Origin of the sequence: Pantoea sp. S61, from assembly GCF_016625145.1 — a bacterium.
Lineage (GTDB): Bacteria > Pseudomonadota > Gammaproteobacteria > Enterobacterales > Enterobacteriaceae > Pantoea > Pantoea rwandensis_B.
In genome coordinates this window covers 1-115343 of the sequence record NZ_JACVUO010000013.1, presented here as the reverse complement: position 1 = coordinate 115343, position 115343 = coordinate 1, and the positions used below count along the sequence as shown (strand labels likewise).

The 115343-nt window shown below is 52.8% G+C and carries 107 protein-coding genes, 7 pseudogenes and 1 riboswitch (1 of these 115 running past the window's edge); of the genes and pseudogenes, 74 read left to right on the top strand and 40 right to left on the bottom strand.

Features of this window, described 5'->3' with window-relative positions; all coding sequences use genetic code 11:
* From IAE30_RS21385 to IAE30_RS21370, 4 genes are all read left to right on the top strand, one after another.
* A protein-coding gene (locus tag IAE30_RS21385; RefSeq protein WP_200680967.1) for an amidase crosses the window boundary here: on the top strand, positions 1–279 show its end. Its footprint begins 1092 nt before the window's first position; only the last 279 of its 1371 coding nucleotides appear in the window; its start codon lies beyond the left edge, outside the window; the stop codon is at positions 277–279.
* Between the two features lie 5 nt (positions 280–284).
* Positions 285–1151, top strand: a complete 867-nt coding sequence (locus tag IAE30_RS21380; RefSeq protein WP_200681002.1) for a DMT family transporter — start codon at positions 285–287, stop codon at positions 1149–1151.
* A gap of 601 nt (positions 1152–1752) precedes the next feature.
* Positions 1753–2988, top strand: coding sequence for an oligosaccharide flippase family protein (locus tag IAE30_RS21375; protein ID WP_200680966.1), 1236 nt, complete (start codon positions 1753–1755; stop codon positions 2986–2988).
* Positions 2989–2993: 5 nt separating this feature from the next.
* Positions 2994–3863, top strand: coding sequence for an ATP-grasp fold amidoligase family protein (locus IAE30_RS21370; RefSeq protein WP_200680965.1), 870 nt, complete (start codon positions 2994–2996; stop codon positions 3861–3863).
* A gap of 83 nt (positions 3864–3946) precedes the next feature.
* Here the strand turns inward: IAE30_RS21370 and IAE30_RS21365 are convergent.
* Positions 3947–4069: pseudogene (locus IAE30_RS21365) on the bottom strand (Fic family protein); the annotation flags it as partial.
* A 349-nt stretch (positions 4070–4418) separates the two neighbouring features.
* Here IAE30_RS21365 and IAE30_RS21360 point away from each other — a divergent pair.
* Both IAE30_RS21360 and IAE30_RS21355 read left to right on the top strand, forming a co-directional pair.
* Positions 4419–5036, top strand: coding sequence for a response regulator transcription factor (locus tag IAE30_RS21360; protein WP_200680964.1), 618 nt, complete (start codon positions 4419–4421; stop codon positions 5034–5036).
* 8 nt (positions 5037–5044) lie between these two features.
* Positions 5045–8647 carry a transporter substrate-binding domain-containing protein gene (locus tag IAE30_RS21355; RefSeq protein WP_234472830.1) on the top strand — a complete coding sequence of 1201 codons (3603 nt, stop codon included), beginning with the start codon at positions 5045–5047 and terminating at the stop codon, positions 8645–8647.
* Between the two features lie 19 nt (positions 8648–8666).
* On the opposite strand, the gene IAE30_RS21350 is transcribed toward IAE30_RS21355, so the two are convergent.
* On the bottom strand, positions 8667–9281 hold the full coding sequence (locus IAE30_RS21350) for a response regulator transcription factor (protein ID WP_200680963.1): 615 nt from the start codon (positions 9279–9281) through the stop codon (positions 8667–8669).
* Between the two features lie 106 nt (positions 9282–9387).
* Entirely contained in the window at positions 9388–12276 is a 2889-nt protein-coding gene (locus tag IAE30_RS21345; RefSeq protein ID WP_200680962.1) for a transporter substrate-binding domain-containing protein, read from the bottom strand.
* A gap of 301 nt (positions 12277–12577) precedes the next feature.
* Between IAE30_RS21345 and IAE30_RS21340 the strand changes: the two genes are divergently transcribed.
* The 11 genes and pseudogenes from IAE30_RS21340 to IAE30_RS21295 all read left to right on the top strand — a co-directional run bounded on the left by IAE30_RS21340 (position 12578) and on the right by IAE30_RS21295 (position 22985).
* Complete coding sequence (locus tag IAE30_RS21340) at positions 12578–13276, top strand: response regulator transcription factor (protein ID WP_200680961.1); 699 nt, start codon at positions 12578–12580, stop codon at positions 13274–13276.
* Between the two features lie 34 nt (positions 13277–13310).
* A complete protein-coding gene (locus IAE30_RS21335) occupies positions 13311–13802 on the top strand; it encodes a DUF1090 family protein (protein ID WP_200680960.1) in 492 nt (163 codons plus the stop codon).
* A 251-nt stretch (positions 13803–14053) separates the two neighbouring features.
* Positions 14054–14770 (top strand): DUF1120 domain-containing protein, encoded by a 717-nt coding sequence (locus tag IAE30_RS21330; protein ID WP_200680959.1) that lies wholly within the window; start codon positions 14054–14056, stop codon positions 14768–14770.
* Between the two features lie 183 nt (positions 14771–14953).
* Positions 14954–15357 (top strand): annotated as a pseudogene (locus IAE30_RS30115) (fimbria/pilus periplasmic chaperone); the annotation flags it as partial.
* Between the two features lie 12 nt (positions 15358–15369).
* On the top strand, positions 15370–15702 hold the full coding sequence (locus IAE30_RS30110) for a hypothetical protein (RefSeq protein WP_370585630.1): 333 nt from the start codon (positions 15370–15372) through the stop codon (positions 15700–15702).
* Positions 15703–15740: 38 nt separating this feature from the next.
* Positions 15741–18122: a fimbria/pilus outer membrane usher protein gene (locus IAE30_RS21320; protein WP_200680958.1), complete on the top strand. Its 2382-nt coding sequence runs from the start codon at positions 15741–15743 to the stop codon at positions 18120–18122.
* Between the two features lie 13 nt (positions 18123–18135).
* Positions 18136–18702, top strand: coding sequence for a hypothetical protein (locus tag IAE30_RS21315; RefSeq protein ID WP_200680957.1), 567 nt, complete (start codon positions 18136–18138; stop codon positions 18700–18702).
* 128 nt (positions 18703–18830) lie between these two features.
* On the top strand, positions 18831–21227 hold the full coding sequence (locus IAE30_RS21310) for an autotransporter outer membrane beta-barrel domain-containing protein (RefSeq protein ID WP_200680956.1): 2397 nt from the start codon (positions 18831–18833) through the stop codon (positions 21225–21227).
* A gap of 142 nt (positions 21228–21369) precedes the next feature.
* Entirely contained in the window at positions 21370–21993 is a 624-nt protein-coding gene (locus tag IAE30_RS21305) for a response regulator transcription factor (RefSeq protein ID WP_200680955.1), read from the top strand.
* Positions 21994–22219: 226 nt separating this feature from the next.
* On the top strand, positions 22220–22441 hold the full coding sequence (locus tag IAE30_RS21300; RefSeq protein ID WP_200680954.1) for a hypothetical protein: 222 nt from the start codon (positions 22220–22222) through the stop codon (positions 22439–22441).
* 94 nt (positions 22442–22535) lie between these two features.
* Positions 22536–22985 (top strand): GNAT family N-acetyltransferase, encoded by a 450-nt coding sequence (locus IAE30_RS21295; RefSeq protein WP_200680953.1) that lies wholly within the window; start codon positions 22536–22538, stop codon positions 22983–22985.
* A 7-nt stretch (positions 22986–22992) separates the two neighbouring features.
* Here the strand turns inward: IAE30_RS21295 and IAE30_RS21290 are convergent, their stop codons facing one another.
* Entirely contained in the window at positions 22993–23601 is a 609-nt protein-coding gene (locus tag IAE30_RS21290; protein ID WP_200680952.1) for a TetR/AcrR family transcriptional regulator, read from the bottom strand.
* A 189-nt stretch (positions 23602–23790) separates the two neighbouring features.
* Here IAE30_RS21290 and IAE30_RS21285 point away from each other — a divergent pair, with 189 nt between their 5' ends.
* Positions 23791–24996, top strand: coding sequence for an MFS transporter (locus IAE30_RS21285; protein WP_200680951.1), 1206 nt, complete (start codon positions 23791–23793; stop codon positions 24994–24996).
* A 237-nt stretch (positions 24997–25233) separates the two neighbouring features.
* Here IAE30_RS21285 and IAE30_RS21280 read toward each other — a convergent pair whose 3' ends face one another.
* Positions 25234–26157 carry a LysR family transcriptional regulator gene (locus IAE30_RS21280; protein WP_200680950.1) on the bottom strand — a complete coding sequence of 308 codons (924 nt, stop codon included), beginning with the start codon at positions 26155–26157 and terminating at the stop codon, positions 25234–25236.
* A 110-nt stretch (positions 26158–26267) separates the two neighbouring features.
* Between IAE30_RS21280 and IAE30_RS21275 the strand changes: the two genes are divergently transcribed.
* Together IAE30_RS21275 and IAE30_RS21270 are read left to right on the top strand one after the other, a co-directional pair.
* Positions 26268–27407, top strand: a complete 1140-nt coding sequence (locus tag IAE30_RS21275; protein ID WP_200680949.1) for a M20 family metallopeptidase — start codon at positions 26268–26270, stop codon at positions 27405–27407.
* Positions 27394–28794 (top strand): YfcC family protein, encoded by a 1401-nt coding sequence (locus tag IAE30_RS21270; protein WP_200680948.1) that lies wholly within the window; start codon positions 27394–27396, stop codon positions 28792–28794. The genes IAE30_RS21275 and IAE30_RS21270 overlap by 14 nt, the downstream gene beginning before the upstream one ends.
* A gap of 63 nt (positions 28795–28857) precedes the next feature.
* Here the strand turns inward: IAE30_RS21270 and IAE30_RS21265 are convergent, their stop codons facing one another.
* From IAE30_RS21265 to IAE30_RS21255, 3 genes are read right to left on the bottom strand one after another with little or no spacing between them, the layout of a single operon-like run.
* A complete protein-coding gene (locus IAE30_RS21265) occupies positions 28858–30849 on the bottom strand; it encodes a hydantoinase B/oxoprolinase family protein (RefSeq protein ID WP_200680947.1) in 1992 nt (663 codons plus the stop codon).
* Between the two features lie 15 nt (positions 30850–30864).
* Positions 30865–32916, bottom strand: coding sequence for a hydantoinase/oxoprolinase family protein (locus tag IAE30_RS21260; protein WP_200680946.1), 2052 nt, complete (start codon positions 32914–32916; stop codon positions 30865–30867).
* Positions 32917–32924: 8 nt separating this feature from the next.
* Positions 32925–34268, bottom strand: a complete 1344-nt coding sequence (locus tag IAE30_RS21255) for an FAD-binding oxidoreductase (protein ID WP_200680945.1) — start codon at positions 34266–34268, stop codon at positions 32925–32927.
* 247 nt (positions 34269–34515) lie between these two features.
* Here IAE30_RS21255 and IAE30_RS21250 point away from each other — a divergent pair, with 247 nt between their 5' ends.
* Together IAE30_RS21250 and IAE30_RS21245 are read left to right on the top strand one after the other, a co-directional pair.
* Positions 34516–35265: an IclR family transcriptional regulator gene (locus IAE30_RS21250; RefSeq protein ID WP_045815313.1), complete on the top strand. Its 750-nt coding sequence runs from the start codon at positions 34516–34518 to the stop codon at positions 35263–35265.
* Between the two features lie 267 nt (positions 35266–35532).
* Positions 35533–36900, top strand: coding sequence for an MFS transporter (locus IAE30_RS21245; protein WP_200680944.1), 1368 nt, complete (start codon positions 35533–35535; stop codon positions 36898–36900).
* A gap of 130 nt (positions 36901–37030) precedes the next feature.
* On the opposite strand, the gene IAE30_RS21240 is transcribed toward IAE30_RS21245, so the two are convergent.
* Positions 37031–37801 carry a GntR family transcriptional regulator gene (locus tag IAE30_RS21240; protein WP_200536890.1) on the bottom strand — a complete coding sequence of 257 codons (771 nt, stop codon included), beginning with the start codon at positions 37799–37801 and terminating at the stop codon, positions 37031–37033.
* Positions 37802–37880: 79 nt separating this feature from the next.
* Here IAE30_RS21240 and IAE30_RS21235 point away from each other — a divergent pair, with 79 nt between their 5' ends.
* From IAE30_RS21235 to ddpX, 8 genes are read left to right on the top strand one after another with little or no spacing between them, the layout of a single operon-like run.
* Entirely contained in the window at positions 37881–39161 is a 1281-nt protein-coding gene (locus tag IAE30_RS21235; protein WP_200680943.1) for a M20 family metallopeptidase, read from the top strand.
* 21 nt (positions 39162–39182) lie between these two features.
* Positions 39183–40781: an ABC transporter substrate-binding protein gene (locus tag IAE30_RS21230; protein WP_200680942.1), complete on the top strand. Its 1599-nt coding sequence runs from the start codon at positions 39183–39185 to the stop codon at positions 40779–40781.
* A gap of 9 nt (positions 40782–40790) precedes the next feature.
* Complete coding sequence (locus IAE30_RS21225) at positions 40791–41738, top strand: ABC transporter permease (protein ID WP_200680941.1); 948 nt, start codon at positions 40791–40793, stop codon at positions 41736–41738.
* Positions 41731–42558, top strand: a complete 828-nt coding sequence (locus IAE30_RS21220; RefSeq protein ID WP_045815319.1) for an ABC transporter permease — start codon at positions 41731–41733, stop codon at positions 42556–42558. Before IAE30_RS21225 ends, IAE30_RS21220 begins: the two co-directional genes overlap by 8 nt.
* On the top strand, positions 42558–44195 hold the full coding sequence (nikE, locus tag IAE30_RS21215) for an ABC transporter ATP-binding protein (protein WP_200680940.1): 1638 nt from the start codon (positions 42558–42560) through the stop codon (positions 44193–44195). The genes IAE30_RS21220 and nikE overlap by 1 nt, the downstream gene beginning before the upstream one ends.
* Positions 44196–44205: 10 nt before the next feature.
* Complete coding sequence (locus tag IAE30_RS21210) at positions 44206–45432, top strand: M20 family metallopeptidase (protein WP_200680939.1); 1227 nt, start codon at positions 44206–44208, stop codon at positions 45430–45432.
* Entirely contained in the window at positions 45432–46544 is a 1113-nt protein-coding gene (locus tag IAE30_RS21205; RefSeq protein WP_200680938.1) for a Xaa-Pro peptidase family protein, read from the top strand. Before IAE30_RS21210 ends, IAE30_RS21205 begins: the two co-directional genes overlap by 1 nt.
* Positions 46545–46559: 15 nt before the next feature.
* Entirely contained in the window at positions 46560–47120 is a 561-nt protein-coding gene (ddpX, locus tag IAE30_RS21200) for a D-alanyl-D-alanine dipeptidase (RefSeq protein ID WP_200680937.1), read from the top strand.
* A gap of 84 nt (positions 47121–47204) precedes the next feature.
* Here the strand turns inward: ddpX and IAE30_RS21195 are convergent, their stop codons facing one another.
* Together IAE30_RS21195 and IAE30_RS21190 are read right to left on the bottom strand one after the other, a co-directional pair.
* Complete coding sequence (locus IAE30_RS21195) at positions 47205–47495, bottom strand: type II toxin-antitoxin system RelE/ParE family toxin (protein WP_200680936.1); 291 nt, start codon at positions 47493–47495, stop codon at positions 47205–47207.
* Positions 47488–47730 carry a type II toxin-antitoxin system ParD family antitoxin gene (locus IAE30_RS21190; RefSeq protein ID WP_045815325.1) on the bottom strand — a complete coding sequence of 81 codons (243 nt, stop codon included), beginning with the start codon at positions 47728–47730 and terminating at the stop codon, positions 47488–47490. Before IAE30_RS21190 ends, IAE30_RS21195 begins: the two co-directional genes overlap by 8 nt.
* 239 nt (positions 47731–47969) lie before the next feature.
* On the opposite strand from IAE30_RS21190, the gene pagP reads away from it, so the two are divergent.
* Positions 47970–48527: a lipid IV(A) palmitoyltransferase PagP gene (gene pagP, locus IAE30_RS21185; protein WP_200536879.1), complete on the top strand. Its 558-nt coding sequence runs from the start codon at positions 47970–47972 to the stop codon at positions 48525–48527.
* Positions 48517–50022 (top strand): carboxylesterase, encoded by a 1506-nt coding sequence (locus tag IAE30_RS21180; RefSeq protein ID WP_200680935.1) that lies wholly within the window; start codon positions 48517–48519, stop codon positions 50020–50022. The genes pagP and IAE30_RS21180 overlap by 11 nt, the downstream gene beginning before the upstream one ends.
* Here the strand turns inward: IAE30_RS21180 and IAE30_RS21175 are convergent.
* Genes IAE30_RS21175 through IAE30_RS21165 form a run of 3 tightly spaced genes read right to left on the bottom strand, consistent with a single transcriptional unit; the run spans position 50012 to position 55121 of the window.
* On the bottom strand, positions 50012–50977 hold the full coding sequence (locus tag IAE30_RS21175) for an acyltransferase family protein (RefSeq protein ID WP_200680934.1): 966 nt from the start codon (positions 50975–50977) through the stop codon (positions 50012–50014). The two genes, IAE30_RS21180 and IAE30_RS21175, sit on opposite strands and share 11 nt — an antisense overlap.
* Positions 50974–54036, bottom strand: coding sequence for an efflux RND transporter permease subunit (locus IAE30_RS21170; RefSeq protein WP_200680933.1), 3063 nt, complete (start codon positions 54034–54036; stop codon positions 50974–50976). Before IAE30_RS21170 ends, IAE30_RS21175 begins: the two co-directional genes overlap by 4 nt.
* Positions 54036–55121 carry an efflux RND transporter periplasmic adaptor subunit gene (locus IAE30_RS21165; protein ID WP_200680932.1) on the bottom strand — a complete coding sequence of 362 codons (1086 nt, stop codon included), beginning with the start codon at positions 55119–55121 and terminating at the stop codon, positions 54036–54038. The genes IAE30_RS21170 and IAE30_RS21165 overlap by 1 nt, the downstream gene beginning before the upstream one ends.
* Positions 55122–55878: 757 nt before the next feature.
* On the opposite strand from IAE30_RS21165, the gene IAE30_RS21160 reads away from it, so the two are divergent.
* From IAE30_RS21160 to IAE30_RS21140, 5 genes are all read left to right on the top strand, one after another.
* Complete coding sequence (locus IAE30_RS21160; protein ID WP_200680931.1) at positions 55879–58566, top strand: cation-transporting P-type ATPase; 2688 nt, start codon at positions 55879–55881, stop codon at positions 58564–58566.
* Positions 58567–59907: 1341 nt separating this feature from the next.
* Positions 59908–60037, top strand: a riboswitch (TPP riboswitch).
* Positions 60038–60136: 99 nt separating this feature from the next.
* Positions 60137–61219 (top strand): long-chain fatty acid--CoA ligase, encoded by a 1083-nt coding sequence (locus IAE30_RS21155; RefSeq protein WP_200680930.1) that lies wholly within the window; start codon positions 60137–60139, stop codon positions 61217–61219.
* Positions 61216–62667: an acyl-CoA reductase gene (locus IAE30_RS21150; protein ID WP_200680929.1), complete on the top strand. Its 1452-nt coding sequence runs from the start codon at positions 61216–61218 to the stop codon at positions 62665–62667. The genes IAE30_RS21155 and IAE30_RS21150 overlap by 4 nt, the downstream gene beginning before the upstream one ends.
* 28 nt (positions 62668–62695) lie before the next feature.
* Positions 62696–63463, top strand: coding sequence for a 3-oxoacyl-ACP reductase (locus tag IAE30_RS21145; protein ID WP_200536871.1), 768 nt, complete (start codon positions 62696–62698; stop codon positions 63461–63463).
* A 96-nt stretch (positions 63464–63559) separates the two neighbouring features.
* Entirely contained in the window at positions 63560–64501 is a 942-nt protein-coding gene (locus tag IAE30_RS21140) for an alpha/beta fold hydrolase (RefSeq protein ID WP_200536870.1), read from the top strand.
* 297 nt (positions 64502–64798) lie between these two features.
* On the opposite strand, the gene IAE30_RS21135 is transcribed toward IAE30_RS21140, so the two are convergent.
* From IAE30_RS21135 to IAE30_RS21125, 3 genes are all read right to left on the bottom strand, one after another.
* Positions 64799–65782 carry a trans-acting enoyl reductase family protein gene (locus IAE30_RS21135; protein WP_200536869.1) on the bottom strand — a complete coding sequence of 328 codons (984 nt, stop codon included), beginning with the start codon at positions 65780–65782 and terminating at the stop codon, positions 64799–64801.
* 69 nt (positions 65783–65851) lie between these two features.
* Complete coding sequence (locus IAE30_RS21130; protein ID WP_200536868.1) at positions 65852–66253, bottom strand: VOC family protein; 402 nt, start codon at positions 66251–66253, stop codon at positions 65852–65854.
* 15 nt (positions 66254–66268) lie between these two features.
* Entirely contained in the window at positions 66269–67012 is a 744-nt protein-coding gene (locus tag IAE30_RS21125; RefSeq protein ID WP_200536867.1) for an SDR family NAD(P)-dependent oxidoreductase, read from the bottom strand.
* Between the two features lie 137 nt (positions 67013–67149).
* Here IAE30_RS21125 and IAE30_RS21120 point away from each other — a divergent pair, with 137 nt between their 5' ends.
* Positions 67150–68031, top strand: a complete 882-nt coding sequence (locus IAE30_RS21120) for an AraC family transcriptional regulator (protein WP_200536866.1) — start codon at positions 67150–67152, stop codon at positions 68029–68031.
* A gap of 42 nt (positions 68032–68073) precedes the next feature.
* On the opposite strand, the gene IAE30_RS21115 is transcribed toward IAE30_RS21120, so the two are convergent.
* Positions 68074–68409 (bottom strand): helix-turn-helix domain-containing protein, encoded by a 336-nt coding sequence (locus tag IAE30_RS21115; RefSeq protein ID WP_200537138.1) that lies wholly within the window; start codon positions 68407–68409, stop codon positions 68074–68076.
* Between the two features lie 18 nt (positions 68410–68427).
* Positions 68428–69303 (bottom strand): LysR family transcriptional regulator, encoded by an 876-nt coding sequence (locus tag IAE30_RS21110; RefSeq protein ID WP_200536865.1) that lies wholly within the window; start codon positions 69301–69303, stop codon positions 68428–68430.
* A 142-nt stretch (positions 69304–69445) separates the two neighbouring features.
* On the opposite strand from IAE30_RS21110, the gene IAE30_RS21105 reads away from it, so the two are divergent.
* From IAE30_RS21105 to IAE30_RS21090, 4 genes and pseudogenes are all read left to right on the top strand, one after another.
* Positions 69446–70072 carry a glutathione S-transferase family protein gene (locus IAE30_RS21105; protein ID WP_200536864.1) on the top strand — a complete coding sequence of 209 codons (627 nt, stop codon included), beginning with the start codon at positions 69446–69448 and terminating at the stop codon, positions 70070–70072.
* 97 nt (positions 70073–70169) lie between these two features.
* Positions 70170–70565, top strand: a complete 396-nt coding sequence (locus tag IAE30_RS21100) for a tautomerase family protein (RefSeq protein WP_200536863.1) — start codon at positions 70170–70172, stop codon at positions 70563–70565.
* A 24-nt stretch (positions 70566–70589) separates the two neighbouring features.
* A pseudogene (locus IAE30_RS21095) lies at positions 70590–70676 on the top strand (NADP-dependent 3-hydroxy acid dehydrogenase); the annotation flags it as partial.
* Between the two features lie 448 nt (positions 70677–71124).
* A complete protein-coding gene (locus IAE30_RS21090; protein ID WP_200680928.1) occupies positions 71125–77121 on the top strand; it encodes an autotransporter outer membrane beta-barrel domain-containing protein in 5997 nt (1998 codons plus the stop codon).
* A gap of 165 nt (positions 77122–77286) precedes the next feature.
* Here the strand turns inward: IAE30_RS21090 and IAE30_RS21085 are convergent.
* Both IAE30_RS21085 and IAE30_RS30105 read right to left on the bottom strand, forming a co-directional pair.
* A pseudogene (locus IAE30_RS21085) lies at positions 77287–77556 on the bottom strand (winged helix-turn-helix transcriptional regulator); the annotation flags it as partial.
* A 122-nt stretch (positions 77557–77678) separates the two neighbouring features.
* A complete protein-coding gene (locus IAE30_RS30105; protein WP_234465300.1) occupies positions 77679–77867 on the bottom strand; it encodes a hypothetical protein in 189 nt (62 codons plus the stop codon).
* Between the two features lie 69 nt (positions 77868–77936).
* On the opposite strand from IAE30_RS30105, the gene ptsJ reads away from it, so the two are divergent.
* Both ptsJ and IAE30_RS21070 read left to right on the top strand, forming a co-directional pair.
* On the top strand, positions 77937–79265 hold the full coding sequence (ptsJ, locus tag IAE30_RS21075) for a transcriptional regulator PtsJ (protein WP_200680927.1): 1329 nt from the start codon (positions 77937–77939) through the stop codon (positions 79263–79265).
* 24 nt (positions 79266–79289) lie between these two features.
* Positions 79290–80009 (top strand): type 1 glutamine amidotransferase, encoded by a 720-nt coding sequence (locus tag IAE30_RS21070; RefSeq protein WP_200536860.1) that lies wholly within the window; start codon positions 79290–79292, stop codon positions 80007–80009.
* 214 nt (positions 80010–80223) lie between these two features.
* On the opposite strand, the gene IAE30_RS21065 is transcribed toward IAE30_RS21070, so the two are convergent.
* Positions 80224–80871, bottom strand: a complete 648-nt coding sequence (locus IAE30_RS21065; protein ID WP_234465298.1) for a hypothetical protein — start codon at positions 80869–80871, stop codon at positions 80224–80226.
* Between the two features lie 208 nt (positions 80872–81079).
* Between IAE30_RS21065 and IAE30_RS21060 the strand changes: the two genes are divergently transcribed.
* Positions 81080–81286 (top strand): DUF6500 family protein, encoded by a 207-nt coding sequence (locus tag IAE30_RS21060; protein WP_200536859.1) that lies wholly within the window; start codon positions 81080–81082, stop codon positions 81284–81286.
* Positions 81287–81386: 100 nt separating this feature from the next.
* On the opposite strand, the pseudogene IAE30_RS21055 reads toward IAE30_RS21060, so the two are convergent.
* A pseudogene (locus IAE30_RS21055) lies at positions 81387–81787 on the bottom strand (VOC family protein).
* A gap of 1237 nt (positions 81788–83024) precedes the next feature.
* Complete coding sequence (locus tag IAE30_RS21045; protein WP_200680926.1) at positions 83025–83531, bottom strand: DinB family protein; 507 nt, start codon at positions 83529–83531, stop codon at positions 83025–83027.
* A 1264-nt stretch (positions 83532–84795) separates the two neighbouring features.
* Between IAE30_RS21045 and IAE30_RS21040 the strand changes: the two genes are divergently transcribed.
* Positions 84796–85110, top strand: coding sequence for a hypothetical protein (locus tag IAE30_RS21040; RefSeq protein WP_200680925.1), 315 nt, complete (start codon positions 84796–84798; stop codon positions 85108–85110).
* Here IAE30_RS21040 and IAE30_RS21035 read toward each other — a convergent pair.
* Positions 85100–85339 carry a biofilm development regulator YmgB/AriR family protein gene (locus IAE30_RS21035; RefSeq protein WP_045816981.1) on the bottom strand — a complete coding sequence of 80 codons (240 nt, stop codon included), beginning with the start codon at positions 85337–85339 and terminating at the stop codon, positions 85100–85102. The two genes, IAE30_RS21040 and IAE30_RS21035, sit on opposite strands and share 11 nt — an antisense overlap.
* Before the next feature lie 161 nt (positions 85340–85500).
* Between IAE30_RS21035 and IAE30_RS21030 the strand changes: the two genes are divergently transcribed.
* The 6 genes from IAE30_RS21030 (at position 85501) to IAE30_RS21005 (ending at position 88625) form a co-directional block, all read left to right on the top strand.
* Entirely contained in the window at positions 85501–86148 is a 648-nt protein-coding gene (locus IAE30_RS21030) for a hypothetical protein (protein WP_200536855.1), read from the top strand.
* Positions 86149–86412: 264 nt separating this feature from the next.
* Positions 86413–86595, top strand: a complete 183-nt coding sequence (locus IAE30_RS21025) for a general stress protein (protein WP_075564136.1) — start codon at positions 86413–86415, stop codon at positions 86593–86595.
* A gap of 475 nt (positions 86596–87070) precedes the next feature.
* Positions 87071–87325, top strand: coding sequence for a hypothetical protein (locus IAE30_RS21020; RefSeq protein WP_200536854.1), 255 nt, complete (start codon positions 87071–87073; stop codon positions 87323–87325).
* A gap of 278 nt (positions 87326–87603) precedes the next feature.
* Positions 87604–87846, top strand: a complete 243-nt coding sequence (gene ycgZ / locus IAE30_RS21015; RefSeq protein WP_039328007.1) for a regulatory protein YcgZ — start codon at positions 87604–87606, stop codon at positions 87844–87846.
* Between the two features lie 104 nt (positions 87847–87950).
* Positions 87951–88223, top strand: coding sequence for a hypothetical protein (locus IAE30_RS21010; protein ID WP_166936812.1), 273 nt, complete (start codon positions 87951–87953; stop codon positions 88221–88223).
* Positions 88224–88358: 135 nt separating this feature from the next.
* On the top strand, positions 88359–88625 hold the full coding sequence (locus tag IAE30_RS21005; protein ID WP_200680924.1) for a biofilm development regulator YmgB/AriR family protein: 267 nt from the start codon (positions 88359–88361) through the stop codon (positions 88623–88625).
* 217 nt (positions 88626–88842) lie between these two features.
* Here the strand turns inward: IAE30_RS21005 and IAE30_RS21000 are convergent, their stop codons facing one another.
* The 3 genes from IAE30_RS21000 to IAE30_RS20990 all read right to left on the bottom strand — a co-directional run bounded on the left by IAE30_RS21000 (position 88843) and on the right by IAE30_RS20990 (position 89832).
* Positions 88843–89040: a hypothetical protein gene (locus IAE30_RS21000; RefSeq protein ID WP_200680923.1), complete on the bottom strand. Its 198-nt coding sequence runs from the start codon at positions 89038–89040 to the stop codon at positions 88843–88845.
* An 81-nt stretch (positions 89041–89121) separates the two neighbouring features.
* Positions 89122–89382, bottom strand: a complete 261-nt coding sequence (locus tag IAE30_RS20995; protein WP_160833702.1) for a hypothetical protein — start codon at positions 89380–89382, stop codon at positions 89122–89124.
* A 144-nt stretch (positions 89383–89526) separates the two neighbouring features.
* Complete coding sequence (locus IAE30_RS20990) at positions 89527–89832, bottom strand: hypothetical protein (protein WP_200680922.1); 306 nt, start codon at positions 89830–89832, stop codon at positions 89527–89529.
* A 226-nt stretch (positions 89833–90058) separates the two neighbouring features.
* On the opposite strand from IAE30_RS20990, the gene IAE30_RS20985 reads away from it, so the two are divergent.
* Positions 90059–90361 carry a hypothetical protein gene (locus IAE30_RS20985; protein WP_200680921.1) on the top strand — a complete coding sequence of 101 codons (303 nt, stop codon included), beginning with the start codon at positions 90059–90061 and terminating at the stop codon, positions 90359–90361.
* A 42-nt stretch (positions 90362–90403) separates the two neighbouring features.
* On the opposite strand, the gene IAE30_RS20980 is transcribed toward IAE30_RS20985, so the two are convergent.
* Complete coding sequence (locus tag IAE30_RS20980; protein WP_200680920.1) at positions 90404–91564, bottom strand: diguanylate phosphodiesterase; 1161 nt, start codon at positions 91562–91564, stop codon at positions 90404–90406.
* 274 nt (positions 91565–91838) lie between these two features.
* Here IAE30_RS20980 and IAE30_RS20975 point away from each other — a divergent pair, with 274 nt between their 5' ends.
* The 5 genes from IAE30_RS20975 (at position 91839) to IAE30_RS20965 (ending at position 93183) form a co-directional block, all read left to right on the top strand.
* Positions 91839–92099, top strand: a complete 261-nt coding sequence (locus IAE30_RS20975) for a hypothetical protein (RefSeq protein WP_100701725.1) — start codon at positions 91839–91841, stop codon at positions 92097–92099.
* Between the two features lie 201 nt (positions 92100–92300).
* Complete coding sequence (locus tag IAE30_RS20970; RefSeq protein WP_200680919.1) at positions 92301–92534, top strand: hypothetical protein; 234 nt, start codon at positions 92301–92303, stop codon at positions 92532–92534.
* A gap of 105 nt (positions 92535–92639) precedes the next feature.
* A complete protein-coding gene (locus tag IAE30_RS30305) occupies positions 92640–92762 on the top strand; it encodes a hypothetical protein (protein ID WP_254919502.1) in 123 nt (40 codons plus the stop codon).
* A gap of 1 nt (position 92763) precedes the next feature.
* Positions 92764–92895, top strand: a complete 132-nt coding sequence (locus IAE30_RS30300; protein WP_255253270.1) for a hypothetical protein — start codon at positions 92764–92766, stop codon at positions 92893–92895.
* A gap of 117 nt (positions 92896–93012) precedes the next feature.
* Positions 93013–93183 carry a hypothetical protein gene (locus tag IAE30_RS20965; protein WP_234472827.1) on the top strand — a complete coding sequence of 57 codons (171 nt, stop codon included), beginning with the start codon at positions 93013–93015 and terminating at the stop codon, positions 93181–93183.
* A 21-nt stretch (positions 93184–93204) separates the two neighbouring features.
* On the opposite strand, the gene IAE30_RS20960 is transcribed toward IAE30_RS20965, so the two are convergent.
* From IAE30_RS20960 to IAE30_RS20950, 3 genes are all read right to left on the bottom strand, one after another.
* Positions 93205–93468 carry a biofilm development regulator YmgB/AriR family protein gene (locus tag IAE30_RS20960; RefSeq protein ID WP_200680918.1) on the bottom strand — a complete coding sequence of 88 codons (264 nt, stop codon included), beginning with the start codon at positions 93466–93468 and terminating at the stop codon, positions 93205–93207.
* 231 nt (positions 93469–93699) lie between these two features.
* Positions 93700–94008 (bottom strand): hypothetical protein, encoded by a 309-nt coding sequence (locus IAE30_RS20955; RefSeq protein ID WP_200680917.1) that lies wholly within the window; start codon positions 94006–94008, stop codon positions 93700–93702.
* 712 nt (positions 94009–94720) lie between these two features.
* Complete coding sequence (locus tag IAE30_RS20950; protein WP_234472825.1) at positions 94721–94948, bottom strand: hypothetical protein; 228 nt, start codon at positions 94946–94948, stop codon at positions 94721–94723.
* Positions 94949–95363: 415 nt separating this feature from the next.
* Between IAE30_RS20950 and IAE30_RS20945 the strand changes: the two genes are divergently transcribed.
* From IAE30_RS20945 to IAE30_RS20930, 4 genes are all read left to right on the top strand, one after another.
* Entirely contained in the window at positions 95364–95597 is a 234-nt protein-coding gene (locus IAE30_RS20945; RefSeq protein WP_200680916.1) for a hypothetical protein, read from the top strand.
* Positions 95598–95879: 282 nt separating this feature from the next.
* Positions 95880–96620: an SDR family oxidoreductase gene (locus IAE30_RS20940; RefSeq protein ID WP_200680915.1), complete on the top strand. Its 741-nt coding sequence runs from the start codon at positions 95880–95882 to the stop codon at positions 96618–96620.
* Between the two features lie 338 nt (positions 96621–96958).
* On the top strand, positions 96959–97360 hold the full coding sequence (locus tag IAE30_RS20935) for a VOC family protein (RefSeq protein ID WP_029990737.1): 402 nt from the start codon (positions 96959–96961) through the stop codon (positions 97358–97360).
* 97 nt (positions 97361–97457) lie between these two features.
* Positions 97458–97964 (top strand): GNAT family N-acetyltransferase, encoded by a 507-nt coding sequence (locus tag IAE30_RS20930; RefSeq protein WP_200680914.1) that lies wholly within the window; start codon positions 97458–97460, stop codon positions 97962–97964.
* Between the two features lie 60 nt (positions 97965–98024).
* On the opposite strand, the gene IAE30_RS20925 is transcribed toward IAE30_RS20930, so the two are convergent.
* Complete coding sequence (locus IAE30_RS20925) at positions 98025–98267, bottom strand: hypothetical protein (RefSeq protein WP_200680913.1); 243 nt, start codon at positions 98265–98267, stop codon at positions 98025–98027.
* A 268-nt stretch (positions 98268–98535) separates the two neighbouring features.
* Between IAE30_RS20925 and IAE30_RS20920 the strand changes: the two genes are divergently transcribed.
* Positions 98536–99027: a DinB family protein gene (locus IAE30_RS20920; protein WP_200680912.1), complete on the top strand. Its 492-nt coding sequence runs from the start codon at positions 98536–98538 to the stop codon at positions 99025–99027.
* A gap of 174 nt (positions 99028–99201) precedes the next feature.
* Here IAE30_RS20920 and IAE30_RS20915 read toward each other — a convergent pair whose 3' ends face one another.
* The gene (locus IAE30_RS20915) at positions 99202–100008 is read right to left on the bottom strand and encodes a metallophosphoesterase (RefSeq protein WP_234472824.1); all 807 of its coding nucleotides are present in this window, start codon (positions 100006–100008) and stop codon (positions 99202–99204) included.
* Positions 99938–100938: pseudogene (locus IAE30_RS20910) on the bottom strand (IS110 family transposase). The gene IAE30_RS20915 and the pseudogene IAE30_RS20910 overlap by 71 nt, the downstream one beginning before the upstream one ends.
* Positions 100939–101446: 508 nt before the next feature.
* Between IAE30_RS20910 and IAE30_RS20905 the strand changes: the two are divergent.
* From IAE30_RS20905 to IAE30_RS20885, 5 genes are all read left to right on the top strand, one after another.
* Positions 101447–103042 (top strand): GNAT family N-acetyltransferase, encoded by a 1596-nt coding sequence (locus IAE30_RS20905; protein WP_200680911.1) that lies wholly within the window; start codon positions 101447–101449, stop codon positions 103040–103042.
* Between the two features lie 100 nt (positions 103043–103142).
* Positions 103143–104270 (top strand): MFS transporter, encoded by a 1128-nt coding sequence (locus tag IAE30_RS20900; RefSeq protein WP_255530309.1) that lies wholly within the window; start codon positions 103143–103145, stop codon positions 104268–104270.
* 473 nt (positions 104271–104743) lie between these two features.
* Positions 104744–105028: a hypothetical protein gene (locus IAE30_RS20895; protein WP_200680909.1), complete on the top strand. Its 285-nt coding sequence runs from the start codon at positions 104744–104746 to the stop codon at positions 105026–105028.
* 56 nt (positions 105029–105084) lie between these two features.
* Complete coding sequence (locus IAE30_RS20890; RefSeq protein ID WP_200680908.1) at positions 105085–105285, top strand: hypothetical protein; 201 nt, start codon at positions 105085–105087, stop codon at positions 105283–105285.
* Positions 105286–105487: 202 nt separating this feature from the next.
* Complete coding sequence (locus tag IAE30_RS20885; RefSeq protein WP_200680907.1) at positions 105488–106090, top strand: DUF2913 family protein; 603 nt, start codon at positions 105488–105490, stop codon at positions 106088–106090.
* A gap of 42 nt (positions 106091–106132) precedes the next feature.
* On the opposite strand, the gene IAE30_RS20880 is transcribed toward IAE30_RS20885, so the two are convergent.
* A complete protein-coding gene (locus IAE30_RS20880; protein WP_200680906.1) occupies positions 106133–106888 on the bottom strand; it encodes an HNH endonuclease in 756 nt (251 codons plus the stop codon).
* Between the two features lie 296 nt (positions 106889–107184).
* Here IAE30_RS20880 and IAE30_RS20875 point away from each other — a divergent pair, with 296 nt between their 5' ends.
* Together IAE30_RS20875 and umuC (IAE30_RS20870) are read left to right on the top strand one after the other, a co-directional pair.
* The gene (locus IAE30_RS20875; RefSeq protein WP_034827984.1) at positions 107185–107562 is read left to right on the top strand and encodes a peptidase; all 378 of its coding nucleotides are present in this window, start codon (positions 107185–107187) and stop codon (positions 107560–107562) included.
* 2 nt (positions 107563–107564) lie between these two features.
* On the top strand, positions 107565–108827 hold the full coding sequence (gene umuC / locus IAE30_RS20870; protein ID WP_200680905.1) for a translesion error-prone DNA polymerase V subunit UmuC: 1263 nt from the start codon (positions 107565–107567) through the stop codon (positions 108825–108827).
* 239 nt (positions 108828–109066) lie between these two features.
* Here umuC (IAE30_RS20870) and IAE30_RS20865 read toward each other — a convergent pair whose 3' ends face one another.
* The 3 genes from IAE30_RS20865 to IAE30_RS20855 all read right to left on the bottom strand — a co-directional run bounded on the left by IAE30_RS20865 (position 109067) and on the right by IAE30_RS20855 (position 111240).
* On the bottom strand, positions 109067–109948 hold the full coding sequence (locus IAE30_RS20865) for a hypothetical protein (protein WP_200680904.1): 882 nt from the start codon (positions 109946–109948) through the stop codon (positions 109067–109069).
* A gap of 193 nt (positions 109949–110141) precedes the next feature.
* Positions 110142–110768 carry a recombinase family protein gene (locus IAE30_RS20860; RefSeq protein WP_200680903.1) on the bottom strand — a complete coding sequence of 209 codons (627 nt, stop codon included), beginning with the start codon at positions 110766–110768 and terminating at the stop codon, positions 110142–110144.
* 4 nt (positions 110769–110772) lie between these two features.
* The gene (locus IAE30_RS20855) at positions 110773–111240 is read right to left on the bottom strand and encodes a hypothetical protein (protein WP_200680902.1); all 468 of its coding nucleotides are present in this window, start codon (positions 111238–111240) and stop codon (positions 110773–110775) included.
* Positions 111241–111672: 432 nt separating this feature from the next.
* Here IAE30_RS20855 and IAE30_RS20850 point away from each other — a divergent pair, with 432 nt between their 5' ends.
* The 4 genes from IAE30_RS20850 to IAE30_RS20835 all read left to right on the top strand — a co-directional run bounded on the left by IAE30_RS20850 (position 111673) and on the right by IAE30_RS20835 (position 113983).
* Positions 111673–112128, top strand: coding sequence for a hypothetical protein (locus tag IAE30_RS20850; protein WP_200680901.1), 456 nt, complete (start codon positions 111673–111675; stop codon positions 112126–112128).
* The gene (locus tag IAE30_RS20845) at positions 112115–112384 is read left to right on the top strand and encodes a hypothetical protein (protein ID WP_200680900.1); all 270 of its coding nucleotides are present in this window, start codon (positions 112115–112117) and stop codon (positions 112382–112384) included. Before IAE30_RS20850 ends, IAE30_RS20845 begins: the two co-directional genes overlap by 14 nt.
* Before the next feature lie 570 nt (positions 112385–112954).
* Entirely contained in the window at positions 112955–113599 is a 645-nt protein-coding gene (locus IAE30_RS20840) for a ParA family protein (protein WP_200680899.1), read from the top strand.
* Between the two features lie 99 nt (positions 113600–113698).
* A complete protein-coding gene (locus IAE30_RS20835; protein ID WP_200680898.1) occupies positions 113699–113983 on the top strand; it encodes a molecular chaperone GroEL in 285 nt (94 codons plus the stop codon).
* Between the two features lie 162 nt (positions 113984–114145).
* Here the strand turns inward: IAE30_RS20835 and umuC (IAE30_RS20830) are convergent.
* Positions 114146–115309 (bottom strand): annotated as a pseudogene (gene umuC / locus IAE30_RS20830) (translesion error-prone DNA polymerase V subunit UmuC); the annotation flags it as partial.
* Positions 115310–115343: the final 34 nt, after the last annotated feature.

Here is a 115343-nt window from a genome sequence, read left to right as displayed (position 1 = left end):
ACGCTGCCGTTTACCGCACCGCACAAAGGACTGGAAGCGATTCAAATGGGCGATCGCGAAGAGAGCGTGTTGACCGGCAACATGCGTTACAACGCGCTGGCAAGTCTGTCAGCACTGCCCGCTATCAGTCTGCCTGCCGGGTTCGATCATGAAGGGATGCCCATCGGCATGCAGCTCATTGGACGTGATGGCGCTGAGCGCCAACTGCTCGCTTTCGCGCGTCGATTCCAGCAGGAGCACGATTATCATCTGCAAACGCCAACCCGGCTACGTGCGTGAAACCCATTCCCCTGCGCGACCTGTTAATCCTGCTGTTGGTGGTAAACGGCTGGGCCTTTAACGTTATCGCCATGAAGTTTGGCCTGATGGAACTGCCGCCGCTGTTCATGCTGACGCTGCGTTTTGTGCTGGTGGCAGCCCTGTTGCTGCCGTTTCATCGCCTGACGTGGCGTCAGCTACCTGGCATGATGCTGCTGGGATTCACCTTTGGTTTTGTGCATTTCGGGTTAATGGTGATGGGCATGCAAACCACCGATGCGGGCACCACCGCGGTGTTTATCCAGATGGGCACGCCGATCGCCATGCTGCTGGCCGCATTCTGGCTCAAAGAGCGGCTTCGCTATCAGCAAATCGGTGGCGTGGTAGTGGCGTTATTTGGTGTGATGATTCTTGCAGGCAGTCCGGCACTCGCGCACTGGCAAAGCATCTTGTGGTTATTGATGAGCGCCTGTGGTTGGGCATGCAGCACGGTGCTGATCAAGCGTCTACCGCCGATCGCGCCGCTGGCGATGACGGGCTGGCTTTCACTGTTTGCCATTCCACTGGTAGGGTTGAGTTCGCTACTCACCGAGCAGCACCAGCTCGCTTTGCTGCTGGCGGCGGGTTGGCGCGGTTGGCTGGGGGTGATCTACAGCGCGCTGGGTTCGTCTATCCTCGCTTATTCATTGTGGTACGGCTTGCTAAAGCGCTATCCCGCCAGCCAGATTCTGCCCTGGTCATTGCTGAGCCCGGCACTGGCGCTGTTAATGGGCGTGGCGATTCTGCATGAATCACTGGACCGCAGCAAAGTGATCGGCACGCTGCTGATTGTGGGTGGGATATTGCTGGCAGTGGTACGAGGCACAGTAATAAAGAAGAGGGTAGTGGTGTAATTGGGATTTTTCAGCCGCAATGCCCAGATATCTTTATGTAAAAGGGTTTATCCGCATATCACTCAAACCTGTCGATGTGGCATGTCAGGCACGCACTGCGGCTCAAAAGCGCGAGTTTATTCTCTTATTTTAAATTGATTCGTTGCGGTAAACACAGCGCTTACCCGTGTTGATATTGTCGCAGCCCGATGTCCCTGTGTTAAAACGCCGAGTTAAGGGGAGGAGTGAATGGGTTTGCGTTTTATTATTCTGTCCGCCACGCTCATGTATACTGCCCTCTCTATCTTCCTAATTATTACCCTCCTATTTAATTAATTCCATCAATGCAATGCCTTATTAATAGCTGGTACTGATTTTTATTAATATTGCTACTAATCTGATTCGAACAGAAAACCCTTCACTATTGTTGTTTAAACAGTCACAGTATCGACCAATTAAAATGAAAGCGTAAAGTAAAGAGATAATGTGAAGGTTATTTGACTATATAACCTTTTGGCAAATAAATATACCAGAAATGCATATAAATCCCGTTGCTTTTGAGCGTAGAACATCAATCAAGCATAACAACTGCAACTCAACATAAGTGTATGTGAGACGTGAAATGTATTCTAACGCAATATGGATCATGCTGGAGAAGTCAGTCAACATCATCGGACTGATATATATCAATTCGTTAATGGCTAAATACATTGGCCCAGATAACTTTGGCAAGATAAACATCGCCACTTCTCTGTTTATTTTTGTGCAGACGTTATCATGGTTTGGCGGTCAAAATATTATCTTCAAGCGCATGAGCGAGAAGACGCGATCGGGTATCTCTTTAGCAATGCATACTCAGAATCAGCGACGTTTTTTCTTTCTCATCTCCTCAAGTGCAGTACTGGCGTATCTCTACTTCTTTACGGATCTCACGGTCTTTATCTTTGGCGTGGCCAACTGCATCGCGACCTATTATATCGTGATGGACTTCTTTTCGATTTACAACAACACCCAATTAAAATCAAAAATCAACACGATAACCAATGTCATCGGACTATCCCTGGCACTTTTAGCCCGATACGGCATCGCACACTTCGAGCTGCCTATTTACTACTTCACGATCCCCATTATTATTATTCCCCTTATCCCTTACATTATGCGTCTCATTTACTTCAGGCAGACTACGACAATCAATGAGAGCAGTAAGGGTGCCATCATGTATAACCGTCATATGTTGTACACCGGTGGGGCCTTGATCCTGTCGAGCATATCAGCGGATATCTACACGCAGATTTCGAGTATTTTTCTGGCCAAAATGATTTCTTACTCAAATCTGGGAATCTATAGCGTTGCATTAACCATAGGAGGCGCCTGGTCATTTATTGTATTGGCATTGATAACGAGTTTCTTCTCAAAGATTTACAACGAAAAGAATCAACCTGCTGTTGATGAATTACTCAGTAAAATCAACAGAATTGTTATCCTGCTGTCCCTTGTTGTGCTAGGTGGATTCTATCTGGTTGGTGATGACTTTATCCATTTGCTGTATGGCAATAATTATATGGGTTCTGTGGAAATCATACCCATCATCATTCTTGGCACGATGTTTTCGTCACTGGGAACGATCTGCTACCGGTATATGATCAAAGAGTCCGGATACAACTACCTGGCTAAGAAAATGTTTTTATATTGTGTCTTAACCGTGCCATTTTCCTGGGTCATGATCCGTTCCTTTGGAATTAATGGCGCTGCATACTGTTTTTTGATTGTTGAAATTTTGTCTTGCACGTTACTGAATTATTTTTTCAAGAATAGAACAATCATCAAAATGCACCTCAACATTTTTAAAACGAGATAATTTCAATGAGAATGATAAAGCACACAGTTAAGTCAGCTCTGAAAATTAGCGCTAATATTTCACCGGAATTCTGCGCTAAAGCCCACTACTACATAAAATTTAAGAAGAAACTTAATTTAACCAACCCGACCAATTTTAATGAAAAGATTCAGTGGCTCAAGTTCAATGAGCTGAATAATGATATCTATACAAGCTGCGCGGATAAGTATAAAGTCAGGGAATATATTTCATCCAAAGGCTGCGGTAAAATTCTCAATGAGCTTTATGGCGTCTACGATAGTCCTCAAGACATTGACTATGCTGCACTGCCTGAAAGGTTTGCGCTCAAGTGTAATCACGGCGCAGGCTACAACATCATTTGTAGTGATAAATCCTCATTAGATGTTGAAAAAACCAACAGGCAGTTGAGCAAGTGGTTAAGTGAGGATTTCTCATCACATTTTATTGAGCCACAGTACCGAAAGATTGAGAGAAAGATTCTCTGTGAAAAATTCATCGAGAATGAACGCGGTGGTTTCCCAGACGACTATAAGTTTTACTGTTTTAACGGTGAACCTTACGCCGTCATGGTTTGTGTCGGTCGTGAAAAAGGCACGCCTAAATTCTATTACTTTGATATGAACTGGAATCCACTTCCCTTTGAAGACACAGTGAAGTTGCTTAATAAGCATGATCTGCCAGAGATGCCTGATGGCTTTGTGAAAATGAAGCATTATGCAATGAAACTGGCGACCGATTTTAAGTTTGTGCGCGCTGATTTCTATCTTCTGAACGGTGAGGTTATTTTTGGCGAACTGACATTTACGCCTTCAGCAGGGCTGGATGTCTCACTTCAGGAAGCGGATGCCATTTTGGGTGGGCAGTTGAGGTTGTGATCTGTGTGCATTGAGCGGACACAGCACACTCACGTCGCCGCTCGCTGTGGATGAATGGCGGCTCGGGGATTGAGGGTGGCATAAAGCAACCCTTGATGGGGAATCAGTTCCCCAGCGGTTTTTAGCTCCGCGACTGCGGCCCGAGCCGCGATTCAAGCCTTCAAAACCCTACGTGTCTGAATGGTTTCGAGGTCAGCGAACCTCATATTCTAAGTTTTTCTCCTGGTTAAATATGCAATAGAAAAAAATAGCGCACACGACCTATTTTTTAACCTTAAAACTGAATGGAATGGATATATAAATTTTGCGTTTGTTATGAATTATCGCGCCCCATATAAACGAAAAGAAAGATATATCATATGACCTGAGACATTAAATGAACAAGTAACAACAAAAGGTCAATGCTGAAGGGAGGTAATCATTTATAAATCAATGCATTAATCCCCTTACAACACAGAGTTTCGATAAGTACTTTCCTACAGACTATTCTTAGTTATCTTGCTAGGCTATCTTTCAAATCAATCCTGTCAACCGATCTTACGGGCCGCCTATCCCATGAAGAAAGTGCTTATTGTCGATGACCATCCGGTGATTCGTTTTGCCGTGAAAATGCTGCTGGAGCGAAGCGGTATGGAGGTTGTGGCTGAAACCGATAATGGTGTGGATGCTATCCAGAAGACCAAAGATACGCGCCCGGACCTGGTATTACTGGATATCGGTTTACCTAAAGTGGACGGTTTTCAGGTGTTACAACGTCTACGCGCGCTGCAGTTACCGCTGAAAATTTTGGTTTTGACCTCGCAAGAAGGAGCGAACTTTGCTCAACGTTGCAAGCAGGCCGGGGCCGACGGTTTTGTCACCAAAAGCGATGATTTAGGTGAACTCACCGATGCGATTAAAATGGTGATGCGCAACTACAGCTTCTTCCCGCAAATGGAATATGGGCAGTCGAGTAACCAGGATGATGGCAAATTGCTTTCTGATATTTCCGATCGTGAACTCAGTGTGCTGATCAGCATTGCTAAAGGGCTGACCAATAAGCAGATAGGGGAACAACTGGTGTTAAGTGAAAAGACTATCAGTACCTACAAACATCGCCTCAAACAGAAACTCAATGCACACACGTTAATTGAGTTGATCGATTTTGCCCGTCGTAACAATTTGATTGGATAATGCTCGCTATGCAGCGCTTACGTGTCATTTTACTGTTTATCGGGATGTGGCTGGTTTGCGCTCCCGTTCAGGCTTCCGAACTTCAGTTAATGACGCACCTGACAGGCTCAGAACAACATGCATTATTATTATCCCCCGATGAAAAAGCCTTCCTTCACCAGAAACATCAGTTGGTGATGGGTGTAATGCGTTATGACTCGCCGCCTTATGGGATGCGCAATATTCGTGGCGAATTTGAAGGTATCAGCGCGGATTATGTTGGCCTTATCGCGCAACAGTTTGGCATTCCGGTTCGCATTGAAACTTTTAACGATCCTGAAAAACGCTGGGAAGCATTGGCGGCAGGAAAAATCGATTTTATTCCTTCTGTTCCCACCCATCTGACAAAAGATGCGTTTGCCATGTCTACATCCTATTCCAGAGACCGGGCGGTTCTGGGTACGGAGATGACACATCCCATGGCGCTACCTGCTGACCTGCAAGGGGTTCAGGTGGCTTTAGTTAGAGATTACCTGCCGCTTTCACTGTTACGCCAATATTACCCGCAAGCCAAATTTCGTCTTTATGAAAATTATCAGGATGCTCTCAGCGCTGTGGCTTTCGGCAAAGCGGATGTCTACCTGGGCAACAGTTACTCGCTAAGCCGCAACTTCCTGAATAATCTTCAGTTAGCGCGCTACAGCACCTTGCCAGTGAGGGATATCGCTTTCGCATTTAGCCGCAGTCAGCCTGAGCTGTTGACGCTGTTTAATAAGGCGTTAGCGAATATTCCTTTGGATGATAAGTTGCAAATCAACCGTATCTGGCAACCTGATTTAGTCGATATCACCCAGTCTGTTAATCCGTTGGTTTTCTCCCCTGAAGAGAAACGATGGATGGCGACACACCCTCGCGTCAATGTGGTGTTGTTTAGCGGCGACAAAGCGGCGCCAGTGACCATTTTGGGGGCCGATGGGCAATTACGTGGCATGGCGTTCGATTTGCTCTCGATAGTGCGTCTGAAAACCGGGCTAAACTTTGAATACAGTACTGTGGATAATGCCATCCAGTTGATGCAACGGGTTAAAACGGCTGAAGTCGATATGTTTGCCTCACTGACGCCCAGTACGCAGAGTTCGCAACAGATCCTTTTTACTCGCCCTTATCTGCGCAGTGCCTATGCCCTTACCACGCGCGCAAATCGCAGCGATATTCATTCCCTGCCAGATTTGCGGGGTAAGCGGTTGGCGATGGTATCAGGCAGTGGCGCAGAGGATCTTATTCACTCCCACTTTCCTGACATCACCTTGGTTCGGGTGGAGAACGAACCGGCCTTGATGGAAAGCGTGGCTGAAGGGCGCGCAGATGCCGCGGTGGGTATTCTGATGATGTCGGACTACCAAATTAAATCTTATTACCCCCGGCAACTTAAAATTGTGGCGACCGTGGGAGATCGACCCGCCTGGATATCCTTTGGTGTCGGGCCAGGCGATCCTGAACTGCAATCCATTCTTGATAAAGTGCTGTTAAGCATTCCGCCCGTCGAGATCGAGAGCCTGGCAAACCGCTGGCGCCCAGGGGATTTTGTCAATATTGACGATTTTTGGACGCGTTATCGTGACTTAATGATTATCTGTGCCATTTTTACCGGCGTCATTATTCTGCTGACGGTGGGATGGGCACTCTATTTGCGTCAGCAGATTAAGCGTAAGGCGGCGCTACGCCGGGAATTAAACAATCAACTGGCGCAGCTGCGTACCGTAGTCAGCAGTATGCCGTTCCCCGTTTCACTGCGCGATCGTCAGGGAAGACTGACATTCTGCAACGAGCGCTATCTCGTCGAAACCGGTGTCACCTATGACGAGGCGCTGGGCAAAACCATGGTGGAACATCCCGGCCTGCGCACCCCAGAACAAGCGGCTTTCTACCATGGCCAGCTAATGGAAGTGATGAACTCCGACTCGCGCATTCTGGAAGATCGCCGTTACGATTTGTGGGACAACCCCAATTCGTCCATCGGCATCACCGTTTATCAGTGGATTGAACCCTGGCATGACAGTGATGGCACGGTAGTGGGTGTGATCGGGGGGTGGATGGATATCTCGGAACGTGAAGCCCTGTTTGCCGAGCTACGTGAAGCCAAAGAGCGTGCGGAAGATTCAAACCGTGCGAAATCTGTGTTCCTTTCAACTATGAGCCACGAAATCCGTACGCCCATGAACGCGATCATCGGCATGCTGGATATGGCATTAAAGAAAGGGCGCAATGGCGAGCAGGATATACAAGCGCTGGAAGTCGCCTATGAATCGGCTGATAGTCTGGTGGGGCTGATTGGCGATATTCTTGATATTTCACGCATCGAGGGCGGACAGCTGGATTACCATCCTGAACCCGTTGATTTGGCGAAGCTGATCGATAATCTGCTTAAAGTTTTTCAGGGATTGGCACTGGATAAAAACATCAGTCTGACCAAGCGCTATCCCGAAGAACCGCTACAACCGGTGCTGGCCGATCCTCTGCGTATCAAGCAAGTGCTCTCCAATTTGCTGGGCAATGCGATTAAATTTACCGATCAGGGCGGTGTGTCATTGACCGTTCATCAGCAGGTGGATGCGGTGAGCAATCTGGTGACCTATACCATCGATGTGCAGGACAGCGGTATCGGTATTGATCAGGCGCAGCAGGCAACGCTGTTCCAGCCCTTTAGTCAGGCGGACAATCGCCGTTCGGGGACCGGTTTAGGTCTTTATATCAGCCGTACCGTTTGTGAAAAAATGAACGGCACTTTAACCTTGAGCAGCGAACGAGGCATTGGGACTTGTGTGCAAGCGGTGATGCGTTTGCCACTGATGCACAGTGCGGGTGAAAAAGACGCATCAATCCATGATATTGCCGCAGCTTTACCCAGCGGGAAGGTGCTGGTGGTGGATGATAATGCCGCCAACCGCATGTTACTGGCGAAACAGCTCAGTTGGCTGGGGCAGCAAGCGACACTGGCGTGCGATGGCTATGAAGCACTGCAATGCTGGCAGCAGGAACACTTCGATGCGATCATCACTGACTGCAACATGCCGGGTCTCAGTGGCTATCAATTGACGCAAGTGATCCGTGAATCGGAAGAAGAGCAGTCGCGTCGGGCGGCGTGGATTATTGGTTTTACGGCCAATGCCATGCACGAAGTCTATGAACGTTGCATGGAAGCAGGCATGAACAGCTGTTTATTCAAACCCTGTTCGTTAAACAGCTTGTCTGCTGCACTGAGTCAGGCCTATTCCGGGCAGACCGCTGAAGGGGTTGAAGAGCAGAACCCTCCCGAAGAACAGGCGGATGAAGAACAACGCATGGCGGAAAGCCTGCATGATCTCATGGTGACGACGTTACAAGAGGATCTTTCAAGACTTGCTGTTTTAACGCCCGCGGAGGATCGCCACGCGATCGCCGATCTGGTGCATCGTATCGCGGGAAGCCTGCGTATCGCGCGGCGTAATGATCTGGCAGATGCCTGCCTGAGTCTGGAAAAGCAGTGCCGGGATACCTCTTTACCGGCCGAGGTCTTCACACCCGCCCTGACTTCACTGACGACAGAACTTCACACCTATCTCTCTGACTTGCAGAAATCGCCGGTGCTGTGAGGCACCGGTTTTTTCTCTGCTATGCAAAGCCATTTCTCGCGGCTAAATCGACTACATCGCTGATCTTACTGGTTTGCATCTTCTTCATAATACTGCGTTTATAGGTACTGACGGTTTTACAACTGATATTCAGTTCATCGGCAATGGTCTTGTTTTGTTTACCGGCGGCCAGATGACGTAGCATCTGTATTTCCCGATTAGTGAGTGATTGAATGATCAATCTGTCAGGATATCGCTGATGATAAGCGTTTTTAGCATGACGAAATACCACGGATTGGTTATTGGCGAGCGCGGTTATTACGCTGCTGAGTTTTTCAATAGGACAGGCTTTGCTCATATACGCCTGATAATCCATGCGTAAACTGCGCAACAGATAATAAACGCTTTCATCTCCTGCATAGGCAAAGATTCTGAGATCGGAATAACGGCGCTTTAACTTAATGAGTTTAACCAGTGAGGCGTGGCTAAGTTGGGCCGGATCAAACACCACAAGATGTGGGCGATACACCACCGTGCTATAGATGAAGTCATCCTCATCGCCGGTGGCGACAATCACTTTATCATGACGTTGCTGAAAGTAAGGCACTAATACATCGCGAATGAGCGGTTGCTTGTCATAAATAATAATGTGCATATGGGCTCCTTGCTGTGCGAAAAAATACAAAATCATTCTCACACAGCCGTGCTTCTTAATAACCAAGCCGCGTCTTTAATTCATCGAATTAAAGACAAGAGTACTTTTAAGAAGAGGGGAGATGCAGGTGTCGCTCAACCCAATACGCTAATTCCTCGGGGGAAAGCGGTTTTGTCAGGCAGGTGTTCATACCAGAGCTGAGACAGGTTTTGGTAGCATCGAAGCCGCTCATCGCGGTCAGCCCCAGAATGGGCACAGGGCCAAGCTGCTCGTTGGCTTCCTGCTGGCGTATAAGACGCGTCATCGTAAAACCATCCATTTCTGGCATGGTGCAATCTGTAATAATCACATCGATTTGAGCCTGATGTTTCTGCCACAAATCTAGTCCCTCCTGGCCATTACTGGCAACCAGAACCTCGTGGTTGTTATTTTGTAATTGCTGGCTGAGCATCAGGCGCGCGGGAGGATAATCTTCAACGATCAGCACCCTCGAGCGCTTCTGCTCGCCTGGGAGTGTTATCGGTGTCAGTCTTGCAGGATGCGCACTGAGATGGAGACTCACCGCACTGCCTTTGTCTGCAACCACTTCAGCGGTAATCTCCGCGCCAGCAGCATGTGCCATCCGCTGACAGGCCGCGAGGCTGAAGCCTGTCATCGCCCAGTCGCGTTCGTCGGCTTCCTCTGTCAACTCTGCGTTGTTCATGAGTGCGGAGGCGGCATCAAACCCGCTGCCCTGGTCGCTCACTTCAATGACCAGATGATGGCTACCATCGGGCAGGGTTTCCAGCGGGTAGATTGCCACTTCAATCTCCCCTTGTTCGGTATGTTGAATGGCATTACGCAGCAGGCTAGAGACAATACGGATAATAAACAGCGGATCGAACTCAAACATCGGGGCTGGCAGCGCATCGGTCACTTTGATTTGCAGCCCCTTGTCTTCAGCCTGCTGGCGAAAGAGCGCCACCGTACTGTGCAGCAGCGATGGGATATTCACCACCCGACTGTGATTACTGCTATCACGCGCTTCGGCACGGAAGATATCAAACACATCACCCACCAGTGACAAAAGAATACAGGCGGACTCATAAGCGGTTTGCACATTCTCATTATGCAATTTTTGCTGCTGCAATCGGCTGAGTTCCAACTCGAGCAGTCCCATCATGGCATTGAGCGGCGTGCGTACTTCATGGCCCATACTCTTCATAAATTGGTTGCGTGAGTGCAACACTTGTTGATTCTCGGCGGTGGCACGTTCCAGTTGTTCTATTAACGCCTCCTTAGATTGCAGATGCCGGGCCACGGTTTTCAGGCTGCTGCGCAGGCGAGTCACCCACAAAAAGAGACAGCCTGCTATCAACAGGGCGGCGATGATGATGATGAAAAGTGTCCACGAAGTCTCAGCATCGTAATGACTCTGCTCAGGGACGGGGAGGGTATCACGCCACGATCCTGCCAGTTGGGTCAGCGTTATCGGGGTAATCTGCCGCAATGCCTTATTGGTCACGCTCAAGGCCAGGGGATTATCTCGTTTCGCGGCAAAACTGATATTCAGCGGCTTCACTGGCAACGCCAATGCCTGATAGAGCGAGCCGATACCAGTGCGTTTAAGATGATATTGCGCGGCAAACTGTGAGGCCACCACAGCACGCACCTGCTGCTGTTTTAGCAGGTGAAGTGCGGTTTGCAGGTTTTCTACTTCGACCAATTGCAGCGTCGGGTACCAGGTTTGTAACCAGGGAATTAATGGGTTTTGTCTCACGATGGCAATCTTCTCGTCTGACAAATCCTGCAGCGACAGTGGACGTTCATGTTGGCGATTCATCAACAGCACGGGCGGTGTCACCAACCATGGCGTACCGGTTTGCAGCCGGGGTGCCGTGGTTTCCTCTTCACCCGGCACACTGAAAGCCTGGCTGACTAAAGCCTGAGGATAACGCGAGAGAAAAGCAGCCTTTTCTCGATCGCTGTTGATAACGTGGTAGTCAAAAGCAATACCAAAGCGATCGCTAATAAACTTCAGCAGATTGATGGAGAGGCCATCGGGCTTGCCCTGGGCATTGATAAAGCTGTAAGGCTCAAGGCGGCTATCCAGCACCACTTTGACCGGTTGGTTTTCGGCTAACCACGCCATCTCTTCAGGGCTTAATGCCAGCACGCGTGACGCTTCAGCAGCGTCCTGGTTCAACCCCCAATCGTGAGAAATGCGCAACCGACTCACCAGCGGCAGGGCATCCAGCACCTGGTCAATAGCGGTAAGTAATTGTGGCGCGCGGCTGTTCACCCCAAAGCTAAAGTTCAGCGCACCTAAGGTTGCATCCGGCGTCAGCCAGACATTATCCATTTGTAAGTCGCGTGTGAGGTAGTGGGCGGTGGTGCGGTTAATGGTAATCGCACCAGACTCACCGGTAGCCAGTTGCTGTACCGCATGGTAATAATCCAAAAAACTATTTGGTGAGGCACCATAGGGATCCCATTGATGCTGTTTGTCCTGCATTAACGCCAATAACCCGTTTTCAATTTCCGTTTGCTGAAGTGGAGCCTGAGAGGAATGTAACACCACGGCCTGATCGTGCAGCCATGGTAAGGAGGCGGCAACGGTGCGATTTTTCTCCAGAGCGGGACGCCAGATGGCCAGCATGTCGATGTCACCGTCATGTAAGGCGCTCAGCGCTTCGCTGCGTGTTGGGAAATAGAGCAATTGGAAATGCACATTTAAGGTTGATTCGATGACGGATAAATAATCGGCATCGATGCCTGCTAGCACACCACGCTCGACCCCCAGGCTGACAGGGGGTTGCGATACCCCCCAAACCCCGACGTTAATGCGTGGGTGGCGTTGCAGCCAGTGGCTGACATCGGCATTAAACGTGACCGCAGGCGGGTTAACCTCAATGCGGGGAGTTAAAACCAAGGGTACGCCACCCGCAATGCTGCCGCTCGCGAAAAGCAGGGTATGAATAAGTACGAGATGCGATAGCAGGCGAGAGAATTTCATAATAATCCGCTGAGTTCCAAAGCAGGAAAAGTCCAAGAAGCAGGCACGGCCTTATCGGCGCGTCAGAATAATCTGGGGTATTGTGCGAAATTGTGGCGTCAAGTAGGCCAGGCGCGGTCTTGTTTTGCCGACTTCTGTCAGAGAAGTTTGATGGCACTACGATTTGCTATGGCTGTGTCAGTAAATTCCTACCGTTTAATCAGTAACTGTTGACTCAGAATGGTCTCACCTTGCGTTACGATCTGCGCGCAATAAAACGTATTTTGGTGTTTATTCTGGCTGACTGATGAGGTTGAAATAGATGATTCGTTACGCGGGTGAAAAAATAAAGGTGGTATTACTGGATGACCACCCGATGATTCGATTATCACTGGAAATGGCGGCCAGCCACCATCCCGATATGCAGGTCAGCGGCAGTTTTTCCCATAGCCAAGAACTCTTAACATGGTTGCAAAAGAACACTGCTGATGTACTGGTATTGGATTATATCTTGGGCGGCGATGAGCTGGACGGCTTGTCGTTGATCAAACAGATTTTATCACGCCATCCAAAACTAAAAATTTTACTCTCGTCATCCATGGAGAGCCTGGCAGTAATACGTGCCGCCTTTATGAGTGGAATCAAGGGCTATATTTCTAAACGCGAAGAGGCGCAGGCGTATTTTGAAGCTATTCGCGTGATTAACAGCGGGCTGCGCTTTATTCCCGATAACATTGAAAGTGAATTAAGCAAAATACCAGTGCGGAAGCGAGATGGTGCGGTATTAGATGGACCGCTGTATCACGCCAACGGCGAGAAACTTTCTCGCCTGGATACGCTGTTATCGCCGCGAGAAGCCGAAGTGATTCGCTGTTTCCTTGATGGCATGCAGGTAATTGAGATCGCCGAGAAATTAAAACGCAGCCGTAAAACCATTAGCGGACACAAACAATCAGGGATGAAAAAACTGGGGCTGAGTACTGATTTAGAATTGTTCAAATATCGCGACCATCTTTTCTAATATTCACTTTTTCATGCCATTCAGCTGAGGCTGAATGGCTTTACGTCAATCAGGAAGAATACACCTTATGAACACATTACCCCTTTCAGCGCGCATCAATATTAAGATTCGGACAGCCAGTTTATTCACGCTGGTGATGATGGCTGCGGTACCCGCTTATGCGGAGAAAAGCTGTGAAGTCCGTCGTACGGAGATGACTCAGGCGTTACAGTTGGCCGAGCAGCATCAGCACGTACAAAAAGAGGCTGGGTTGCGCAAGGCGCTGGACGAATTGAATGCGCACTGCACGCATGCCGGAACGCTGGCGAATACCCGCCATGAGCTGGTGCAACTTGACGATAAAATTAGTGAAAAGCAGCAGTCAATCAAAGAGATTCAGCAGGAAATTGACCTGGCCCGCGCCAAAGAGGACACAAAAAAGATCAATAAATTACAACGCAAGCTCAGCCATAAAAATGACGAATTACTCGAAGCACAACAAAAGCGTGCCGAGGTGAACTCAGAGCTTGTGGCGCTAGGACGCTGATTGTTTTCTGTATCGCGGTAACCCCGCTTATTTTCAGACTTTGCCCCGGACTACCCGGGGCGTTTTTATTTTAATCCTGCCCATAGCTTTAATTGTCAGTATTTACTGACAGCCTGCTAATCCTTCACTGATATTTTTCAGCCATACGATAACCCATAATAGCCACCAAGCCGCTGCATCAGCGTGACAGAACTTCTCTGAAACGGACAGCACGGTAATATTCGATAAACTCAATGATGAGAAATTAAATAATGAAAATGATGCAAAAATCCCTGCTGGCTCTGGCCATAATTGCCACCACTGCACTGAATGTACATGCTGCATCTACGGCTGACATTAAAGTAATTGGCAGCATTGAACCCGGCACATGCACCCCAACACTTGCCGGTGGCGGCACAATTGATTATGGAACAATGAGCCCATCCGTGCTAAATGCAACTGGATATACTGCGCTTCCAGCCAATGATATCAACTTTACTATTAATTGCACCGCTGCAAGTAAAGTTGCTATTAAAGCACTTAACAAAAGACCAGATACATCTCCTTCTGGCAGAGATGTTTTTAGTGGTGGCGGTGCAGATATAACGGGTATTACTCTTTTAGGAGTTTCGGGTCTTAATCGTGTTGCAGGTTTGGGAATGCAGGATAAAGCAAAGATTGGAGGATATGTCGTGCGTATTAATTCTGCTTCATTACAGGCGGATTCAACTGCTGTTGACACTCTTCTTAGCAGAAACTCCGGCAGCACTTGGGCTGCTGCTGGTAAAGAAACCGATATGTTCGGAGGAATCTCTACCGCTCGATATTATTCAGTCGCCGCGAAAGGTCAAACTTCACCTGTAGCGTTTACTACATTGACTGGTAAATTTGATGTTCAAGCATTTATCAATGATCGTAAAAATCTGGACCTTACCAATATAGTTAACTTAGATGGTTTAACCACTCTGGAATTGGTTTATATACCATAATTCCATTTCACTCTTAAATTAGCCCCAGTACTGTTTGGGGCTTTCTGTTGCATCTTAAATTGGTCTCATTTCATAAGCACTTTATTACAGCCATCTAAAGTTTTACTTTTTCTTGAAAAGCATAAAGCATCCATAATTTATTAGGTTAAATATAGAGGGTGTAATTTTATATTCAAATGTAGAATGTATGGCTCTTTGTCTCATTTTTTTGCTAAACCATCGGAGCTAAATATGAAAGTGTCATTTATTTTTTATTTAGGGGCGTTAGCCCTTTTTATTAGCACTTCTTCTGTACTTGCAAGCGGTATGGTGCCTGAATTGCCAGTTGCGATTATTGATCAGGCCGAAGGTGAATCATCCATTAGTGTGCTGAACACAGACAGCACTCCATTATTGCTGGTGACTGACCTACAAAATATCGAAAACGACAATATCACTAACTTGTTGTCAGTGACACCACCTGCTGCCCGTGTCGAAGCCGGTAAAAAGCAGTTGGTGCGTTTTATCATGACGGAAAAACGCCGCTGAAAACAGAGCATCTCGGTCGCGTCACTTTTGAAGGTATTCCGCCACAGAATAGAGGCGAAAACCGGGTGCGCGTGTCGATCCGTCAAAACCTGCCGGTGCTGATTCGTCCGGCTGGTCTGGCAAAAGATGACGCGCCGTGGAAGCGCCTGACGTGGAAACAGTCGGGTGACCAGCTGACAGCCATTAACGATTCACCTTATGTGGTGCGTTTCAGCCCGCAGGTTACCACGCTGCCGGATAACAGCACCTGGACCATGCCGCTGACTTATATCCTGCCGGGCAAGTCGGCCAGCTTTACCCTGGATAAAGAAAAAAAAGGCGGTGCAGCCAGCAGCGTGCGCATTATCCCAACCAACGTATGGGGTTTCAGCGATAAGCCATATGACGCGCAGCTGGTGAAATAACAGAGATGTATCCGTCCCGTAAAGTTGAAACAATCAAGATGTCGCGCACGGCGCTCGCCGTTCTCACTGTGCTGTGTGGTGCGCTCAGTCCAGCCGTTGGGGCGGAAGAAGTCACCGTATTCGACATCGAGTCAATAAAAGCCATAGGTTTGCCTGCCTCACTGGCAACCGAGTTTTCCTCAGCGCCGCGCTTTATGCCCGGCAGCAGCACGGTTGAACTTAAGGTAAACGGTGAAAAGCGTGGACGCCACGCCATGCAATTCGATGATAAAGGTCAGCCGTGTGTGAATGTGGAACTAATAAAAGCGGCAGGCTTGAAATTGCCTTCGGGAATAAAGCCCGAAGAGCAGTGCTTCGATCTGAAAAACACCTGGCCGCAAGCTGAATGGAATCTGGATTCCAGCGAATCGCGGGTTGAACTGGTGATCCCGCAAGATGCTATTAACCCGGTAGCAGAAACCAATAACTGGCAGCACGGCGGCACGGCGGGTTTGCTGAACTACGATGCGCAATACAGTGGTTCAACCGGTGCCATGGCCGGGCTGGAATTTATGCAACTCGGTACTGAAGCCGGATTTAATGCGGGTGATTGGATTTTCCGCAGCCGCCAGACTTTCAGTCGTTTTAATGGTGTGGACGATTTCCGCCATCAAGCGGCCTATGCCCAGCGCACCTTTGCCGGACTGAAAAAGGTCATGCAGGCCGGACAAATTAGCCTCGGCAACTCGATGTTTGGTGCCGGACAGGTGCTGGGCGTGCAGATGTTTCCAGAGCATGCGCTGATGGGCGATCGCGGTGGCCCCGGATTGGTGGAAGGCATTGCCGATAGCCAGTCGGTGGTGGAAGTCCGTCAGTCTGGCGCGTTGCTGTATAGCACGACGGTGCCTGCGGGCCCGTTTCGCTTGCAGGGTTTCCCGCTGCTGAATACCCGTACCGATCTGGAAGTGACCCTGACCAGTAGCGACGGTAGCAAGCGCCAGTTTATTGTGCCTGCGTCAGCCCTGTTGCTGAATGGCAGTGCGGTAGCGCCGGGGCTGTCGTTTGGTGTCGGTAAGATGGATCAGCAGGGCAGTGGCGAAGCACCGATGGTTGCGACACTGTCTACCGGTTGGGTATTGACTCCTGGCACCGCGCTGAACGGTGGTGTGTTTGGCTCTGATCCCTGGCGCGCGCTTGCTGCCAGTCTCGACGCACAGTTGTGGAAACAGAGCATGCTCAATTTGCAATTGACTGGTGCACAGGATAACCGCCACGCCAGCAAAGGCGTGCAGGCCACCGCCAGCTTCAGCAAGCCCATCACGGAAAAAATCTCAGGCAGTATTAACTATTCGCGCCAGACCTACGGCTACCGTGAACTGAGCGATGCGCTGATGCGTGAGAAACAGGACGCCTCAGTGCGCAGCCGCGATCAGCTGGGTCTGGGGTTAGGCTGGTCGCACGAGATGCTCGGTAGTCTGAGTGTTTCCTGGGCACGTGGCAGCACCTTTGATGGCGACGCCATTACTTATCTGCGCGGTAGCTGGAGCAAATCTTTTGGTCGCAGCTACGTCGGTTTGAGCGTGGAGAAAGACAGCGGCGGTCGCCATCGTGACGGCGATACGCGTGCGTATCTATCAGTTAGCATTCCCTTTGGTCAGGGGCAGAGCACCAGCAGTTATCTCAGCACCAGCAAGCACAGTATGCGCGGCGGCGTGCGCTACGACAATCGCACCAGTCAGGATCGCGGTTGGTCGTTGGCGACGGATCGTGACTTCCGCAGCCAGCGTAATTCGGGTACCGCCAGTATCGATATGGTGACGCCGCTCAGCCAACTTTCCGGCAGCGTCAGTACCGACAGTGACCATTACACCAGCTATTACACCCGCGCCAGCGGTTCGCTGGTAGCACATGGCGGTGGCATTACGCCTTCTGCTTACAAAGTCACTGATACCTTTGCCATCGCCAAAGTAGGCAAAGAGAAAGGCGTGCGTCTGGAGACCCCAGGGGGCCCGACATGGACCGATAAACGGGGTTATGCCGTGATTCCGTCCGTCAGCGGTTTCCAGAAGTCGACCATACGGGTCGATACCCGCACCTTGCCGAAGAACGTCGATATTGCCAACGGCTGGGCGGAAACCGAAGCCGCGCGGGGTGCGGTCAGCCACCTCAACTTTGAAGTGATACGTAACCGCCGCGTGCTCGCCACGCTCACCGATGTGAACGGCAAACCCGTGCCTTACAGCGCGTCGGTGTTCAACCAGGAAGGGCAATTTATCACGGTGGTGGACGAGAAGGGACGTGCCTTTATTACCGATGCTGATAACGCCGGCAAGATGGAGGTGCAGAGTTCTGGCAAGACCGTCTGCAGTTTCCGCCTGGATCTGCCTGAACAGGCCGCCGCGAATGAACTGTTTGAAACTGCCAACGCGATCTGTCGCTAATCGGAGAGATGAAATGAAAAATTTACTGTCACTGCTAGCGCTAAGTCTGCTGATGATCAATCCGCTGCGCGCCAGCACGTCGGAAGTTCCACCACCTCTGGTACCTGTGGATCCCCGTTGTTCGGTCTCCGTCGGGAATAGCACGGTGGATTATGGCCGGCAGTCGCGCGGTCAGATGGAGTGGAACGGTGCCACCTATACGCCGGGTAAACGCATCATGACGCTGAGCGTGGTCTGCCCGTTTGCCCAGCCGATTAAGCTGGCGCTGCAAGGTGATCGTGCAGCAGATGGCAGCTTGCGTTATGGCGATAACGGTCGTCTTAAAGTGCGTCTTTCTGATGCGCAGTTAGACGGCCAGGCCGTTCAACTGCGGGATATCACGGCGGGCGATAAAGCCGTAGCTTCTTCGTTGCAACTCAAGGCTAATACCCGCTTTGAAGCAAGTGGTAATGGCTTACCCCTCAGCGGTAAAAGTTTCACCGCCAGGCTGGAGCTCGAACCTGAATTGAGTATGGATGCGGCAACGGTGAGCCGCTCAACCCAGTTCAGCAGCAGCTTCGCGTTAGATGTGATTCAGTGAAGCCACTTTTATCCTAAGCATGATCAACTAACTCTATTAACCAGCACACCGCTTGGGGGAATGACTCCCGCGAGCGGCGTTCTGCTGCGCGCTGTTCACCCACCACGCCATGAAAAAAGGAAGCGATTATGGCATTTAAACGTACGTTACTCTCCACCCACTGTTTGTTAGCCCTTACCGCAGGCTCGTGGTCTGTTGTGACCCTTGCGACACTCACCGATCAACCGCCCATCATGATGGGGGCGGAAGATCTCACCTTTTCCGACATTGCCATCACCGCAACGGGCACTGTGCGCGGTATTGAAATTTACAATCCCGCACACAGTGCGCATGGCAGCATCACGCTCAGCAACAGCATGGTCAGCGCCGAGCAAGGTGATGCGATTTATTTGCTGGATGGCGATGCGGTGCTGGATAACGTGGAATTGCTGAGCGAAGGAGGCAAAGGCATAAATGTGAACAATTACTCCAATGCGAAGGTCAGCCATAGCCTAATCACGACCCATGGCACCTACGGAGATGGCATCTGGTTAGCACAAGCAGATACCACCCTGTCCCTCAGCGATAGCACCATCACCACGGAGGGGGCGGTCGCCCATGCCCTCAACGCGCAGTACGGCAAAGCCACTGTCAATGACAGCGTGCTGAGCACATCAGGCAGCGGCAGCTACGGGATCTACAGCGAGAATGAACTCAGTGGCAGTGGCAATACCATCACCACGCAAGGCACCAGTGGCATCGGTGTATTTGCCGCGCGCGGTGGGGTGATCTCATTAGCGGACACCGTGATTAACACTTCAGGAGATAGCGCGGCCGGACTGCTGGCCTACCCCGGTTCAACGATTAATGGCGATGAGCTAACCGTGACCACCCGAGGGAGTAACGCGGCGGCGGGCTGGGTCCGTGAGGGCAACCTGAACCTGAGTAACAGTCAACTCAGTGCCAACGGCAGTGGCGGTTTCGGTTTGCTGGTGACGTCGGGTATCAACGGTATTGTCAGCGATATCACGCTGGGCAACACCCAGGTAAGCAGCAGTGGCAATGTATTACAGGGCAACAGCAATGCTTTAGCCGCAGTCACCGCCAGCCATGGCTCGGTGCTCACCGGCAACGTCCGCACTGACACCACCAGCCGCATCGCGCTGGCATTGAACGGGGGTTCCTCACTGGCGGGGGCGGTGACCGGTTTAGACAGCTTCAGCATTGATGGCAGCAGTAGCTGGTCGCTCAATGGCGACTCGTCACTCAATCAGCTGAACAATGACGGCACCGTCACCTTTACTGACGCGTCATCCGGCTTTAAAACGCTCGCGTTAAGCACGCTAGGCGGTAACGGCAGTTTCTTGATGAATAGCGATATTGCTGCGCTAAGTGCCGATCGTATTGATGTCAGCGGTGATATCAGTGGCTCACATTTACTGTCGGTGAAGAACAGCGGTGCAGAACCTAGTGCGCCAGATGGCATCGTAACACTGGTGACCAGTGGCGGTGGCGCGGGCGTCTTCAGACTTGCCGGAGGTGCAGTGGACGCCGGGGCATACAGTTACGGCTTGCAAAAAAGCGGTAATAACTGGGTGTTAGCGGCGAAGACCAACAGTGGGGGAACCTTGTTGCCATCACCTACCGCCGCCAGCGCCCTGGGGCTGGTGAACGCCATTCCCACCGCGTGGTACAGCGAACTCAGCACCTTACGCAGCCGTCTGGGTGAAGTGCGTGAAGGGAACGGTGAGGGCGGAGCATGGGTTCAAACCCGTGGCAGCAAAACGCGGGTTGATAATCAGGCCGGTGTTGCGTATCAGCAAAATCAACAGAGTGTGACTCTTGGCGTGGATAGCGCGCGTGCGGTGGAATCCGGTCAGGTGATCAACGGATTGTTCAGCGGTATGAGCAACAGCGACCTGGATTTCAAAGGTGGCAGCACCGGTAGCATCAACAGTTTCTATCTTGGTGCTTACAGCAGTTGGCTGCATCAGGATGGCTGGTTTACCGACAGCGTGCTGAAGTTGAACAACTATAACGCCCGCGCCAATGCCGTAATGTCGGATGGTGAACGCAGCAAAGGTGGGTTTAGTGTGCCCGCACTGGGTCTTTCCTTTGAGGCGGGACGTAAACTGCAACTTGAGGATGGCTGGTTTGTTGAGCCGTCGGCGCAGTTGAGTACGCTGTGGGCGAAGAGTGACAGTTTCCGCTTCGATAATGGCCTGGCGGCCCGTAGCGGTTCGGCACGCTCGCAACAGGTTGCGCTGCATGGCGTCGTGGGCAAATCACTCACCTTATCTCAGGGGGCGCAGCTAACGCCGTGGGTGCGGTTATCGGCGATTCAGGAGCTGGAAAACAACAACCGTATGACCCTTAACGATCAGCGTTTCAACAATGATCTGGCCGGTACGCGTGCAGAAATGACATTGGGGATGTCTGCTCAGCTTCAACCGGATCTACAGCTTTATACGGAAGCTGCAACCAGCAAAGGACGGCACATCAGCAGTCCATGGAATGCGGCTTTCGGTGTGCGCTGGAGCTGGTAATCATGGATATCCGGCGGCGCCCTGTCGCCGGATTTTTGCGCAACAGATAAGCACTCTCCTACAGCCGATACTGTGTCCGCGGGCTAAGGTGATAAGCATGCAAGGACGTTTAATTACCCTCTGAAAGGAACATCAGAACGCCATGAAAACCGCCATTATCATCGATGATCATCCAGGTCACTGCCGCGAGTGCGTGATGGCGCTGAAAAACAGCGGCATCATCGTCCTGGCTGAACGCTTGCCTGCTGTTGGAGCGCTGGATCAGGTTCAACAACTGTGTCCGGACTTGCTGGTGGTCAATCTTATCAACAACATTGAAGGATTGACCCTGCTGTCCACATTTCGCACACTCAGTGATGCCATGAAAATTTTGGTGATAGCGGCACCACAGAGTGGGCATTTCGCGCAGCGTTGTCTGGACGCGGGCGCCAATGGCTATGTCATCGCCTCCGATCAACTCAGCGAATTCAAAGAGGCGGTACGCATGGTGATGCGTGGCTACAGTTTCGCCCCTGCGCAGGATTTTCCAACGGCAGCCCATCGTCGCTATGGTGCCAGTGATGAGCAACGCTTACGCATGCTCTCAGCACGTGAAATGACGGTGTTGATTTTGCTGGCAAAAGGCCTGGGCAATAAACAAATTGGCGCGCAACTGTCGCTCAGTGAAAAAACCATCAGCACCTATAAACATCGCCTCAAATTAAAGCTGAACATCAGCTCAGCCGTGGAACTCATTGACTTCGCGCGGCGCTATCATCTGCTGTAGCATCACTCTCAGTCTTAATTAAAGTCCTTCCCGGCATTTAACAGCATGGCGATGTACCCTGTGTGGTTGATGAAGGGGTGATTGACGAAACCCCATTGCAGCACCCAATCAACAACTATTCATCAACAGCCCTCAATCAGTGCTGCGCCTTAGCGAATAGTGCACGAATTCCAACAGATTTATCGGTAACGTACTCAGCTTCATCCCTTTTCGGAACCACAGTTGTATGAAAAATCTGTCAAAACTGATGATCACTTTAGGCCTGTTTTTAGCCGTCAGCGCTCAGGCTGAAGCACAAGGATGCCTGAAAGGCGCGATAATTGGTGCCGCAGCGGGGCATGTTGCGCACCATGCCGTGATGGGTGCGGTTGGGGGCTGTATTGTGGGCCATCACATGGCCAGTAAGCAGCAAAAAGAAGCTGCAGCCAAACAGCAGCAGCAAAAGTAATAGGCAGAGATGCGCTTTCGGTTTAACGTGCTAAGTGCAGTTTTTACCGGAGGCGATGAGCGTCATCGCCCGCCTATCAGGAAGATAGCCCATCATGATCACTATCGAACCCGCCGATCCTTTTGCTCCTGAATCTCAACGTCTGATTGAACAGCTCTCTACCGAGTTGGCGGCGATTACCGGAAACAACGGCAAAAGCCACTTTAGCGCTGAAGCGATCGATGCAAAGCGATCCATCTGGGTGTTAGCAAAAGACCAACAGGGCAGAGCGTTAGGATGTGCTTCACTGCGGCCGCTGTCGGATGACGTCGCAGAACTGAAACGCATGTATTCGGATCGCAGCGTATCCGACGTGGGGGCGACGCTGTTGGATTATCTGCAAGAGTGGGCGGCAAAAGCGGGCTATAAAGACATTCGGCTCTCAACGCGCGCCATCAACACGCGTGCCGTGGCGTTTTATCTCAAACACGGCTTTGAACAGATAGAAAACTACGGCCCTTATGTGGGGCGAACCGAATCCGTTTGTTTAAGCAAAACACTCTGATCTGACGCTATTTATTCGCATCCCACATCCTCATCATCTGCGAGATCGCCTTGTTCAGTTCCTCAATGCTGGCGCCGTCGCGCGCCTGAATCGATAAGCCAGACATGAAAGTGTTGAAGGATGCCGCCAGTGCGCTGACATCAACATCCTGCCTCAGCTCGCCCGCGGCAACAGCGCGTTGTATCGCAGCGGTGATTCCGGCGCGGGTGCGATTGCGTGAGCGAGTCAAAGGTTCGGTCACGGCGGCATGTTCGGCAGAGGTGGCGCTCATGGCACCGAGACCCACCATGCATCCGGTTGGATGGCCTGGCTCGCACTGCATCTGCGCCGAGCGTCGCAACGAGGTTTCCACAGCTTCGCGCCCCGTCAGGCGGGTATCCCACAGGAATTCCGTCACCTGACCGAAGGTCGCGAGATAGCGCTGCACACATTCACGAAACAGTGCCTCTTTAGAACCGAACGCCGCGTAAAAGCTCGGTGCGGAGATGCCGTTGTTAATGCTGGCCTTGAGCTGATTAAGTGAGGTCGATTCGTAACCCTGCTGCCAAAACAGATACATCGCCTGTTCGATCGCCTGGTCGCGATCAAATGTTCTCGGGCGTCCCATCGTCGCCATCACTTCCTCCCGTTTAGCGCGTGCAGTGGAATACTATACTAAACGATACATATATCGTTGACAAAGCGAATCTGCCTGATTAGTGTATCGATCGTTACATTAATCGGGGTTGCTCTCTTAAACGTCAAGTGGCAATGCTTTACGCTCAAATATATACCAATTGATACATAAATCATTTCAGAAGGAATTATGGAAAAGGAACTCGCACTCTCCGGGCAAGATGCAGTAACAGAACGGCTGCCGGTTTTCGCTCTGCTGGCGCTGGCGATGACAGGCTTTATTTGCATCATCACTGAAACCTTGCCCGCCGGGCTCTTGCCACAAATGGCCGCGGGGCTGAATATTTCAAACGCCCTGGCAGGGCAGACGGTCACGGCTTATGCGCTGGGATCGCTGCTCGCCGCCATTCCGTTGACCATCGCAACTCAGGGCTGGCGGCGCAGAAACGTGCTGCTGCTGGGTATCGCCGGGTTCCTGATTTTCAATTCCATCACGGCGCTATCCGCAAATTACTGGCTCACGCTAACGGCACGTTTCTTTGCCGGCGTGGCGGCGGGATTGTCCTGGAGTTTACTGGCGGGCTATGCGCGCAGGATGGTGGCGATCCACCAGCAGGGGAAAGCAATGGCGATTGCTATGGTGGGCACACCTATTGCCTTGTCATTAGGCGTGCCGCTCGGCACCTGGCTGGGTGGCGTGATGGGCTGGCGCACTGCCTTTGGGATTATCTCTGCCTTGACCCTTGTGTTGGTGGTGTGGGTGCTGGCCAAAGTACCTGACTATCCGGGGCAATCGCGCCATGAACGCATGCCGCTGTTAAAGGTGCTCACCACACGAGGCGTGAGACCGGTGCTCAGCGTAGTGATTGCCTGGATGCTGGCGCACAATATTCTCTATACCTATATCGCCCCGTTTCTACAGTTGGCGGGCCTGGGTTCACAGGTGGATATCGTGCTGCTGGTGTTCGGGTTGTCGGCACTGCTGGCAATTGCTGTGACCGGGCGGCTGGTCGATCACCATTTACGCCGCAGCGTGTTGGTGAGTCTGGCGGTATTCGGTCTGGTTGCATTGGCGTTTATGGGCTTCTCCCACATTCCAGCAGTGCTGTATCTCGGCGTAGCCGTATGGGGATTGACCTTCGGTGGGGCGGCGACCCTGTTGCAGACGGCATTAGCGGATACTGCTGGAGAGGGCGCTGATATCGCATTGTCGATGAATGTGGTGGCGTGGAACGGCGCGATTGCAGCGGGTGGTATCACGGGAGGCATTCTGTTGAATCACTGGGGCGCGCAGTCGTTTCCGCCGGTTTTGATAGCACTCCTAATCGTCGCATTCGTTATCGCCTGGCGAGCAAGTCAGCACGGATTTAAAGCGGGCGCTCGCACCGGCCATTGAATGATTACCGCCATCTAGCGCTGGCTGCGTTAATCGTCGCCAGCGTTAATTAATTGGTTACCGCCATTTAGCGCTGGCTACGTTAATCACCGCCAGCGTTAATTAATTGGTTACCGCCATTTAGCGCTGGCTGCGTTAATCGTCGCCAGCGTTAATTGATTGGCCACCGCCATTTAGCGTTGGCTGCGTTAATCACCGCCAGCGTTAAATCAGGCGCAGCCTGGCACAGGAAATCCGTCATGATGAAACCTGTGAACCACCGTCAAAAAACTGGCACAGCAGCTGCCAAAGGTGCTGTGCCGCTGGGGTAAAGCGGTGGTCGGCGCTGCGTAACAGATGGCATTGACTCTCGCGGGCGATGCGATGATTGATCGGCACCGCGATCAGATTGCGTGATGCCAGGGCGTCTTCCACCACTTTCGTCGTCATAAAGGCAATGCCCATTCCCGCCTGGCTCAGCGCAATCGCACTGGAAAACAGGTTGCAGCTGTAGGCGGGCGTGAACACCAATCCTTCCTGATTAAACATGACATTCATATAGCTCTGAATACCAAAGTCTTTATCCATGCCAATCAGCGGATATTCGGCAAGATCGCTGACCTCTACCTGTTGATACAATCCGATAGGGTGATCACGATGCACAATGGCGCAGATGGGGCCGCGCAGATAACTGTGACACTTCACGCCGGGCGGACCAAGAGGGCCAAAGCCTACGGCCATATCCACTTCGCCACGGGTGATCAGGCTCACCGTGGTTTGCATATCGCCGGATAAAATATCGATGAACACTTCAGGGTAGCTTTGCGAAAAAGGCCGCAAGACATACTTCACCACCTCATCGACCATCCCCTGGCCGACACGCATGCGGATCGAGCCGCCGCGTTTATGGCGCAAATCACGCAGACGTCTTTCCAGGTGGCTTCTGCGCTGATGCGTTTGCGCATAATCGTCAGCCAGTAATTTCCCCGCTTCGGTCAGCACGACATTGCGTCCGCGCCGCTCCAGCAGCGGCAATTGCATATCGCGCGCCAGCTGCGAAAGTTGACGACTGATGGCCGCAGGATCCACATCCAGCGCCTCCGCCGCGCGACGAATGCCGCCATGAACACCGACTTCATACAAGTATCTTATGGACTTGTCAGGATAGAGCAGCATTGCCATAGGTTTTCATTATCTGTTGTTCTCAGGTCAACAATAATAACGTTTTATACCCATTTTTTAAGCGCAATTTTATCCTCATACTCGGGATTCACTTGGTGAGGACAGAAGTAATGAAAAATATAATAAGTTATTTGCAACAGCATTCAGACGACATTCTTTCAGATATCAAAACCCTGGTGGCAGCAGAGTCACCGTCAATGAACAAGGCAGCGGTGGATCGCTGTGGCGACGTGCTGCGTGCCCTGTTTGCTGAGCGTCTGGGTATTGATGCTGAAATCGATGTACAGGAACACTACGGCAACCATCTCAAATTCACGCTGGGTTCAGGCGAGGATCAAACCGTGGTGCTCGGCCATTTTGATACCGTCTGGGATGAAGGCGAATTGTCGATGCGCGAGGAAGACGGCAAATTCTACGGTCCTGGCATTCTGGACATGAAAGCCGGTCTGGTGCAGTCGATTTGGGCGGCACGTGCATTAAAAGAACAGGGTTTGCTGGCAGGAAAACGCATCGTTTTCCTGTGCGGCAGCGACGAAGAAGTGGGCAGCCCAAGCTCCAGTGAATGGCTGTCTCGTCATGCGCTGGGATCATCGCAAGTGCTGGTGGTGGAACCTGCTGTGGCTGGCACCGGCGCACTGAAGGTGGCGCGCAAAGGCACGGGTCAGTATCAAATCGTGATCACCGGGCAGGCCGCGCATGCGGGTAACAATCCTGAAGAAGGTATCAGCGCGGTGCAGGAGATGGCGCATCAGGTGCTGTTCCTGCATGGATTAAATGCACCGGATCGTGGCACTACCGTCAACGTTGGTATTGCGCAAGGCGGAAATCGCATCAACGTGGTGGCGGATAAAGCGGTACTGGGCATCGATACGCGCGTCACCAGCGAAGAGGAAGCGCAGCGCATTCACGCCGAGATCACTCAGATTCAGCCGCACTTACCGGGCATTAAGCTGGAGATTACCGGCGCACAATCACGTCCGCCGATGCGCCAGAGTGCAGAGTCGCGGGTTATCATGCAGCGTGCGCAAGCGGTAGCACAACAGATCGGCTTCAGCGTGGAAGGTCAATCGGTCGGCGGCGGCAGTGATGGCAATTTCACTGCGGCGTTGGGTATCCCAACTTTAGATGGCCTGGGTGCGACCGGCGCAGGTATTCACGCGCGTCACGAACACATCATCATTGCCGATATTGCCTCACGCACCGCGCTGCTGGCGGGTTTGATGCTGGGGGAAAACCATGTCGCAGGTTAATGTTGAGAAAAATAGTGCGATGCAACCCGCAGGGAAAAAGAGCGAGCAGAGCCCTTATCTGCTGCTGTTTATCATTCTGGTGCTGGCTGCGGTCGCGACCTGGATTATCCCGGCGGGCAAGTTTGATCACGAAACCCGCAATGGCGTGACCTTTGCCATTAAAGGCAGTTTGCATGAAGTGGCGCGTACCGGTGTTTATCCCGGCGAGATTTTCATGGCCATCGTGCAGGGCGTGATCAAAGCGGCACCGATCATTTTTCTGATTCTGTTCACCGGCGGGCTTCTGGCGGTGATTGAAGCCACCGGCGCGATTGCCACGGCGCTGAATTCGCTGTCACGCAGCACCAAAATCAGCGATACCCGTCTGATCCTGATTTTCGCGCTGATCTTCGCCATCCTCGGCAGTACCGGCGTGGTGCAAAACTCGGTGGTGGCCTTTGTGCCGATTGGTCTGCTGGTGGCGCGTTCGTTAGGCTTGCCGCCGGTGATCGGCATGGCGCTGATCTATCTGACCTGCGCGGCAGGGTTCAACGTGGCGTTTCTCGGCCCGGCAACCACCGGTCTGACACAGCATCTGGCGCAGTTGCCGCTGTTCTCGGGCATGTTACTGCGCGGCATCACCAACCTGCTGTTTGTGTTAACGGTGGCGATTTATCTGATCATTACCGTGAAGCGCATGCGTAAAAATGGTCAGGTGCGCGTGGACAGTGCGGTGGAAAGCACTGAACCGCTGGCGATTACCGGTCGTCATAAATTGATTCTGCTGACCTGCGCGGTGACGCTGATTCTGTTTATGGTGGGCACGGTGCAGCTGCATTGGGCCACCAATGAGATGTCGGCGATGTTTATCATCCTGTCGATTATGGTCGGTTTGATTGGTCGTTTGTCCGGTTCTGCTATTGCTAACACCTTCCTGTCCGGCTGCTCTCAGCTGGTCAAAGGCGGCTTTATTGTCGGGATGGCAGGTGCGATTTCGGTGGTGCTGCAACAGGGCAATATCCTCGATCCTATCGTTGGCTTCTTATCAGATCTGCTGGCGCCAGTGCCGCCCGCGATTGCTGCCGTGGGTATGTTTGTCAGTGCCGCACTGATGCACTTCGGCATCTCATCCGGTTCGGGTGAGTCGGCACTGCTGATTCCGATTTTCTCGCCGCTGGGTGACAACCTGGGCCTGACGCGTCAGGTCACGGTGCAAACTGTGCTGCTGGGCGAAGGGATTGTGAATTCCATCAGCCCGACATCCGGCGTGCTGATGGCGGCGCTGGCCACCGCCAATATCTCGTTCGGCAAGTGGCTTAAATTCGTGGCGCCGGTCGTCGCCATCTGGTTTGTGATTTGCGTGGTGACGCTGCTGATTGGCGTGGCGATCAATTGGGGTCCGTTCTAACCCGGTGAAAACGAGAAGGGATGCTGACGATAGCATCCCTTTTTTTTGCGGCTTTAGGCCTCGTTACGCTTGCAGGAAATCCCGGAACTCCTCACTCAATTCGTCAAAGAGTTGATAGATCACCTGACCGCCCTGAGCGGTTTGTCCCCTGGCTTCCGCAGCGGCAAGCGCATCAAACAGGCGATGCTTGATATGAAAACGCCATATGACCGGCACGCGAGACAAGATATCAGTCAGTGCCCGATATCGCTCCGGCGTCCAGCTCTGCTCAAAGCGAGTACGCCATGGGCCAAAGTCAAAATGTGACGCGCTGGCGGCTGTCGCAGAGCGTTGATTGCGTGTCATTTGCGTGGCTTCCACGTCCAGTTCACCCTTGCGGATCACCACACCGTAATCCTGCTCGGCACGCGCCGAAGAAACGTAGCCGCTTTTCACGTCTGATAACACCTGCTGGGGATCTCGCTCCAGCGGTGAACCATATCCGCCTCCACCGGCTCCGGTTAATCGAATCACATCTCCTGCCTGGCATCGGATCACATCGCTATTGCCGAGCATTTCTGGTGCTTCGCTCTGCGGGTTTTTCACAAAAATGGCATTACTGCCCGCTTTTCCGCCAAGGACACCCCAGGAAGCGAAATGGGTGCGATCGCGGTTGCGCGCCGTCACGGTGGTATCAGGTGCAAACACCTGAAACTCCATCATTAGCCCGGAACCACCGCGATACTTTCCTGCACCACCGGAGTCGGGCACCAGACAGTAACGGGTGATACGAATCGGCACTTCCGCTTCGTTAATCTCCACTGGCGTATTGCGCAGAAATGCCACGTTAGCCCCCGATCCCTCTTCTCCATCACCGAACGGCATGCCACCCGCACCGCCGCCCACCGGGCCGATGGAAGCGATCACCGGTCGGCCCGAGGTGTTGGTGGTTTTAACGTTCAGAATCGCCAATCCACAGGCCGCGCAGGCAGGCAAACGGTCAGGGATCGCTTGTGAAAATGCGCCAAAGGTCAATACATGCGTTAACTTACAGGTCAGACTGCGCATGCCGACGGCCGCCGGGTAAACGGCATTCATCACGCTGCCTTCGGGCAGCACACATTCGACGACACGATCCAGCCCCGCGTTGAGCAAAATATCGGGATTCAGGGTATAGAGCACATAGTGATAGCCGACCAGCGCCAGCGCGTGACGCGTCATGCCGCCGGTCGGCATATTCAAGGATGAAAGCAATTGCGGATCGCTGCCGGTGTAATCAAGGATGGCGCGGCCGCCGCGAATTTTCAGCGTCATCGCCACGCGCATCGGTTTGCCGTTCACACTGTCTTCGTCAGCGTATTCCGCGAAGAAGTAATCGCCATCAGGCACGCTCTCAAGGATGCGTTGTGCCTGCTGCGCGGCATAATCCAGCAGGGCCACCATACCTTGCTGAAAATCTTCCACACCGAAATGCGCGATCATCTCCAGCACGCGTTTTTCGCCATTGGCCAGCATCGCCAGTTGCGCATGCAGGTCACCCATATTCTGTTCCGGCGCACGCACATTGGTTTTGATCAACGTGAGCAACGCTTCATCCAGCACGCCTTCACGCACGATCTTAGTCGGTGGGATACGGATACCTTCCTGATGGATCTCGGTCAGCGTGCGCGACAGCGAGGCGGGCACGGCCCCGCCCACATCGGTGTTATGAATATGACCGCCAACAAAACACACTAGCTTGCCTTGCCAGAACACCGGTTTCCACATCACCATATCCGGGCTGTGTGTTGCAACGTTACCGCTGTAAGCATCGTTGGTCATCGCCACATCGCCGGGTCGATAGTCCTCGATCATGCCGAGTACCGGTCCGTAATCGAGACCGATATACCAGGTGGCACCTAAGGTTTTCGGCGAAGCAAATGCCAGGCCTTCGGGGGTGAGCAGGGCACAGGAGAAGTCTTCGGTTTCTTTAACAAAAGTCGAATGCGCGGTGCGCACCAGCGTATGGGCCATGCTTTCTGCTGCCGCCACACAGTAGTTAGCCAGAATCTGCAGACCTGAAGTATCAAAAGCCATATCGCGACTCCTTTATTAAGCCGTGTGGGTGAGGTCAGTGAGGATCAGATTGCCGAGCGCATCCACCTGGGCGCGGAAATCGGGTAATACGGCGACAGTGGTGTCGGACTGGGTAATCACCGCGGGTCCGGTAAATGACTGACCACCCGCAAGCTGCTCGCGCTGGTAAAGTGGCACGGAGAGATAACGGCCCGACATCCACACATCAATTTGCTCCGCGGGGATCGGTGCGGCGTCAGAGTGCGGCAAAGGTTCGAGTTGCGGCTTCGGTGTCGGCATGCTGACCACCAGACGCAGTGATACCACCTGAATCTGCGCATCACGATCGCTGTAGGCATATAAATGATGGTGTTGCGCATGGAAGGCTTCACGCATTGATGACAGGTTACCGTTGGCTAAATCATCCCGCTGCAACGACGTGGCGATCTCAAACGACTGTCCCTTGTACCGCATCTCCGCTGAGAGGCTAAACTGGCCCTGGCTGGCATCACTGACTTCGTGGCTCAGCCATTCGCGCGCTTGTTGTTCGAGCTGCTGATATTCAGCTTCGAGGTGTGGCAAGCTCTCTGCGCTTAAATCACCATAAATGATGCGAACAAAATCGTTTTTCACATCGGCAACCAGACCGCCTAATGCACTTAGCACGCCGGGCGTCAGCGGCACCAGCATTTCACGCATGTGCATGGCACGCGCCAGATAACAGGCCATCATCGGGCCTGCACCGCCAAAAGGCATCAGGGAAAAGGCGCGCGGATCGATACCGAAACGGGAAACCAGTCGGCTAATTCCCGCGTACATGCCGGACACGGAAACGTTGATGATCGCTTCCGCCGTTGCTTCAATGGATTGACCCAGCCGATCGGCCAGCGATCCTATTGCGGTTTTGGCGGCGGCGACATCCACATTCACCGCGTTGTAGCCCAACTTTGCCTGGCCAAGAATGCCCAATGACACGAAAGCATCGGTAATCGTGGGTTGTGTGCCACCGCGTCCATAACACACTGGCCCAGGCGTTGAGCCTGCGCTTTCTGGCCCAACTTTGAGCACGCCAAACTCATCAACGCGCGCCACAGAGCCGCCGCCATCACCAATTGATGTGACGGATACGGACGGAATATGAATCTGGTAGTCACCGATATACTCACCGGTGTCATATTGCGCTTCTCCGTTGACGATCAGCGCCACATCGGCGGTGGTGCCGCCAATATCCAGACTCATGACGTTCTCACGACCGCACTGGCGTGCCACCCAGGCTGCGCCCATCACACCCGATGCGGTTCCCGACAAGATCATCTGCACGCACTCGGCTTTACCGCGCTCTGCGCTCATCACGCCGCCATTGGACTTGGTGACTTTCAGCTCAGCGGTCACGCCTGCTTGCGTCAGTGCCTGCTGCAAAGCACCGAGATAATGCGCGACGCGTGGCTGAACATAGGCACCAATCACGGCGGTTTGCGTACGCTCGAATTCGCGGATAGTTGGCCAGACATCACTGGAGCAGCAGACAAAAAAGCCGGGCACGGCCGCTGCAATCAGAGCCTGGACCTGCTTCTCATGTTCGGGATTGCGATAGGCATGCAGCAGGGCAATCACTACACCTTCACAGCCCGCATCGCGCAAGCCCGCGACAGCGGCCAGTACACTCTGTTCTGCAATCGGCGCGAGTTCTTTTCCGGTCGCATCCATTCGACCGTCAATGCCAAACACATTTTCGCGTGACACCAGGGGTTCCGGACGCAGCGAATGCAGGCTGTACATATCCGGCGTCTTCAGCCTGCCAAGTGCCAGCACATCCTCGAAATAGCGATTGGTGATCAGCCCCAGCTTCGCGCCTTTTTTCTGCACCACGGCGTTCACGCCAACGGTGGTGCCGTGGGTGAAATAGTCAATATCGGCGGGATCGATCCCATAGCGTTTCACCAATTCCTGAACGCCGTGCAGCACTTCCTGGCCCGGATCATCGGGACGTGAAAACACTTTCAGGCTGTGCAAGTGACCCGATGCTTCGTTGAAAACCGCGAAGTCGGTGAACGAGCCGCCGATATCGACACCAATGCGTAGTCCCATACTTCCCCCTAATTGGTTTGTGGATGAGCGGATTTATCCAGGCGATCGCGCACCTGATAGTAGCTGCCAAGCAGCGGCATAAACCAGGTGTTGCCGGTGTAGAGCGGGTGGCCGGGCAGCGGCGAGACCCCATAAGAACTTGAGTTGAGCGGTGTATTTTCAATCAGGTGACGGGCTAATCGATGGCCGAGCCAACTCATCATGGTGACACCGCTGCCGTTACAGCCCACGGCATAAAAACAGCCTTGTGGCGTCTGACCGATATGCGGCAGGTAGTCGAGCGTGACGGCGACTTTACCGCCCCAGCTATGGCTGATTTTGATGTCGCGTAACTGAGGGAAACGTTGTGTCAGATGTTGATGTAGCACGCGTGCAGACTGCTGGCGATCAAGGGCGTAGAAGCGCGCGCGCCCGCCAAATAGCAGACGAGAGCCATCGGGTGAATAACGGAAATAGTGCGTGACGCGTTGGGTTTCAGCGATGCCGCGCTGGTGCGGGATCAGCGTGCGTCGTAAATCTGCGGATAACGGTTCAGTGGCAATTTGATGGCTGGTGACGGGTACCACGCGTGCGCGTAAATGCGCCATTTCTGGCCCGGTATAGCCATTGGTGGCGATAATCACCTGACGCGCGTTGAGACTGCCGCGCAGAGAATCAACCTGGTAATGCGCCCTGTGTTTCTCAATGCGGCTCACCGCAGAACCACTGCAAACGACCACGCCAGCTTTGCGCACCGCATCCAGCAAACCTGCGTAATAAAGCGCGGGATTGAGCAGACCAGCACGCTCAATCAGCACACCGCCGTGATAGGCCGGGCTATCCAGCTCGGCGCGCAATTCATCGCGCGTCAGTATGCGCGCCTGCACCTGGCTCACGCTGTTTAGCAGCGGCAACCGCTTTTTCCAGCTCTCCAGGTGTTGCGGTATCAACGCGGCGGCGAGGCGACCGGTTTGTCGATAATCGCAGGCGATGTGATGCTGTGCGATCAGATCTTCCAGATAGCGATAGCCGTCAGCCGCCTCCAGCAACAAGTCGCGCTTCAGTTGCTCATCGCTGTGCCGCAATCCCTTTTTTGCCGACATGGTCTTGCCCACGTTGATGCCGCCAGTGACCTGACCGCCGCTCAACGTACTCGCGCCACTGCCCGGTAAGCCGGCTTCCAGAATCACCACTTGATTGCCGTGCTGCGCCAGCGTCAATGCACAGCACAGCCCGGCATAGCCAGCGCCAATAATCACGTATTTCGTTTCGGGCGGAACCTCACTGGGCAACGCATCCTGCGGCTGCCACTGCTCCCACCAATAGGGTGCCGCCTTAAAATCTTCGGTAAATATCGACTGATGACCTGCCATTACTCCGCCTCGCTAAACATCATTGATGAATTCAGCGGCTGAAAACTTAGCCGTTCCACAATAAGGAATGCCATTCCATAAATTTAACGTGACATGATTTTATCTGCTCTGCAAGCACAAAAATTAAGCATTCGGAGGAAATTGTGATCGGCTCACGGGCAAAACGCCGAGCGGGAGATGGCAGGCTGTGCCATATTACGGCACAGCAAGTTGAGACAATGAAGTCAGTAAGTAGGGAGGGTGGAGTATGCAGAGCCTGATTAAAAGCCTGAAAGTGCTGGAGATGGTGGCCGAGAAACAGCCGATCAGTGTGGGCGAGTTGGCCAAAATGATGTCGATGCCAAAAACCACCGTGCAGCGCATTCTCTGGACCTTTCATGAGGCGGGTTGGTTACGATTGATTGAAGGCGACATGCCGCGCTGGACCGTCAGCCCGCGTGTGCTCAGCGTGCGGCCGATCGAGCTGGCGGGAGGCGGGCTGTCTGCTGCCGTCCAGGATCCGATGGCAGAGTTGCGCAATAGTACGCAGGAGACGGTGTACGTGTCGGTGTATGACGGCAATGGCGCGGTGGTGGTGATCGACAGGCTGGAAAGTCCGCATCCCGTTCGCGCGGTGAGCCCGATTGGGGATATTGCTCCCATTCACTCCACGGCAAACGGCATGGCGATTTTGGCGTTCTTACCGGAAAGCCAGCTTGAAAATATCCTTACCGGCGAGCTGAGTGCCTTTAACCCGGCGACCATCACCGATGCCGATAAACTTCGCGCAGAACTGAAGCAGGTGCGTGAGCGCGGGTACTCTATCAACCGTGGCTATTATCGCTCCGGTATTTTCGCTATCGGCGCACCCATTTTTGATGCTGCCCACCAGCCAGTGGCCAGTATCTGCATCTCGATGCCGGACTCTCGTTACCATGAAGAAAAAATCGCAGAGTGGGGCGCGCTAACCGTTCAGGCTGCCCAGGCAATTGGCTTCCAGAGAAATGCCAGAGGTTAACGGCATGACGCCATGACCACACTGCGGTGTGGTCATTTCATCCTAACATATTGTTTTTGTATTAAATAAATCGACTCCTCTCCCTTTTCGCCCTCCTGCTCAATCTCCGTGTGACCTATAGCGAAATCCTCTCACCCGCATATTGACGTCTAATTTTCACTCAACTAACGTAATTAACGGAATGCCATGCCGTAATGTGGAATGATTTAATTCATTCTGAGTCACGTTCACTGACCGTGCTGTTATGCGGTGAAGATGGGGTTAACCATGACAACTTCTGCCACGCTTCCTCAGGTGACACCTGAAATGCAGCGCAAAACGCTGATCGGTGCTGTTGCCGGCAATCTGGTCGAGTTTCTCGACTTTGCCCTCTACGGCCTACTGGCCAGTGTGATTTCACGGATCTTTTTCCCGCAGGATGCGCCATTGACGGCACTGCTCTCGGTATTACTGCTCTACGCATCGAGTTTTCTGGTGCGCCCAATTGGTGGCATCGTGCTGGGATTGGCGGGCGATCGCTGGGGCAGGCGTTCGGTGTTAATGATTACCATCACCGGCATGAGTGTGGTGACCGGTTTGACCGCTCTTCTCCCCACTTACGCGCAGGCAGGCACCAGCGCCACCGTATTGCTGGTGATTTGCCGACTGATTCAGGGCTTTTTCGCTGGTGGCGAATACGCGACAGCCACAGATTACATCGTCGAAAACAGCGATCAAAAACGCCGCGCTTTTCGTGCTTCATTCTCACCCATAGGTGCTTATATCGGCACGGTAATCGCAATCGGCCTCTACACCCTGTTGTCTTCGTTAATCACGGCGACACAAATGGAGGAGTGGGGCTGGCGCGTGCTGTTTGCCATCGGCCTTCCGTTGGGACTCGTCGGGCTACTGATTCGCCGCAAACTTGATGAGAGCCCGGAGTTCCGCGCGGTTGAACGGGCGCGTGTAGAGCAGCGTTTGAACCCGCCAACGGTGACTCAGGTGATTCGCTCGCAGTGGAAAAATATTCTGGTGTTCATGTCGATACTGATGAGCCATACGCTGCCCAATTATCTGATTCTGGGCTTTTTCGCCACGTATCTCACCACGTTTGTCGGGTTAGCCAAAACCGATGCAGCAATGGCGGTGTTAGTTTCGCAGTTTGTCCTGATTTTTAGCACGCTATTGCACGGCTATCTCAGTGATGTGGTGGGCAGAAAACGCTGGTTGCTGCTGGGCTGTGTACTGGTGATTCCGGCGATGTTCTTTGCTTTCACCTATGCTGAGCATGGCACGTTAAGCAGTGCCATTATTGCAGCGGTTGTGCCAGTGATGGTTTTCCCGATGGTCACCAGCGGAATGACCATCAGTCTGGTCGATATGTTCCCGGCAGAGATGCGTGCTTCTGCCGGTGCGATGGCGTACAACACCGGTACCGCGTTGTTTGGCGGCACTGCACCGCTGATTGGTGCGGCGTTAATTGGCTGGTCGGGCAGTGCGTTTACGCTGGTGTATTATGTTGCCGCCGTGGCCATCGTCTCATTCATTTCGATTGCGCTGTTTTTCCGCTATCCGCAGCGCACCTCGCACAACGCTTATCAGCTTGCGAGCAGTGCTGCGCAGGGCAATCCAGTAGCGGCGCGCCTGCGCCGATAAACGGTTACATCACCTGACATCGGTCGCCGTTTCAGGGGTTGCCGATGAATTAACACCGGGTAAGGATGTGCTCTGTTTTAGGGTGCCTTAATCTGTGACGCCCCCTGGCATCTCAGGGGGTGAAGCCGTTTTACCGTACCTCATTCACATACATGAAGTGCTCGGTGCTGAAACGGTGGTGCGCAAGGATCACCGGAATCGCACTCTGGTCAAAAGACACTTCATCTATCACCATCACCGCGTGCGGCAATGTCAGCTCCAGCAATGTCGCATCTTCTTCATTCGCCAGCTGTGCCGTGATCTGCTCACGTACCGCTGCGACACGCACATCGTAATGTTCGAACAGGAAGCGATAGAGCAACGGCGGCAAGTGTTCCGCTGGAGGGAAATCAGGCAGACGTGCCGCAGGCAATATCAGTGTTTCATGCATGGCGGCAATGCCTTTCACCCGACGCGTACGTTTCAGGCGTATCACGTCATCTCCGGCGGCGATCTGCAGTTTTTCTGCTTCCCGCTCGTTGGCTTGGCTCAACTGATAATCCAGCAGTGTCGTTTCCGAATGCAGTAAGCCGCCGCTGTTATCGTGCAGGCGAAAATACTGGAAAAAGTGGCTCAGGTTGTGCAGCGGTGCCCAGCCGGTCACCACCGTGCCGGTTTTGCGACGGCGCATCAACATCCCTTCGGTGGTCAACGCGGCCAGCGCTTTGCGCACCGTGCCCACCGACACGCCAAATTTCGACGCCAGGCTGTTTTCACTCGGCAGGATCGTGCCCGCCGGTAGCTCACCCTGCAGGATCGATTCGCTGATATGGCGCTTCACCACTTCATACAACGGCGCGCCTTCTCCCTCGCTTAAACGAGAGAATTGTGGTGTGTCGTCTGCGTCATAGTTTTTTTGCATGTTTCCGATTACCGATTGACCTGCATCCTTAAATTGCATTATCTATAAACTATATAGAAATACAACAGACGATAATCTTATGTTGCAGAATTCTCGCTTTAACAGTGCGTTAGAGGCTATTGCGCATGACACCGCTCAGATAACTGATGATATGCAGTGCATGCTGGCCGTGGATACCTGCTTTCCACCGGGCAATGGCTATGCGCAATTTGCCGACCTGATGACGCAGTTATTAGCGCCCATGAGCTTCAGCTTTGAGCGCGTCTCAGTGCCGGAAGATCTTTGGCAAGCGCCCGATGGCAGCGCGTACGGCGAACGAGTGAATTTGCTGGCAACGCTTAACTGTGGCGCAGCCGAAAACTGCAATCTCTACTTTCACACCGATACGGTGCCTGCGGGGGATGGCTGGCGATTTCCTCCGCTGGCACTGACGGTGGCCGAAGGTAAGTTGTTTGGGCGCGGCGCGGCGGACATGAAAGGGACGATCGTGGCGGCGATGGCGGCGATTCGTGCAGCGCAGGCCTGCAATCTGCCGCTGCGTTTCAATCCGGTCTTTCTGCTATGCACCGATGAAGAGGGCGGGTTGTATCCCGGTATTCGTTACCTCGCCGAACAGCAGTGCTTCGCCGGGCATCTGTTGAGCTTCAACGGTGGCGCAGTGCCGCGCATCTGGGCAGGTTGCTTTGGCAGTATCGACCTCAAAGTGATTATCACCGGGCGATCCGCGCATTCCGGCGATCCGCTGCACGGCATCAATGCCATTGAAGCCGCGCTGCCGCTGATGAACGCGCTTTATCAACTGAAAGGCGAAGTGGAACAGCGCACCTCGGCAATGCCTGCGCCGCCGCATTATCAGGGCAAACCGCTGACCTCACTGTTAACGCTGGCTGCCGCTCAAGGTGGCAGTAAAGGCTCGACCATCCCCGAACGCTTTGAGCTGCTGATCAATCGACGCTATGCCCCGGAAGAGGCATTTGATGACGTTTGGCAGGAGTTGACCCACTGCATCCATCAAGCGATGCAAGGCAGCCCTGCGCTGGATGTCAGCGTGCAAATGATTGGTCATCTGGCCCCGGTGGCCAACCCTGATGGCCCGCACTGGCCACGCTGGCAGGCCGCGCTGAGTCAGGGATTTGGTTTTAAAGCGGAGGAGTTCAAACCCTGGGGATCCTCAACCAGTTCGGATATGGGTTGGGTTCAGCAGGCCGGTATGCAGGAAATTTTACTGGGCGGTTTAGCCCGCCCCGACAACCGCATTCATGCCGCCGATGAGTACACAACGATGGCAGATGTTATCGCACTTTCGCAGTCCATTCTGGCGTATCTCGCCGATGAGTTTCAGCCAACCCAGGGTATTTAACCAACTAACGAGGAAGAGAAGATGTGCGCGATGAAAGGGTTAAACCGCAGACAGTTTATCACCAGCTCTACCGCTCTGACCGGTGCAGCCATGTTGCCCTGGTCGTTCTCGGCCCATGCCGCAGCGGTAACCAGCGCGACGCCGGGCGGCACGCCACGTAAAGGCGGTGTACTGCGTATTAGTGTCGATCAGGCGGTCAGCGTGCTGAATCCGCATCAGGTGCGCGTCAACCCGGAATATCTGGTCGCGGAGTTGCTTTACAGCGGCCTGACGCGCCTGACGCAGGAGATGAAAGCCGAGGCAGACCTGGCCCAATCCTGGCAGGCGAGTGCCGATCTCAAGCAGTGGACTTTCACCCTGCGTCCAAACCTCAAGTTCAGCGATGGCACAGCCTTAACCTCGGCAGATGTGGTGGCCAGCTTGCAGGCGCTGCTCGATCCGAAAAATGCGTCACCGGCCCTGCATAACATCGGCCCGATCAAAGCGGTGAGCGCCAAAGATGCCAACACTGTGCTGATTGAAACCGATGCCCCTTACGCTGACCTGCCGGTGATGCTGGCTTATCCAGACGCCAAAATCATTCCTGCCAGCATTGCGCAGGGTCAATACGACAAGCTCACCAAGGCCTCGCTGGGCGCGGGTCCGTTCCAGCTGGTTTCCTACGATCCGGAACGCAAAATCGTGGTGAAACGCAACCCGCATTATTACGACCCGGCGCGTCCTTATCTGGATGGCGTGGAAGTGGTGGTCTATCCCGATGGCATCGCAGAAAGCTCGGCGCTGATCTCCGGTGATACCGATTTGATGCTGAGCGCGCAGTCGAGCGAATTTGCGCGTCTCTCCAAATCGTCCGGTGTGTTGCCACTGCGGGTGGCATCCGGTCAGTTCCTTAATGTGAACATGGGCTGCGATCAAAAGCCGTTTAACGATGTGCGCGTGCGTCAGGCGCTGGCACTGTGCGTTGATCGCCCGGCATCGGTGGACTTTGCTGCCGATGGCCTCGGTTCGCCAGGCAACGATACGCCGATCAACGCCTCTTACCCTTACTTCGCTAACCTGGCGAAAAAAGCGGTGGATTACAGCAAAGCCAAAGCCTTGCTGGCGGACGCGGGTTATCCCAATGGCCTCGATTTAACGTTGATTGCCTCGGATAAACCGGCGACTCGCACCCAATTGGGTATCGCGCTGCGTGAAATGGCCAAGCAGGGCGGTTTCCGTATTGAAGTGCAGACCATGGCACACAGCACTTATCTCGATCAGGTATGGAAAAAAGGCAATTTCTACGTCGGTTTCTACAACATGCAACCGACGCCGGATGCGGTGTTCTCACTGCTCTACACCTCGACCGCGTCATGGAACGAAACCCGCTGGAACAACGCCGATTTCGATAGTGCGGTCAACGCCGCCCGTGAAACCAACGATGATGCGCAGCGCACCACGCTGTACGGCAAAGCACAACAGTTGATGCATGACGAAGTGCCTTCGCTGATTCCGACCTTCTTCGATTTGCTGGCTGCCAGTCGTGATTACGTCGGCGGATATCATCTGCATCCGCGTGGTGCGGTGTTCCGTCTCGACCATACCTGGTTAACTGACAAAGCGCCTAAGCGTGCAGTGTAAGGAGCGACCGTGACAGCAAGTTATCTGCTTAAACGCCTGCTGCTGATGATCTACACCTTGCTGGTGGTGTCATTGCTGGTCTTTGGCATCACGCAGCTGTTGCCAGCGGACGCCGCTGTCACCTTGCTGGGCCAAAACGCCACGCCAGAGGCACTCGCTGCGGTGCGCGAACGGCTGGGATTGGATGCGCCAGCATGGTTGCAGTATTGGCATTGGCTGAGCCAGGCGTTGCAGGGCAATTTTGGTGTGTCGATGCGCAATGGGCTGGAAGTGGGGCCGACGTTATTGACTGCGCTGTCACGATCGCTGTTGCTGGCGGCGTGTGCACTGTTGCTGATGCTGGTGATTGCCATCCCACTCGGTATCTGGGCGGCAGTGCGTCGCGGTAAAACCGCCGATGTGCTGGTCAGCGTCATCTCCTACATCGGCATCTCTTTCCCGGAATTTGTCACCGCCACGCTGGTGCTGCTGCTGTTTGCTGACGTCTGGCAGATTCTGCCCGCCACCGGCTATGTGCCGCTGAGTGAAAACTTCATCAGCGGCGTACAGCACCTGATCCTGCCGTCAATTACCGTGGCGCTGATTCTGGTGGCGCACGTCTCACGCATGGTGCGTTCGGAGATGGTCGATGTGTTGCACACCGACTACATCCGTGCCGCCTGGCTGAAAGGCCTGTCGCGCCGCCGTATTCTCTGGCGTCACGCGCTGCGTAATGGCTTGTTGCCGACCATCACCATTGTGGCGCTGGATGTTGGGTATCTGCTTGGCGGCATTGTGGTGGTCGAGGAGATTTTCGCCATTCCCGGTATTGGCCGTGAGCTGATTGTTGCCGTGCAGGCGCGCGATCTGCCCACCATCCAGGCCGGTGTGATGATTCTCGCCGCGACCTATTCGGTGGTGAATTTCCTCGCCGATTTGGCCTATGTGGTTCTGGATAAGCGAATTTCCTATGCCTGATATTTTAAAACGTTTGCTGCGTTCACCGCAGGGCGCGGTGGGTGTGCTGATTATCCTGCTGTCGCTGCTGATGGTGGTGGGCGGGGCGCATGTCGCGCCCTTCGATCCTGAATCCATCTCGATTTTGACCCGTTACAAACCCCCAAGTGCTGAACACTGGTTTGGCACCGACCAAATGGGGCGTGACATCTTCAGCCGGGTGATGGTTGGCGCACGCTCCACCATCGTGCTATCGCTGCTGGCAACCGCGTTAGCCATGGTGATTGGCTCAGTACTGGGCACCGCCAGTGCCTATCTGGGCGGCAAGTTCGATGAGTTTATGATGCGCACCATGGATGCGGTGATGGCGATTCCCAGCCTGCTGTTTGCCTTGTTGATTGTCAGCACGCTGGGTCAGAGCAGCATGAATGCGGTGCTGGCGATAACCATCGCGTTTGTGCCGGGCATGGTGCGTATTTCACGCAGCGTGGCGCTGGCGGCGCGGCAGCAGGATTACATCAACGCGGCGATTGCCCGTGGTGAAGCCGGGCACTACATCATCCTGCGCGAGATGTTGCCGAATATCCTGGCACCGATCATCGTGGAAGCCACCATCCGTGTGGCCTTCGCCATCATGCTGTTCGCCACCCTGAGTTTCCTCGGTTTAGGCGCACAGCCTCCTGAGCCAGAGTGGGGGCTGATGGTCTCCGAAGCCCGCACTTATTTCTTCACCGCACCCTGGATGATGATGATTCCGGGCCTGGCGATCGCGCTGGTGGCGATTGGTTTTAACTTACTGGGTGACGGGCTGCGAGACGTGCTTAACCCAAGGAGCCACTGATGAGTATGAAGCCTGAGCCGGTGCTGTCGGTGGAAAATTACAGTCTTGATTACGCGTTACAAAACGGTGAGTCACTGCCGGTGCTGCGCGATATTACGTTAAACGTGATGCCCGGCGAAGTGCTGGGTTTAGTGGGGGAATCCGGTTCGGGTAAAACCACGCTCGGCTGGGCGATCATGCGCTGGCTGGCGGGCAATGCGCGCGAGAAGTGGGGCGACATCCGCCTCAACGGAGAAAGCCTGCTCAGTCTGCCGGCCCCTAAACTGATGGCTCTGCGTGGCGCGAAGCTGGGGATGATTTTTCAGGACCCGAGCGCCTCACTCAATCCAACATTAACGTTGGGCGAGCAGGTGACGGAAGTGCTGCGGCGCCATCGCGGTTTAACCGCACGTGAAGCGCAGGAATTGGGCGAGTCGCTGTTACATGACGTCGAGCTTAAGCATCCGGCACGCATGATGCGCCGTTATCCGCATCAGGTTTCCGGTGGTGAGAAGCAGCGCATCTTAATCGCCACGGCGTTCGCCTGCCAGCCGGACTGCATGATCTTCGATGAACCGACCACTGCGCTGGATGTGATCAGCTCGGCGCAGATCCTCGATCTCTATGAACGCCTGCGCGAAGAGACGGGGGTGGCCTCACTGTATATTTCCCACGATCTGGCGCTGGTGGCGAAAGTCGCCGATCGCGTTTGCGTGCTGGAGAAGGGCCGTATCGTAGAGCAGGCCGACACGCAGAGTTTGTTTAGCGCACCGCAGAACAGCTATACCCGCAAATTGATCGCAGCAGTGCCGAATCCGCAACAGCGGCTGGTGCAGGATGCCGCCGGATCGCAGCCGCTGCTGACGCTGGACGCGCTCACCATCGATTACGGCCAGCAAGGTTTTGTCGACCGCTTGCTGAAACGCGAGGCGAATACCACACGCGCGGCCAATGCGGTCTCTCTCTCCGTGCATCAGGGCGAAATCCTTGGCGTGGTTGGCGAGTCAGGTTCGGGGAAATCGTCGCTGGGTAAAGCCATTACCGGGCTGGTGCCGTTCAGCGGTGAGATCGATTTTTGTGGCTATGCGCTGCAAGGACGCGCGCAGATGGACAAAGAGTATCGCCGCCGCGTGCAGATGATCTTTCAGCATCCCGACGCCTCACTGAATCCGCGCATGACCATTGGTGAAATCATTGCACGCCCGCTGCGCTTATACGGTTTGCCTCCGGGAGAAACGGAAGCGCAAGCCGTGGCGCGCCTGTTAGAAGAAGTGCGGTTGCCCGCAGAGTTTGCCACGCGCTATCCGCATGCGCTGTCCGGCGGTCAGAAACAGCGTGTTGCTATCGCACGCGCTTTTGCCAATCCACCGGATTTAGTGATTTGCGATGAAATCACCGCTGCGCTGGATGTGTCCGTGCAGGCCACCATCATCGAACTTTTGCTGGAACTGCGTCGCCGTTACGGCACGGCTTACCTGTTTATTACCCACGATCTCAACCTGATACGCCAAATCGCCCATCGCGTGGCGGTGATGTTTCGCGGCGATGTGGTGGAAGTGCTGCCCGGCGAGAATATGAGCGCGCTGGCGCAGCATCCTTATACCCGTGCACTGCTTGAAGCGGTGCACGTTCCCGACTTATCCCAATCCGTTGCTTAACGAGAAACGCATGAATCCTGAACAGTTAATTCATCATATCGATCGCGAGTTCTGCCTCTCATTTTTGGCAAAAATGGTACAGCACAAAAGCTACAGCGCCACCGACGGCGAACGTGAGTTAGCCCGTTATATGGCAGAACAGATGACGCAGCTGGGCCTCGAAACCGAACTGCAAAAAGTTCCGGGCGACCGTCTCAATGCCATCGGCCGCCTGGCGGGCAGCGGCGGCGGTAACAGCCTGCTGTTCAATGGCCATCTGGACACCAATCCGGTGACCGAAGGCTGGACGGTGGATCCCTGGGCAGGAAAAATTGACGACCAGTTCATTTACGGCATTGGCGTCTCGAACATGAAAGCGGGCGATGCAGCCTATTTCTGTGCGCTGAAAACGCTGATTGATGCCGGTGTGAAACTGAAAGGTGATGTGATTCTGACCTACGTGGTGGGCGAATTGCAGGGCGGTATCGGCACGCTGGCGGCAATTGAACAGGGCGTGCGCGCGGACTACTTCATCAATGCGGAACCGACCGATCTGCAAGCGCTGACCATGCACGCGGGATCGCTGATGTTCACCATTGAACTGACGGGCGATACCCGCCATCTGTCGAAACGTGAAGAAGCGGTCGATGCGATCAACGCCGCCGTCGAGCTGATTCCGCAGATTAACGGCATGGTGTTTAGCGGCGCAAAAAGCGATGAACATCTGAAAATTAACCGTGGGCACATCGGCACCGTGCACGGGGCGCTGGGACGCGATCTGGAAGAGTGGCGTCCGCCACAGGTGGCTGACTTTGTACGCCTGAAAGGATCGGCTCGCTTCGCCCCGGGCCAAACTGTCGAGGGCGTGTTAGAGGATCTGCAAGCGCTGCTGGATACGCTGTGCCAGCGCTTCCCCGGCCTGAAAGCCGAACTGTTTGATGACGGTATCCGTGATAAGCCCACCATGTTGCCTTTCGAAGTCTCGCCAGAGTCACCGATTGTCAAAGCGGTCAATCGCGGCTGGAAAACGGTGCGTGGCACCGAACAGCCAACCGGGGTGATCACGCCACCGGCCTTCTTTGGTACCGATGCGGCACATCTGTATCAGCATGCAGGCATGGAAGGTATCGTGTGTGGCCCCGGCGGGAAATACAACACCATGCCGGATGAGCGCGTTGAGATAACCGAATTCCTCGATATGGTGCGCATCTATCTGCTCGCCATTCTGGAGATCTGCCAGCCGGTTGAGGGCGCATAATGAATGCTGCCGCGTTAAGCCGCCTGCGTGCCACCCTGCAGCAGGCCAATGTGGATGTGATGATCATCGATCATGGCGAACTGCTGGCCTGGTTGACCGGCTACACCGTGTCGGAAACCTTGTATCGCGCTTGCCTGGTACCGCTTAATGGCGATCCCTGGATGGTGCTGCGTCAGTTGGATGAAGCGCCCTGTCGGGCGCAATCTCCTACGCTGACGGTAGAAAGCTATCGCGACGATCAAGATCCGTGGGCGGCGGTGGCGCACAGCCTGGTTCGGCGCGGTTATCAGCGTGCGCGTCTTGGCGCGGATTACACCTCTTATGGCATGACCGTGCACAGCTGGCAGCAACTGTCGCGCCATTTGCCGGAGGTACAATGGTGTGATTTAACCGGCGTGAGCGATCGGCTGCGTAGCGTAAAATTCCCGGCGGAGCTGGAGGCGTTGCGTCAGGCCTCCGCCATTGCCGATAGCACGCTGGACGCGATTGGCAAAACCGTGCAGGGCAGCTGGCGTGTGCGCGATGTCGCTGCACTGGCGGCTGGCGAGTTTTTGCGTCTGGGTGCGGATACCGGCGAAACCGGGCCGATTGTCATCGCCAGCGGCGACAACGGTTTTCTCCATGCCAGCGGCCATGAACAGCGTTTACAGCCTGGCGATGTGCTGCACGTAGAGCTGATTCCTAAAGTGAAACACTACAGCGCGCGTCTGATGCGTCCGTTTATTGTGGGCGAGATCTCCGCCCAGCGTGCTGAGCTGGCGCAGCAACTTATCGCCATACAGGATGAACAGTTCAAGGCCATGACACCGGGCATCAGCGCGCGGGAAGTGGATGCGATTGTGCGCGATGGGTTATTGCGCAATGGACTTCGTGCGGATTATCCCAACATCACCGGCTATGCGCTGGGGCTGTACACGCGCACGCCGCGCCCGAGTGATTTTTCCTGTAGCTTCCATGCTAAAGCGGCGTGGTTACTGGAGGAGGATATGGTGTTCCATATGTATACTTCTGCGCAAAGTCTGGCGTTCAGCGAAACTGTACGCGTCACGCCGCAGGGCGCAGAGCGGCTGACAACGCTGCCGCGCCAGCTATTATCATTGCCGGAACATTGATCAACAGGATAAAGGATGACGCAGGACATTTTACTCACTGATTTAGCCGCTGGCTTTCCAACGTTGGCTTTTGACCTGAAATACGCCACGACCGATAACATCACCGGCTACGCCATTTATCATGAAGCGCGGGCGTTACTGCATCCAGAAGCGGTGCGCGCGCTGCAAAAAAGTGTCGAAGTCGCCCGACTGGCCGGCTTCACCTTGCTGATTTTTGATGCTTATCGCCCGCAGCAGGCGCAATGGCATCTGTGGGATGCCTGCCCGGATGCCGACTATGTGGTGCCGCCCGCCACGGGTTCGAATCACAGCCGGGGCGTGGCGATTGATCTGACGTTAGTGGATGGCACGGGCAAGGTGCTGGATATGGGCACGGCCTTTGATGCGATGGAAGATCTGTCGCATCCGTTCCATCCCGATGTACCGCCACAGGCACAGCGCCACCGTTTGATGCTCAATGCGATTATGCTGGCAGGCGGTTTTGTCGGCATGCCAACCGAGTGGTGGCATTTTGAGTTACCGGATGCACAGCGCTATCCATTGCTGGAAGATCGCTTTGGTTGCGTGGCGCGATAGCCATCAATCTCGTCGGCACGAAGAGGCTGTCCGATTAGCCACATTGAGGAAGATTAGGGGCGAGGTAGGGTGCTGAGGATGGCATTAAAAGTCGGATAGGTGACGAGCCGTGTCCATCTGTTGATGTAAAATACGGGCAATAAATATCCCGTAAGGATAGGCAGTATAGAAAATGGTATGTGACTGGAAAACAATCCGTTTTACATCCTGCACGCGCGGGTAATCCTGTCCCATCTCAGGCATTTTTGACAATGTTTCAAGGAACTCATCTAGTGCATCGGTGTAGCGATCGGCTTGTGCTTCACCAAATTTTAGCAGGGTGTAGTCATAAATATTGGCAAAGTCACTGTCGGCAAATTCGGACAGTTTAAACACGATTAAGCTTCTTCCTTTCAGCAGCAATTTCACGCAGTGAACGCGGGCTTTCACCGCTTTCAAGCCCTTCAACAACCGCCTGACGTACGGCTTGATCCCGTGATTCTTGCTGTTCTAACAAGCGTAAAGCCGAACGCATCACTTCGCTGGCCGATCCATAGCGGCCAGAGTCCACCATGCGCGTAATAAAAGTATCGAGTTGTTCACCCACGCTTACGGACGTAATTTTTCTCATTGAGCTCACCGTGTATTAACAGTTAATACAAAAGAACATAGTTTGCTCAAGTCTTCATCGCCAGTCAAATCGGCCTTGTTATTATGGAATGTGCCACGCAACAGTATGCTTTGCTCAGCCACTTAACCTTCACTCAACAACTATAATATTCCCTGACTGGCTGCCCGGTATGGGCACACAGATCATGCTGGCTGTTTCCCTTGCTCACTATCATTGGTGCTTTTGCAGAAGGATGACCCATGCGTACGTTTCTGGTGGCGTTGTACGCCTCGTTGAGTGTTTTGACTTTCCCGAGCCTGGCGGCAGGCACACTCAGTGATGGCTGGGAATGGCTCAAGCAGGATGTCTCACAAACCTGGGAACAGCCGCAGTATTACGATCTCTATTTGCCGTTCATCAGTTGGCACGCTCGTTTCGCCTACGACAAAGACAAAACAGACAACTACAACGAATCGCCGTGGGGCGGCGGCTTTGGCGTGTCGCGGTACAACGAAGACGGTGACTGGAGCGCGCTGTATGCGATGGCCTTTAAGGATTCGCACAACATGTGGCAACCGATTATCGGTTACGGCTGGGAAAAGGGCTGGTATCTGGATGAGGCGCGCGATGTGCGTTTAGGGCTGGGGTTAACCGCAGGCATCACCGCGCGTGATGACTTTGCCAACTATGTGCCGTTGCCGATTGTTCTGCCGCTGTTCTCCGCGGGCTATAAACGCCTCAACGTGCAGTTCACCTATATCCCGGGCACTTATAACAACGGCAACGTGCTGTTTGCCTGGTTCCGCTATGGCTTCTAAAACGGTACAGCGTGCTTCCGCGCTTAAGTGGCTGAAGAGAATCGCCCTGGGCGTGGTTTCTTTGCTCGTCATGTTTCTGCTGATTCGCGGGTATCAATCTGAGCAGGGGCCGCCGCTCCATCGCTGGCACACCTGGGCGGCTGACGAAATGACGGTGGAACAGATGGATCACGCCACTTTCGCCGACTACCTGGCGCAGGAAAATGTGATATTCCAGCAAATGAAACACAACGTCACGGACGCATTGAGCGAGGAAGAGAAAACCTCGCTAAACCGCTATTACGCGCAAAGCCTGGTCTATCCGGCAGGGTTTGCCACCGACTGGAACCGCTCTTTTGTGCTCAAGCCAACAGGCGAAATCAAAGGCGCGGTCGTGCTGCTGCACGGATTAACCGATTCGCCCTACAGCATGCGTTATCTGGCGCAGGCTTATCAGCAACAAGGCTATGTTGCCGTGGTGCCGAGATTGCCGGGTCACGGCACCGCGCCAGGGTCATTAACCAAAGTTGACTGGAAAATGTGGCTGGCCGCGACGCGTCTTGCCGTGCGTGAAGCCACCCGGGTAGCGGGAACCCAGGTCCCGTTGCATCTGGTGGGTTACTCCAATGGTGGCGCGCTGGCGATGAAGTATGTGCTGGATAGCCAACAGGATCAGGCGCTGCGCAAACCACAACAGGTGGTGTTGTTGTCGCCGATGATCGGCGTCACCGCCTATGCGCGTTTTGCGGGATTAGCGGGTTGGCCCGCGGTATTCCCGGTGTTTGCTAAAGCGGCGTGGCTGAATATCGTGCCGGAATACAATCCGTTTAAATACAATTCATTCCCGGTGCGGGCGGCACGTCAGTCCTGGCTGTTAACCCAGGCGTTGCAGGAGCAGGTGGTGCAACTCGCCCGCGAGGGAGAAATCCGTGGCTTACCACCGGTGCTGACGTTCCAGTCGATCCTCGATTCCACCGTCAGCACCCGCGCGGTGGTCAATGCGCTGTATCGCTATTTGCCGGACAACGGCAGCCAGTTAGTGATTTTCGATATCAACCAGGCGGCCAATTTACGCGCGCTGTTCCGGCCTGCGCTGTATTCAGCGGTCAGCGAGTTGCTGCCTGCTGCGCCGCGCCACTACGCGACAACGGTGATCACCAATGCGTCACCCACCACTTATGAGGTGGTCGCGCGTATGACGCCTGCCGATCAGACACAGGAAGTCACGCACCCGCTGCAGCTGGCGTGGCCGCAGGATATGTATTCTTTGTCGCATATCGCCGTGCCTTTCCCGCTGACCGATTCACTATACGGTCGCGAACCTCTTGAAAAAAACCGCTATGGCATTAGCCTTGGCACCATTTCACTGCGCGGAGAAACCGCGAGCCTCACCGTGGGGCTCGACACCTTGATGCGCAATACCTCGAATCCGTTTTTCGCTTATATGATGGCGCAAATTCAGGGGCGGATAGCCTGCGGTCAGCAGCCGGATCTGCAACAGTGCCTTAAAGAGTAATGACTTTTTTCAGCAGCCCGTTGGCAAGAATCAACCGGGCTAGCAACACTGAGAGCACAAAGGTCAACACAATCAGCGTGAGCTTGGTGGCCAGCGAGGTAATCGGTATGAGCGTGGTGACGATGTGAAACACCGAGTAATGCATGATGTATACCCCGGTCATGGTTTTACTGACGGTGGCCAGCAGCGTCTCTTTGAGGGCGACATGGCGACGAAAGCGCACGCCGCTGGCGGCTAATACCAGCGCTACCACCAGCAGATAAATTTGTGAACCGGTGAGGAGGAAGGCATTGCGATCGGCTTTAAACAGCGCAAAGAAAAAGTGCTGCTCGTAGAGCCAGGTGAACAGATAAATAAAGGGCAGGGCGCAGGTGGCGATGAAGGCGACGCGTCTCCGATTCAGCCAATCGGCAATCACCGGCTCACACATTAGCTGGCCGGTGAGGTAAAACAGCAGCCAGGTCCAGATGCGGTATTGCGGCGCGAGGCTGAACACCCGCACTTCGGGGTACAGCACCGACAGTAAATCGTAGCCATAAGAAAACAGCAACAGGGCACCGACCAGCGCGCAGAACGTCAGACGATGCAGGCTGAGCCAGGTGAGCAGCGGATTAAAGCTGTAAATCACGATGAACGAGAACACAAACCACGGCTGAATCAGATAGCCGCGCTGGTAAGGCTCCCAGAGATAGTAAATCGTCATCCAGAACAGAAACACGATTACCACATTGCGGATCTTGCTGAGTTGCCAGCGCAGATCCTGCTCGGCATGGCTATCCATAATCCCCGCCACCACGAAAAACAGCGGGGTCGCGATGGTGGAGATAAAGGTCAGAAACGCCAGAATCCAGTGGTAATCATAATCGTAACGATCCCAGGTGTTATACAGCGTAAAGAAGGTCACTGCCGCCATGCAGCCGAGTGTCTTGATGACATTCAGCCCGGTGGCGTTCATGCTGACGTCGCTTTCTCTGCGCGGTGGAAGCAGGCATAAATCACCGGCAGAACCAGCAGCGTCAGTATCGTCGCGAAGCCCAGACCAAACATAATCACCACCGCCATGCTCTGGAAAAACACATCGCGCAGCAGCGGTGCCAGGCCTAAAACCGTGGTAAAAGCGGTCAGCAGGATGGGGCGTAAGCGCGACGTCGCGGCATACAGAATCGCGTCATGCTGCATTTTGTCCTGTTTTTGCTGCTCAATCTCTTCCACCAGCACAATGCCATTGCGGATCAGCATGCCGCTCAGGCTCAGCAAGCCAATCAGCGCCATAAAGCCAAACGGAATACCGGTGAGCAAAAAGCCCGGCGTCACGCCGATCAGCGCCAATGGCACCGTGAGCCAGATCGCCACGGCATTTTTTACCGAGCTAAACATCAGCACGGTAATCACAAACATCACCAGATAGCCTAACGGCAACGTGGTGAACACCCCTTGCTGCGCTTCGCTGGAGTTTTCGGCATCGCCGCCCCATTCAATGCTGTAACCGTGCGGCAGGGGGATCTGATCAATCTGCGGTCGCACGCGTGACAGAATATCGCCGGACGTATCGCTGCTCAGCGGGCTGGGGTCGGTCATCACCGTCAGCACGCGGCTGCGATCGCGCCGCAGAATTAATGGATCTTCCCATTCAAGATTAAAGCCACTCACCACATTGCTCAGCGGAATGTAATGCTGCTGGCTTTGGCTCCACACCAGCACATTGTTCAGATGGTTGGCATCCTGGCGTTCGCTGGCGGGCGGACGCACCACCACCGGCAGCAAATCTGCGCCTTCGCGATATAAGCCGACGCGGCTACCGGTGAAATTCATTTGCAGCGCGTTATCGATCTCCTGCTTATCCACGCCCAATTCGCGACCCAGCGCCGGATTAAACTGTGGACGGATGACCTTGCTGCGGTTTTGCCAGTCATTGCGCACGCTGTCGGTGGCGGGGTCTTGCGCGAGGATGTCGCCCACTTCGCTGGCAATGAGTCGCATACGGTCGGGATCGGGGCCTTTGATACGCACCTCGATGGCGCTGCCGCCGGAAGGGCCAAACATCACGCGTTTGGTGCTGGCATTGACCTGCGGATATTGGCGGGCGATATAATCATCTACGCGGCGTGACAGCGCGGCGATGTTACGCTGATCGTCCATGCGCACCATGATTTGCGCGTAGTTGCTGTACTGGCGTTGTCCGTTGTAAGTGAGGATAAAGCGCATGCTGCCCTGGCCAACGGTCGTCACCGTTGACACCACGCCTTGCTGCCCGGTGATCGATTTTTCTATATCGCTGGCCATTTGCTCGGTGGCTTTGATGTCCGTGCCGTAAGGCAGCCACAGATCGACAAAGAAGATCGGCGTATTGGACGAGGGGAAGAAGTTTTGCCTTACGCCACCAAAGCCCCAGATCGCCAGTGCTAACAGGGCGGCCATTACCGCCAGCGTCACGGTTTTCTGCTGCAATAGCGCATTGAGCGTGCGTTGGTAGAGTCGATAAAATCCGCCATCGTAGGGCGAGGCTTCAGCGGCGGGCGTTTCCGCGTTACCTGTTTTAAACAGCCACCACTTGATCAACACCGGCGTGATGGTCAATGCCGAGAACCAGCTCAGCATCAGCGAAATCAGCAACACCTGGAACAGCGATTTGCAGTACTCACCGGTGGAATCCTGCGACAACCCAATCGGCGCAAAGGCTAATATCGCAATTATCGTGGCCCCTAACAGCGGGAAGGCCGAACGCCGGATAACAAAGTTGATCGCCGAAGTACGCGATGAGCCTTGCTGACGCGCAATCAATACCCCTTCGACGATCACAATCGCGTTATCCACCAGCATGCTGAGGGCAATAATCAGCGCACCCAGCGAAATACGCTGCAGCTCAATGCCCCACAAATACATGATCAACAAGGTGCCCAGCACGTTCAGCGCCAGCGAGAGGGCAATAATGATGCCGCTGCGTACGCCCATAAAGATCAGCAGCACGCCCACCACAATCGCCAGTGCCATCAGGAAATTGGTGATAAACCCGTTCACCGAGTGCGCCACTTCGGCGGCCTGATCGTAAAAGGTATTGATTTGAATACCGGCCGGTTTTTCAGCCGACATCTGCTGCAGTTTGGCTTCCAGTGCACGCCCCACATCAATCACGTTGACGCCAGGGATAAAGGAGACCCCCATGGTGACCGCCGGGCGGCCGTTGGCGTGATAGATGCTGGAAGGGGATTCACTCAACCCTCGCGACAGCGTGGCGATATCACGTAATCGAGTGGTCGCGGTGTCACCTATCGGGCTGATAAGCAGATCGCTCAGCTCATCGATATTCTCAAATTCCCCGGTAGGATGCAGACGAATCGATTCGGAGCCGGATTTGATCTCCCCCGCGCTGGAGACCACGTTGAGGCGACTCAGTGCGGCGGAGAGTTGGGCTGGCGTGATGCCGCGCGCCGCCATTTTCGTCAGCGAAACATCGATATTCACTTGCTGCGGAATGGCTCCGCCAATCGCTACCTTGCCGACGCCAGGCACCAGCACCAGTTCTCGCCGCAACTGCTCGGCGTAGCGAACCAGATCAGGATTGCTGAAGTTGTCACCGGAAATGGCGAAGAAAAAGCCGAATACATCGCCAAAATCGTCATTAACGAAAGGCGTTGCCACGCCGGGCGGGAAGAAGCGTGATGCATCTCCGACGCGTCGCCGCAGTTCATCCCAGATTTGTGGCAGTTCGTTGGAGTGATAGCGTGACGCAATATTCACCGTGATTTGTGACAGGCCGTTAGAGGAGATGGAACTGACGCTGTCCAGATAGGGCAACTGCTGCAAAGCGTTTTCCAGTGGCAGCGTCACCTCTTCTTCCACCTGCTGCGCGGACGCGCCAGGGTATTGTGTGACCACCACGGCGGTTTTAATGGTGAAAGTGGGATCTTCCAGCCGACCAATGTTCAGCAGGGCAAAAATACCGCCCAGCCCTAACAGCAAAATCGCCAGCCAGACGCGAATCGGGTTATCAATAAACTGTTTGGAGATGTCCATTACAGCCCTCGCTCACGCGTCCAGATGCGTACGGGCTGTTGCGCATGCAGCTCATTCACGCCTGCTGCGACCACGCGATCACCGGCTTTCAGCCCATCGGTAATCACCACGCCCTGGTTTGTGACATCGCCAACGGTGACTTTTCGGTCCTCCAGCTTGAGCTGATCGCCGCTGCCTTGCACCACCCAGACATGCGGCTCATTGCGCTGGTGGCTATCGGGGTTGAACACCGCTTCGACCGGAACGACCAGCGCAGCGTGATTAACATTGGCGGGAAGATTGGCCAGATTGATGGTGACAGTACCACTGACACCCCCCACGGCCGGGAAATCGGCAGAGCGGGGCATGGTTAAGATCACCTGCCAGGTCAGCGTGTTACTGCTACTGCTACCGGTGTGCTCTTTGTATTCGGCCTGAAATTCCCGATCCGGCAGCGTGTTAATGCGTACCACCGGGCGATACGTCATGTTGCGGATATCCAGCGCGGTAAACAGGTTTTCAGGCACGTTAAACACCACATCGAGCAGATCGTTACGCGTTAACGTGGCGATAGGCTGTCCCGCAGCCACCACCTGATGATTCCTGACGTTGACGACCGCAGCGGTGCCGCTGAACGGTGCGGTGAGCGTCATTTGGCTTAACTCTTCACGGGCAATTTGCAAGGCCGCGTTGGCGGCATCGCGGTTCGCGCGCTGCACGTCCATTTCAGCCTGCGAGATGGCCTGACGGCCGGAGAGCGTCTGGAAACGCGCGAACTGTCGCTGAGCGAGGGTGGCTGCGGTCTGACGTTCATTGACGCGTTGTTGTGCTTCATGCGATATCAGTCGGGCGATCACTTGCCCCTGTTTAACATTGTTGCCCTGACGAATCTCCAGTGAATCGATCTGTCCCGCACGTTTAAAGGACAGATCTGTGGAATCACCGGATTCAATACGTGCGGGGAAGATGCGCTGCTGGGCTTCACCGGAAGCCACGACCTCGACCACTTTTACCATGCGTGGCTGAGGAACAACGTCCGTTTTTTTTTGATCGCAACCGGTTGTTATAAATATAACTATGGCGATCAGCGGAAAATAACGCGTCACGAGTTTGTCCTCAATCAGCAATGTTAAATTAATTATTTACGTTATTATTAGCGTGGTCTTTACTCGCCGAGCATCGAAACAACGGCGTAAGTAAATAACCCTACGACTGAACAGGTTACAATGGCGAGAATCACATAAAGACTCAGGCGGAGCAGACTATAGTCCGGCATCGTTACCTCCATTAACAGTGGGTATAAAAGAGTCATCTCACTGCGCGGGATGGGAGTGATGGTTAAGGTTTATTTGTTATGCATGAGCATAGCTGTGGATATCCAAAAATGTAAAGTTTGATAAATGCATTATCTTTGGTGCAACTCATGGAATTTAAGTCTGACTTTTATCATTTGAATAGAATGATAAACCACCTTAACAGGATAAAAACAAAGTGTGGCTTTTCCCTTTATTTCATTAACATAGGTTTTTTTTAATTTACCCGCACTAAAAATGCCTTATTTATCTTTGATTTAAAATTCATCAGGAAGTTGATTTTTCATTGCAGATAACTTTCCTCATCAAAGCAGAGTGAGTTGAATAGCCTGTGCTACGTTTATAACGTTCATTTCTCTTGTCAAAAGTTCGCTGTATAGATTATTTCCCTGCTCAATTTCGTTGAGTAGCCATTAATGACATGTCTTTCAGTTATAAACCGGACTCACCTCAGGCAGTGCGTGGATGTTTGTCTTTGTATTTGAAGTGGATCTGTTAATAACGCGATGTCACCGCCTTGATTTCCGAAACAGGATTTGAGGAGAAAGCGATGAATACTGCTAAATCGGAAAGGTCGTACTATCAGCTTTCTGTCGATGAAACCTTGCGCCAGACAGAGAGTTCAGTCGAAGGTATCTCGGGTAGTGAAGCAACAGCACGCTTACAACATTACGGTGAAAATGCCCTGCCGCAAAAGCCGGGCAAGCCGGCATGGCTCCGTTTTCTCGCCCATTTTAACGATGTGCTGATCTACGTGTTACTCGCCGCGGCGTTGCTGACGGCGGTGATGGGCCACTGGGTCGATACGCTGGTCATTCTCGGTGTGGCAGTGGTCAATGCGTTGATTGGCCATATCCAGGAGAGTAATGCGGAAAAATCCCTGCAAAGCATTCGCAATATGCTCTCCAGTGAAACGGTGGTGATCCGCGCGGGCAACCACGAAACGCTGCCGACCACTGCGCTGGTGCCAGGTGATGTGGTGGTGATCCGCGCCGGGGACCGTATTCCGGCCGACCTGCGGGTGATTGAAGCCCACAATCTGCGTGTCGAGGAGGCGATTCTCACCGGCGAGTCCACGGTGGTGGAGAAGACCACGGAGGCATTGTCCGGAGAACTCCCGTTGGGCGACCGCACCAATTTGCTGTTTTCTGGGACCACCGTGAGTTCCGGCGGCGGTAAAGGATTGGTTGTGGCTACCGGTGGAGAGACCGAGTTGGGGCACATCAATCAGATGATGTCCGATATCGAAAAACACCGCACGCCGCTGCTGGTGCAAATGGACAAGTTAGGGAAAGCCATCTTCCTGATTATTCTCGCGATGATGGCGGCACTGTTTGTCTTTAGTCTGCTGTTCCGCGATATGCCGGTCTCTGAACTGATGCTGTCATTGATCAGTCTTGCGGTGGCGTCGGTGCCCGAAGGCTTACCCGCCATTATCTCCATCATCCTCTCGCTTGGCGTGCAGACCATGGCGAAACAGCAGGCGATCATTCGTAAGCTGCCAACGGTAGAAACGCTGGGTGCGATGACGGTGATCTGCTCGGATAAGACCGGCACGCTGACCATGAATGAGATGACGGTCAAAGCGGTGATCACGGCCGATCATATTTATCGGGTAGACGGTGACAGCTATGAACCGGTTGGCGCCATTCATAAAGCGGATGACGCCGTGCCGATTACCGTCACGGGTGGCTCCTTGCTGGAGCAGTATCTGCGCACCATCGATCTGTGCAATGACAGCCAGCTGATCAAGGATGAGAGCGGTTTCTGGAAAATCACCGGGGGGCCGACAGAAGGTGCACTCAAGGTGCTGGCCGCAAAAGGGCAGTTGCCGGTGGTCACGACTGAGTTACGCAGTAAAATTCCGTTTGATTCGCAATACAAATATATGTCGACGTTGTACCGCATTGGTGACGAAGAGCGCGTGCTGATCACCGGCGCGCCGGATGTGCTGTTCCGGCTTTGTCAGCAGCAGCAAACCGAACATGGCCTGCAACCGCTGGATATCGGCTGGTGGGAAGGCAAAATTGAGGAGTATGCACGCGAAGGTTTGCGCATGGTGGCGGCAGCCTGGAAACCGGCGTTACCGGGACAAACTGAGCTCACTCATCAGGATCTGCAACAGGGCGTGATTCTGCTGGGCATTGCCGGGATGATGGACCCGCCGCGCCCTGAAGCCATCACCGCGATTCGTGACTGCCTGCAAGCGGGCATACGCGTCAAAATGATCACTGGTGACCACCCGCAAACCGCGATGAGCATTGGCCAGATGCTGGGGATTGGCAATGCGGGCTCAGCCATCACCGGGCGTGAACTGGAAGTGATGGACGATCACCAGTTGAGTGATGCCGCACAAGCCTACGACATATTTGCGCGGACCAGCCCGGAGGATAAATTCCGTCTGGTTCAGGCGTTGCAAAGTAAGCAAGAGGTGGTCGGCATGACCGGGGATGGCGTGAACGATGCGCCGGCCCTGAAACGTGCCGATGTCGGTATTGCGATGGGGATTAAAGGCACTGAAGTCACCAAAGAAGCCGCCGATATGGTGCTAACGGATGATAACTTCGCCACTATTGCCAGCGCGGTGCGAGAAGGGCGCCGGGTTTATGACAATCTGAAAAAAACCATCCTGTTTATTATGCCCACCAACCTGGCGCAGGGCTTACTGATCATTATCGCGCTGCTGGCTGGGAATCTCATTCCGCTGACGCCGGTACTGATTCTGTGGATGAACATGGCGACGTCGGCCACGCTGTCGTTTGGTCTGGCGTTTGAGGAGGGTGAGAAGAACATCATGCGTCGTCCACCGCGCGATCCCAAACTGCATGTGATGGATGGATTCGCCATCTGGCGTGTGGTGTTTGTCGGTTCGATGATTGCGATAAGTGCGTTTGTGCTGGAAGCCTGGCTGCAGCCGCGTGGCTATTCCCCGGAGTTTATCCGCACCGTGCTGTTGCAGACGCTGGTTACCGCGCAGTGGTTCTATATGCTCAACTGCCGTGTGTCAGATGGCTTCTCACTGAGTAAAGGGCTGCTGATGAACAAAGGGATCTGGATCGTCAGCGCGGTATTGCTGGTGCTGCAATTACTGATCATCTACGCGCCCTTTATGCAGCTGCTGTTCGGCACCACGGGACTGCCATTCCGCTATTGGGTAATTACCTTCATCATCGGATTCGTGATGTTCCTGATTGTTGAAGTTGAGAAACCGCTGACCCGTCGATTCAGAACAGCCTGAATGCATTGCCGCCCGTCCCGCGGGTTAAGCGGTCCGGGCGGCGTTTTAGACGTTCGGGGTAAAAACTGAGGTTGAAACGTGGTCGCACATTCACTCTCATCAACTCAGAGAGGAAAGTGTCGCACGGGTTCAACGACCTTCACCGGCTTCTTTCGCTTCGGCTTCGTCGCTCTGCACAGCGCTGGCATGGTCGCGTTCGTCTTAGCCGTCTCGCTGGTCTTATTAACAGTGATGCAGCACGGGCAGTAATGAACATTCGCATATTGCATCGTAGCGACAGTTAACGCCTGGCTGTGGTTATACATACTGCCAATAAATGCCCTTGAATCGACACCGGGTAGTTGTTCACATCCTGCGGTATGCAACAGCAAGCCCCTGCGGGCGTGATCGCATACGTAGTACTTCATTGACTTATACATTGTTTTAATCCGTTTGCTGTGTGAGTCAATCGACTCATTAAAGTTTGTCGTATTCAATATCTTGTCATTCAGAACATCTCACCACGGCCTGGAATGCAGATTGCCCGCGACGCTTAAACGTAAACGGAACGAGAATAGGTGTGCCATTTTTCGCGGCGCTTTCCTGATGAAACAGAAGAGAACCGCGGGAGATGCTGTTTTGCCAAACATTTCGCACTGGGCTTTTTCAAGCAGGTCTTTATCTACGGTAATAACGGCATGACTACGGTGAACGGTCACGCAGGATAATTCGTCATTTTGATTTTTTGTACTCTGGGAATATACCTTATAACCAGACGCACACAAAATTATCCCCAAAGCGCCCCAATCTTAGCGTGAAATTCTGGTCTGTTTCACGAACAGTCTCTGGTCTAACTAACGAAAAATCAAGGGGATTTATAAGCGTTTAGTTGAAATGAATTGATGTGTCTTGCTGCTGGGATAGGGGCATTATCTGATAATGATTGGGAGATTATCTGAATATTTCATAGCAAAATTAATGCCTGTGAGATTTATTGCATTCGCACTCAGACAAATAAATCGTGCAATAAAGCCTAAGTACAGCAAATAACCTGGTTAAGAATTTGTTAATGCCTGAAGTGTGGCAATTCCATGACAATATTTCCATCATTGAGACTGAGGTCAATGGGGAGCTGATGATAAAACCTCACAGCCTTATCACTCAGAAGGACCGTTCACATTGATCAACGCATCACCATGAAGCGGGAAACAATGGAAGTGCGCAGGGTCAACTCAAAAGATCAGTGTGTTAAAACAGTAAATGGTTTAACCTTTAACAATCGTCAGCAGTAGATTTAAAGTAAGCCCAATAAAATCAGTGCGTTGATTGATATTTTATTGTGTGGCCTTTTGATTGACTGCGACCTGTTCCAGGGGGTGCCCGGTTAGCGGGCTGAGATTCTACCCGCCAGCGTTTTACGCGTTGGCAACGTAGTGACCCTACGAACCTGATCCGGCTAATACCGGCGTAGGGAGCGGAACACAGGGCGACACTGCGCCCTGATTCCATCTTTGTGCTTTGTAGCGGACAGATCCTACTCATCAGGCCCGGCCTGAGAGATTTCGCGCAATCGCAACAGGTGGACTCGCCCATGACTGAAGCTGCTTTGATCGACGCTTTACTCACCTTTCTACAGCGTCAGGATACAACCGACGACGACTTTAACCGCATGGCGCTTGCCGTCTTCGCTTACCAATTTGAACACAACCTCCCTTATCGCCGCTTCGCTATGCAGCGTGGCCGCACGCCGTTTACGGTCAAAAACTGGCGTGCCATCCCGGCGATTCCCATCACCGCCTTCAAGGATCTGACGCTGAGTTGTCATGCCAGCGATGACGTCGAAGCCGTGTTTATGACCAGCGGTACCACGGGCACGGTGAAAGGTCGCAGCTATCATCCGACACTCGATGTCTGGAAGTGCTCAATGACGCAGAATTTTCGCCAGCGCTTTATGGCGGGCAATGAGCGCATCCGCATGGGCATTTTGTTCCCCGATAACCAGGTGCTGCCCAACTCTTCGCTGGCGCACTATCTCACGCTCGCGATGGAGAGATTCGGCACAGCGGAGAGTGAAGTGCTGCTGGATGACAGCGGTATCGCGATGGATCGCCTTTTTGCTGCACTGGAACAGGCGGAAGCGCGAGATGAACCCTATGCGCTGCTGGGCGCGAGCTACAGCTTTGTCCATCTGCTGGACGAAATGCAGCGCCAAGGGCGAGGTTTTGCGCTCCCCGCAGGCAGCCGCATTTTAGATACCGGCGGGTTTAAGGGCCAATCACGCGAGATTGAGGCCGAGCAGTTTTACACCGAACTGAGTGCGGCGCTGGGCGTACCGCGCACGCACTGCATTAACATGTACGGCATGACCGAACTGAGCAGCCAGTTTTATGATGACGGCAACGTTGCTTGTCCTTCGGTGAAATCTGGCCCGCACTGGATCCGCACCCGCGTGGTCAATCCACTCAGCGGCGAAGAGGTGGCGGAAGGTGAGATTGGCGTGCTGGTGCACCATGATCTGGCTCATTTCAATTCGGTTTCTGCTTTGCTGACGGAAGATGCTGGCCGCGCGGTCGCGGGCGGCTTCCATCTGCTGGGCCGGGTGACCGGAGCGGATGCAAAGGGCTGTTCGCTGGCAATGGAAGAGTTTCTGGCTGCTGCGCAGGGTGCGATGTGAGAGAGGTTGCGGGTTATCTACCGGGATGTTTGTCGCCAGAAGAGGTGCAGTGGCACACGCTGAGTTTTACCCATCACGGCCAGCGGTTGGATGTGGACGTTCCCGATCTGAATCCGGCACAAATAAAGCTTCTGAGCGCACATGTGCGCGATCATGCTCGCGCTTATCTCAAGACGCTGAGCGTGGCGAAGATCGTGATGATTGTTGATGAAGCCATTGCGCGTTTACTGGATCGAGACCATCACCTGCGCCGCAAAGCCGAAACGCTATTGCCGATAGTCACCGGTTATGATGCCGAGATGATTCGCCTTGGGCTTAGTGGTTATCTCAAAACATTTCGACAGCCGCAGCTTAAGCGATTTTTGGCCGAAGACTTTAACGATCCACAACTGCTGGATGACTTCCAGCCAAGGCCAAATGGCGGTTTTGCGCGGGCGTTTGGCCCTGATCTTCTGCTACATATCTGGGCAGGAAATGTACCGGGTTTGCCGCTCTGGAGCCTGATTTGCGGATTGCTGGTGAAAGCGGGCACCGTGGGTAAGTTGCCGGGGGCCGAACCCCTGATGGCGGGCTGGTTCGCGCAGCTGCTGGCTGAAATCGATCCCCAGCTTGGCGAGTGTCTGGCGGTGGTGTGGTGGAAAGGTGGAGAGGGCGAAGCAGAAAAGCACTGGTTTATGCAGCCTGACGTGGTAATGGCTTACGGAGGCAATGCCGCGTTGGCCGCTATCAGGCAGCAACTGCCGGTCACCACGCGTTTTCTGCCGCACAGTCATAAAATCAGCGTGGGGTTGGTGGCGCGTTCGGCGCTGGATACGCGTCAGGGCGTCGAGTTGGCGCAGCGCGTGGCTTATGACGTGATGCGTTATGACCAGGCGGGCTGTTACTCACCGCAAATGCTGTTTGTGGAACGTGGCGGACGCATCTCGCCGCAGGAATTCGCGGAGTATATCGCCCATGAACTGCGGGCGCTGGCGCGCAAATTTCCGCGTCGCGCGCTCTCTTCGGCCGAAGTGAACAGCGTGGCAGCCTGGCGTAGCCGTGAAGAGATTCGTGCGTTGCAGGGCGATCGCATCCTGTTTGGCGAGCCAACGGATAGCTGGGCTGTGGTCATGGTGGATGAACCCGAAACGCTGATTCCTTCAGCACTCGGACGCACGCTTAAAGTGGTGGCTGTTGATGAGATTGATGATGCCATTGCCCTGATTTCGCAGCAGAAAATCTACCTGCAAACGGCGGCGGTTGCCGCCACTCCACATGAACTGTTTCATCTCGCCGCACGCTTAGGGCAAGCAGGCATCACCCGTATTACTGCCTTTGGCAACATGACATCGCCCGCCGCCGGATGGCATCACGATGGCCGCTTTAGCCTGCTGGATCTGGTCACTTTTACGGAAATAGACGCATCTGCTGAAACTGCCGCTGAGCGCTTCGCGCCCTATGCGGATTGAATCCACGTTTTTTACAGGAGGTAATACGATGAAATTTGCTGATCAAACGATTCTGGTGACGGGCGCGAGCCGGGGCATTGGTGCGGCTATCGCGCAGGCTTTCGCCGCCGAGGGCGCGCTGGTGGTGGTGAACTACCTGCGCAGTGAAGCCGCAGCGAATGAAGTGGTAAAACGCTGTGAAGCTTTGGGCGGTTCAGCCCTGGCGATTCGTGCCGATGTCACCTCGGCAGAGCAGGTAGCGGCGATGATGGAGCAGATCGCCAACACCAGCGGTCGGTTGGACGCGGTGGTCAACAATGCTTTCGCGCCCTATGTTTTCGATACCGACAATCGACAGCGCTTTTGGGAAACGTCGTGGCAGGGCTACCAAAGCCAATTTAACGGTGCGGTTGGCGCGGCCTACAATGTCTGCCAGGCTGCATTGCCGTTGATGCGCTCACGCACGCGCGGCAGCATTATCAATCTTTCCAGCGATTTAGTGGCTCGTCCGTCTGTTCCTTACCACGATTACGTCACGGCGAAGTCTGCGTTGATTGGCTTCAGTCGCTCACTAGCGGCAGAGCTAGGGCCGCTGGGCATTCGCGTTAACTGCGTTGCGCCGGGTCTGGTGTATCCCACGGATGCCAGCCGCGCCACGCGGGAAGACGTGCGCGAGTTTATCACCGCACAAACGCCGCTGCGCCGGATTGCCGAGCCAGTGGATGTCGCCGGTCCGGTGATGTTTTTAGCGTCAGAATGGAGCGAGTTTGTCACCGGGCAAACGCTGTATGTCGATGGCGGGTTGGTAATGGGGTAACAAGGGGTGAAAGCTGATAGGGTAGGAAGCTCGATGGGTTAGCGTGAGTCTGATTATAGATTTGCTCACACCGTTTAACGTCAACAGGGAGGTTTAATGAAGACCGCAAGTATCCGCGCCGTAATCGGTGGAACGCTTTTAATGGCGTCGTCCTTAATATCGGCTTCCGCAGCGCAGCCATTGCCTGTGACTCCAGAGCATCCGAACTCGCAGCGTATCTCGGTGGAGACGCAAGGCTCGGGAACAGATGTCATATTGATCCCGGGGCTGGCATCGTCGCGTGACGTTTGGGCTGATTTGTCTGCAAATTTACGCAAGAACCATCGCATTCATCTTGTAGAGCTTGCGGGGTTTGCGAGTACGCCTGCCATTGCCAACCCGGACGGAAAGGTCATCGCTCCGGCAGTTGACGCCATCGCTGAATACATTCACGCCCAGCACATCAAAGCCCCGGTGATTATCGGCCATTCTCTTGGGGGAGAAATGGCATTGATGCTGGCCGCCCGTCATCCTGACCTGGTGGGGCGCGTGATGGTCGTTGATGCTTTGCCATTTTATTCGCTATTGTTCAATCCTGCAGCGACCAGCGAAACTGTCGCCCCGCAGGCCACTGCCATGCGAAATTCGATTTTGGGGCAATCGCCGGAGCAATTCGCCGAGTTTCAGAAGGTCTCCATCGCCCGTTTAGCCAAGACCGAAGCGGTGAGGCCTGCGCTGGTGGCAGCGGGAATTCATTCCGATCGTAAAACCATTGCCGACGCAGTGTATGAAGTGATGGTCACCGATTTGCGTCCCGAACTTAGCCGTATCAGCGCGCCGATTGAGGTCGTATACGCGTATGACACTTTATTTGGCGTACCTGCAGCCAGCGTGGAGGCGATGTATCGGCAAGCCTATGCTGCTGCACTCGATATCCACTTCACTCAGATCGATAACAGTTTTCACTTTGTCATGCTTGATCAACCAGAACGGTTTTCTACCGTGGTTGAGTCGTTTCTGAATGGCGATGCTAGCCAAAAACAGTCGCAAACTGACTGAGATTCCGGTAGGGGCGGCCGGAATGGGCCGTTGCTTCGGTTCGATAGAGTGTTTGACGCAGATATTGCGCGGGATGCATGTGTGATGTGAAAGAGATGTGGGGGTGAGATGGGAAGGGCTGCTATGAGCGACCTGCGGACACAGCGGAACCTATGGATGAAGTTGTTAATCAAAAAGGCTATGTGAAGTGTTGAAGCTTAGGGATAAGAAAGTCCATCAAAATGTTTGAGGATATGAAGGCAGAACATTTAAATGGGCCAACATTAATTGACCCCTTAAGTCATCCAGAAAGAGGACTTACTCTTCAGAGATCCGTGTATCGGCGATGGTTTCCGCAAAATGTTTCCCGAATAAACCTGCGGGCGTCTGAAAACCTGGTTTTCCTTCTCCCGCCAGCACTCTACGTGCTGCCTCCGCTGCGGCCATGGCGGTAAAACTGTAGCCATTCACCGTTTCGAGCAACATCCGCACAACGTCTCCCTTCGCATTGACGACCTCAGCGACAGCCTGATATCGGTTATCCAGGCGTTCCTGTGCTGTTGGGCCATCCGCTAAAAGTGACAGGTCCCCTTGTGGAAATTCTGTGCCGCTGAGATGCACAAAAGTCTCAATGTCTGGAATGTTTGTGGTCATCCATACCGTTGTCAGGTCTGGTAGTGTTACCGGAAAACACTTTAAGGGCCCAACGCCAAAATCAAAATGTCTTGTTTGGGTAGGTTCCTGAGGTATTAATCTGCCGTTTGAGCGTTTGAGACACTGCGGCGAGAGATTTTCAGTCGCGCTAATGGCGGATCCTCGCGACATCGGCCCGGCGACATTCAAAGCAAGGGCGATTTTTTTCGGGGCAGATATCCGCTCTGCCGCATGGGCAGCCAGGCAACCCAGCATAGCCACACTGCCACCACATCCCGGTAGGAGCATCACGCCTGCAGCCGCTGCATCAGCATCAAGGATCTCAGCAAGTCTGTAACTGTCGGGTTCAGCAGCGACATCCAGATAATGCGTTTTACTGTCCACCGCCGCCCTCATCAAAGCACTGGCCGTATACATATAAGGGCCGGCACAGTTCAGCACAACGGCAACATCCTTAAGCGCCGCACTGACTGTTTCTGCATCGGCAAGAGAGAAGGCCCGATAAGGGATATCTAACTCTGCGGCCATAGCGGCGAGTTTTCTTTCGTCTCGTCCGGCTAAAATAAGCGGGCCGCCGCAAGTCAGAGCATGAGCGGTGATCAGACCGCCAGTGTAACCGGTTGCGCCGTAAATCATGATGCTTTTCATGAAGTTTCTGTACCTGAAATTGAAGGAATCATTGTGGATCTGAGCGGACAGGAATTCGTCATCACAGTCTTACTTACCGTGCTGCCAGCTTTTATAAACAAATTCCAGGCTGTAGCCGTCGGGGTCCCTGACCTGCGCCGCGTAATAGCGAGGATCATAATGAAGCTGCGGGCCGGGAGGATGAATCACGGTGGCACCTGCCGACAGAGCTGCGGCGTAAGCCTGATTGACAGCAGATTCGGAATCGCCTGCGAAACCTACGTGGATGGCATCCGGGCACACCGTTCCCTGACGCAGCCAGAAGAATATTTTTCCATTTGAACCAAATCCTTTAAGGTCAGGATGTCCGGCAGGTCCCTCGCTACCGTCATAATCGTGACGGACAGTGATACCAAGTGCGGGTAATACGCGTGCATAGAAGCTGACTGAACGGTCAACGTCACTGACGGAAAGAAAGAGATGGTCAAGCATAGCGTGCTCCTTTAATCAGATGTTATATCCGCCCGCGACTTCAATCGTCTGAGCATTGATCCAGCCGCCATTGGGAGAAAGTAAAGAGGCGATAACGCGCGCAACCTCTTCCGGTTCACCGACTCGTCCCAGTGCCGTTTGTGAGGCCAGCAGATTTTCAAACTCCTCGTTCAGTCCTCCTCCCAGTTCAGTCCGGATTGCACCCGGCGAGACGGCATTGACCCGGATCCTGCGTTCCCCAAACTCCTTAGCCATATAGCGGGTTAGCACTTCAAGTCCCCCTTTAAAGGCGGCGTAAGGGGCAACGCCTGAAGTGGCCACTCGCGTGGTGGCGCTCGTCATGTTGATGATGCACGCATCGTGGCGCAGCAGGGGCAGTAGCGTCTGCGTCAGAAAGAAAGGTCCCTTCAGATGTACATTCATCAGGCTGTCGAACTGGTTCTCGGTAACGGTTTCAATCGGATTAAAAAGCCCATATCCGGCGTTATTCACCAGTCCATCCAGGCCGCTATCTTCCCAGCGTGAATGCATCACCTGTTCAAGTTCAGCACGAAAATGTTTGAAGGAACCGGTATTCCCAACGTTCAGCTGCAACGCGATGGCTTCGCCACCTTCCGCCTCAATACGTTCCACCACACGGGTGGCAGCGTCAGACTGGCTGTTCCAGGTCAGTATGACGCGATACCCGAGCCGGGCACATTTCAGGGCGGTGCTGGCCCCGATGCCCCGGCTGCCGCCGGTAATTAAAACATTTTTCATATTAGCCTCTGCGAGTGGGTGTTGACGGAACAGAGGTTACGCTTGTGCAGGGCGTAAGGCTGATGCGATCCTCTTCACTATTTGCCTAATCCTGCCTTTCTCTTGTTGTGCTTACAGCGACGTGATATCAATCGGGGATGGAAAAACAATTACAAAAGCTACGAGAACTCGCCTCCGGTGCGGGTAATCAGCGTACCGAAACCGGCATTCCAAGGGTTGCAATGGTGCAGGGAGAAATCCCTGAACATCGCCTGTCTGCGGTTTATGAGCCGATGATTAACCTGATCCTGACGGGGTCTAAAAGCATGACGGTTGGTGACAGAACGCTGCGATACGATCCCGCAACCTACTTTGTGATGTCGGTGGATCTGCCCGCAGTGGGACAGGTCTTTGCCGATGAGCACACTCTTGCACCTTATCTGGCTGTGAGCCTGACGCCTGAGTCGGAGATTCTTGCGGATTTGCTGGCCGGTTTGCCTGATTCTGGCTCGCGTTCTCTTTACAACGCGGGTTTTTCAGTCGCACCCGTTACCCCGGAACTGCTGGACGCCTGGGTCAGAATGCTCAGTCTGATTAATAAGCCGGATGAAGTTGCGGCTCTGGCTCCGGCTTATGAGCGCGAAATCCTGTTCCGGGTGCTGCAGGGACCGCTGGGCTGGATGTTGCGCGAAATTGCAACGCCTGAAACGCATATGGCACGTATCCACAAAGTGATTAACTGGCTAAAACAAAACTACATGCAGAGCATACGTGTTGAAGAACTGGCAGACATGGCCGCACTGAGTGTCTCTGCTTTTCACCGACACTTCCGTGCAGTGACATCACTCAGTCCTGTCCAGTATCAGAAAAGAATGCGCCTGATGCAGGCCCGGCTCAGGCTCTCCACTTCAGATGCAAGTATTACCGAGATTGCCTTTTCAGTTGGATATCAGAGCCACACGCAGTTCAGTCGTGAATATGCTCGCCAGTTTGGCCGGTCGCCGTCAGCAGACCTGCGAAGTATGGATCGCAGGAAATAATCTCACGCTCTTGTTAATACCCGTAATTCTGGTCTGAAAGGATCATTCAAGGTTACGCGAGTCAAATTCGGACTGAGCATGTGCTACGGCTGTGTAGTATTTAACTGTCCAGTCAAATAAAGCCTGAAAAGGCGTTTCAAGTGTACGACCTAAAGGCGTAATACTGTACTCAACGCCAACCTGAGATGTGGGGATAACGCGTCGGCTGACAATGCCGTTACGTTCTAGACGGCGCAAACACTGAGTCAGCGATTTTTGGGTTATCCCGTTCATATTTCTTTTTATTTCCTTGAAACGCAACGGCTCTTTACACAATACAGACAGGATTAGGATGGGCCATTTATCTGTAATTTGATCCAGCAATAATCTGCTGGAGATTTTTTCATCGCATTAAGTTTATGGGGCTAACGTCGCAACGACTGCCTGTACCACTGCCTCTGACCGCTCGGTTAATTGTCCTTTTTGCGGATCAGGCGGCAGTAAAAAAATAGTGGCTGCCGGAAGTGCTGGTAGTCCGGTCACTTCAACCATCTGTTCTTCTATGACTGCCGAAGCATTCAGACAGCCTATGCCCAGGCCCGCCGCTACAGCAGCCTGAAGGCCTGCTACACCCGAGGCTATGTGAGCAACGGTATGCTTAATACCATGACGGGTCAGTTCATTACGGGCCAGTCTGTGTAGTGAACAAGTTTCCGACAGTAAAGCAATTTTAATAGCGTTGTGGTCAGGAAAAATGGGCTGATCACGCGCTGCCACCCATAGCATCGGTTCGCTGCGGAGGGCTACTGCATTAGGCAGCGATGGATGATCAGACTCTGTCGCACGCAGAATGATTGCTATATCAACATCGCCTTTACTGTAAGCATTTACAATGTCGTCACTCTTTGCAATCTGTGTCGACATTTTCAGATTGGGATACTGATGCTTAATTTTGGCTAACAGCCTAACCATGTACCGAGTCTGAAAGTAATCAGAAATACCGATCCTGACTTCTCCCTCTACTGACACACCGTGCATGTCTCTCCATGCCGCATCTGATAACGCCAGGATTTCACGTGCATGGGTTATAAGCCGTTCACCAGCGTGGGTGGGCTGAACACCTTGTTTGCTGCGAATCATTAACTGTGTCCCAGCGGCCTCTTCAAGCTTATTTAATTGCTCGCTTATCGCTGATTGCGAACGAAAACGTAATGCTGCTGCCGCCGTCAGACTACCTGCATCTGCTGACGCAACGAGCGTTTTAAGCTGCTCTAAATCGAACCCATGATGCATCTTTATCTCCCGGGAAAAGCGATGGAAGCCATCATATATTACGGCTTTTTAGATGGATAGGGCTGCTGCATAATTCATCTAAGGCCGGCCCTGAGACGGATTTCCCGTTAGATCTGAAGTTTCCGGTTAGGAGAAGTAAATCATGAAATTGAAAATCTGGGGCAGAACAAACTCTGCAAATGTACGTAAAGTCATCTGGACGGCTGAAGAGCTGGCGCTTACCTACGAATCCATCAATGCAGGTGGCCCTTTTGGCATTACTGATCAACCACATTATCTGGAAAAGAATCCCAATGGCCTGGTGCCGTTACTGGAGGACGGCTCGTTTATCCTATGGGAATCTAATGCAATCGTTCGCTACTTAACCGCTCAATACGGTGCTGGTTCCGGGCTTTATCCAGACAATATCCAGACACGTGCTTCCGCTGACAAATGGATGGACTGGACAACGTCCGCGTTAACTGAGCCTTTTCGCTTCCTTATTAACGCCGTGGTACGAACTCCTGAAGATCAACGCGACTGGGAGAAAATTCGCCATGGGGTGAAAACGGTAGAAAAGTTGCTGACCATTGTCGAGGACACGCTATCAGCACAACCCTATTTATCTGGTAGCACCTTTAACATGAGCGATATCCCAATGGGGTGTTTCATTTACGGCTGGTTCGAAATGCCTATCGAACGTGCGGATATGCCACATCTGCGCACTTGGTATGACCGTCTGAAGCAACGACCCGCTTATCAGGCCACCGTAATGACGCCGTTAACATAATCGGCGTCATGGGGCAGCACCCATCCTGATCAGATGGTCATCACTTGTAATTACCTGATTTAAACATCGTCTCTTAAACCACCAGAGGATAAAGCTAATGCCATTCGTCAGAATTTCTCTAATCAAAGGTAAGACCCCTGCGCAGTTGCGCGCTATAGCAGATGGAGTTCACCAGGCGCTTGTAGAGACCTATACCGTGCCGATTGAAGATCGCTTTCAGGTCATTGATCAGTATGACAAGGATTCGCTTTTCTACGGTAAGAATTTCTTAAACATTGAGCGAACTGATGACATTGTGTTCATTCATATTTTAGCTAACCGCTGGCGTGATACACCGATGAGACAGGCGCTGTATAACGGCATAGCAGATCGGCTATTTTCTGATTGCGGGATCCGTAAGGAAGATGTTCAGGTCTTTATTTCAAATAACGATAAGCCAGACTGGTCTTTCGGTAATGGTGTGGCTTCCTACGTTGAGGAAGGCAGTGTCTGAAATCAGAATTTTAAAGGTCCAGCCATGATAATTTTAGTTACAGGTGCGACCTCAGGCCTCGGAGCCGCCATTACACGAATGTTCGTTTCAAACGGACATCGGGTCATTGCAGCGTTAACTTCACCTATAAAGATAAGGAGATATTGATTTTAATTGCTAAGCGAGGGCAGTCACCAACTCCATTTGATGGAAAGTATTTTGTTAGAACTTCTCTCATAATGCAGAAGTGCCAATTGGAAGTGATGAATTTAACGAGTTGTTTATTAAGTTTGCAAGCAGTAAACCGCAATAGTAAATGCAAAGGCCACTTTACTTAAAGTGGCCATTTAACAAATTTAGTGCCAGGTAATAATGTACAGTTCTCTAGCCAAATTCCTAAATCCCATCTCCCGCCTCACAATTCCTTAACTCAAACTAGACGTTTCCCGCGCAATACGTAGATACTCATTACACCAGATGCCAAACATTAAATTTCTGAAACAAATTATATCAGCGACTTAACTTCCGGCGCAGCGGATCGCCGTTGCGCGCGTTGTCTTTCTCTGTTGAGGGATGCGTTGTGTTCAAATTGAATCCGGTGTTACTAAGCCTTGTGGCGGCGCAAGGTTTGATGTTTCCTATCTCACTGTCGTGGGCGGCGGAGTTAAGGCCTTATACGCCTGAAATTAATGACAATAAGGTTGGGGTTTATTGTCTATGCAATGGATCGACGCAAACGCTGCGCGGTTTACCGCAATTCGCACCCGGTGAGAGCGGGGCAACTTCGGCGACGCTTGGCGAATTACAAAGTATTGGTCGAATAATCAATGACAACCTGATTGGCGAGCAGAGACTGCAAATTGGCCAGCAAAATCTCACCATTCAAATACCGAATTATGACGATTGGACATATACAAATTTCGATGTTTATAACACCGCCGATTTAGTGGATTTACCGACTGTCGGCCTCGATACCGTAGTGCCAGATTATTATGATGTAAACGACAAACAATATATTAATGCGCGCATCGGTTCCGTCAGCAACGGCACGCTAAATATCGATATTGGCGAACATGGCGCGGCGGCTAATTCCTCCACTAATAGCTGGTCGATGGCGGCGAAACAAAGCCAACTGTTTACCGCCACCAAAAAAGGTCACCTCAACTGGGATTCCGATAACCGCATCGCCTTCACCGCAGCCACGCCACCTTATGGCGGCGATCGCCTGGCATACGACGCGGGCAACGTGGTGAATTATGCCGGAGCCATCAGCGTTTCAACCCTGGATGGCGGCACCACCCACTTCAACATCAACAATATCAACGATCTGCGTAACTACAATAATTGGCTAATTGAGCAGGTCACCTTATCCAACCTCAGCACCGACCGCTACAACGACGAATTCCACAAAGCCTTCACCCAGCATGACGGACGCGTGGTGTATCGCATGAGCACCAACAATGACGACGATGAAGTGGCGCAAGCGCTGGGTGATCAAGTGGTGCTAAGCGCGGATGGCAAAGATGCCAGCGTCAAAATCAATCGCGGCAAAACCCTCGAAGTGTTGGATAGCCACAGCGCGGTGATGCGCGCCAGCAATGGCGCGAAAGCCATTATCAACGGCAAACTTTCCAGCAACGGCTCCGGCTTAGAACTGCTGAACAACGCGCGTGGTCGCAATAACGGCGTAATCAACGCAGGATTCCTCAACAACGCCGACGGCAAAGGCGTTGATAGCAACACCATAGGCGCAGGCATTGGCGTGCTTGCCACCAATGGCAGCCGCTTCAGCAATAACGGCGTGATCAACTTCCAGCCTGGAAACAGCGATAGCGCGGCGATTTCGCTCTACGATGCGCGCGCGATCAATCGCGGCAACATCAATCTCGGCGTCACCGAAATCATCGGCAGCGGTTCGATGACCGGCGTGATCGCAAGCGGCGCAGGCGGTTTCACCAACGCCAAAGGTGGCACCATCTACATCGGGCGCACGCCGCAAAATCACAACAATGACCCAACCAGCGATGTCGCGGTGAACCTCAGCGGCGGCGCAAGCGCCATTCGCAGCTTCCTCGGTTCCCGCACGGTCAACAACGGACGCATCGTGATCGGATCGCTGGTGCAGAATGCTGTCGGTATGCTGGTTGAATACGGTCCCAATGCCACCGCGCGTAACAATGGCGTGATCGATGTGAATGGGATGGCAGAAGGGCAGCCGCGCGAGAATGTCGGCATGTTGGTGATTGATTCCGGCAGCGGTGGCAAAGTCGGCAACGGCAAAGCAGGCACCATCAATCTCAACGGTTACAACAGCACCGGCCTCAAAGTCATCGCCCACGCGGGCGAAAGCGCTAAAGCTTATTCTCGCGCTGCTATCAACATCCTCAGCGATGCTGGCCAATATGGCACAACCGATCACAACACTGCCGTTTGGGTCATCGGCGAAGAGGGCGGCAATGCCGTCGCCAACGTGAGCGGACCGATTCAGCTTGGCGGCAACGATGCGATTGGTATTCGCGCCGAAGGTAACGCCACGGTGAACGTCAGCGCCAGCGCTGTTCCGGTTGCCGGGCCGCGCGTCATATTTGGCCTGCAACGGCAAATCAGTTTCTACACTAAAGGTGAAAACGCCAAAATCAACCTGCCGAAAAATGGCAGCTTCTCGACAGCGGTGGTCGATGGCACGATTTTTCGCGTCGAGGATGGCGCGGACTTTGACGGCCGTGGTCTAACCCTTTCCGTGAACGAATTGAATACTACCGGCGTATATGGCGGCGGCGTGGGAACCCAGGTTAATACTAACGGCGCAACGCTAAATATTGGCAACGGGGGCGGTGGGGGTATCGGGGGCACCGGGATAAAAATTGCGCATGGTGCGCAAGGGACGATTGATGCTGCGACACGCTTTAACCTTGATGGTTCTAGCGTGTTGGCGGCAGAAGTTGATGGCTTAGCCTACACGTTGCAAGGCGTGGCCATTGATTTCGAACACGGATTCAATACCGATACGCTTCTCACCAACCATGCTGAGATAAACGGAAGCGGCCGCTTCCAGGTCGGTTTAATCGCCAGCAATCAGGCTCAGCTTACCAATACCGGGCACATCACTTTTACCGGCGAGGACAGCGGCGGCATTTACGCGCAAAGCGGTGCGAAGGTGACCAACAGCGGCACCATCAACGTGACCCTGCGCAGCAACGCGTTGTATGCGTATGGTATGCCGGATTTGGGTGATAACACCGCGTTAACCGAAATCTTCAACAGCGGCACCATCAACATCTACAACCGCGACAGTTTCGAGTTGAACACCACCATCGGCTTGATCGCCAGCAACTCATTGGCGCGCATCTACCAAAACGGCACCATTAATCTGTATGGCGAAGAGGCGATGGGCGCCAACGCATTCTTAGGCGGTCGAATCACCTTTGGCGCGGACAGCCGCATCACCTTCAACGACGCGAATCAAACTGGCTATCGTGCCGCCGATGAGGGCACGCAACTGATCAGCAACGGCAACAATGTGGATGTGCGCACCGCGAATTCGACGCTGTATGACATCAGCAATAGCGCGTGGCTGTATACACAGAATCCCGGCAACGTGACGCTCAGCGGTGAAAATAGCCGAGGCATTGTGCTGAGTGGTGAAGGCACGCAGGTGTCCAGCACCGACAATTATGTCGCGAGCGGCAGAGGTGCCACCGTGATGACCGCCAGCAACCGCGCCGAGGGCGTCATCAGCAGCGGCATTACGCTCAGCGGCGAAAATACCACTGCCGCGATTGCCAGCGGAGATGAAACGGAAATCTACGCAGCCTCCACCATAAACGGCAACGGCGCGAATGCGACGGCGTTTGACGTCAGCGGCGGTGCGCGCCTGTTTAACCAGTATCAAGGCGTGGTCGAGCTCAGCGGATCGAACAGCACCGGCGCGCGCGTGCATGACGGCGGCAACTTCATTAATCGCGGCAGCATGCACATCGCGTCAGGTATCGGCATCGATGTCAGCAGCGGTTACGGTCAATACGTGCCGGTCGATAGCGCATTGCGCGTCGATGATGGCATTGCGGCGATGCGCGTCGGCAGCGGCGCATGGATGAAAATCTATGGCGACGGCCAGGGCTACAGCGTGATGCAGGCCAACGGCAGCGCCGACGGCTTGTTGCTGGATGTTGGCGCGGATGGGTTCGAAGCCGACAACATCACTATCGGCGCGTACGGCAGCGGCAGCGCGATCAACAACCGCGCCGAAACACCGAACATCAATCTGGATAACGTGCGTTTAGAGGTAGCAAACGGTAACGGCATTCGCTCGGCGACCTCATTCAATCCCACTGGCAGTGCGCAAATCAACGTTAGCGGTTCGGGCACCGGTTATCGCTTTGAAAACGCCAATGGTTCAACCACCAATAACGATTTGGTGATCGGGCCGAATTTTTCGATTGTGGTAACCGGAACCGGCAATGGCGTGATCGCCAACACCCGCGGCAACGTGATTTCTCAGGGCTTGATTGATATTCAGGCGGCGAACGGCGGCTCGGCGATTGTCACCAAAACCGCCAGCCAGGTGATTAACCAGGGCACTATCAGCTCGCAAAGTCGCGTTGCGCCGCTGATCGACCTGCGCGGCGGGCAAACGGTGTTTATCAATGAGGGCACCATTAATGCGCCGTTCCCTGATCAGGTTGTTGTGGCGAGCGGCGCGACCGATGACGTCATTGCGCTGTTGGATGGTGCGGTGGTCGGCGACGTGAACACCGGCAACGGACGCGATGAACTGATTGTCACCGGCGGATCCATCAACGGCAGTTTGACGATGGGCAGCGGTGCGGGTAATCAGGCCACGGTGCAGAAGGTGAGTCTGGCTGATACGCGCCATATCACCACGGAAAATGGCGCGGGCAGCACGCTCAATCTCAGCCAACTCAAGGCGCGCGGCGGCTCGTTCGCCAGCGATGATGCGGCAAAAGGCACCAATTTGGGTTCAGGCTGGAGCACGCTGAACTTCCACAACACCCAATGGACGTTAACCGACAACATCAAACTGGCGCACAGCACGATTAACATCGATAGCGGTTCAACGCTGTTCGCGGGTGATAACGTCAATCCGCGGTTGCAGGGCAGCACCAGCGATTCGCTGGTGGTGAATAACGCGGGCACCCTCGATCTCACCAACGGCGGCAATACGGCGGCGAATACGCTAACGATTGACGGCGAACTGGCGTCGGCGGGCGGCAGCGTCAAGTTGAACGCCACAGCGACCAACAGCGATGTGGTGCGGGTGAATGGCGCGGCATCGGGCGTGACACAGGTTGAAGTAAAACTCGCGGGCGCGCCGCTGTTTGACAGCAACGGCGATGGCGTGATCGCTGCGAACGAAGGCGTGTCGCTGGCGCAGGTGTCCGGCAGCGCGAATGCCAACAGCTTTGCGCTGAAAAGCGGCTATGTCGCATCCGGGCCGTGGCAATACGGTTTATACAGCTTCGCACCGGGCAGCAATGACGCAGCCCGCAGCGCGTGGGATTATCGACTGGCGAACGCCTTCGTGTGCGAAGACGGCAGCCTGTGCCAGCCGTCAGCAGGCGGCGCACAAAGTGGCGCGCGTCTGGCGGTCACGCCGCAGGTGCCGTCCTACATCTCTGCGCCGGTTGGCCTCGCTTATTACTCGCTGGCAATCACCGACGATTTGCATAAACGCCTCGGTGAACTGCGCCAGCAGCAGGCAAATCCGGATGCGGTTGGCGGCGAGATGTTTATTCGCTACATCGGCTCCAACCTGAAATACAAGACCAATCAAAGCGTCAGCCATTACGGCTACGACTTCGGTCTCGACTACAGTGCGGTGCAGCTCGGCGGCAATGTGATTCGCCTGGATGGCGAGGACAGCAGCCTGCGCGGCGGCGTGGCCTACACGCGCGGCAACACGCGCATTCGCCCGCACGCAGCAGATGGCTACAGCTCGACCAGCTTCGACAGCGACACGCTGTCGCTCTACGGCACCTGGCTGCGCGACAGCGGTTTTTACGTGGACGGCTCGCTGAGCTGGGGCTGGCATCGCGGCGCGACTGACATTGCACGGCAGAAAGATGTCGCCAAACCAAAAGGCAACGGCTGGACGGCATCGGTTGAGACGGGTTATCCGCTGGAAGTAGGCGGCGGCGTGCGCATCGAACCGCAGGCGCAGATCACCTGGCTGCAAATGAAGATGGACAGCTTCACCGATCGCGATAACACCCGCATTTCCTACGACGATTACAGCCAGACAATTGGCCGCGTCGGCGCGCGCGTGGATAAAACCTGGCAGGACGGCAGCGCGAATCAGTACACGCCGTATCTGCGCGTGAATTACACGCAGGGTTGGGGCGGCACCGCGAAAACGAAGATCGGCGCGGCGGATACTGGCAGCGGTGAAACCTTCGACAGCGGCAAGTTCGGCAAAATGTGGGATGTCGGCATGGGCGTCACCGCGACGGTGAACAAGGATGTGGCGCTGTACGCCGAAGCGGATTACCGCAAAGAGATCGACGGCAACGGCGCGAAAGGCTGGCGTTACAACTCGGGCGTACGCTGGTCGTTTTAATTGCACCGGTCGCCGTTCTGGCTACCGAAAATGTTTCACGTTTAAAACCCGTGCGATAAATGGAGCTGCGTCCCCGGTTATATCCGCACTGTAGCGTTTGGCGTGACCGTCGTAGTCATCACGATCCTGACGGCGGCCATATTTCCCGAGATTCACAAATTGTTTTTATTCACCATCGTAACGTTCTCTTGCTCGGCGGAAATTATCCGCTGATGTGATGATCCAGGACCATAAAGGTAACATCTGTAAAAGCATTTCCTCTCCCGTAGAGGTCATCGTATAAACCACTCGAGGCAATTTTTCATGATAATCCTGGCGGGAAATAAGTCCGTCGCGTTCCAAATGGCGAAGCGTGCGTGTCAGCATTCTTTGCGTGACGCCTGTAAGGTGGCGGCGTATCTCTCCATAACGAAGAGGACCACGGGTCCCAAGAATATCTTGGTCAGATACTCACCTGACAGAAGTCCATCCGTCTTCGGCACAAAGGACGCTCTGAAGCTTGCTGATAAGCGCTTCGGCCTGAGCGCTATTTTGCAGGATGATTGGGAAGCATTGCCTTATCCTCCTGTGGGCCAGAAGTGATCATCAACTCGCAGGCAGGCGGCATCAATACGGGACTGAGCGGCAGCCAGGTTGTCGATGAAATCCTGCACGCTTTCCGCACGGGGCCAGCGATTGTGCATCTCGTGGCGGGGCTGCGTATCAGCTATTGCAGAGGGTTCGGTGCTGTTTTCGATGTTTTTCATAGCGTATAGACAAGGGCTCGGCACTCCATTAACATTGTCCTAGGCTAAACTATTATTTGAACCAGATCAATGAAGATAAATGGAAAAACAGCGGGTGATATTTTCGACCAGATCCGCGCAATGATCCAGGCAGGAGAACTGGCTCCGGGTACTGTTCTGCCTACTCTACGTGAGCTGGCAAGTGAGCTGGGTATCAACCGTAATACGGTTGCTTTAGCTTATAAGCGCCTGACGGATGCGGGTTTTGTCATATCGAGAGGCAGAAACGGCACGATTGTACGCGAACCCATCGCGGCCATTGATATCGAAGGTAGCGCACCCGACCTGGTCCTGCGCGACCTTGCCAGCGGCAACCCCTCGGCTTCGGTCCTTCCCCCGGTCAGCCAACTGGCTACGTATATTGCCAATACCCCGGGTCTGTATGGTGAAACCTTGATTCGCCCGAAGCTTGAAACAATAGGCATTGAATGGCTGCAGCCCGATCTGAATACCCCTTTTGATTTAAACCTGACTAACGGCGCTGTTGATGCCGTCGAAAGGGTGCTTGCCAGCTACCTGATTGCAGGCGATCGCGTGGCTGTAGAAGATCCCTGTTTTCTCAGCAGCATCAGTACGCTACGGTACAGCCGCCTTAAGGCTGCACCTGTGGCAATCGATGTGGAAGGAATGCAGATAGAGGCGCTGTCACGTCAACTTTCTGCTGGCGTACAGGCAGTGATCATCACGCCTCGCGCCCACAATCCAACCGGATTTGGTCTCAGTGCGGGCAGGGCTGAAGGTATACGTACCTTGCTGACAAGTTATCCCCAGGTGCTGGTGATCGTGGATGATCATTTTTCGCTGCTCTCATCACAGGAATATCACCACGTTGTGCCGGCAAATACCCGTAACTGGGTGCTCATCCGTTCGATGTCCAAGTTTCTTGGACCTGATTTACGTATGGCCTTTGTGGCAAGCGATGCGGAAACCTCACAGCGTCTGCGCCAGCGCCTGAATGCCGGAACCAACTGGGTAAGCCATATTCTGCAAGATATGGCAGCGGGTTACATGAGTTCGCCTGGCTTTAAACCCTCAATGCTGGCCGCACGTGAGCGTTATCTCGGCCAACGGCAGCGGCTTGTCAGTGCCTTGCAACAACATGGTGTCACGGTTTCAGGCCATCACGATGGCTTGAACGTATGGGTTCCGCTGGCACAAAGCAGCGCGACAACGGTTATGCAAATGGCGCATAGGGGCTGGTTGATTCGGCCTGGAGAAGGTTTCATCCTGGATAATGCCTGCTCTGGGGTAAGGATCACCGTTTCTGACCTTGATGAACCGGAAACTGAATCAATTGCTAAATCTCTGGCCGGTATTCTGGCACAGCAACGTCAGATTCAAGCCATCAATAGGGCTTGAATATCACTTATGGAGTTCTCTGTAATGCACGTACATTTCATCGTACATGAAGATTTTGAAGCACCGGGTGCTTATGAAACATGGGCCAGAAATCAGGGTCATGATGTCACATATTCACGCGTCTACGCAGGCGATACGTTACCCGCTGACGCGGAAGGTATCGATATCCTGATCGTCATGGGCGGCCCGCAGGATCCTGCCACCACACGTGAAGAATGTCCGCACTTCGATGCGAAAGCTGAGCAGGCGCTGATTGCTTCTGCGGTGAAAACCGACAAAGCTGTCATCGGTATTTGCCTCGGCTCACAGCTCATCGGTGAAGCACTCGGCGCGCCGTTCGCTCACAGCCCGGAAAAAGAGATTGGTAAATTCCCGATCACACTGACGGAAGAAGGCAGCAAGGATGAGATGTTCTCTCATTTTGCCAAAACGTTAGAAGTGGGGCATTGGCACAATGACATGCCGGGCCTGACCCCGGATGCAAAAATCATCGCTTACAGTGAGGGATGCCCGCGCCAGATCATTGCGTACTCAGATCGCGTATTTGGTTTCCAATGCCATATGGAACTGACGCTGGATGTTGTTGACCTGCTGATCGCGCATTCCGAAAAGGACCTGAGCCGCGCCGCAGAATATCGCTTCGTTAACACGCCAGAAGAACTTCGCGCACACGATTACAGCGAAATGAATCAGGTCCTGTTTGGGTTCCTGGATAAGTTACAAGCTCGCTACCAATCCGCTTAGCAAAACTTCAAGAGGCGGCGAATGTCGTGACTTTTCTGGCCAGCGAATGCCGCATTGTTCTTCGCCCAATCCCTATGTTTTAGCATTGAGGGAAAATCTCGGGAAATTACGCACCCTGAAAAGCCTGTTCCCGGACTGACGCATAAACTTCCCCAGAGTTCCTATACCGAAAGGATGACAATTCTTTTGTTCTTGACGCCTCAGTGGGTTAGATTCATAACTTATCTTTTCGGGTAAACCCATACAACACGGTATATTTTATTGCCGTGTTGTCCGCGCTGATAACTTTGAATCGCGCGCCTTTATAGGTGACGATGTCACTCCCTTTCGCATCAATGGTAAAGTCAGAGGTTGTTTCTCCTCGAGTGACGGAAATCTCACGATAGGTAAATTTCATCACACCCCCGGCATTGCCGTTGTACTCAATGCTTTTCACTGGTGCGTTACTTAATTTACAGACTCCATCCGGCACGCGTTTTATCGATATCTCAGAGGATGTATAAGTCGTGTGATTTGGCGGGCTGACTGTATTTTTTGCGGCATCGTAGGTGACGTAATCCTGGTAGTTAACGACATGGCCATAGATGTTAATCAGACCTACCGCCAGCGGATTATCGTAGTTCCGGTAAACATCACCATACGCATGGCAATACGTTCCCGAGGCGACAGTTGAGAAGGTGCCTTTCGCGCTTCCTAATTCCAGTGCATCCCCGACTAGCCCCGTCGTCGATTTAATAACAGCATCACCCATGTAAGCGGTACTGGTCTCACCGGGGACGGGTTTAATGTATTCAACGCCGGTCGGGAGTGACGCAGGTGGCGTCGCGCAACCCGCAAGCATGACCGGTAAGGTGAGTGACATCAGCAGGTGTGGTGTTTTTATGAAATTCCTTTTATCCCAGAAAATGAGACAAATAAGATAGATTAAAATCCTGCTAAATCATAACCATGAGCGACTAAAACAGGAAGCCAACCTGAATGGGATGTCTTAATCATGGCCCTTACCCGAAATCCTCCTCATTCATCTGAGTGTGATAGCATGTTCCCTCAGAAACCGTCAGGGAAACGTCATGAGATCCAGTATCCGAGCAAAGATTGTGCAAGTATGTGAAGCAAAGATTGCGGCGAAGGGGGATGATGTCGGCGTGTCATTTTATGCTTTCTTTGCCAACAAGAATGATGACCCGGAATTACTCATGGAAGTCGCCCAATGGTGGATCATGGAGATGAAATTGGATCATTTCGAGAAAGCCAGAAAAATCATATCTCTCGTGTAGGTCAGTTAGTTTATTAATCATTTTCAATGGCGGCTATGAGCGATCTGCGGACATTTTAGTGGGGCCGATAAAGTCGTGATGCCCCAACCGTAAAAGAGCTTTAATTTTGCTTGTTCTGGTAAAGGTCCCAGCGATTGCCGTAGATGTCCTCAAACACAACGACCATTCCGTACTCTTCCTCCCGCGGCTCCTGGCTGAAGTGAACACCCTTTTCCTTCATGGCGTTATAGTCACGCCAGAAGTCGTCAGTCTGCAGGAAAAAAATACCCGCTCGCCGCACTGGTTGCCGATAAAGCCTTCCTGACGCTCGTTTGAAGCTCGGGCCAGGAGAAGATAACAGTCGCTTTACGGATTGGGCGTCACAACGACCCATCGTTTACCCGGCTGCGGCGTGTCTTCTACCAGCGTAAAGCCCAGCTTGTCAGTGTAGTACTCAATTGCACGGTCATAGTCGTCGACCACGATAGCTACATAACCCATGCATCGCTTTTGCGTTCTCATCTCTGCTCCAAAGACTTCAGGCACTGCTGAGCTAAAGCAATTTTTTAACACAACAGAAAGCTATTAGCAGTATTAATGATTCCAAAATATCAACTTCCGCTCCTGGCATACAGCAGCCCGTTGAACAATTAAGTTACCTGTCATATTTCGGCCGCCCTGTACATAATGATCAGATGAATATGTCATCCTGCTTTTTATCCATACCATTCCTTTCTTCAGATAAACGAAACCCGTTTTTTCCCTTCATCTTCTGCTGATACATGGCTTTATCAGCACGTTGCATGAGCATATCCGGCGTTAAGCCATTTGCCGGATAAACCGCTGCGCCATTAGATCAGACGCTTGCTGGTAAATAAAAGTGCGTTGGGCGTTAAGCTTATCGCGTGTGTTACTCCTCGTGCTAACACCAGTGTGACGCATTGCAATAGCTGACGTGCTCTCAGGATCCAACATCGCCGGCCTCAGACCGGAAGTGCTTACTCCTGTTGCTCCCGGGCCATCCGCCCAGGATTTCTTTATCCACTTTTTCCTGTTCATAATCCCCCACAGTTCACGGCGGCCCGATATAAATAAAAAACCCACCGGGAGGTGGGTAAGCCAGAAAGCTCAATGTAGGAGATAGCGCTTAACGGTTTCCGGATCTGTGCCCACCGTTTTAAGAGCTTTCACCAGCTTATCCTGCGTAGTCTATAAAGTGAGCATCCAGTATGTAATCTGCCATTGTTCATTTATCACAATGATCTTTTTATCTTCCGGCTCGCGGCGGTGAAAAATGTAACTCATCAAAACCCCGGATTAAGGACAAAACGGCTTATTTGCTGTGTGACGCAGACGAAGAATGGCACTGAAACTGAGGGGATTAAAATTGAAATGGCTGACCGTAATGAGCAAAAATTTTTATCAAAAAAAAAGCCCACTTAATGAGTATCAGTGGGCCTGTTTTGTTCACGCCGGAACAACGCTCTCTCGCAGAGGTGGGGTTAAGCACTGCTAATGTCGCGCTCCAATCTAACATCGCATTGCCTAATCCGTAACCCTATAATTTACATAGATTGTTATTTAAGATTAGGCTGCTTCCCTTCGGAATGTTCTCATCCAGAAACCCCTGGGTGTAAGTCTGTTAACTTTTCTGCTGAAATTTCATGATGAATTGATTAGCAGGACTCATGCCTTATTTCGCCCGATTTTGTCGAAACGGCCGGATTTGCGGCAAAACTTTGGGATTATCGCCATTCCTTCAGCCCCTTGTGCCGAAAGACGTCATCTGTTTACGCAGAAAATGTGACACCACGTCCTGAGGGGGCTGAATGCCACACGCTTTGATAAGCCAGCTCACCGCGCCGCGGTGTCGCGTACCATGCAGTAACACCTGCTCGATAAGGCTGAGGGGGCTTGTCTGTGCCACCTTTTCGTCTCTGCGCTGATAAATGATGGGGCGATCCCAGGCTTCCGCCGTCATGCCAGCCGCATATTCAATGAACCAGCCGGAGCAGGCCAGCATGCACGGCACCAGGACTGCTTGCTCAGGCGGCCTGCGCGGTCTGATATTCGGCCAATATGGCGCTTCCCCCTTCAGGTTGGCACGAATGAGCATGTCAGTGGCGTGCATGTGGTACATGAGCCTGAGCATCTCACGGTGTTCAGCGCGGAAACGGCGCGCGTCCGTTTCGGCAATGGCGCTCAGCATCCCGGCATCCATCCAGTGCTTATATCTCAGTAACGTCAGGGCGGTAACTCTTTGCATAATTTTTCCAGAGCGTCAGCACGTCCGGCATAGCGGTAGCGTGAAGTACACATTTAATTAATCCGGCGTGGACTGAGACTGACAATCCGGAGCTTATCGCTGCCAGTCTTTTCTGCGACAGAAGGGTTTCAGGCTGAGAATTCACATTCACACCTTAATGCAATGCACAGGATATACCTTCCATACCGGCGGCGGGACAGGGTGATGCCTCCGGTAAGTGCCTGCAGGTGAGTAAGGGCGGTGAGGCGCATCTGAGTGTAGTCGCCTGAGGGGATCATGACAGCCCGGTGAAAAAAATTCTGGCAGGGTCAGGTATTCACAGCTAAGGTCCGACCACGAGTAACGTACTGCCTGATTGTATGGATGTGAATAAAACAGCTCATTGCGACGGTGAGTCATGTAGTCTGCGCACAAAGTCTGCCGGGCGGGACTGCTTATTGTGGTTGGCTCTCGGTGCTATTCGTTCAGGATATTGCTTACAGGGTTCGAAGTTTTAAAAAAGAATGTATTGCATAGATACATAAGGCCGGGTAAGCCTGCTGCATGTTGAAAGAAAATATCCCATGCGCATTTGCCAAAAACATGATTTATCGAAAAATTTTGAAACGCCTTCTATTCTGTCTATAGTTATTTCCGGTCCGGAACTCCTCCGGATTTGGGTGTAATGGAAACTGAATCTTTTTCACGGGTACCGTCCTGGGATTTTTTTCCAGACCTGGCGATTTGTCCTGATTTTTTCGCTTCGCAGCTGTCCGGAAGCAGGGGCCAGTGCGGAACACTGGTAGTGTCGAGGTGATATTATCTGGCTTCAGAACAAGTGCTTACTGGTCCAAAATGGGCTGGTTTTCCGCTTCCCCCCATTGACCTGACTAATCAGAACAACCTGGCCGCCATCGGGCTTTTTCTCAGCATAATCATTTCAGTTAATTCCTTCTCTTTGTCAGTCAATTGGCGAGCATTATTAACCAGAATCACATTCTCCCAAATGTATCCGGTAGTTTTATGAAAAATAAATTCATGTTTTTTGATTCAATGGGTGCAGCAGTAGATAACGTCCTGCTTCACTATTTTTTGTGATGTCAGAAAACAAAGCTGACTGGCTGCTATGCTCTGAACACGGTGAATCCCTCTATGCGACGGGGCCAGGCTACACAGGTACAGCAGGAACAAAAGCGCGATTCAGGTGGTAGCCTTTCTGAATCACCGGGAGGCACCCGGCACCGTAACTTTTACTGAAGAATGAAGAAGCGCTACGGAGGTGGCCATGCTCTGGATGGAACAGGGGCTGTATCTCAGGGTGGAAGAACTGCCAGGCGGCCCGCGGCCGCTGCCACTGCTGAGCGGATTCAGCCTCACGACGGCCTACAGGGCGCTGGGGTGCTTTAATCCGTCGGAAACGTCTGACGCATACTTCATTCTTTCCAATGACCGAGACGAGGTCTGGTTTATCTGTAACCGGCATCTGCGAACCGTTGTTATGCGCCATGACTGCACGGCATTCCGTTTGCCGCTCTCTTCCCTGGACGAACGTTTCGTGATAGGTGAACTCCCGGTGTTACCCCTCAGGCTCAGCGATTAAACAGCATTCTGAGAAGAACCTTCAGGTGTTCTCTCTCGGCCTCATCGTCGGCACCGTCGAGGCGCCCTATCAGTTTCAGGCACAAGGCGGTGCGCGTGAGCCGCCGCTCCTGACGCAGGATTTCAACGGTGATGCGGCCCAGCAGCTCAATCTGGCAGGGGTGAGTGACCTGGCTGAAATAGCCGGTCAATCCGGCTTCTTTTTCCGGAGGTAGTCCGTCCTGTCGCATCAAATACCCGTGCGTAGTGAATGAGGTCGGGCGCAAAGTAACCGATGCACAGGCGCGTGTACAGCAGTAATCCTGCGGTGCTCTATCTTTTAAAAAGCACCACCCATTATTGCAGACAATTCAGCGATATAAATTAACGCTCCGGTTATTAGGGAGGCTAAGTGAACAGAAAAGTAACGGCGGACGACAGCATGCCCATTACCCTGCCCGACACCAGCTTCAGCCAGGTGCTGAATCCGGAAGACACCAACCGGGCCGACACCCGCGCCTTTCTTGCCCGCGACGTGGAGTCTTTTACGCTGCCCGGGCTTGTGACGCCGTTCGGCTACACACTCTGGCAGAACAGAGCCGAGCGACAGTTCAGGCTGGTCACGCAGGAGCCCGAGCCGGAGACCGTGTATGCGGTGAGGCTGGAAGAAACCGAAGACTTCACCTCGCCGGAGCGCGCCTGCATACAGGTTATGGTATGGCGCACCCGCCAGCCTCAGCATGAGGGGGCGGTGCACGGCCTGGCGCGCCGTTTCTTCTGCCATTTTCTGCATCGCTGGTCGATCATCATTACCGACAGCGCGCAGACCAATGCGGCAAAAGTGATGTGGGAGGGAATGGTGGCCTGGGCACTGCGCGACCCGGAGCACTACGTGTACGTGTGGGACGGCACAGGCGAGTCTGGCTGCCTCCACCCGGTGCGCAGCTGGCTGGCGTTCTGCGGCCACTGGGCCGCCTTCTGCTGGGGCGCGGAGCCAGAAAGCCACCTGCGGCGACGGGTTGTCATCAGCACGCACCCCCTGAACGCTGTGCAGAAGTAATACGAATGCGGAACGGCGCGCCTGCAGAACAACTCTCCACCGGAGGGATGTCACGCGCCGTTCCCCGCACATAGCCTGGCGCATATCGCTGAAGTCGCAAGCGCGGGGATCCAGCGGGCCCGCATTTTAGATTCAGCCACTCTGCAATTCGTGTCCGCCGTCATATCCTTAAAAAATATTGTGCTGAGCGCGGGCAGTTTTGTGCGGATGTGCCACACTATAACCGTCTGATATACATGACAACTTTTATCTGAGGAACACATCATGACAACAGTAAGACGCGGTGGAGCCGGAAACTTCGCGGCCGACCCGGCACGCGCCTCTGAGGCGGGCAGCAAAGGCGGCGCCGCCAGCGGCGGCAACTTCAAAAACTGTCCCGATCGCGCCCGCGAGGCCGGCCGTAAAGGCGGGCTTATCAGCCGGCGGGGCCCAAAACCCGAAGTTTAAATAAAACAACACGGACGCGCGCCGGAAGAAAATTTTATCCCGGCGCGCTTAATTTGGAAATATGCATTTCCAAATTATCTCTGAGGTTGAAGCAGAATAATCAACGGAACCTACCCCCTGATTTTTCTAATATGTGGCGCATATTCATGGCCAGTAACCTGCAGGCTTATCATCCATATTTTTCAGGCCATGTTAAATCCTCTTCTGAGATTAAATCCCGAAACATTCACATGCTCAGGCTGCATCTCAGGATGAAAACGATTTCAGACTACACATAAGTTTTATTCAGTATTTTCCGATATTTACCTCTCATAATCTGTCAGGCATCTGAATTCAGGGTGTTTTTTATTGCTGTGCGGCTGAGCGTAATTCTGACTGACGGGATAATGCGCGGAAAGTATTTAAATGGAACCGGTTTTCAGTCCGTTAAGTGACTACACTGAAATATCGTAATAAAGCGGAGGGAGAGCAAAGCATGCCTGATAATGACCATGACCAGAACCAAATGATTATTGGCGAAGCGGCAGTTCATCTGGCGATGAATAATGCGGACATTACCGTTGGCTCGCTTATCCGCGAGCTGGCTGAGATGGCCGACGTAGAGGAAAATCCAGCGCGCTGCGTGCAGATAAGAGGGGCGAAACGCTGGCTCCGCAGGTTTGAGTCATTACCGGGCAACCGGGACGAGCTGAGATGGATTACCGCCTCAGGCCGCGGCTCAGCGCACTGAAGGCATTCCCGCCTGTTCGGATGATACCGGGCAGGCTTCTTCCCTGTACCCCGGCCCCTGAGCTGAGCATGCTGTTCTGACTGTTGTACAACCCTTTCGTTAACTCGCTCATCATTCGCGCGCTGATACTCACCTAAGTTACTGTTTAGTAACATCTAGCACTTTTTGCACAAAAAGATAAGCTGTACAACAACACAATTGCTGTACAAGTTTGATTTAGTTGTATAACTTTACGGTCAGACAGAGCCGACTACATTTTAACCATTGAGAGGTTCACCATGCGTCAGAACGTTACGAAATTCCCGGACTCCGCCAGCGACATTGCGCATTACTTCAGCAAGGCGTCGGCGCCAACCCAGCAGGAAACGCTGGGGCAGATTGTCGTAGAAATCCTGCGCGCAGGCAAGAACCTTAATCGTAAGGCCATCTGTACCAAACTGCTGCGCCGCCTTGAAGTGGCAGCGAATCAGGAAGAAGAGCGTCATTACCAGACGCTAATCGGCATGCTGTTTGAACGCTGAGTTACACCGGTGTTATGAGGCGGGACCCGCAGCATGCATTCAGGACCGCCCGGAATGGCCGTCCTGCCATCCTGCCCGGAAGGCACGAACCGGAAGATGCGGGTATGAATAATAAAGATTTAACTCGTCTGGCCGACGTTGTGCTGGGCGAGGCGGTGGTCGCGCTGCTGAGCAGCGAAGACCACATCAGCGCAGACGGCGTGGCACGGCAGCTTCGCGCTATGAACGGCGGCGAGACGAACCCGGAAAGGCGTGCAGCCATTGCCCTGGCGCTGGGCGAGGTGCAGAGCGAGTTTGTACAGTCACGTGAGAGCCGCGACGCAGACGTGCTGGCATTCGGTGCCCTGACCGGCCCTGATGGCGGTAACAATAAGTAAACTGAAGACCGAATCTCCGACCAGTGCGGAGAGTGGCAGGACGCCCGCAGGACGCGGCTACCCGGGAGGTGGCCGTTTTTTATTTCAGGCACTGAGCCTGGCCACTTTTGCCCGCAGGGCCTGACGGATAACATCATGCAGCTTAACGAACATCACACCACCGCCGAAGCCGACATCATCCAGCACTTCCGCAGCGGCGGCGACGCGCTGGCCGCCGAGACCGCCGTGCTGGACGCCGTCATCCGCGACATCGTTATTCACGGCAAAAAGGTCACCAGCAAGGCGATCATTCTTTATCTGATCGCCGAGCTGGAGAGTACCTCAGACGTTGTCGAGCTTGACGTGCTGCGCAGCGCGCTGGAAATCGTGGTGGGCAAAACGCCCGACGACGAAGGCGTCTGAGGCTACTTCTGCTGTGTGACGTGCGCGGCAGACAGCGCAGCCGGTGAGTCAAACCCTCCCTGTGAAGCCCACACGGAGCAGCTGACGGCGGCGGCGAGGGTTACGGCAATCCAGACTTTCACAGGCATCTCCCGGTTAAAAAGGTTTACACTTCTCAGTGTGGCACGTCACCGTCATTGCGCGAGGAGTGATCGTCAGAACGGGAGGAATCTGAAGGTCAGTGCATCTGCTGAGCCAGCAGCCTGACGGCGCGTTCGCAGCTTTCGCGCATCCCGGTAGCGCCTGCCGCTTCGCCCATGCTGTGCAGGGCGCTGGTGATTTCGTGAAGGGTGAGGTACTGGTCCGGCTTAAGAAGGCGCGCCACGACCGTTCCGATAACGGCGTAGATATCTTCGGCGGTGGTGTCATCGTTCATATGACCTCCGTCCGTAAGGTGGATAAGTATACAGTATATCAGAAAGGCGACCCCGGGGATACAGCAGCGCCCCGGTTGACTTCAGTGAAGCTTCTGCGCTGACATACCGTCAGTGCCGTGCACCCCGGTCTTTTCAGCGGCGCGAATCTGCATTTCCCGCCGCACCTCTTCAATGGCGCGCAGCCCTGCGCGAACGCGGTCTTCATCCGTTTCATGCTCAATAGCCGCCCGCAGGCGGTCCGTCAGGACGGCCCAGCTGATGGCGATGTCCTCTTCCAGCAGCGCGGTGACGGCCTCGCCAATCATGATGTCGGCCATTTTTTCTTCAAAGTCATTTTTCATGGGGTTTTCCGGCAGCAGGTTTCGGGCGCAGAGCTTACCATAGCGCAGCGGGTCCGGACATTAACGGGGGAGAAGAACCTGTAGAAAACTTTTGCGCTGCAGCGTCATCGATGTCCGGCTGAGGTATTCTGTCCTGAAAATACCTTACTCCGGCGCCGGTAATTTCTTTCTTCGGCTGCGCTGCTTTGCTGCAGGCGGGGCGGTTTCCGCCACCGGAGAAGGCTTCTCCAGGCGGTACAGGCAGACGTCGCCGCGCTCCGCCAGACTCGCCGGCCAGATCATGGCCGCGTTCCCGTCCTCCACATACAGCTCGCCCAGCGGCTGTACCACGGCCCAGGGCGCGCCCAGCGTGCGGCGCAGCTGCAGGATCTCCTGCGCCATCGCGACGGCCTCCGCGTCATGGCTGTCCGGATCGCCGGCGATGTGACGGAGCCTGTTTTCGCTGAGCATGGTTGCCTCTCCTGTGTGTTATTGCCTGTTGCACTGATAGCCCACCGGCAGATTGCCGGATATCTCCTGCTGGCGCATGCTGCAGTTATCTCCGGTGCTGAAAACAGGGAGATTACGAAACCTTTACGCTTAATAACTCGCTGACGGCTTGCAGAGTCCGCAACCCATTCTACACTGGGCGGACCAGTGAAAAGAGTACCGATTTTAAAACAATAAGAGGAAAAAAATGATTTTAAGTGAGTTTATGCTGAAGGTGAACCGCTGGCCTGACATGCATTTCACAGCAATTGAAAGCGAGCAGCGCGAGGCCGTCATCGAGATTTATGCCCTCGACTTCTCAAACCAGACCAAGGGCCGGCTGCTGATTTACCGCACGCCGGACGCGCAGCATGCGGCGGCCATGATGACGCATTTCCGCACCTGGCTTGAAAAGGCCAACCGGGGAAGAACCCTGCGTCAGGAAAATCCAGGCGTGGCGGCGGGAGTTGTCGGCGCGCGGCTCGCATCACACCGGGCCGCGTCCTGTTAATCATAAGGGGCCCGGGGGCCCTTTTTTTTCTGTTCCGGTGCGTCAGACGGCCTCGCGTGTCTCCGGCCAGGCCACGGCCGCGCCCTCTGCGGTGAACAGCGAGCCCTGAAAGTCAGTTACGCCTGCCGCCTCCAGCCACATCCACTCTTCCGGCTGCTCGATGCCCGCCGCGATGACGTTAATCTCCAGGGCAGAACAGCAGCGCAGCACCGCGTGCACCACCGCCTGGCGGGGTCCGCTGCGGTGAATATTGCGCACGATCGCGGCGCCGATGCGTACGCGGTCCGGCTGGACGTGCGCCAGCAGAGACAGCCCGGCGGAGCCGTCACCGAAGTTATCAATAGAGAGGCTGATGCCGGCCTGCTTCAGCTGCCGCACCGCTGCGGAAAATGCTTCCAGCTGAGAAATCACCTCCGTCTCGCTGACGCCCAGTATGATTTGCTGCGGCACCAGTTCAGCGCTGTCGATGGCGCGGACAATCCGGCTAACGGCATCCGGAACGGATACCAGCGTCCCGGGCAGAATGCTGAGGTAGAGCATTATGTCGTCAGGGCATGACCTGCCGGCTCTGTGCAGCGCCCCGGTGACCGCAGCGAGATTATGTACATACATCGCATCGGCGGAGAGCCCCTCCGGCGCATCATCGGGTATGGCCTCAAGGGCCGTGACCTCACGGCCGAGCGGGTCGACCACCGGGCGGAAGGTCACGCCCGCCGCGGGCGCGGGTGACCCTTTCTCATCCGGCACAAAGTCCCAGTAGTCGGCGGGCAGAACCTCAAAGTAGTTTTCTTTCTCCCGGGCCTCCACGAAGGTTCGCAGAAACTGCAGGCCGCGATCGTCATAGGTCAGGCGGTACTTAGAGGTGCCGCGGTCAAGCACCGCCTGCAGCACGCTGCCGCGGGGGTGATGGCGCAGGTCGAACAGCTCCATACCGTGGTTGCCGAAGCGTCGCGACGGCGAGTAGTCGCGCATCAGCTCAACCACGTTGTGATGGCGCCGGTCAGCGCAGATACGACCATAGATGTCCAGCACGCCCTGCTCCGGGCCCTCCAGGATCTGGAAGAAGTGCGTGCCGTTAAACAGCAGGATGCCCGTTACCTGATGGCGGGCGTTGAGCAGCGTTGCCTTCTCCACCATGCCCGGCAGGATGCTGACGGGCACGTCATCGGCGAGGTGGCTCCGGTAAATTATGGTTGTAAGCATTACAGGCTCCGTATTGCCGCAGATTGTCACGGGCACCATAGCAGCCGGCCGCACTTTCTCAAACCGGACCGGTAACGGGCACAGTGAGATGCGGAATGAATATCAGGGCTTGCCTGTAACTAGAATCTTCGCCGCGCGCGGAACCCTGTAATCACATTTGATGAAATAAATTATTACGGAACAGGGGTTTTCAGAACATCCTCCGGGCACTTTCTTTAACTGTGTCTACAGTGTGACGTGAGGCTGTCATCAACGTAAAACGGAGGTAGTAAATTTGTCTATTCAACACGACGGGAAAGGGCACGTCATTATTGGCGAGGCGGCACTGAGCCTGGCGCTGGGCGAAAAGGAAATAAGCGTGCATTCGCTTATTGCAGAGCTCGGACACATGGCGGAGGCCGGCGGCAGCGATAACCGGCTCACTGAAATATCCGAAGCCAGAAGCTGGCTGAAGAGCTTCCACGAGCCGGAGCAGGCCGTCCGGCACGTGCCGTACCTGCAGACCCTTGCGGGCCTGAACGACGAGAAGAACTGACGCCAAAGGACGTAGTCCGGCTCTGGCCGGAAGACGACGATGAAGATGACCTCAGCGGTCGCGCTCAGGCGTGTACCGGCCGGAGAACCTGTCAGGGACGACGCTCTCCGCTTATCCCGCGCTTAAATCGCATCAGAAATTAATTCCTTCGTTATATATCCGGGCATACAGTGATTCTTTAAGCATGGAAGGAGAACGCGTATGTGTCAGTTTTACTATCTGCTCAGGATGGAAAAGCAGGACCAGCTGCACGTGAAGGGCTGCGTGTGCCTGGAGGACCATCCGGAGCGTCAGTTTCTGGGCTCGGCCGTGAGCTACCGGCACGCGTATCAGATTGCGTCACAGCAGCTGAAGATACGGGCCTGCATCTGCAGGCTGTGCGTGGACGACAGCATGACAGAGGCGCGGGACGCCTGGCTTTCACCGCCCGCGTAATGAGCGGTTTTTACGCTTAAGTCACAGACCGGATATTTATTCACCTTCCGGTACCGTCACGCGGTTAAACTTAACGTTACCCGATACCGGGTGACGGAGGTAAACATGGCTGACCGTAACGATAAAAATGTGAAGGATGGCAAAGACGCCGACCACAGCAAGCTGCCCGCGGGCAACAAAAAAGACACCAGGGACAGCGATACCATGAAGCAGAAGGGTGGAAAATAGCATGTCTGACCAGCCGATGCCTGACGATGCGACCCCGCTGCCGGACCACGAGCCGGCGCCCGGTCATGAAGACGAGGTGCCGGGCGGCGACAGAGACATTCCGCCTGACCGGGGCGCCACCCCGCTGATTTAACCGCCTCCGGGCGGTTTTTTTTCGTGCTCATATCTGCGCGCCGCTTATCACGATATACTGTGTATATCCCCAATAAGCGGAGCGCATCTGAAAAACGATAATGAAACACAGGATGTTATGCACGAAGTCATCGGGCTGGCCATCAGGCAGATACTGCACAGGGGCGGGACAGTCAGCCCGCACGAACTTATCGGTACGCTCTGGCGCCTGAAGGAGACTGGTACCGATATGGCCATGCGCGAGGCCTGCAGCCGGGCCATCCGGATTTTTGCCGCCAAACTTAACTGAATTAGCCCTGTCGCGCAGGCGTTAAAAGGTCTGCCCGCCGGCGTCGTCCGGCGTGTGACTGACGATAAGCTCCAGCACGCTGCGCAGCACCGCCTGTCTCTGCGCGTCACGCTCCTGCTCAAGGTCGCGAATGACGTGGATGATGAGCGTTTTGTTGGTCAGCTGTCCGCCTGAGGCCAGAATCGCCTGTATTGCCTCTTCAAGCTCTACACTTTCTGCCGCCAGCGCGTCGCCGCTGTTCTGCAGGCGGGCGCGGATTGTGGTCACTGAGTTGGTATTTTTCATGCTGTGAAGGCTCCTGCCGGAGCATCCTGAGCGGATGACGGCGGTAAAAGTGGTGTTGCGGATTGTTATTGTGTGGCCGGCAGCGCTGCATCTGCAGAACGTACCCGATGACAGAGAAATTATAGGTTAAAAGGAGCTGGGGTGCGCTTCGTTAATGATGGCGCGCGCAAGCAGTCATCTTACGAAGTCAGGTGAAGGCGGACGCTAAGCGCCCGCTCCCTAGAGTTGTGGTTATCTCATTTCATCTTCATCATCAGCCTGCAGCCGAATGGTGGCCTCGCCGGCGGCACTGTGGCTGCCTGCATCAGACAGCATCCATTTCTTACCGGCGCCCCCGCGAGCACCGACGATCCGGAAGTCGCGCAGCCAGCTGATGGCATCGCTGATGCGCCGGCTGCGACTGCTGATTTTCTCTGCTTTAAGCATAATGTTCAGCTCCGTTAGCAGAGCATCAACGGATATTTCCTTTTCACGCACGGCAAGATTGACTGCTGCTTCACCAATAACTGCGTGACCGGTCATGTCTTCGCTGTACAACACGTTTACACCTCGCTTAAAAATGAGTGAGAATAATTTTAACCACGCCTTTATTATAGCAAATGGCCGGGAAGGATTTAAATGAAGTGCATAGTTATCGGCTATCGATTAATAAGGATAAATAAATTGAATCTTCTCATTTTATTATAAGTGATTGATATTTTTCAGATATATTGATGTTGCGTCTTCCATCCTGAGAAAATATCTCTCACTCTGACCTGCACCCGGCTCAGAGCAGGTAACTCGTACTGTCAGGAGCACGGTGCATGCGCTGCGCATCCGATTCCGAAAGGGCGCACCCGTAGGCAGACTGCTTAATCCTGTTCAGGTGCAGTAAAGCCAGAGGATCTACGCAATGGTTTTTCTCCATAACGAGCTTCCTGCAGAGAATATGTTCATTAACTCTCTCATTTATGTTTTCTGTCTCCAATGACTGACTGATTGCCGAAGCGAAAATATGCTGCCACTTTCACACTGGCGCTGTGCTTAAATATAAATCTGTTTGTTCGAAGCGGCGCTTCCCGGAGCTGGCGTCCTGTATATCCGATGTACCCTGACATTCAGTTAACCGGCAGAGGCGAGTCGTAAGCGTTTATATTTAAGTGCCCGGTGCATAAAATAATTTAAGCCCCGGGACGGGGCCGCACTGATATGGCCCTGCGCATAGAGTTGCCTGAGCCAGTCATCCGCCTTACTTTAACCGTAAATATCTGACTTACTCAGGTTGCTCCTGAATCTCGATGCGGATAATCGTTAAAGGCTCGCCGCGGCTTCCCGTGGCGCAGTGCCGTTCTGCCGCGCGGATAAACGGGCTGTGGACTTCCAGCATGTCCGCAATTTCGCGGAGCTTTTCTGCCAGGCAGGAAGGGGAAACGGGAAGATAGGTCGGGGGCAGGGCTCTGGCCATGAGTAGTGACTCGCAGTTGTCTGTTGTGTACATCATATATTCGGCTGCCGGCCGATTTTCATGAGCGCAGTCATATTCGTATCAAAACATACAAAAAATGCATGCAACCTTCCTCCGCCTGTCGGGCTGCGCCGTGCAACCTGTAGACCGGAGTGACCATGAATCAACCTCTCACCACTGGCCAGCTGGCCCAACAGCTGCTGCGCTTTGAACCCGGCACAACCTGATTGGTGCACCTGTGGATAGCCGATGATTTCGAAGGCGTGGCACCGGAGCTAACGCCCGATGAGGTGCTGGCCTATGCCTCGCTCGATGCGGATACGAGTCTCAGCTGATATTTTCTGCGCCACTGCGCCGACACCATCCCTGCCGCACGGGTCGAAAAAGACCCGGCCTAATCATCAGAAAACCGCAGGCGGCGGGATAACCCGCCTTTCAGGTAATGAGAGCAATGACCGTACGGGAATTAAGGGCGCGGCTGGCCGCAGTCGGCGATGACAAGCTGTGCTGCGGCACCTTCTGGCTGGCAGAGGACTTTCTCAGCATTAACCCGGATATGACGCCGGATGAGATTGCGGCGGCCATGGAGTATGCCGAAGACCATCATGATGAAAACGAGGGATTTAACTGCTTGCATCTGGAGATGGCCATCGATGCTGTCTTGCTGGAGAAGGGAGGGGCATAGCGCTGCCCGGTATGCAGCTGCAGATCCTCTGATGTCGCCGGTCACGGCGGCATCACTGCAGGAATGAAAAAAGGTTGTCGCTGCGCTCCGCCTTCATATTCTCGAAGCCGGAGCGTCCGCTTTTCGCTCAAAGCCGACCTGACATCTCGCCAGTTGGTCCATTCCGTACCAGAAGCTCTAGTGCAATCAGCAATGCCTTAGTTGCGTAAAGAAATAGATGACGAGCAGTGTTTTGTTTACGTAAGGTAAATGCTCATTCCTCAGCCAACAAAAGGACTAAGCATGGGCAGGTTTCAGGGTAAACGTATACTGATCACTGGTGGTACAAGTGGTATGGGGCTGGCAGGCGCGCAGCGCATTATCACTGAAGGTGGTGATGTAGCTATTACAGGACTGAGTGAAGAAAGACTCGAACGCGCCCGTACTCTACTGCCTAAAACATCGCTTATTTTGAAAAGTGACTCTGCGAGCGAAGTTGACATCAATGCGCTAAAGGAAGCTCTTAGCGATTGGGGTTCACTTGATGGATTATGGCTCAACGCTGGCTTCGCGGAGGTCAGCTCTCCGGAATCTGTAACGGCGGATTCTTTTAATCGCATGATGAACGCAAATGTGCGCGGCCCGATGCTACAACTTGCCGCCCTATCAAAATCACTTAATTCAGGTGCATCCGTTCTGGTTACTTCGTCCTCTTCTACATACGAAGGTGCTGCTATGACAAGCCTGTATGCAGCGACGAAAGGCGCCGTTATCGCTATGGTCAAAAGCTGGGCATCTGCGCTGGCGGAACGTGGCATTCGCGCCAACACTTTGGTGCCAGGCCCAATTGAAACTAATTTCAGGCACTTTATGCCCGAGGAGTCGCGTCAGCAGTTTGAAGATTTCGTGTTAAGCCAGGTTCCTTTAGGTCGCGCAGGCACAGCAGAAGAAGCCGCTGCGGTTGCACTCTTCCTCCTGTCCGATGACGCATCCTATGTTACTGGCAGCCAGTATGCTGTAGACGGCGGGCTGGTACATTACTGATGCGTCTATAAGGGGTTATGAAATCTGTCGAATAGATTCAATAAAGTCTGCTATTCGCTACAGCGGATCTTGGCTGTTGTAAATGTCCGCTCCGTGCCAGAAGCAGACGTTTCCAAAATCTGCATGCATTGATCTTTCGAGACGAGCACTCACTGCATAGCCATGCAGTCGCGCAGAAATCATCAGGGGCGTTTTTCAGGGTTACGAACGGGGAAAGGTGTCGGAAACGGCCCTCTGGCCGCAGAATGGCGCTGAGGGCGTTTTAGAGGGGCGCGAAAGCACTTTTATGTTAAAAGAGAGTGTCCAGGCAATTGTGCCTGAAACCTGACGGAGCAGAAATGAGAACGCAAAAGCGATGCATGGGATACGTGGCGATTGTGGTCGATGACTACGACCGCGCCATTGAGTACTACACCGACAAACTGGGCTTTACCCTGGTTGAGGACACGCCGCAGCCGGGCAAACGCTGGGTTGTGGTGACGCCGAACCCGGAAAGCGACTGTAATCTTCTCCTGGCCCGCGCTTCAAACGAGCGGCAGGAGGGCTTCATCGGTAACCAGTGCGGCGGTCGGGTATTCCTGTTCCTGCAGACCGACGACTTCTGGCGTGACTATAACGCCATGAAGGAAAAAGGCGTCCACTTCTGCCAGGAGCCGCGGGAGGAGGAATACGGGATGGTGGTGGTGTTTGAGGACATCTACGGTAACCGCTGGGATCTCTACCAGAACGCGCAGCCCTGACAGCTCTGAGGCTGCGCACGTCCGGTGCGTGGCCGAACTCTTATGTTAAATTTAGTGGGCTATGACAATTTAAATCAATGACAGCAGGGAGCCAGCAGTGGAAAAATTTACGGTACGGCGCATCACCGAAAGCGATCTTGGCGACTTCAGAGAATTGAGGCTGGAGGCTTTGCGGCTTCATCCTGACGCCTTTGGTGCCTCTTACGAGGAATGCAATCATAAGCCACTGCAGTTCTTTGCCGAACAGCTGAGAGCCAGCCATGTTTTTGGTGGATACGATCACCATAATATTCTGCAGGGCATGATTGGCGTTAGCCGCAGCTCGCTACCTAAACTGAGCCACGTTGCAAATATCTGGGGAATGTATGTTCGCTCCGGGATGAGAGGGAGTGGCCTGTCATCTGGTCTCATGGAGGCGGCGCTGGAAGCCGCCAGCTCAGCTAAAACAGTGAAACTCTCAGTGGTTACCACTAACCGGTCTGCGTATGCGCTTTATCGTTCCTTCGGATTCAGCGAGTGGGCGACAGACACCGCTGCACTATGCGTTGACGGGGTATTTCATGACGAGTTCCTTATGAGGAGGAACTCTGAGACCGATTCATAACAGGGATGTTATGGTAAAAGCGAATGACTGGCTGGGTTATTGAACGCTGCCAGTCGTCCGTTATTTGAGAATGGCTGTGAGAAGGCTGCTGAATACGGACCCCGTTATGAAAGCGCGCTCCGTCGTCACTTCCTCTTTCCGCATGTCCGCCAGCCTGGCGAGCGCACTTTCGGCATCGGCGGCGCGAACCTCTTCAAACTGCTTTTCCCAGCCTTCACCGGCCAGTTGTGCGGCTTTTTCCGCGTCAGATCTTTCCAGGGCGGCGATGTGCTGACCTTTCTTAAAAAAGCAGAACTCCGGCATGGTGTACTCCGTGAACATGGTGGCAGTCATGAGTAACATATCTGAAGTGGGCTGATTTCGTACAGTGGATTCTGCCTGACGCGGTTCGGGCTCTGAATGCTATGTTTGATGTGATGAAACTTCAGTCGTTATCATCAGTAAATGTCTGTTTTTCGCTCAAAGCGGACCGCTGGGACTGACTTAGGGCAGTTTCGTGCAAACAGGGGAAGTTAGTAGAGAGCCCCACAAGTTACTGATATGATTTTAAAATTAATAAAAGGAGTGATGTATGGATACTGATACGATAGTTACGCTGTTTAAATACAAGCGCTGGATAGATATTGAAACTCTACAAGCGATTAAACAAATTGACGCGTCTTCTTATGCAGAAAAACGCCATCTGACGCTCAGATTAATGAACCACATACATGTGGTTGATATGATCTTCAGAGCTAATATTACCGGCGAGAAGCATTCCTACACTGCACTAAACACGCCAGAGACCCCCTCTGCTGATGAGCTTCTGATAACGATGACTAAATGTACGGACTGGTATATTCAACATATCAATTCTATGTCCCCCGTTGACCTGGCTGAAACAATTAAATTCCAATTTGTCGATGGCGGATCTGGTGAGATGAAGGCAATCGATATGCTCAATCATATTTTGTTTCACGGGACATATCATCGCGGCGCTGTAGGTTGGTTACTTTCAGAAAGTGGTGTAACCACACCCAAGGACGTACTGACTGTTTTTCTAAGAGACCATAACCACGAGTAACGAGTGACTGGGTCATGTAAATTTAAAATCTCATTGGCCCTTTAAGCAAAACTTGAGTGAATAAATGACCGTCTGCTCCTCGCTCATAGCGGGCATCAACATCAACCCGTACAGCTTTGAGATGGTAGTTATGGCTAATGCCGCAGATCCCAGTTTACGGATAACTATAAATTCTCAGACACAGACATGATGGCTGCTAAGTTTCCCACGCTCATAACGGTGAATCATCAGCATGGGGCTTTCACGCACGGGAGGAACACTTACCGACCCAAACCATAATGGATTGGCAGGGCAGACCGAACCACAGATGTTTGCCGGGATCCCCGCAAAGGTGCCACCAACAGGGCGGTGAACGTGTCCTGAAGAAACAGCCAGCAGCCTGTCCGGGTATCTGCTTATCAGCTCTTCAAACTCACTGAGTCCCCTGCATATCGTTTCATCCAGAGTAGGTATCCCGGAAGGAAAAATGTGATGGTGAAGAAACAGCAGAACCGGAGCATCATCAGTCTCGGCAAGTTGATTTTCCAGCCATCCCATGCGTCCCGAAAGTGACCCATAATTCTGTTCTCTGACGGTTGAGTCCACGCCCGCCAGGCAAATTCCGCCTGCGTTGTGACTGAAGTGCAGCAACTCTCCCTGTGAGTCAGGTAACCAGCGTTCGTTACCCCACGTCTTTCGCATACAGCCTCTATCGTCTGAATTACCAGGTAGTATCAGGGTGGGGTAAGCCTGTTCTTCCAGTTGCGCAGCTATCCGGACGTATCCCTCATCCCAGCACCCCTCCGTCAGGTCACCACTCAGAACCATTATGTCCGGCCCCACCTGTTCAAGCCACGACAGCACCTGCTCCAGGTGATCATTATCGGGAGCGGCGTGGATATCTGTTATCTGCGCTATCAGCATGAATACCTCACGATGAGCCGATACCGGCAGTGAATTCAGCATCAGAACCGAAAATTTTTCCGGAGTTAAGTACGCCATAGCACCAGTGAACCAGCTTTCGCATCACTGCCCCGATTGCCACCATTCTGGGCTTACCCCGCAGTAAAAGCTCTTCATAGAAGCTGCGCATCCTCTTATTACAGCGTCTGGCACAGAGTGCCGCCATATACAATTTTGCCCGCAGTTGAGGTGGTCCGATTTTAGACATCCTGGCTTTACCACGCACGGACGTCCCCGATCGTTTTTCAATGGGTGCCACGCCCATAAAGGCGGCAACCTGGTTTGCTGACTCGAAATCATGGCTCCGCAATACGATCAGCATGTTCATGCCCAGCTGAGGACCCACTGCCGGTATAGAAGTCAGAAGGTCATAGTCTTGTTGCAGCGATTCGTGCGCTTTAATGTGCGTTTTAATCAGCTGCTCAGTGGCTTTCACCTCTTCCCTGAGGATTCTGACCATCCGCAGGCACGAGCTGACAATGTCAGGTGGCGTATGCGTATTCTGGTATTTTTCCAGCCGATTTTCTTCACGTACGGCGTCGCTCAGCAACGCATCACGACGGCGGATAAGCGCGCTGAGATACCGGACTTCATCTGAAGGTGGCAACCAGCGCTGGGGCTTTTTCAGTAATGCATAGCAGGCCAGCATGTAAGCATCCACTTTGTCTGTTTTAGTCAGAATGCCCATGCCCCGCGCAAAATCCCGGCTGCGGTGAGGGTTAGCCAGTGAAACGCATCCTCCTGCCTCATGCAGAGAAAATGCAAGGCGTTCGTGGTAAACGCCCGTCGCTTCCATAATCAGATGAACGTCACCGGGGCCGCAGTGCTGCAGACGCAGCCAGCGAAAAATATTAGCCGCGGCGGTGCGGTCATTTCTTATTTTTTTGTTCGAATTCGTCCCTTTATGCCGTCATAAAGCATGCAGAGATCAAGGGTGTCTTTACTGACGTCTATGCCTACAGGAAACATCATCATTCTCCTCTCACAGTGACAGTCACGCCTGTTCGCTTTGTACATACGGAGTCGTGCTCCCGGTAACCGTTCAACAAAATGTGCTGGCGTGAAAGGTGAAACAGAGGGCCATAAGCTGCCAGACAGGATCAGAAATCGTCCTCAGGGAGGGGACTGGCTCACTCTGTTTCGTGTGATGGTAGCTAATCACCGCATCATGTTAGATACAAGGGAGGGGTTGGGCTTGCATGAACATAACGCTCTGTAACCGGCTCTGCCGGGCTCACGGCGCCCGATGGCCATGGAGCCGTCCTGAACGGTTTCTGGCGCCTCAATGACGCATACGCGTCATTCAGAAAGCTAGCTGCGCACTGCTCGCTACCCTTTGTAGCTACCTGAAGTAAAAATTCAGCAAGCTTACAGCATTTGAAAATATTTCATATTCTTAACTATTATCGTTATTTTAATAAATTTGCAACATTGGTATAACGGTGTCTCATTAGTTGATTACGGAAGGAGTCATTATATGAGCATTAATCATCAAGGAACATTATTAATTGATTCTAAAGATATTATTCTTAGACCGTTTACAAAAGCTGATGCGGGTAAGGTCTATGAAAATTGGGCTTCAGATCCTGAAGTAACCAAGTATCTGACCTGGAGCGCCCATAAAGACATTAATGATACTAATGGCATTGTCAGTGGTTGGGTTGATAATTACCGTAGTAAAGAATTCTACCTCTGGGCATTAGAGCTGCGCAGTTCAGGAGATGTCGTGGGCTCAGTGACACTAAGTCATGTAGATAATTTCAGAGAAAGCGCTGAACTTGGAATCGCATTATCACAAAAGGTGTGGGGTACTGGGGTAGGAACGCGCGCTGCCGGGCTTGTCATTAGTCATGCATTTAATGTGCTTAACCTCAAGAGGATCTCTGCAAATCATCAGCCAGACAATCATGCATCTGAAAAACTACTCACCAGACTCGGTTTTAAACTTGAAGGTGTTGCCCGGGGTTATACAAAAAACAAAGATGGAGAGCTAACGGATGTTGTCCAGTATGGATTACTAAAGGATCCAAGGGTAAAAGAAACAAGCCGTTTCAGAACAGAACAAACTTGGAAAGATACACGCAATCATTATCTGAAAGTACTGGGTAAACCATGGTATCAATTATTGGCTGAACTACAGAACACACTTTCTTTTGCTACTTTTGACTTTTACAACCTACGAAATTTAAAAACTCTTCACCTGCCCATTACGACCGGATCGATCTCCAGTCCGATGGGGAAAGGCAGTGACTCACTTCCGGTTAAGGTAAAAATGTTCGAGCAGGATGTTTATCTCGCTGACTCAATGCAGTTTATGCTTGAATACGGTACAAGATTGTTCGGTAATGGTGCATGGTACATTATGCCATCTTTCCGGGGGGAAGATAACGATAAGCGTCATCTCTCTCAATTTTATCATAGTGAAGCTGAAATACCGGGAACGATAAACGATGTGATAACACTTGTTGAAGATTATCTTGTTCATCTCGCCAGGCATATTTTGCGTCGCCATGGTGACGTGTTAAATGAAAAGGTAGGTGATATATCGCATTTAATTTCTCTTGCGGAGAAAAACACACCTTTCATAAAAATAACATTAGATGAAGCTGATGATATACTTAAAGAGCTATCCCCGGAGAATTACTCCAGCTACATTGAAGACGTAGGTGAATTCAGAAACTTAACTCATGCAGGTGAACGACGTCTTATACAGCATTTTGGGGGGTTTGTATGGGTAACTAACTATGACATTCTTAGCGTTCCATTCTATCAATGCAGGGATCCCAAAAAACCGCATTCTGCACTGAATGCCGATTTATTATTTGGTATTGGCGAGGTTGTAGGAGCAGGCGAGCGTCATAGCGATGGTGCCGGAGTGAGAAAAGCACTCGAGGAGCATCAGGTCGCACCTGATGATTATGAGTGGTATATCAGAATGAAAGAGGAATACCCGGTAAGAACTGCAGGCTTTGGCATGGGGATTGAACGGTTTTTGATGTGGGTAACCAGAGAAAACGATATACAGGATTTCCAGTTGCTTCCACGTGTTAATGGTGAAAATATTGTACCTTAAATGACCGCTAACGCTACCAAATGGTTGCGTTAGCTTTTCTCATTATGTAGGGAGGGGAATTGTGCTCAAAAGCAGTGCAGCTGTCAGATACACTGGCATAATGTACTCCGGTGTAAGGATGTTGATTGGAGCATTTTCTGTTATATACATGCTCCAGAATGGTCTTTCCGTAGGTCAGGTGGGTCTGCTAAAGACCTTCCAGGGAATTATTATCGTCTTTTTGGATATACCTCTTTCCTATTTTTCTGACCGTTATAGCAGAAAGTTTTCTATCAGTGTCAGTATCCTTTTTTCCTCTGCATGGTTGCTTACGATGGGAGTGGCTGATAATTTTTGGTTTTTCATGCTGGCCGAACTCTTCAATGCCTTATCTTTGGGAATGATGAGTGGTACATTCGATAGCTATCTTTATGATCACAGTAAAAATGAGAATAGTAACATCTCATCTCAAAAGATATTTTCTTTATATTATAAATATCAGTTTATGTTTATGGGGGTGACGTCACTTATAGGAGCGACTGCTTACTTCTATATAGGGAATTTGTCTATTTTTATATCATCACTCTTGATGTTTGCTGTTTTTTTAATGTCAGTCTTCTTACCTTCCGACCGTGATTTTAAGAGTAAGGGAAAATCAGAGTTTTTTTCCTTTGCCATGCTGTTTAACGGTATTGGTAAGATATTTGTAGGCCGTGAAGGTTGGTTAATTTTACTGACAGTCATAACATCTTCCTTCTTCCTTCAGTCTCTCATTCAATACTGGCAGGTTATAGCGGGAGAGGATCTTCCAGAAAATGGGCAAGCTATAATTCTGGGCGTGGTTTTCTTTTTTATTATGCTTGCACAGTCTGCAACAGGATTTGTAACAGAGACGCTACCATCATCTTCTAATGCTAAATTTCATTTAATTTCCTTTCTCGCTGTTGTAACTTCGTTATTGTGTTCTTTTTATTACAACAACATATATATATCAGCAATATTTCTCTGTATTATATTTTTTTATATTAATTTTGTTCAAATTATTTCTTATGCACGGTTAGTATCTCACACAGAAACCAGTCTACGATCTGTCACATTATCTACTATTGCAACTGTAAATAAGATAGTGATGTTTGTCATGATTGCACCATTCGGTTTTTTACTGCAAAGGTATGACTGGTTATTCATAATCGCTATTTTTGTAATTATCACACCTCTGTTTTTCTTATATTTCAGACGTGGCAGGTGAAAATTATGCAGTCCTTTATTGGATTGTTTTTCTGCCCTTAAAGGTTATGCTCAATCATGAAGACTACGTCTGAGCGGGTCAGCAAACTATGGAAGTGAGTTTCATATCAGGGCAGATGAGGATTACATCCCGGCTGCGCTTATGTCCATGCGTTACATGCCGATAATCAGTATGTGTCTCACCAGGTGCATATAACCGATACTGCAACTGATTGTGCTTATGGCTCCCTCCGGGAGCCATTTTTTTATCCAGATCAGTTTGCCCCTGAGAATAGGCTCATCATGAGCAGAGCGTCGCCACTTCTGGTGTACCGCTAGATCCCCACTACACTGTCTGCACAATTTCAGCATATAAGAGCGCATATGAAATACCAGGCATCAGGCGTTATATTGATAGCGTTGAGTTACACAGCAGCAGCTGTTCCACCCTCTCCGTCCTGGCCATCCTGCGACATCAGTGTGCAGCATGGTATCATGGCTGATAATGGCAGCAGCGACAGTGACTCGCTGTTGTCGCATATTTCTCTGCGCGTAAACGTGATTCAGGCCGATGCCGGTACTGCCTGCAAGGCAGGAAAACTGTCAGAATCGCAGACGGAAATGATCTGGCATCATGCTGACCGCATCCGTGCGGATACCGGGCGCTACGCGCATGAACAGGGCTCTCTCAGCGCTGCTGAACACGCCAGTTTTGACAGAGAGCTCGATGAGGTCGCCGGACGGCTTTGTGCCCGCATCCTTCAGCCCGTCAGGGGGTAGAGTCCGGCCACATTTTTTTCCCTGACTTCAGTACCCTGTAGCATGGGAGGAAGTAGATGAAAATCGAGACTGATCTTAATGACAATCTTTTCGATGAAGCCTGCAGTCTGACCGGAATGTGCTGCCTGCTGATGGCCATAGACGGAGAAGAGATTAACCGGACTCAGCTGACATTGGAGCTGATGCGCCTGCACGGAACCTGCATCGGGCAGGCGGGACAGTGCCCTCCGCCCCTGCTTTTGCCATTGAGGAGCTGACTGAAGAACCGGATGAAGACACCGGGGATGACGAATAGTGAGTTTGCCGGCTGATTGGTATATCTGAATCTATCCCCGCAATAGTTCTTCAGCCAGCCTGCCGTCTGGCGGCCCCCTTCATTTACGTGAAGCCTTCCAGTCACTTAAACTGTGTGTCTGATATGCTTCCGCTTCCCGGGAACACTGCATTAACGGAAATTTTATGGATAAAGGTAACCTTAACGTCAGTCATTTAGCCTGGTGCGGGCTTATTGCCCTGTACACGGCCCGCCTTGACGGGCAGGTTAATTCTCCCGCGCAGGAAAATCTCTTCCTGACCCGCTGGCTTGCCACGGCAGAAAAGCAGCGGCGCTTCGCAAAGGAGCTGGCCAGCGATATCACCTGGTTGCTGCGGGAGGGCCGTGAAAAAGGGCTGCGCGCGGATCTGCCCGGTAAGCTCGATTATCTCTGGCGGGCCGGTAACGGTAACCTGAAGGCGCAGAATGACCTGTTCCGGCTACAGCACGCGCTGCAGGCAGTTAAGCTGACCGGCTGGATTTACATGGTGCTGGCAGACAGCGAATGGAGCGGGCGCCGCCAGCTCCGTCTCAGTCCGGCCGTGTCAGGTATCTATCTTAACCGTAACGGGCTTGATTCAGGCTTCGACGAGCACGGTCAGCAGCGCATCGCCCTTCCCGCCCGCATTACCGGCGAGCTGAACGCGCTGGATACGCTGCTGAACCGCTCAGGCTGGCGCCGCGTAAAGGCGGAAAGCGACGATGCTATGCTGCATCATCTGGTGGCAGAGAAATTCAGTGAAGCCTGATCATGATCTGCACGTACTGCTGACCTCTGTGCAGAAAAAACCTTACTGACCAGCCTTTCTCTTAAGTCCGGCGCTGGCAATGATTTCTTTCAGCGCGTCTGTTTCCATCGGTGGCGTTGACCGGTGAACCATGGCGTGACAGTTCGGGCAGAGCGGGACCATATCATTCACCGGATCGGGCCGGTAATTTTCCCCCACCGTATGCAGCGGAATACGGTGATGGACGTGGATGAAGTTCCGTCCGGCTTCCCCGTAAAACTCCTCAAAGCTGAAGCCGCATCCCTGACACCGGTAGCCATGGTGTTGCAGGCAGGCTTTTCTGGCGGCAGGGTCGCGCTCATAGGCATTCACGAGGATCTGCGTTTTTGCACCTTCACTGTACGAGGCTGACGCCGATAACTCCTCGGGCAGGTACTGTGCCTCCCTGCAGGCGTACCAGACGCCCTCCTCCTGAACGAGGTAGCGCAGCTGCAGATGATGGCTGAATTTCTTTATCCTTGATATGTCCTCTGAATATTCAGACAGGCTGTGGCCCATAACGAACGTGTACAGCTCATAACCCTGCTTCACATATTCCAGATGCTCCAGCGCCTGAACGTACCCTGGCTGGCGGCGTTGTTTCCCATCACGCGAAACGAACTTCCAGGAGGTACGTAATATAACTTCTCGTTCTTCTCCCGCTTCCGTGTCCCATGCACCGAAGATGACCTTCATATCGTTGTGATCGATGAACGACCAGCTCCACGTCCAGTTTGCGCAGGTCGCGCCCTTCGATAAGATAAACTGTTTTCTGTTCATAACATTTTCATGAGTACGCTGAGGCTGGCTACCTTATCAGGAGCAGTGAATGAATTTCTATCAGAAGCTGAGTCAGCCCGCCGTCAGGGCAGAGATGGCTGAAGAATGGGGGCTCGCTGCCTCGCAGTGGCAAAAGCTGCTGACCGTGCCCGCCGCTTATCCCTGGCGGATGTGGATCCGTGGCAGGATAAGCTACTGCAGAGAACGTGCCTCAGCGCCGCCCCGCCGGCACTGAGTCCATAAGCAGACTTTACAAACCGGTACGGCTGGCGTGCCGGTCACAACGGAGTAAATGAATGGCCTTCCAGAGCCCGGCCCAGAATTACAGAGAGACGCGCCTGAACCTGGGAGACCTCGTCAGCCTCTCTCCGTACTCCACCTACCTGATGCGCAGCGACAGCGATTTTCCTGACGCCGGCATCGTGAAAGGTTCAGTGCTGGCCATTGATCGCGCGCTGACCGCGACGCATGGCCAGCTCATTGTTGCCGAGGTGGAAGGCGAGCTGACGCTGCGGCGTCTGCTGCTCAACCCCGTTCCCGCCCTGCAGGCGCCGGATGCGGATGAAACCGTCACGCTGATCGACGTGAGCCAGCCGCTGCCGGTCTGGGGCGTGGTGGCCTATGCCCTCACCGACGTGGCCGGGCTGGGATTCAGCGGACCCGCCGGAGAGTGACCATGTTTGCCCTTGCGGATGCCAACAACTTTTATGCCTCCTGCGAAACCGTGTTCCGTCCCGACCTGCGCGGCAGGCCCATCGTCGTCGTCTCTAACAACGACGGGTGCGTGATTGCCCGCTCGGCAGAGGCGAAGCGGATGGGCATTAAAATGGCCGCCCCGCTGTTTCAGAACGAGCGTTTCTTCCGCGAGAACGGCGTGCACGTGTTCAGCTCCAACTACGAGCTGTACGGTGACATGTCGGCGCGCATGATGGCCATACTGGGAGAAATGGCGGCGGGGCAGGAAGTCTATTCCATCGATGAGAGCTTTCTGGACGTGACCGGGATTGGCAGCCTGATCCCGCTGGAGTCGTTCGGCCAGCAGATGCGTGCGCGCATCTGGCAGGAAACGGGGCTGATTATCGGCGTGGGCTTCGGGCCGACCAAGACGCTGGCCAAGCTCGCCAACCACGCGGCCAAGAAGTGGACGAAGACAAACGGCGTGGTGGATTTGTCCGAACGGAGCCGGCAGCGGAAGCTGCTGCAGCTGACTGACGTCAGCGACGTCTGGGGCATCGGGCGGCGCATCAGCGTGCGCATGAACCAGCTGGGCATCACCACGGCTCTGCAGCTGGCCGACAGCAACGTCAGCATGATACGAAAGAACTTTGACGTCATCACCGAGCGCACCGTGCGCGAGCTGAACGGAGAGTCCTGCCTGGCGCTTGAGGACGCACCGCCGCCGAAGCAGCAGATAGTGAACTCGCGCTCCTTCGGGCAGCGCGTCACGCATCTGGAGGATATGCAGCAGGCGGTGGTGCTTTACGCCACGCGCGCGGCGGAGAAGCTCAGGGAGCAGGACTCGCGCTGCCGGCACATCAGCGTATCGATAGCCACCGGCCGTCACGGGGATGAACCGCAGTACTCGAACACGGCATCGTGCATCTGCGACTACCCGACGAACGATACGCGGGACATTATTGACTCAGCCCTGCGGGGACTGAGCACCATCTGGCGTGACGGATACAGGTACGCGAAGGCTGGCGTCATGCTGAGTGACTTTTATCAGTCAGGCGTGGCGCAGTTCGATATGTTCAGCGAACAGCTGCCGCGTGCCAACGCTGACGCGCTGATGGCGGCGCTGGACGGCATCAACCGTTCGGGCCGGGGAAAGGTGTGGTTTGCGGGTCAGGGGGCTCAGGACAGCAGCTGGCAGATGAAGCGGGAAATGCTGTCGCCCCGATATACGACCCGGTTTAGAGATATACCGGCGCTAAAGTGAATGTGTGACTCAGTATAAAGGGAGCGTCAATAGTGAGAATAACCACGTAAGTGATTTATCAGGATAAAAGAAAATATTCCGCATTCTGATACTCAGAAATTTGGTGACTGATTGTAGCGGCCGGATAGTTGTCTGGCACTGTATTACAGTGCCAATATGCTGGCATTAACTGGGAATATCCATCCTTCAGGATATGCTAAAATTTGTACTCCCAGAAGATAACAGGCCAGAGAGGGACATCAGGCATCGTATCTTAGTAAATTTTCCCGACTCCTGTTCCATAATGTCATTAATTGCCCAGAGCTTTGCTTAACCCATTCCGATATTATTTTCAGGGACTCCGGAATGAATGTAGCACCCTGGCTCCCCATGAGTCTCCCGTCACCAATAGCGAAAACATGCGCACTGTTCCGTTTTCTGAAAACAATGGCAGGTTCAGCGTCAGGTTCAGGGCATATAATCAGAATTTCCCCGCCTGTAAAATCTTCTTCCTGCAACATTCCGTTCAATTCTATAAACTGCTCGACAGTAATAGAGTACAGACCTGATTTTTCAAGCTCTGAACGTCCGTGCAACTCGAAGTCATAGGGAACGTATACATCAGGTTTTTCCATGAACTCAACGGAAAGAATACGCTCTATGGGGAGCGTTTCTGTATGAATATACCAAGTGTCATGTTTCAATTTGGGGCTCTTTGTCCATCTCTTGAGTTCACTGTCAGAAAGACTTTCTGTTTTAACCCAGCCCTGGATGCCAAGTACCGTACCCCATAGTGTCGGTTGCTGATATTCGCGTAAAAGTTTTTTAAAAGGGTAAAACGTGTCTTGCTGCTTAAGCCAGGCTGAGTCTACTGTCAGTCGGATAAGTCTTTTGTTATGAGTTCCTCTGATCGGGCTACTAGCATCCTGACCTCCTGCTTTTAATAGAAAATCTTTATCCGTTTTGGTAAGTACTTCTGTGCCATCTACTAAGCCGTGACCATAGGGCAATGGGTAGGAAGTGTACCAGCTATGGCCATAAAGCATTTTTCCATCACTTAGTTGGAAATAGCCTTTATTTATTCCTTCCGACGTCAAAATGCTGTGTAGCATTGCAACTCCTGTAAAGTGATACAGTTTCATTTTTTATATCCTTATCCAGTTATGACAGTTACTAAAAAATCTATCTAGGGTCTATACAGCCATGGACTAAGCAATCGGCGCGCCTCTATGGTTGTTCACATTTCTTCAATTTCGTTCGCATCTAGTGCAGCTGCAATACGCTCTGCCTGCCAACGACTGACTATCCTGATCAAAAAACCTGATAGATGTTTATTTACTGAACAGGTTTTTCAGTTTTATAAAGCGACCAGATTCGTTTTACCTGGCTGATGCTACAGCCTGCCAGGGTGGCCGTCCGACCTATTGTCATGCCGGATTCACGAAGCGCAATAATACGCTCGTGAGTTTTGTTATCTGGCTTTCTCCCTTTGTATTTACCCGAGGCCTTTGCCAACTCAACGCCCTGTCGCTGCCTTTCCCTTCGGGTTTCGTAGTCGTCACGCGCCGCCTGCAGGGCTACCTTAAGCAGCATGTCCTGAACGGACTCCAGTACGATTCTGGACACGCCGTCCTGGCCTGCGGCCAGCTCAGACAGATCCACTATGCCGGGGATGGCCAGCTTCGCCCCTTTGGCCTTTATCGAACCGATAAGCTGCTCAGCCTCACTCAGGGGAAGACGGCTGATGCGGTCAATTTTCTCGGCAACAATCACCTCCCCGGGTTGAAGATCGGCAATCATGCGTTGGAGTTCTGGCCGGTCCAACCTGGCACCAGATGCCTTTTCTTTATATACACCCGCGATATAGAAGCCCTTACTACGCGCATCTTCAATAATACTGTTCTGCCGCGTGAGTTCCTGTTCATTGGTACTGACCCGAAGATAAACCCTGGCAACATTCATCTTCTTAAATACCAGATTTAGGTGGAGTGGATATATTGGTTGGTTCTTTTCTAGCCTTAAGCTCGGCCTTTGCGGCTTCTTTGAACTCCTCAACGTCAAGGGATCTCTCGCCTAAAGTCCATAAAAATGTGTATAGAACTTCTATAGTTCCCGCATCGATATCTAATAATTTTTCAATATAATCATCACCATATAAACTTAATACGCCTTTGAAGTCTTTTTCTTTTTCCACTTTATTTTTTCTCTGTTCCTCCATTTTTTCCAAAGATTTAACCATCTCATCTTTAGGCTTGAGGACAAATTTGGGTGGCTTCGGCACAATGTAGATTTGGCCTTTAGTATTATCCCATCCAATGCAATAAAAAATTCCGCAGACTTTATCTCCATTCAACATTCTTTCTGCTTGCTCGTGAGTAATCACGATGTTCTCTTTTTTTGCTGATTCTAAAACATCCTGAACAGTGTATGCCATGGTATGTCCTGCCTAAGCGTTAATGTGAATTTGATGGCTAAATTAAGTATACTCAAAATAGCCTGCTGGTTTTAGCTGGTCAATAATGACATCTGCAATCTAAATTGGCCACATAAATGTTGGCTACTTTAAATAGCCATATAGTTTCTATTGTAATGATTGCTTATAATAATTATAAGAATGTTGATTATTTTGTGTTACTTTGTTTGAACTATGATTGAGATTTAGAATGAGCCCGTTATTCCAGACAGCGCAGCACCTCTCGCTGGCTTAGGTAGCATTACAGCTGGGTGATAGAAATCATGTAGATTATTATCTTATTCAAATCACCGAATGAGACATTAAGCCTTTCAATTTAAGACAGTTTTGAACTATTGATGAAAATCCTTTTTCAATGCAGAATACCGGATTTAGGAGAAAGGATTTTCATAAATGAGTAATATCAATAAATTGATACTTTACAGGATGATGAAAGCCGATTCAGGGGGAAGCCCAGCTCTACCGGGATCTTCCATAGATCGAGACTGTCTAGGTGTTCGCTTTAAGCATGTAAGCAAAAGAGATGAACGAAATCCTAGAGTTGATGTCTATATTGACGATAATGGCATTGTGAGTGTGAAGAACAACGGCAAATTCCAAGGCCTATCTCTAACAATCCCGCCTATCGCGAACATACCCGAATTTATGCTCGATCCTATGAGAGGGCTCGTGCGATTCACTATCAATCGTTTGTACTTTGAAAATCATGCTCACTTAATGTACATTGAAGACACGCATGCGCATGCTATGATAGTACCGAAGTATGACATGCTCATAACTGACTTTAACAGATATCTGGCAGACACCGCACCGTTGTGGGAGGTGGATGATGACGATGACAAAGACTGACTACAAAGCACGATTCAATACCATACTCTTGGAGAGTAGTGACCCCTATGAAATTTTTTCACTGTGTGATGACATGGTGAGTGCTCATGGGCGTCAGGGCGGCGTTTTAGCTTATACCTTGATGAACGAAGTTTACAAAAGTGGTCTAACAGGAAATGCCAAAGAGGCAGCCTTAGATGTACTTGAAGCCTTAACAGGCTATTGTGCTGACCCAATTGGGACCGCTGATTATCACCTCACCAACCATGCAGCATAATGAATTTAATTTTCATTATGCTGTAATATTTCATTCCTGTTCAGTAATTTTCTGAATGACATATTTTATATAAGTACATCATACAATATCCTACGTCGATTTTGATATATGACTTACATAACAACTTTCCTCTGAATCTATTAAAGGAAGATGTGTCGGTCGGCATTATCAACTTGCTATTAAGAATTCCTAATTGTTCACTAGCCCTTTTAAATAACTTTCTTCTCATAAAATTAAAAATTATTTGAACCTCCTGTACAACCAGATTTTATCTTTAATAAATTTCATTTACTATAACCCTACCCTGCCCTGCCCTGCCCTGCCGCAACGATAACTGACTATTCTTTTAAATACACATTGTGTATACGTTGAATCCTCTATGGGTGCATTAAAGGAATCTTAAGTGTATCTATCGTGTTGCTGTTGCGTACGCAAAGTGGTTGCATAAATTTTCTTCCAGTGATATAAATCCTTCTGTTTATAGATATGCATTGCATACTCAATGTGAACCCGAAGTGCGCAGTTTGTGGATTCAATGTGCGCCTGATAAGCATATACAAGGTGGCAATTATGACAGTTATTGTTATGGCACATAATAAAGGCGGGGCAGGCAAGACAACGTCGGCGGTACATGTATCAGGCGAACTGAAACCTAAGAAAGCCCTCGATCTAGATACTCATAAGGGGCTTTCAATCATTCACGGCCTCCGTCCAAACGATAGACAAATTCCAATATCAATACCTGAGACACAACAAGAATTAGTGCATGAAATAAGCTTGTTCAAAGATAAAGAAGATATCTTGTTTATTGACTGTGGGGGATTTGACTCTGATATGACCCGTACAGCGGTTGCTTATGCAGATCTTATTATTGTTCCTGCAAAGGATTCTCTTACTGAGAGGATAGGCTTGATGAGTTTTGACAGAGTATTGGGAGAAATAAGTGAAATCATTGGTCAGCATGTAGAAGCCCATTTGTTCCTGTGTAAAACGAATCCGAATAAAAAACATTATCCAAAACTTGAGGCGCTGCTTCCCTCATTTAAACATATTAAATTAATGAAGAGTCGCCTTTCATATCGAACTCAAGATTTTGAAGAAACAATTGAAACCGGTTTTGGCATAACTGAGTCAGTTCATGGGCGCGTCACTGCAGGCGGTAAAGAGGTGATTTCGATGGTTGAAGAAATGCTTGAGATTGTCAAAAGCAGATAAAAAACTTACACAATAGATACTCGAAATGAGTCTGTTGTATACTCAATGTGAATTCATTGCATATCCATTAAATATCTATTGAGAGTATAGGGTGTATACATGACCAAGAAGCTTGATTTCACGAATCAACACGAAAAACTCGCTGGGCTAATGAGTTCTGCAAAACTAAAAACCTCAACCGCCCCAGCAGATAAAACCAGCGATGAAACTAAGACATTCGCAAAAAGCAAAGCCCGTAGCAAAAATCTTAGAGCTGTGCCTGAAACCTACTTTGAAGCCCACGCGCAACTCAAAGCCTCGAACAAAACATCGTTGGATTTTAGTGCATACATTCTGGAAGCTCTGCGTGAAAAGCTCGAGAATGACGGGGCGCTTGATAACTGATTCGGCTACCACATTAACCTGTAAATGTAAGTATCTATTGTGATTACTTTAAATATCTAACGTGTATTCATTGTAATTACTTTAGATCCTTCTTGTGCATTCATCGTGTCTGCTTGATTAGAGATTCGAGGGGTAATAGATCAATTCGGAGCATGCTGGCGACTAAGTGACTCGCGCTACTGGAATGTCACTCCAGCGAGTAGTCCACGCCGGACTTAGCATCTCCCGCTTCATCTTCCATTCAGTACTGACGCCCTGACCCGCAAACCACAGGTTACCGAGTCCGGACTGGTTAATGCCGTCCAGCACCTTCATCAGCTGCGCACTGTTCGGACGTGGTCCGTCCTCATCGAACAGGCTCAGCTGGCTGACGCCGTTCGGGGTGAAGTCATCGAGCATAATGCCGGCTTTCATGTAGCGCCTCCCTTCCAGCCAGATGCGGTCCAGGCTGCGCATGGCCACCTCAATGACGTCACGGGTGTCCTGAGTGGGCACTTTCAGGTTCTCGCCGGCGCTGTTGCCATAAAACACCTCGCCGGGGGCATGAGGTGACGTGCGGATAAAGATGCCGACGCGGCGGCAAAACTGGCGTTCCCCGCGCAGCTTTTCGGACGCGCGCGTCGCGTACTGGCAGAGCGCCTGCTGCATGGCTACTTTTGACGTGATGCGCTCGCCAAACGATCGCGAGCAGACGATTTGCTGTTTTGCGGGCGCGAACTCTTCCAGCGGAATGCAGGATTCGCCGTTCAGCTCCCGCACCGTGCGCTCCAGCACCACGCTGAAGTTTTTCCTGATGAGGGCAGGGTGCGCGCGCGACAGCTGCAGGGCATTTTCAATGCCCATGATGTTCAGCTTCTTCGCGATGCGCCTGCCGACGCCCCAGATTTCTTCCACCGGCTGATTCTGCAGGAGCGTGGCGGTCCGCTTCGGGTTGCCCGTGGTCAGCGCCAGCACGCCTTTAAACTGCTTCCACTCCTTGCTCGCCCACTGCGCGCTTTTGGCCAGCGTTTTGGTCGGGCCCATGCCCACGCCGACTGTCAGTCCGGTTGTGGCCATCACGTGCGCGCGCAGGCGCCGCCCGAAGTGCTCAAAGTCTTCGCAGCCATCAATGCCGGTTATGTCGAGAAACATCTCGTCTATCGAGTATTGCTCCACCTTCGGCGTCATTTCTTCCAGCGCCGTCATGACCCTCTGCGACATCGAGTGGTATAAGGCGTAATTTGAGCTAAATACATGTATTTTCTCAGAATAACCTTCATTTTTTATCTGAAACCACGGCGCGCCCATTTTAATGCCCAGCAGCTTTGCGTCTATGTTATTTGGAATTGACTATATTTCATACAACACATGCTGATTTTAG

Excerpts from the sequence above, each read along its gene's own strand:
- IAE30_RS21375 (WP_200680966.1), top strand. The coding sequence starts at position 1,753 with ATGTATTCTAACGCAATATGGATCATGCTGGAGAAGTCAGTCAACATC.
- IAE30_RS21370 (WP_200680965.1), top strand. The coding sequence starts at position 2,994 with ATGAGAATGATAAAGCACACAGTTAAGTCAGCTCTGAAAATTAGCGCT.
- IAE30_RS21360 (WP_200680964.1), top strand. The coding sequence starts at position 4,419 with ATGAAGAAAGTGCTTATTGTCGATGACCATCCGGTGATTCGTTTTGCC.
- IAE30_RS21355 (WP_234472830.1), top strand. The coding sequence starts at position 5,045 with ATGCAGCGCTTACGTGTCATTTTACTGTTTATCGGGATGTGGCTGGTT.
- IAE30_RS21350 (WP_200680963.1), bottom strand. The coding sequence starts at position 9,281 with ATGCACATTATTATTTATGACAAGCAACCGCTCATTCGCGATGTATTA.
- IAE30_RS21345 (WP_200680962.1), bottom strand. The coding sequence starts at position 12,276 with ATGAAATTCTCTCGCCTGCTATCGCATCTCGTACTTATTCATACCCTG.
- IAE30_RS21340 (WP_200680961.1), top strand. The coding sequence starts at position 12,578 with ATGATTCGTTACGCGGGTGAAAAAATAAAGGTGGTATTACTGGATGAC.
- IAE30_RS21335 (WP_200680960.1), top strand. The coding sequence starts at position 13,311 with ATGGCTTTACGTCAATCAGGAAGAATACACCTTATGAACACATTACCC.
- IAE30_RS21330 (WP_200680959.1), top strand. The coding sequence starts at position 14,054 with ATGAAAATGATGCAAAAATCCCTGCTGGCTCTGGCCATAATTGCCACC.
- IAE30_RS21320 (WP_200680958.1), top strand. The coding sequence starts at position 15,741 with ATGTCGCGCACGGCGCTCGCCGTTCTCACTGTGCTGTGTGGTGCGCTC.
- IAE30_RS21315 (WP_200680957.1), top strand. The coding sequence starts at position 18,136 with ATGAAAAATTTACTGTCACTGCTAGCGCTAAGTCTGCTGATGATCAAT.
- IAE30_RS21310 (WP_200680956.1), top strand. The coding sequence starts at position 18,831 with ATGGCATTTAAACGTACGTTACTCTCCACCCACTGTTTGTTAGCCCTT.
- IAE30_RS21305 (WP_200680955.1), top strand. The coding sequence starts at position 21,370 with ATGAAAACCGCCATTATCATCGATGATCATCCAGGTCACTGCCGCGAG.
- IAE30_RS21300 (WP_200680954.1), top strand. The coding sequence starts at position 22,220 with ATGAAAAATCTGTCAAAACTGATGATCACTTTAGGCCTGTTTTTAGCC.
- IAE30_RS21295 (WP_200680953.1), top strand. The coding sequence starts at position 22,536 with ATGATCACTATCGAACCCGCCGATCCTTTTGCTCCTGAATCTCAACGT.
- IAE30_RS21290 (WP_200680952.1), bottom strand. The coding sequence starts at position 23,601 with ATGGCGACGATGGGACGCCCGAGAACATTTGATCGCGACCAGGCGATC.
- IAE30_RS21285 (WP_200680951.1), top strand. The coding sequence starts at position 23,791 with ATGGAAAAGGAACTCGCACTCTCCGGGCAAGATGCAGTAACAGAACGG.
- IAE30_RS21280 (WP_200680950.1), bottom strand. The coding sequence starts at position 26,157 with ATGGCAATGCTGCTCTATCCTGACAAGTCCATAAGATACTTGTATGAA.
- IAE30_RS21275 (WP_200680949.1), top strand. The coding sequence starts at position 26,268 with ATGAAAAATATAATAAGTTATTTGCAACAGCATTCAGACGACATTCTT.
- IAE30_RS21270 (WP_200680948.1), top strand. The coding sequence starts at position 27,394 with ATGTCGCAGGTTAATGTTGAGAAAAATAGTGCGATGCAACCCGCAGGG.
- IAE30_RS21265 (WP_200680947.1), bottom strand. The coding sequence starts at position 30,849 with ATGGCTTTTGATACTTCAGGTCTGCAGATTCTGGCTAACTACTGTGTG.
- IAE30_RS21260 (WP_200680946.1), bottom strand. The coding sequence starts at position 32,916 with ATGGGACTACGCATTGGTGTCGATATCGGCGGCTCGTTCACCGACTTC.
- IAE30_RS21255 (WP_200680945.1), bottom strand. The coding sequence starts at position 34,268 with ATGGCAGGTCATCAGTCGATATTTACCGAAGATTTTAAGGCGGCACCC.
- IAE30_RS21250 (WP_045815313.1), top strand. The coding sequence starts at position 34,516 with ATGCAGAGCCTGATTAAAAGCCTGAAAGTGCTGGAGATGGTGGCCGAG.
- IAE30_RS21245 (WP_200680944.1), top strand. The coding sequence starts at position 35,533 with ATGACAACTTCTGCCACGCTTCCTCAGGTGACACCTGAAATGCAGCGC.
- IAE30_RS21240 (WP_200536890.1), bottom strand. The coding sequence starts at position 37,801 with ATGCAAAAAAACTATGACGCAGACGACACACCACAATTCTCTCGTTTA.
- IAE30_RS21235 (WP_200680943.1), top strand. The coding sequence starts at position 37,881 with ATGTTGCAGAATTCTCGCTTTAACAGTGCGTTAGAGGCTATTGCGCAT.
- IAE30_RS21230 (WP_200680942.1), top strand. The coding sequence starts at position 39,183 with ATGTGCGCGATGAAAGGGTTAAACCGCAGACAGTTTATCACCAGCTCT.
- IAE30_RS21220 (WP_045815319.1), top strand. The coding sequence starts at position 41,731 with ATGCCTGATATTTTAAAACGTTTGCTGCGTTCACCGCAGGGCGCGGTG.
- nikE (WP_200680940.1), top strand. The coding sequence starts at position 42,558 with ATGAGTATGAAGCCTGAGCCGGTGCTGTCGGTGGAAAATTACAGTCTT.
- IAE30_RS21210 (WP_200680939.1), top strand. The coding sequence starts at position 44,206 with ATGAATCCTGAACAGTTAATTCATCATATCGATCGCGAGTTCTGCCTC.
- IAE30_RS21205 (WP_200680938.1), top strand. The coding sequence starts at position 45,432 with ATGAATGCTGCCGCGTTAAGCCGCCTGCGTGCCACCCTGCAGCAGGCC.
- ddpX (WP_200680937.1), top strand. The coding sequence starts at position 46,560 with ATGACGCAGGACATTTTACTCACTGATTTAGCCGCTGGCTTTCCAACG.
- IAE30_RS21190 (WP_045815325.1), bottom strand. The coding sequence starts at position 47,730 with ATGAGAAAAATTACGTCCGTAAGCGTGGGTGAACAACTCGATACTTTT.
- pagP (WP_200536879.1), top strand. The coding sequence starts at position 47,970 with ATGCGTACGTTTCTGGTGGCGTTGTACGCCTCGTTGAGTGTTTTGACT.
- IAE30_RS21180 (WP_200680935.1), top strand. The coding sequence starts at position 48,517 with ATGGCTTCTAAAACGGTACAGCGTGCTTCCGCGCTTAAGTGGCTGAAG.
- IAE30_RS21175 (WP_200680934.1), bottom strand. The coding sequence starts at position 50,977 with ATGAACGCCACCGGGCTGAATGTCATCAAGACACTCGGCTGCATGGCG.
- IAE30_RS21170 (WP_200680933.1), bottom strand. The coding sequence starts at position 54,036 with ATGGACATCTCCAAACAGTTTATTGATAACCCGATTCGCGTCTGGCTG.
- IAE30_RS21160 (WP_200680931.1), top strand. The coding sequence starts at position 55,879 with ATGAATACTGCTAAATCGGAAAGGTCGTACTATCAGCTTTCTGTCGAT.
- IAE30_RS21155 (WP_200680930.1), top strand. The coding sequence starts at position 60,137 with ATGACTGAAGCTGCTTTGATCGACGCTTTACTCACCTTTCTACAGCGT.
- IAE30_RS21145 (WP_200536871.1), top strand. The coding sequence starts at position 62,696 with ATGAAATTTGCTGATCAAACGATTCTGGTGACGGGCGCGAGCCGGGGC.
- IAE30_RS21140 (WP_200536870.1), top strand. The coding sequence starts at position 63,560 with ATGAAGACCGCAAGTATCCGCGCCGTAATCGGTGGAACGCTTTTAATG.
- IAE30_RS21135 (WP_200536869.1), bottom strand. The coding sequence starts at position 65,782 with ATGAAAAGCATCATGATTTACGGCGCAACCGGTTACACTGGCGGTCTG.
- IAE30_RS21130 (WP_200536868.1), bottom strand. The coding sequence starts at position 66,253 with ATGCTTGACCATCTCTTTCTTTCCGTCAGTGACGTTGACCGTTCAGTC.
- IAE30_RS21125 (WP_200536867.1), bottom strand. The coding sequence starts at position 67,012 with ATGAAAAATGTTTTAATTACCGGCGGCAGCCGGGGCATCGGGGCCAGC.
- IAE30_RS21120 (WP_200536866.1), top strand. The coding sequence starts at position 67,150 with ATGGAAAAACAATTACAAAAGCTACGAGAACTCGCCTCCGGTGCGGGT.
- IAE30_RS21110 (WP_200536865.1), bottom strand. The coding sequence starts at position 69,303 with ATGCATCATGGGTTCGATTTAGAGCAGCTTAAAACGCTCGTTGCGTCA.
- IAE30_RS21105 (WP_200536864.1), top strand. The coding sequence starts at position 69,446 with ATGAAATTGAAAATCTGGGGCAGAACAAACTCTGCAAATGTACGTAAA.
- IAE30_RS21100 (WP_200536863.1), top strand. The coding sequence starts at position 70,170 with ATGCCATTCGTCAGAATTTCTCTAATCAAAGGTAAGACCCCTGCGCAG.
- IAE30_RS30105 (WP_234465300.1), bottom strand. The coding sequence starts at position 77,867 with ATGAAAAACATCGAAAACAGCACCGAACCCTCTGCAATAGCTGATACG.
- ptsJ (WP_200680927.1), top strand. The coding sequence starts at position 77,937 with ATGAAGATAAATGGAAAAACAGCGGGTGATATTTTCGACCAGATCCGC.
- IAE30_RS21070 (WP_200536860.1), top strand. The coding sequence starts at position 79,290 with ATGCACGTACATTTCATCGTACATGAAGATTTTGAAGCACCGGGTGCT.
- IAE30_RS21065 (WP_234465298.1), bottom strand. The coding sequence starts at position 80,871 with ATGTCACTCACCTTACCGGTCATGCTTGCGGGTTGCGCGACGCCACCT.
- IAE30_RS21060 (WP_200536859.1), top strand. The coding sequence starts at position 81,080 with ATGAGATCCAGTATCCGAGCAAAGATTGTGCAAGTATGTGAAGCAAAG.
- IAE30_RS21045 (WP_200680926.1), bottom strand. The coding sequence starts at position 83,531 with ATGCAAAGAGTTACCGCCCTGACGTTACTGAGATATAAGCACTGGATG.
- IAE30_RS21040 (WP_200680925.1), top strand. The coding sequence starts at position 84,796 with ATGCTCTGGATGGAACAGGGGCTGTATCTCAGGGTGGAAGAACTGCCA.
- IAE30_RS21035 (WP_045816981.1), bottom strand. The coding sequence starts at position 85,339 with ATGCGACAGGACGGACTACCTCCGGAAAAAGAAGCCGGATTGACCGGC.
- IAE30_RS21025 (WP_075564136.1), top strand. The coding sequence starts at position 86,413 with ATGACAACAGTAAGACGCGGTGGAGCCGGAAACTTCGCGGCCGACCCG.
- IAE30_RS21020 (WP_200536854.1), top strand. The coding sequence starts at position 87,071 with ATGCCTGATAATGACCATGACCAGAACCAAATGATTATTGGCGAAGCG.
- ycgZ (WP_039328007.1), top strand. The coding sequence starts at position 87,604 with ATGCGTCAGAACGTTACGAAATTCCCGGACTCCGCCAGCGACATTGCG.
- IAE30_RS21010 (WP_166936812.1), top strand. The coding sequence starts at position 87,951 with ATGAATAATAAAGATTTAACTCGTCTGGCCGACGTTGTGCTGGGCGAG.
- IAE30_RS21005 (WP_200680924.1), top strand. The coding sequence starts at position 88,359 with ATGCAGCTTAACGAACATCACACCACCGCCGAAGCCGACATCATCCAG.
- IAE30_RS21000 (WP_200680923.1), bottom strand. The coding sequence starts at position 89,040 with ATGAACGATGACACCACCGCCGAAGATATCTACGCCGTTATCGGAACG.
- IAE30_RS20995 (WP_160833702.1), bottom strand. The coding sequence starts at position 89,382 with ATGAAAAATGACTTTGAAGAAAAAATGGCCGACATCATGATTGGCGAG.
- IAE30_RS20990 (WP_200680922.1), bottom strand. The coding sequence starts at position 89,832 with ATGCTCAGCGAAAACAGGCTCCGTCACATCGCCGGCGATCCGGACAGC.
- IAE30_RS20985 (WP_200680921.1), top strand. The coding sequence starts at position 90,059 with ATGATTTTAAGTGAGTTTATGCTGAAGGTGAACCGCTGGCCTGACATG.
- IAE30_RS20980 (WP_200680920.1), bottom strand. The coding sequence starts at position 91,564 with ATGCTTACAACCATAATTTACCGGAGCCACCTCGCCGATGACGTGCCC.
- IAE30_RS20970 (WP_200680919.1), top strand. The coding sequence starts at position 92,301 with ATGTGTCAGTTTTACTATCTGCTCAGGATGGAAAAGCAGGACCAGCTG.
- IAE30_RS30305 (WP_254919502.1), top strand. The coding sequence starts at position 92,640 with ATGGCTGACCGTAACGATAAAAATGTGAAGGATGGCAAAGACGCCGAC.
- IAE30_RS30300 (WP_255253270.1), top strand. The coding sequence starts at position 92,764 with ATGTCTGACCAGCCGATGCCTGACGATGCGACCCCGCTGCCGGACCAC.
- IAE30_RS20965 (WP_234472827.1), top strand. The coding sequence starts at position 93,013 with ATGCACGAAGTCATCGGGCTGGCCATCAGGCAGATACTGCACAGGGGC.
- IAE30_RS20960 (WP_200680918.1), bottom strand. The coding sequence starts at position 93,468 with ATGAAAAATACCAACTCAGTGACCACAATCCGCGCCCGCCTGCAGAAC.
- IAE30_RS20950 (WP_234472825.1), bottom strand. The coding sequence starts at position 94,948 with ATGATGTACACAACAGACAACTGCGAGTCACTACTCATGGCCAGAGCC.
- IAE30_RS20945 (WP_200680916.1), top strand. The coding sequence starts at position 95,364 with ATGACCGTACGGGAATTAAGGGCGCGGCTGGCCGCAGTCGGCGATGAC.
- IAE30_RS20940 (WP_200680915.1), top strand. The coding sequence starts at position 95,880 with ATGGGCAGGTTTCAGGGTAAACGTATACTGATCACTGGTGGTACAAGT.
- IAE30_RS20935 (WP_029990737.1), top strand. The coding sequence starts at position 96,959 with ATGAGAACGCAAAAGCGATGCATGGGATACGTGGCGATTGTGGTCGAT.
- IAE30_RS20925 (WP_200680913.1), bottom strand. The coding sequence starts at position 98,267 with ATGCCGGAGTTCTGCTTTTTTAAGAAAGGTCAGCACATCGCCGCCCTG.
- IAE30_RS20920 (WP_200680912.1), top strand. The coding sequence starts at position 98,536 with ATGGATACTGATACGATAGTTACGCTGTTTAAATACAAGCGCTGGATA.
- IAE30_RS20915 (WP_234472824.1), bottom strand. The coding sequence starts at position 100,008 with ATGGCGTACTTAACTCCGGAAAAATTTTCGGTTCTGATGCTGAATTCA.
- IAE30_RS20905 (WP_200680911.1), top strand. The coding sequence starts at position 101,447 with ATGAGCATTAATCATCAAGGAACATTATTAATTGATTCTAAAGATATT.
- IAE30_RS20900 (WP_255530309.1), top strand. The coding sequence starts at position 103,143 with ATGTACTCCGGTGTAAGGATGTTGATTGGAGCATTTTCTGTTATATAC.
- IAE30_RS20895 (WP_200680909.1), top strand. The coding sequence starts at position 104,744 with ATGGCTGATAATGGCAGCAGCGACAGTGACTCGCTGTTGTCGCATATT.
- IAE30_RS20890 (WP_200680908.1), top strand. The coding sequence starts at position 105,085 with ATGAAAATCGAGACTGATCTTAATGACAATCTTTTCGATGAAGCCTGC.
- IAE30_RS20885 (WP_200680907.1), top strand. The coding sequence starts at position 105,488 with ATGGATAAAGGTAACCTTAACGTCAGTCATTTAGCCTGGTGCGGGCTT.
- IAE30_RS20880 (WP_200680906.1), bottom strand. The coding sequence starts at position 106,888 with ATGAACAGAAAACAGTTTATCTTATCGAAGGGCGCGACCTGCGCAAAC.
- IAE30_RS20875 (WP_034827984.1), top strand. The coding sequence starts at position 107,185 with ATGGCCTTCCAGAGCCCGGCCCAGAATTACAGAGAGACGCGCCTGAAC.
- umuC (WP_200680905.1), top strand. The coding sequence starts at position 107,565 with ATGTTTGCCCTTGCGGATGCCAACAACTTTTATGCCTCCTGCGAAACC.
- IAE30_RS20865 (WP_200680904.1), bottom strand. The coding sequence starts at position 109,948 with ATGAAACTGTATCACTTTACAGGAGTTGCAATGCTACACAGCATTTTG.
- IAE30_RS20860 (WP_200680903.1), bottom strand. The coding sequence starts at position 110,768 with ATGAATGTTGCCAGGGTTTATCTTCGGGTCAGTACCAATGAACAGGAA.
- IAE30_RS20855 (WP_200680902.1), bottom strand. The coding sequence starts at position 111,240 with ATGGCATACACTGTTCAGGATGTTTTAGAATCAGCAAAAAAAGAGAAC.
- IAE30_RS20850 (WP_200680901.1), top strand. The coding sequence starts at position 111,673 with ATGAGTAATATCAATAAATTGATACTTTACAGGATGATGAAAGCCGAT.
- IAE30_RS20845 (WP_200680900.1), top strand. The coding sequence starts at position 112,115 with ATGACAAAGACTGACTACAAAGCACGATTCAATACCATACTCTTGGAG.
- IAE30_RS20840 (WP_200680899.1), top strand. The coding sequence starts at position 112,955 with ATGACAGTTATTGTTATGGCACATAATAAAGGCGGGGCAGGCAAGACA.
- IAE30_RS20835 (WP_200680898.1), top strand. The coding sequence starts at position 113,699 with ATGACCAAGAAGCTTGATTTCACGAATCAACACGAAAAACTCGCTGGG.